We start from the raw sequence: 115343 nt of genomic DNA on the forward strand, positions 1-115343 counted from the left end.
TGCCGAACACGGAAGTTAAGCTCTTCAGCGCCGATGGTAGTCGGGGGTTTCCCCCTGTGAGAGTAGGACGCCGCCAAGCAATCTTTGACCCAGCTCAGAATGAGCTGGGTTTTTTCTTTTAGAAAAGATCCCTAATGTGTAAAAGCTAATGCTCTCTTAAAGAGCATTAGCTTTTTTGTTTATATAGACTTTGCTTTGCTGCTATGATTTCTTAGGCTGTTTGATTTCATTGTCTCGAGCATTCTTAAACCGAATACAATCAGGAGCATGATCAGCATCAATGCTGTGAACAGCCAGAAAGCTGTTTGTGCCGGATATTCATCTAAGCTCCAGCCGACAGCAATCGGAAGAATTGATCCTCCCAGTCCATTGGAAGCAAGCAGGATGCTGGTGGTTTGTTCTGTTTTTCCGGGGTAAAAGTGATTGGTGATGATTAATGCGATTGCGAACATACCAGCCATGAACAGACCTAAGAAGAAACAAAGAGCAAAACCGAGCCAAACGGTTTTACTTAACGACAATACGGCAAGTGCGGCCAGACCGCCCATGCTTATGAGACGGAGAAACCTGTGATAGGTTAGTTTTTCTGATACCGGACCTGTTAGTAACCGTCCGATGATCATGCCGGTCCAATAAATTGTTACCGTTATCGTTGCCAAAGAGTTAGGGATATCCCATTTCTCAGCGAAGATTGAGGGGATAAAATGCACGATCGATACTTCGCTGCCTCCGTAGAAGAAGAAGTAAGCGGCTGCCATCGAAATAAACAGCAATCCATGAGCCCGGTAGCTTGGGCTTTCTTTTTTATCGGTGCCCGGAGAGTCTTCTTTACGTATGAGCAATTGATCAATACTGCCGAAGCTCATTTGTTTCCAAGCAACCAAAAGTGCCAAACTGCTTAACCCTAATACCGAAAATGCTAATGTCCACATGTGGCTGTTGATAAGAAAGCCTGACAGCAGAGGCATAAACAGCGCGCCCAGTCCATAGGCAACCTCCATCTTGCTCATGGCCACGGCTTGTCTTTCTTTAATAGCGGTGAGGATGATGGTGCCTACACAGGATTCTACTAAGCCTGCGCCCAGTCCTGCTATGCTCACAAGAAGAAAGAGTAAAGGCCAAGGGGGGAGAAAGGATATAACGATTTCGCAGCTGATCAGCGCCAGGCCAAAGATAACGACGTTTTTACGCCCCAGCTTTTTCACCATGTAAGGCATTCCGAGGACACCGATTAGGAAACCCATGAACTGAGAGAACACTAATACTCCGCCATTACTGTAACTCTGTGAATAATGTGTGAGTAACTCAGGCAGTACGGCTCCAAGAATAACGAGTGTAAAAGCAATTGATCCATAAGAAAAACAGCCAATCCACAGCAGACGAGTTTTCATCATTTTATCTCCTTATTGGTAAAATAATATTTCCCTCTACTAGTTATGACATGATGTGAATAGTATTTTAGCGAATATGATAGAAGTGACGATAGATTTTTTTACATTAAACCCAATTATTGTTACTATATCACATAACTTTTCCCCGCACACCCCTAATGATAACGTTAACAAAATGTTAACATATTTTACAAAAACTGCGTTGACATTAATTTCAATAATTTATACGATAAAAAGCGAATTTCTAATAATTTAATAGGGGTGGTAGTGTGGGAACGAAGGAAATCACGAATCCAGACAGCTTGTATTACAGTGTTGATGATGTAGTAATGGAGCGAGGAGAAGGGATTTACCTGTACGATCAAGAGGGAAATGAATATATTGATTGTGCTTCCGCTACATTTAACTTGAATTTAGGTTATGGAAACAAAGAAGTCATTGATACTGTTAAAGATCAGGCAGATAAGCTGATCCATGTCACATCTTCCTTTCAAACAGACGCAGTTAACAAACTGGCTGAAAAACTTGTAGAAATCACCCCTGATAATCTCACAAAAGTACACCCTAAAGTCAGCAGCGGTTCCGGCGCGAATGAAGGAGCTATTAAAATGGCTCAGTACTATTCCGGAAAAACTGATGTTATCTCCCTATTTAGAAGCCACCTCGGACAAACTTACATGACGTCTGCTTTATCCGGTAATTCATTTCGAAAAGAACCGTTCCCGCCTCAAATTTCTTTTGGTTTGCAAGTTCCCGACCCGTATTGCAATCGCTGTTTTTATAATCAAAAGCCAGACACATGCGGCATGCTGTGCGTAGAAAGAATTAATGATTTTATTGAGTATGCGAGCAATGGAAAAATTGCCGCTATGATTGTTGAACCGATCTCCGGAAACGGAGGAAATGTCGTTCCGCCTAAGGAATATTTTAAGCAGCTGAGAAAGCTTTGCGATGAGCATGATATCACTCTGATCTTTGATGAAATTCAAACTGGTTTCGGCCGGACCGGAAAGATGTTTGCTGCCGATCACTTTGATGTAAAACCTAATATGATGACTGTGGCAAAAGGGCTGGGAGGAACGGGCTTCCAAGTCGCCGCCACTTTGACAGAAGAAAAGTATACAGGACTGCCTGGTTACACTCATTCCTTTACTTACGGTTCGAATGTGATGGCATCAGCTGCTGCATGTAAAACCATTGACATTATGCAGCGCCCCGGCTTTTTAGAGAATGTGACGACTGTCGGAAACTATATTATGGATCGCTTAGAAACGATGAAAGAGGATTTTGCTTTTATTTCTGATGTAAGAGGCGTCGGCCTGATGATTGGCGTTGAGATTGTAAAAGAAAACAATGAGCCGGATGTAGAGCTGACCAATTATATCGCGAAACGGGGGATGGATCACGGGTTAATTCTCCGGACGTCCCGATACGGGTTCGGAAATGTATTTAAAATCCGTCCGCCTTTAACCATTACACTTAGTGAGGCTGAGGTGCTCTGCTTCAGACTCCGCAAGCTATTGGAGGAAATCAAGTGAGGGACTATATTATTGAACTTGGGAAATTCGTTTATCAAAAGGTGAAAAATCAAAAAGGCACACTGAAAAATCGGTTGGTTAACGGGTACTCTCCGGGAGGCGACGCACAGTTTAACATTGATGCCGCCGCCGAGGATGCGGTTCTCGACTATATTCAGAAGCAGGAACATCCGATCGCTTTTTACACAGAGGATGGCGGGCTGAAGCTGTTTGGAGAAAATCCGCAGTATATTTTGATTGTAGATCCTATAGACGGAACGCGGCCGGCTGCTGCGGGGCTTGAAATGTCATGTATTTCGATTGCATTGGCTTCGTATAAGCAGGACGCAAAAATAAAGGATATTGAATTTGCTTTTTTGCTTGAGCTTAAATCCGGCGCTTATATGTACGGTGATATTTATAGTGACGCTATCCAATTTGAAGGTTATCAAGGAGAATTACCGAATTTGAGCGGGGTGCAAGACATAAAAAATATGTTCTGGAGCCTTGAATTTAACGGACATCCGGCGCATCTCATGACTGATGCATACGGACACTTGATTGACCAATCTGCGAATAATGGAGGCGTCTTTGTTTTCAATAGCGCTTCTTATTCGATTTCCAGAATTATCACAGGGCAGATGGATGCTTATGTTGATATCGGCAACCGCCTGCTCAAAGATGACCCGAAACTGCTGTCTGATTTTCAGCAGGTCGGGAACGGACAGGTTTTGCACTTATTCCCTTATGATATCGCTGCGAGCGTATTCTTAGCGAAAAAGGCGGGCGTGGTCATTACTGATGCTTATGGCCAGTCTTTGGACAATACGCTTCTCACAGATTTAAGTTATCAAAATCAGCAATCATGTATTGCGGCATCTACGAAGGAGCTTCATCAAAAGCTGTTAGACCAAATCCGCTGGGGCAGAAAGGAAGAGAGATATGAAGGCGTTGGTCTGGACTCCTAACGATAAACTTGAATATCAAGAGGTGGACGAGCCTCAGATTCGGAAATCCAATGATGTCAAAGTGAAAATTTTCGGCACCGGCATCTGCGGTACTGATTTGAATGTTTTAAAAGGAAAAATGAATGCGACCCATCATATGATTATGGGGCATGAATCAGTCGGATCAGTCGTGGATGTCGGTGAAGATGTCACAAATGTACAAGTCGGAGACCGCGTTGTGATTGATCCTACGCAATTTTGCGGAAAGTGTTATTATTGCCGAAAAGGGCTGACCTGTTATTGTGAAACCTTTGAGGATTGGCAGCTTGGGATTGGCGCGCACGGAACGTTTGCGGAGTATTATGTGGGAGAAGATCGGTTCATGTATAAAATTCCTGATTCAATGGAATGGGAGCGGGCCACATTGGTTGAACCTCTTTCTTGCGTGCTGAATGTTGTGGACAAGGCCTCAATCCAGCCGGAGGATTCCGTATTGGTATTGGGATCAGGCACAATCGGCCTGCTTGTGCAGATGATGGTGAAAAAACTGGCAAGGCTGACGGTTGCGACGGAAATAGGCAGCTTTCGGAGTGAGGCGGCCAGCCGTATATCCGATTATGTCTATCACCCTGAAGCCTTGACAGTCGAGGAAGTAAAGCGAATTAACCAAGGAAGAAAATTTGATGTCATTTTTGATGCAATCGGGAATCAGCTTGATTGGGCTTATCCTTTAATAGAAAAAGGCGGAAGACTTGTCCCTATGGGCTTTGATGATACGTATGAGATGAAGGTCAGACCGTATCAGCTGCTCTCCAACGGCGTGACGATTGTCGGAACGGGTGAAGCGCGGCAGATTATGGAGGCTGCGTTATCATGTGCCTCCGATCTCCCTCAGCTCTATGATTTGATCACTGAAAAGGTAGAATTGGAGAATTTTGAACAAGCCATTGAGAACTTGATGGGCATTGATCCGGTTACAAAAGAAAGAACCGATATCAGCGCAATTAAGACCATTCTTGTGTCTGATCCGGAGCTGCTATAAAAGAAGATCTTCAAAACGGCTCATTTTCCCCCTCGATTTGAGCCGTTTTCTTTTGGCCTTGCACATTTCTTTAAAATTTAATATGATACTCTTTGTATAACTATTCCTTTCCTCAACCCATAATACTCTGAGCGTTTCCTCCGGTTCTTCGTAAGCAGCCTTCTTTGTTCCGTCCGATGAAAACCAATTCTTCCAACTGATATGGTGCGGATTTTTATATGTAAAAGGAGTCGTTATGATTTGAATGGTTTAACGTTAAAACAGCAGTGGTTCGGGAATGTCCGTAAAGATATCCTGGCCGGTATTTTGGTTGCTTTGGCTTTAATTCCCGAAGCGATCGGTTTTTCGATTATTGCGGGAGTCGATCCCATGATTGGCCTTTATGCATCATTTTGTATCGCTATTATTATTTCTATCTTCGGCGGCAGACCGGGAATGATTTCGGCCGCTACGGGGTCTATGGCGGTTGTGATGGTGACATTGGTGGCAGATCACGGGCTGCAGTATTTATTTGCCGCCACGATTTTGACAGGTGTTATTCAATTTATATTAGGTGTCAGTAAGATTGCAAGGCTAATGAAGTTTATTCCGCGTTCGGTCATGATCGGATTTGTGAATGCATTGGCGATTTTAATTTTTTCTGCACAGCTTCCGCAGTTTGCCGGAGCTTCATGGATGATGTACGCCATGCTTGCCGGATCGCTTGCTATCATCTATCTTCTGCCGAAGCTTACGACAGCTGTTCCGTCTCCGCTGGTGGCCATTGTTGTCATGACGGTCATTGCGGTTGTCTTTCATGCGGACGTTCGGACTGTCGGCGACATGGGCGGCATTACGAGTTCACTGCCGCATTTCTTGATTCCGGATGTTCCGTGGACGTTTGAGACATTGCGGATTATTTTCCCGTATTCCTTAGCGCTTGCATTGGTCGGTTTGCTGGAGTCATTGCTGACGGCTCAAATTATTGACGAAATGACTGATACAGACAGTGACAAAAACAAAGAAAGCCGCGGACAAGGGATCGCCAATATTGTGACCGGGTTTTTCGGCGGAATGGCCGGATGCGCGATGATCGGACAGTCTGTCATCAATACGAAAGCCGGCGGCCGCGGGCGGTTATCAGCTTTTGTCGCGGGAGCGTTTTTGATGTTTTTAATTGCCGTTTTAAGCAGTATTGTCGTGAAGATTCCGATGGCGGCACTGGTGGCTGTGATGATTATGGTGTCAATCGGCACGTTTGATTGGTCATCTATTAAAGGTTTGCGGAAAGCGCCGCTGACTGATTCGATCGTTATGGTGATTACCGTCGTTACAGTCGTCCTTACAAATGATTTATCAAAAGGCGTTTTTGCCGGCGTGTTATTAAGCGCAGTCTTTTTTACGGCTAAAATTTCAAAGCTGACGATTGTGTCACAATCCGAGCATAAAAGCGTCAGAACATATAAGGTAACGGGGCAAATCTTTTTTGCTTCTGTGACTGAGCTGACAAATGCGATCGTGTATCATGACGATGTCGAGCGGATTGTTATAGATTTAACCGATGCTCATGTCTGGGACGATTCCGGAGCAGCCGCTCTTGAAAAAATTGTCGCCAAATGTAAAGAACAAGGAATTGAAGCAGAATTAAAGGGTTTAAATCAGAAAAGCCAAGATATAATGAAACAAATGGCATAGAATTTGTGAAGTCCGGATGAATATATCCGGGCTTTTTTTCGGTTAAATTTGCCGGATTGCATTGTTATAATGGATGAGACTTGAAAACCGTATATGGGAGACTTGCATATGATGTTGCTTCAGAAGATGAATCAAGTGTTGGGGAGGATTATGCCGCTTTTAACTCCTTCAAGTGTAGCGGCAGGTGTGCTGTTATCGCAGCACATCAGCTGGATGGGCGGCGCTGTGCCGTGGATTTTCGCGTTTATTACGTTTACGGGCAGCTTGAGCGCCAATTTCCAATCGCTGAAACGCAGTATTGAGCAGCCGCTCCCTATGATTATGGCTTTATTTGTTTTGCATATCTTCATGCCGGTTTTTGCATGGGGAAGCGGCCATCTGATATTCAGCGGCGATCCTTTAACCACGACGGGGCTTATTATGGGCGTGGTGATTCCAACCGGAATTACGAGTTTGATTTGGGCTGCGATGTATAAGGGGAATGTCGGATTAACGCTTTCCATTATTCTTGTTGATACCGTGCTTTCTCCTTTTATCGTTCCGTTAAGCCTTTCTGTATTGGCCGGGGCAAATGTCCAAATGGATGTGTGGGGAATGATGAAAGGGCTGGTGGAGATGGTGGTCATCCCTTCTATTTTGGGTATGCTTGTCAACCAGTTTTCTTCGCCGGCCAGAACGCAAGCGGTAAGCCGGACGCTGTCTCCCTTTTCTAAAATCTGTCTGATGATTGTCATTGCGATTAACAGTTCAGAAATCGCGCCGTATGTACAGCATGTGGATGCAAGATTCGCTGGCATCGCGGCAATGGTATTTTTTATCGCGATGACGGGCTATGCGGTTGCTTGGCTGATCGGAAGGCTGATGAAGCGGAGCCAGGATGAAATCGTATCGCTGATTTATACGGGAGGTATGCGCAATATCAGCGCGGGCGCCGTTCTTGCCGTTTCTTTTTTTCCATCACAAGTGGCGGTTCCGGTCGTCATTGGGATGCTTTTTCAGCAAATCCTTGCCGCTTTCTTCGGCTTTTTGCTGAAACGATTTGAATTGAAGCCGGTCGTCATTAAGTATGAAAAAAACCGCTCAGCCACGTGAGCGGTTTTTTCCGTATAGCCAGTTTAAGGCTGAATCGAATTGCTTGATAAAAGCTTCTTGATGGTGCACGGCATCTTTTTCGATAGTGAACGAGAGCTGAGATGAGGAGAAGCCTTTGTTTTTAAGGCTTTCATGAACATCTATGTTCCGCTTGACCATCGTGTTTTGGATGTTGTTTTTATGTTCTGCTTCGCGGCTGCCGACAGACATATAAATACGCTGCTGTTTTGGCTGCAAAGATGCGGAGCGGACGTAGCCTGCCGATTTTTCATACCAGAAGGACCCGGAAATACAGCCGATTCTGCCGAATACGTCAGGTTTTTCTAAAAAGGCGTACATGGAAAACAGCCCGCCTAACGAAGCGCCGATTAAACCTCTTGTACTGGGGTTTTTGGATATGTTCCAATTCTCTTCAGCCTTTGGGATGAAATGATGTATCAAATCATATAGATAAAGCTCCCCTTTGCCGCCGAAGTCTTGGTAATCGGGGCTGAGGGATGGCGCAGGCCATGGTGTGTACTCATCCAGTCTATTATCCGGCTCAATCCCTGCAAAGATGAGTTCGGGCAGTTTTCCTTGTGCAAATTGTGTTTCGAGAAAATCAATCTGCTCTAAAAACAAAGAACCCCCATCCAGTACGTATACACAAGGGAAAGCCTCCGTATGAGCCGAATAGGAAGGCGGGAGATACACTGTGCATTTACTTCCATTTATATGCTGTTCCGTGAACGTGCCTCTCATGCGTTCATCCCCTTCTTTTGCTTAAACAGCAGATAGAAGAAATAAGGAACGCCCAGGATGGCGAGAATAATACCTGCGGGAACCTCTGACGGCTGGAAGAACAGTTTACCCGCAAAGTCGGCGGATATGACGAGAAGCATGCCGATCAAGCCGCTGACGGGTAATGAATATCGGTGCTCAATACCGGCAAGCCTGCGGGAAATATGAGGCGCGATCAGCCCGACAAATCCCATGCTGCCTGCTGCGGAAACGCACGCGCTGATAAGGGCGATGCAGGCAACCAGTAAAATCGTTTTTTCTTTATTCGTTGAAACACCGAGGCTTTTTACTGTGTCTTCGTCAAAACGGATGGTATCCAGCAATGAAGATTTTGTGATCAGTAAAGGAATGAATACAATCAGCCACGGCAGAATCGCCGTAATTGTCATCCAGTTCGCCGACCAGATGCTGCCGTTTTTCCAGACCATCGCCATCTCATAATCTTGCGGGTCCATTTTTAACGATAAAAATAAAGACAGCGCGCTGAATCCAGAATTCATGGCGATCCCGACGAGAATGATTCTCCCGGATTCCAGATGGCCTCTGTGCCAAGCGAAAATATAAATGAAAACTGCCGCCATCAGTCCGCCGATGAGACCGAAAAAAGGCATACCCATCGCGGATGCCAGTGCTGTCGCTTCGGATTGTCCCTGAAACAGCAGCATAAATGCAACAATGCCCGCTCCGGCTCCTGCGTTAATACCCAGTATGCCCGGATCTGCAAGTCCGTTTTTGGTGACGGCTTGGATGACGGCTCCGGCTATTCCCAATCCGAGTCCGACGGCGGCGGCCATAACGATGCGGGGCAGCCTCAGCTGAAACAGCAAAATTTCATATTGCGGATTAGGATGTATATGAAAGAGCGTACTGAGCAGTTCTCCCGGCTTTACGGAAAAGGAACCGCTTGTCATGCTGACATAGCTTACAAGCAGAATCAAAGCGATCAGGATCATATAGATTCCGGCCATTTTACGAACCACGCTGATCCCCTCCTTTTCTTTTAATCAGATAAAGAAAGAAAGGAACGCCGACGATGGATGTGACGACTTCGATCGGTGTCTCAAACGGATAATTAATAAATCGGCTGGCAAGATCGCAAAGTGTCAGGAAAACCCCGCCGATGATGCAGGAACAAGGAATCAGCCGGCTGTAATCCGACCCGACAAGAAATCGTGTGATGTGCGGGACGACCAATCCGACAAAGGCTATTTTTCCGGCAAGCGCCACAGAGCTTCCGGTTAATATCACAACGGCTGTCATAGCGATGAGTTTGATGGTTCTTTTCTGCTGCCCCAGACTTTTTGAAATGTCGTCTCCTAATGATACAGCGGTGACTTTTTTGCTTAGAATCATTGCAGCGATGATTCCTATTACAAAAAACGGGATGGCCAGTTTCAAAAAATCAGGATTCATTTGATGGAGTCTTGCGCTGTACCAGAAACTGAGATCCTGCGAGATTTGAAAATAGATAGAAAGCGCAGCCGATAGACTGCTGAGAAGCATACTTGTCACCGTTCCGATGATTGCAAGCTGCACCGGGGTAAAGCCGCCGGGAAGAATGGAGGCCAGCCCGAAAACCAGGGCGGCGCCAAATGCAGAGCCGATGAACGAGTATATGATCATTTCAATGGATGTTGATTGAGGGAGCAAAACCATGCAAAGCGTAATGATGAAAGCGGAACCGTCCGATACACCCATAATCGAAGGCGACGCTAAATAGTTCCGTGTGATTCCCTGCATGAGCGCTCCGGAAACAGCAAGGGCCGCGCCGATAAACATAGCGCCGGCCGCCCTTGGGATTCTTGAATGCCATATGATCTGATGATCGGTATTTTCCGGATTAAAATGAAGCAATGCGGAAAATACCGTATGAGCGTCAAGCTGCTTAGCGCCATATAAAACGGAAAGCAGCAATGACAGAACAATGGCAAACGGAGCAGCGATTAAAATCATGTGTGTCCGCCGTTTTGAATACATGTGAAAAACCTACTCTTTTATTAGTCTTGAGTCAATTTATCAGCCGCGACTTTTAAGAAGCGGATTTTACTCCAAGCCGTTCCGCCTTGGGCTAAAGGATCAATCGTATTAACGTATACATGGTCGTCTTTGACCGCCTTCAGGCTTTTCCAGATCGGGTTTTTCTCTAAGTCTTTTAAAGCATCCGGCTTATCTGCGTTCTCATCATCTGAAAATTGTACAAAGATATGGTCGGGATTCATCTCGCTTAATTTTTCCAGAGAAATGAGTTCCTGCGCTTTTGCCGCTTTTACTTCGGCGGGCGCCTTCAGGCCTAAATCACCGTATAGTGTAGAGTTGAAATATACTTGTTCCGGATAAATATAGATATTGCCTTGTCTGATTCTGATGACCAGCGCGTTTGATTTTTTCGCTTTGTTATTGATTTTTGTTTTTGTCTGTTTCAGATCCTGCTCATAATCGGCAATGATCTGTTTCGCTTTTTTCTCTTTACCCGTGAGCTGGGCGAGCAGCATCATATTGTCTTTCCAGTTTGATGAGATATGAGAGACAGGGATGGTCTCAGCAGTGCTGCTCAATTTTTTTAACGTTTTTTCCGGGAACTTTGTGGATGCCAGAATGACATCAGGCTGCAGCTCGAGAATTTTCTCCATATTCGGCTGCATCTTTTCTCCTGTGGATACGGATTTGTCTGTGATGTCTTTAAATAAATCAGGGAATTTGCCTGAGAATGAAATGGCTCCTGCCGGATGGACGTCAAGCAATTTGGCGTCTTCCATTGATTCCACACTGCCTGTAATGGCGAGTTTATCGGTTGGCGCTTTCACCTCATATGTTTTTCCGAGGTACTCAATTTTCTTTTTATCTGAAGAAGCGCTCTTTCCTTTACTTGCTGTATCAGATGTCTCTGAGCTGCCGCAAGCCGCGGCCGTGAAAGCTAAAAGCAAAATCATGAAAGCAAATGCGAATTTTTTCATCTATTGTTCCTCCTGTTCAATTGATAACTATTATCAATTGGAATTATAGAGAATGAACAGGCAGAAGACCATGGACAATTTCCGGTATTACCATGGACGATCTTCGGAAAAAATGGAAATGGTTTGCTGAATGATCCGCTGATGGCCGCTTGGGGAATATTCACCCCATGGGTCTGATGAAACGGGAAACACCCGTTTATCGCGGACGGCTCTAAGGCTCTGCCATTCCTCGGTCTGCTGAATGCGCTGAAAATAGTCAAGCGTCTCCGGTTCTTTACAGATAAAGAGCATGAGACAGTCAGCTTGGCAATCCGTCAGCATGTTGAATGAAATCTTTTGGTCTGCGGCGATATGCTCCGGTTTTGCAGAATGGAAGGCCAAATCTCCGAAAAAGACATCTTGAATGCTTTTGTTATGCGCAAGATAAAAATCTTCCTTATAAAGGCGGATAAATAAGAAACGATGCTTTTGCTGGTTCACCAGAGATTCCTTCGCAGAATGTACCAGGCTTTGATACATCTCCAGCCAATGCTGTGCTTCCTTCTCCTCGTTTAAGTATGCAGCCGTAAGCAAAAATTGCGTTCTCCAATTTTCTTGTGACGGAAGATAAAAAACGTCGGTTATTTTATGTAAACGATTTTTTTCTTCCTTACTGACCGAATCCATACTTAAAATGACGTCGGGGGCCGCTTGAGCCAGCATTTGCAGATTCTCTTCCCAGTTCGCATTTGAACGGTAAGCGCTGAGATGAATTGGAATATCGGGAGCAAATTGCTTGTAATAATAGGCTGTCCATTTCGGGTGAAGCGCCGCCGCGTAAGGAATATGGTGGAGCGGAATCAGATGTCCTATCATTTCTTTCCCGTATGCCGCCATCTTTGTGCGCCTTTTTTTCATATAACTTGTAGGTGAGCTGCCGGTGTGCTTTTTGAATATGCGGCTGAAATAAAATTCGTCCTGGTAGCCGGTTTGATGAGCGATTTCTCTTAATTTGCAGTTTGCTTTGGCCATCAGTTTTTTTGCATTTGTTATGCGGATGTCTGTTATGTATTCTGTCACGCTTTTCCCATATAGCTTTTTAAAGGTTTCACTGTAATGTTTAGCACTGATTCCGGCCATTTGGGCAAGCTGGGTGAGTGTTATTTTCGTGTCTGATTGAGCCTTTATAAATTGCTTTGTCTGTTCAATCGCTGCCTTTGTATTGTTTTGATGGCATACATTTGCCGAATAGAGGTCGTACATAAGCTGCTGAAAATCAGCTGTATATTTCATTTTCATAAGTGTGTCAGACGATTGGGCATTTTCAGCCAGTGACTGAAGCCGGCTTGTCAGATTTTCAACCGTTTGTATATTCATTTGCTGCAGACCGTGAAAGATGTCTTCGCCGATTCGGGGAAGCATGGCTCTGTCGTCTTTTGAATAAGAGAAGGCGCGGAGCCTGACAATGTACAGATGGATAGAGCTTGACGGCGCCGGCTCGATACTGAATGTCTCTTCAGCAGGACAGATGTAGAGCGTTTCTTTCTGCAGAGGGAAGCTGTCTGTTCCAATATCAATACGCCCTTTGCCTTTTAGATGAAAAATCAGTACCGGAGAATCGGTAAGCTGATGCTCTGACAGGAGTTCTGCGGTTTTTTTAATGGAGATAAAGTCAATTGGCTGAAAGAACAATGCGTTTTGCATAAGAGACCACCTTTTTAGGAAACATTCATTCAAATGATAATAATTATCAATTAAATTGTACCAAATAAATGAATGTTTTCCTATAAAAAGTGGGGAGGAGAAAAGCGTCGAAAAACGTTTCACGTGTAACACGAATATTGTCAGTAAATGAGGTATTGCTTTCTCACGAGCTTGAATTGGTCGAGGCGGCGTTGATACGTATTCATTATTTCTTCAATAGAAGCACCGTTTTCTATTTTTTTGCGCACCCAGCCGTTGCCGATTAATTTGTCGAAAGATCCTGTCGCCAGGAATGAAAAGTCATTCGGATATAGGCTGTGGATCGTTTTAATAATTGAGAGGCCTGTTTTGGCTGCTTCGAATGTGTTTCTGTTCGTCACATATAATTGTACTCCGTGGCATAGCTTGCCTTGATGCTTTGAGAAGCTCGGGATAAATGAAGCGGCTCTGAATGTGACACCAGGGAGCTTGAGGCTGTTAAGGCGTTCCTCAAGCTCGGTGCTTTTCATGTAAGGCGCGCCGATGAATTCAAACGGCTTCGTCGTGCCTCTTCCTTCTGATACATTTGTGCCTTCAATTAAGCCTGTTGCGGAGTATGCGAATATGCTGTCCGGAGTCGGAATGTTAGGCGACGGCAGGACAAAAGGCAGACCGGTGTCTTCAATTGTCATCGTCCGTTTCCAATGCTTCATTTTCACTACGGTGAGGTCGGCCCCAATTTGAAATTCCCGATTGAATAATAGAGCAAGCTCACCGATGGTCATCCCGTGCTTCATTGCAATCGGGTACAGTCCGACAAAGGAAGCGTAATCGGGCTCAAGAACCGGGCCGTCAGGGCTTCGTCCGCCTTGGGGATTGGGCCGGTCTAAGACGAAGAAAGGAATGCCTTTTTCCTTGGCGGCTTCCATCGCATAAGCCATTGTATAAATGTAGGTGTAGTACCGTGTGCCGACGTCTTGAATATCAAAGATCAGAACATCTGTATCTTTCAGCATCTCGTGCGTCGGTTTTTTCGTGTCTCCGTATAGACTGTAGACGGGAAGGCCTGTTTTTTCGTCAATATATGATGTGACCTTGTCTCCGGCTTGAGCGTCGCCGCGAACGCCGTGTTCCGGACCGAATAATGCTGTCAGGTGAATGTCCGGTGCCTCGTAAAGCACGTCAACACTGCTTTTCATTGATGAGTTTACACCGGTCGGATTGGTAATCAGTCCGATTCTTTTCCCTTTCAGCTGTTTTTTATAGTCTTTCAGCAAGCGGTCGATGCCTGTTTGTACTTTCGCTTTCTTGGCGATTCGGATGTCTGTATCGGAAGAAGCCGAGACTGCCGTCATGGCGCCGATGACGAGTAATCCGGCGAGAAGCGCAGCCGTTTGTTTTTTCATCATAAGCCCTCCTGTTTAAAGCGGTTTTCCTGTTTTGATGTTGAGACCGTATCCAAATGGGTACAGCGTCTTTCCGGGATGGGTGACGGAAGGGATATCCGCCGGCAGCAAGCCTTTCGGTTTTGTCTGCCCGAATATTGCTTCGATGCCGGCCGGTATGTTTGGCTGGAGGTATTGTCCGTCCGCATATCCCTTGAAACCGTAGACGGCGATGAGAGCTTTTGCTTCTTCAAAATTGGCGGCGTCGTACGGATTTCGCAGGCTCACCAGCACAAAGGGTTTTTGATAAGATTGTGCTGCTTTCATCAGTGCCCGAGGGAAAGCCGTCGTCCATTTCCCGGGATCTGTCACGGAATCATCGATGATGCCGTCGTTAACGACAGGGTCATTTTTTACGACATATGAGCCTGTAATCATGTAATCAGCATTGGCCGCTTTCTCTTTATCTTCGTCATTAAAGGTGCGCTCCGCAAAGTTTATTTTGCTGATGGTTACCGGCTTGATCTTTTTTTCTTTGATGAGCTGCCGTACGGTTTCTTCCATTGATGCTGTTTGGTCTTCATAAGGTGCGGCAATGAGGACGCGGCTGTTTTTTTTCGGCTTGAACGGAAGTGTCCGGTCCTCGTTTTTTAAGACGGTCACTGCTTTTTCAGCAATCTTTTTTTCTGTCTTCAAATGGCTCTTGCTGCCGACGGTCTGCTTTGCTTTTGAGATTTTCTTTGTCAGGCTTGTTTCTTTCGGTGCGGGATAAATGCCGCGCTTTATTTTCAGGGAAATGATACGCTCAACGGATTTGTTAATTTGCTGAAGGGGGATATCACCTTTTTGAACCGCTTTTTTTAAAGCAGAAAGGACGCCTTCAAAACGTTTTTCTGTTTGCAGTGACGTGACCTGAGCAGGCATCAGGGCGATATCGACCCCTGCTTTTATTGCCATGACGACCGCCTCTTCCTGTCCGAAATGATCGGCGATTGCTTTCATATTTAATGCATCCGTGACGATGACGCCGTTAAAGCCCATTTCTTCACGGAGAAGGTGAGTCATAACTTTTTTTGAGAGTGTAGCGGGTACGAGGATATTTGAACCGTCCAGTTTGCTTTTATAGGTGGTATCATCAAACGCTGGAAATTGCACGTGCGCTGTCATGACCATGTCGGCTCCGGCTTTGATTGCCTGCTGGAAAGGATAAAGCTCGATTTCACGAAGCCTTTCTTGGCTGTGGGTAACAAGCGGCAGGCCGTAATGACTGTCGACATCCGTGTCGCCATGTCCCGGGAAATGTTTGACGGCTGTGGCAACATTCTGTTTTTGCTGAGCTTTCATGGAGGCAAGGCCGAGTGACGCCGTCAGATTCCGATTTGCACTGAATGATCTGACGCCGATGACCGGATTGCCGGGATTGTTATTAATGTCCAGAACGGGTGCGAAATTTGTATTAATGCCTAAGGCCTTAAGCTCTTTTCCGATGATGGCGCCTGTCTGGGATGCGTAAGCTGGTTTTCTTGCAGCGCCGAGGGCCATATTGCCTGGGAAATGAGTCCCCTCACCAAGTCTTGTCACGATTCCGCCTTCTTGATCAATGCTTAATAAAAGCGGAATTTTCGGGCTTGCCTTTTGAAAAGCATCTGTCAGGCGGACAGTTTGTTCTGTGTTTTTTACATTTTCTGCAAATAAAATAACTCCGCCGAATTGATATTTTTTAATAAGCCCTGCGACTTCGTTGTTCATTTGGGTAAATGCCTGTGGTGATGACTGCCCATCTTTTTGCCAATTGCGAAAATCAGGCATGAGCATCTGCCCCAATTTCTCATCTAATGTCATGCGTGCTACCGCTTGCTTCGCCTGCGATGGAATATCTTGCTTTGTGGCGGCCTGATGTGTCCCGAAAACAATAAACAACAGTAATACTGCTGAGATGACAAGTTTCATAATGGTATCCTCCTGCCGTCATAGTTTGGACAAAAGACATAGGTTGTCATTCAATTGCTTCGTAAATCGCTTTTATGACACTTCCGTAGCTCCCGGTTGGAAACAGGTCTCCTTCGAATACATTCGGGTTTTCAGCGGGATTGGCGACGGGTGAATGCTTTTTATTCGTTAACAGTGCAATGCCCAGTTTGTAGGACGGGTCAATAATGGTCACTGTGCCGGTCCATCCCGTGTGTCCGTAAGCCTGCTTGCTGGCATAAGGGCCGAACATCCACTCCATGTCTTGGCTGCCGTTTTTCCGCCAGCCAAGAGCGTATGTCGGATCGGAGGAAGCAGCCGTTGTGAACAGTTCAGCGGTTTGTTTGGTGAAGAGTGAAGCGTGCTTATAACTGCCGCCGTTCAGCATAACTTGAAGCAGGACGGCCATGTCATCGGCTCGGGAGAACAGCCCGGCATGCCCGGAAACTCCCCCCATGGAGTAAAATGCCTTTTCATCGTGAACCTCGCCTTGCAGCGTATAAGTCCTTATGTTGGGGAAATGGATGACCCCGTCTCTTGTGTTGCCTAAACGTTCAGTTGCCGCAAACGATTTGGCCTTAAAGCCTTTTTGCAGCGGATTGAACAGCGTGTGCGTCAGTTTCAACGGTTTGTAAAGCTCTTGTTCTGCATATACATCAAGGGATTTTCCGGTTATGTTTTCAATGATGCAGCCGAGAAGCATATAGCCGATATCGCTGTACACGTGTTTCGTCCCCGGTTTGTAATCCAAAGGTATGCGTGTGAGATAGCGAATCGTTTTTTCTCGATCTTGAGAATAATATTGGCCCGCTGTGTCCGGCTGATAGAAATAAAAGCTCGATGGCAGCCCGGATTGATGCTGGAGGACGTCAATGACGCGGATGCTGTCTTTTCCTTTCAGCGGATCGTCTTTTCTGTCCTTGAAATCTGGTAAATAAGCGGATACCTTTTCATAGATATCTAGCTTTCCTTGGCTGACCAGGCGCTGTAAGGCGAAATTGGCGGCGTACATTTTCGTATTGGAGGCTAAATCGAACATTGTTGTTGTTTTCATCTTTTCCGGCCGGTGTAAAAGTGTATCTCCGTCATATTTTTTGCTGTAGCCGTACGCTTTCTTTTTGATCACCCGTCCGTCCTTTACGACAACGAGAACGGCTCCCGGAAATCCTGCGGCAATGTCTTTTTCAATCATTTGATCAACCTTTCTCAGCTTTGCTGTATCGTATGTTTTGGATTGGGCGCAGGCTTTATGCGGCAGCAGTAAAGAAAGGCTTAACGTGACCGTGAGTAATGCGATTACCATCGTTTTCATAGATTGATCCCTCCCGGCTTAATCGAATTCAGCAGCCATGTCATCTGTAAATCCGAAAGCATAGGTGAATAAGAAGCCTGCTGCGTAGGAAATAAGCAGACCGATGATATATATAGCGATTTGTGACGGGTGAACGAGAAAAGAGAGCGGGAGGCCGGAAACGCCGATGGAGAATGTCGCCACTTGAAAATGGGCTTGGAAGGCCCCGCCAATCCCCGCACCCAGACATGCTGTCAAAAACGGCCGGCCGAGCGGGAGAGTGACGCCGAAAATAAGCGGTTCTCCGATCCCCAGAAGGCCGGATGGCAGTCCGCCTCCTATCGCTCTTTTCAGTGAGGCTTTTTTTGTTTTCTTGAAGACGGCGAAGGCCGCGCCGACTTGGCCTGCGCCTCCCATCGCGAGAATAGGGAGAAGCGGATCATCCCCGATGGAACGGATTAATTCCAGATGCACGGGGGTCAAACCTTGGTGAAGGCCTGTGACGACAAGGGGCAGGAAAGCGGCGCTTAATACGAATCCCGAAATAACACCGCCCAATTGCAGCAGCGACAATAAACCTGAGGTGATGAGATCGGAAATAAAACCGCCTGCAGGAATAAAGACGACATACGTAACCAATCCGGTGATGAGTAAAGATATGGTAGGCGTAACGATGATGTCGATCGATTGATGAATATACCGCCTGATGTATTGTTCGGTATAAGCGATAAAAATGGCTGCGAAAAGGACGCCGATCAGCCCTCCCCTGCCAGGAAGGAGATTTTCTCCGAATAAACTGATATTGGCGATTTCGGGATTAAGGATCAAAATGCCTGCCAATCCGCCCATCGCGGGTGTTCCTCCGAATTCTTTGGCGGCATTTATACCGACTAAGACGCCGAGGTAAGCGAATAAGCCTGAGCCGATAACCGTTAATATAAGTGCGATTTGGGATTCTTTTGAGAGCCAGCCGGCCTGAATGACGGCTTTTGTGATGCCGGTGATTAAGCCTGATGCAATGAGTGCGGGAATGAGAGGGATGAAGATGCTGGATATTTTTCTTAGAAATAATTTAATCGGTGTCGTGTTTTTTCTATTGATATCTGCTTTTTTTTGTGAGGCGGCTTCTTTTAAGTCGAAGTTTTTTTCTGCCGCCGTAAGTTTTGAGAAAGCGGCGGCGACATGATTGACGACTCCTGCGCCGAGAATGATCTGAAGCGTTTCGGCTTCCACTACGCCGATGACGCCATCGAGCTGTTTCAACGCTTCAATGTCTGTTTGGTCCTTGTCAAAAGGCGTAATCCTCAGACGTGTCATACAGTGGGTGAAGCTTGAAATATTAGACGGCCCGCCGCAATGCTTTAAGATGTCTCTGGCTAACGTATTGTAAACTTCGTCTTTGCGCATCAAAACCCCTCCTCTTTATGTGTGTTTCATCAATCGGATGGCTTCTCTTGTGTTATCAATATATCCGATGGTTTCCTCATATTCCTCCGAGGCCATGCCTAAAAACAATATATCAATCATAAAAAGCTGGGCTAACCGGGAAGAAGTGGCGGCGCTGCGAAAAGGCGCTTCATTTGAGTGTGCGGTATATAAAGAAATGTCCGCTAGAGATGAGATTGCGTTTTGGCTGAATGCTGTCAGGCTTATGGTTTGTATGCCTTTTTGTTTTGCCAATAAAACGAGATTAATTATTTCCTGAGTTTCTCCTGAAAATGATATGGCAAATACAATATCCCGTTTGCCGGCGTTTGCGATTAATGACGCGACGAGATGCGTGTCGGAAAAAGCAGTCGCTTGTTTATTGACGCGGAGCCATTTCTGCTGGGCATCCCGGGCGACAAGTCCTGAAGCGCCTGCGCCGATGAAGTGGACGGCGCGGGCTTGTGATAGTGCTGATACCGCTTGTTTGAGTGTTTTATAGTCTGTGATGCCGGCAGTATCCTGGATGGCTTGGATGGCATTGCCTGCCGCTTTCTCAGAAATGGAACTGAGCGGCTCATTCGGCTGAATGTCTCTGTAGCCTTGGGCTGAAGGCTTTGCCAAGTCTCCTGCGATTCGCATTTTCAACTCTTGAAATCCTTTTAAGCCGAGTGATTTGCATAACCTGATAACGGCTGCTCCGCTTGTGCCGGCAGAGGCGCTGACGTCATGGACAGTGCTATCGGCCGTCTCATGGGGATGCTGTAAAATATAGTCGGCAAGCTTGCGTTCTGACGGGGGGAGCTTGTGCTTCATTGCCTGAATAATTGATAATCCGCCGTTGGCCAATTGCGTCTCTCCTTACATGGAATGATGGTGCTCAATGGCTTTGTCAATGAAGCCTCCTGCTTCTTTGAGCAATGCTGCGGCATGTTTTTCATCCGAATTGGTTTTCAGCATAACAATCGCTGTTTTGACGTGGAGATCGGCGGTTTCGAGTGTTTCTTTTGCCGTGTCGTACGGGGCACCCGTTATCGTTTGGATGATGCCGATCGCCCGTTCTTTCAGTTTTTCATTGCTGACATGGACGTCCACCATTAAGTTCTCGTACACTTTGCCGCTTTTCACCATGACGGCTGTGGAAATCATGTTCAAAATCATTTTATGTGCTGTTGCCGCTTTCATTCGTGTTGAGCCTGTAATCACTTCAGGGCCGACGATGACCTCGATGCTGTGATCAGCATAATTGCCAATGAGTGAATGTTTGTTGCATGTCAGTGCAACGGTTTTGGCGCCGATTGTATTGGCGTATTTCAGTACGCCTGCCGCATACGGCGTCCGCCCGCTTGCTGCAATGGCAATGACCGTGTCGTTTTCGGTAAGACCTATGGATTTTATATCGTCAGCTCCGGCTTCTTCGCTGTCTTCTATTCCTTCTGAAGCACGCAAAAAGGCGTCTGCTCCTCCGGCCATCAGACCGATGACTGTCTCAGGGCTCACGCTATAGGTAGGCGGACATTCAACCGCATCTAATACGCCGAGTCTGCCGCTTGTCCCTGCCCCCGCATAAATCAGCCTGCCCTTTTTCTGCAATGATTCATGCGCGAATTCGACTGCGGCTTGGATATCCGGAAGAACCTGCTGCACGGCTTCTGCGACTTTGTAATCCTCTTGATTGATGAGTTGAAGGATTTCCATTGTGTCTGCTTGATGGATAGAAGCGGTTTGCGGATTTCTTGTTTCTGTCGTCAGTTTGTGAATGTTCAGCCGGTCTGTCATATGTTTACCTCCCAAGTATTTATTACTTGAAGTATATGGGCTTTTGACATAATGTTTCAATAAAAATCGGTTTTTTGTGAAATAAAATTTCAAACGCTTTCATAAAAAATGATGCAAAATGTATTGTTCTCCAATCGGGCCGATTTTGCGGCGTCCTTTATCAATAAAGCCAGTTGTCTGGTAAAGGTGTTTTGCACGAAGATTGAATTGATTAACAGCGAGCACGATTTCATCACACCACGGGAAATAGCTTTTGACAAAAGCGGGAAGCTGCATCATAGCTTGTTTGGCATAGCCTTTTCCTTGATGCGGCGCGTGTAAGGACAGAGCGCTCAGCAAAATGGCAAAAGCATTGTTAGAATACGGGGATAGGGTCTCTTTGGATGTATGTAAAATAAAAAAGCCGACGGGACGGTCGCCGTTTAAAATGACTGCCGGATAACGGTCCCGGATGACGATGGCTTGTGTCAGGACATCCCGCGGGAGAGCGGAAAATTTCTTATCTTCTTCATTCAGGACGAAACCGTTCAGGTCGTCTAAGTGTTCCGGTTTATAGAAGGACAGAGTTACGTCCAAGGCAGATCTCTCCTTTATTACAATTGATCAAGCTCATTTTCTGATATAACGCGGCAGCCTGCCTGTTTTAAAAGGGCGGAAGTGATGCCGTCGCCGATTATTTTTTGGCCTGAGAATGTACCGTCATAGATGAAGCTGCTGCCGCAGGACGGGCTGTTTTCTTTTAGAATGACCGTGTCGGCCCCTATTTCTTTTGCGTACGCTAATGTTTTGGCCGCGCCGTCCATATATAAAGCTGTTACGTCTTCGCCTGATGCGGTTACGATTTTTGCCGTGCCGTTCAGCACGTCTTCGCCTGTGCCGCCGATAATTTCCGCCGGTTCGCGGGGAGTGGTGAAGCCGCCCAGAAGTTCGGGACAAACCATAACAGCTTTCTTTGCTTCCACAAGCCTGCGGATTTTTTTGGATGCGGCGTGAGAGCCGTTATATCTGCATTCAATGCCGCCGAGACAAGAGCTGACTAAGATCATCTGAATTGATTCCTCCAATATGCTGTGATAGATCTATCATAAAATAAATGGGAGGAGAGAGAAGAGTTTTTCAGTTAAAAAACGGGTAAAAAAGTTTGAAAATAAAAAAAATAAAATTCCTCTTTACAAATGGGGTACAACCTGTATATAATAACTTTTGTCAGCTCGAAGCAGACTTAACGGCCCGTTGGTCAAGCGGTTAAGACACCGCCCTTTCACGGCGGTAACACGGGTTCGAATCCCGTACGGGTCATATGGAGGATTAGCTCAGCTGGGAGAGCATCTGCCTTACAAGCAGAGGGTCGGCGGTTCGAGCCCGTCATCCTCCACCATATTTGCCGGCCTAGCTCAATTGGTAGAGCAACTGACTTGTAATCAGTAGGTTGGGGGTTCAAGTCCTCTGGCCGGCACTGTTTTTCAAATAGAATACGGAGGGGTAGCGAAGTGGCTAAACGCGGCGGACTGTAAATCCGCTCCCTCAGGGTTCGGCAGTTCGAATCTGCCCCCCTCCACCATTATTGGGCTATAGCCAAGCGGTAAGGCAACGGACTTTGACTCCGTCATGCGTTGGTTCGAATCCAGCTAGCCCAGTCACGGACACCTTTTGTTGAAAAGGGTGTCTTTTTTTCATTGCAGAATTACTTCGATTTCTGATTGTTCATCGGATATACTATTTTTAAGCTGCTGTTAAGGCAGTATATTCTGTATTTTCCATCTACACCCTGCCTGAAATTTGGTAAAATAAATTTATCAAAAAAATGAAACCTTTTAAAACAAACGACGTATACATACAGACCGGTGAAGGGCAGAGGTTAGATAAAACATGGAAAACATGATTAGAAAAAGAATCAAGCAAGTCAAAAAAGGCGATCAAAATGCGTTTGCAGACATCGTTGATCTGTACAAAGACAAGATATATCAGCTATGCTACCGCATGCTCGGCAATGTTCACGAAGCGGAGGATATTGCGCAGGAAGCGTTTATCAGAGCGTATGTCAATATCGACAGCTTCGATATAAACCGGAAATTTTCAACGTGGCTTTACAGAATTGCGACCAATTTGACTATTGACCGCATTCGTAAAAAAAAGCCTGATTATTATCTGGATGCAGAGGTAGCGGGAGCAGAGGGCCTGACGATGTATTCGCAAATTGCCGCGGACGGTGTGCTCCCTGAAGACGCTGTGCTGTCATTGGAGCTGTCAGACACGATCCAGAGAAAAATATTAAAGCTGCCTGACAAGTACAGAACGGTTATTGTATTAAAGTATATTGACGAACTCTCATTAATTGAAATCGGCGAGATTCTGAATATCCCTGTCGGCACGGTAAAGACAAGGATACACAGAGGCAGAGAGGCTCTTAGAAAACAATTAAGGGATCTTTAAGTGGGGTGATGAAATGAGCTGTCCTGAACAGGTTGTGCAGCTTATGCATAAGCATCTTGATGGAGATATCCTTCCTGAAGATGAAAACGTATTAAAACAACATTTGCAGTCATGCGAGAATTGCAAAAGGCATTTTCACGAAATGGAGAAATCCATTGCGCTCGTCAGGAGCACATCGCATGTCACAGCCCCTGCTGATTTTACTGCCAACGTCATGGCGAATCTCCCAAAAGAGAAGAAACGCGCTTCTGTAAAAAGATGGTTCAGAACACATCCGATGATTGCAGCCGCAGCGGTTTTTGTTATTTTAATGGGCGGCGGTTTTTTCAACAGCTGGCATAATGACCACAATTTCAGCGTGTCCAAACAGCCGAATCTTGTCGTCCAGAATCACACGGTTACCGTTCCTGAAGGCGAGACCGTAAAGGGCGATGTCACTGTGAAAAACGGCAAGCTGATCATTAAAGGAAAAGTAGACGGCGATGTGACCGTGGTAAATGGAGAAAAATACATGGCCTCAGCCGGACAAGTCACCGGGCAAATTGAAGAAATTAACCAATTGTTTGACTGGGTTTGGTATGAACTGAAATCGGCGGGCCAAGGTGCCATCAGCGCATTGGACCCAAATGGAGATGAGTAAAGCGAGTTTTCGCTTTACTCTTTTTTTCTATGTAAAATAAGCATCGGGCGGAGGCTCATTTCACTTGGGAAATCAAAATGTGGTATAATGAGCACGCTATGTGAAGTACATATGCTCATACAGCACAATCCATAACAAAACGAAATGACTGAATTCTTGGAGGACGAGGAAATGGCTTTTGAGGACATCCCATTTTTGCAATACCTCGGCAATGCCGTTGATATTCTCCTTGTTTGGTATGTGATATATAAATTAATCATGGTCATACGCGGAACGAAGGCGGTTCAGCTTTTAAAAGGAATCGTCGTCATCGTGTTAGTCCGGATGGCCAGTTCATATTTGGGACTCAGCACACTGCAGTGGCTGATGGACCAAGCGATAACATGGGGATTTTTAGCGATTATTATTATATTCCAGCCTGAGCTGAGAAGGGCGCTTGAACAGCTTGGCCGGGGGCGGTTTTTTTCAAGAAGCGGCACGCCCGTGGAGGAAGCGCAGCAGAAAACAATTGAAGCGATTACAAAATCCATCAGCTACATGGCGAAACGCCGTATCGGCGCTCTCATCGCGATTGAGCGTGATACGGGAATGGGAGATTATATCGAGACGGGCATTCCGCTTAATGCGAAGGTCAGCTCGGAGCTTTTGATTAATATTTTCATCCCGAATACGCCGCTGCACGATGGAGCGGTCATTATGAAGAATAACGAGATTGCTGCCGCGGCGTGTTATCTGCCGCTGTCTGAAAGCCCGTTTATTTCAAAGGAGCTTGGGACACGGCACAGAGCGGCCGTCGGCATCAGTGAAGTGACGGACAGCTTAACCATTGTTGTGTCTGAAGAGACTGGCGGCATCAGTGTGGCCAGAAACGGAGACCTTCACAGAGAATTGACGGAAGACGAACTGAAAGAAATGCTCGAAGCCGAGTTTAAGAAAAACGCCAGAGATACTTCTTCTAACCGCTGGTACTGGAGGGGCAAGAAAAATGGATAAATTCTTAAACAACCGCTGGGCTGTAAAGATCATTGCATTGCTCTTTGCGCTGCTGCTTTATGTTGCGGTTAACAACAACCAGGCGCCGACTCCGAAAAAACCCGGGGAATCTTTCTTTCCGACATCAACAACAGACGAGGCTACGCTGACTGATATTCCCGTAAAAGCGTATTATGATGAAGCGAATTACGTCGTCACGGGTGTTCCTCAGACGGTTAATGTCACTATCAAAGGTTCTACAAGCGCGGTGAAAAAGGCGAGACAGACGAAGAATTTTGAGATTTACGCTGATATGAATAACCTGAAAACGGGCACGCATAAAGTCGAGCTGAAGGCTAAAAACGTATCGGACGGCCTGACGATATCCATTAATCCGTCAGTCACGACAGTCACGATTCAGGAAAAAACGGCTGAGAGTTTTCCCGTTGACGTCGAATACTACAATAAAAGCAAGATGAAAACGGGGTATACTCCGCAGCAGCCGATCATCAGTCCGAAAAACGTGCAGATTACCGGTTCCAAAAATGTGATTGATAACATTTCACTTGTCAAAGCATCCGTGAACCTTGAAAATGCAGATGAGACGATTGAAAAGGAAGTGAAGGTGACTGTCTATGACAAAGACGGAAACGCACTTCCTGTTGATGTTGAACCGTCAGTGATTAAAGTGACCGTTCCGGTGGCAAGCCCCAGCAAAAAGCTCCCTTTTAAAATTGAAAGAAAGGGAAGCCTTCCGGACGGAGTGAGTGTCGCCAGTATCGACTCAAGCCCGAGCGAAGTGACGGTTTACGGCCCGCAGGATGTCTTGAATTCACTTGAATTCATTGACGGCGTCTCGCTTGATCTGAGCAAAATTGATAAGGATACGGACATAGACGCGGACATTCCGCTGCCGAAGGGTGTTACAAAGGTTTCACCTGAAAAAATTACGCTTCATGTTAAGGTGGACAGTGAAGACAAGCAGGATTTTGATGATGTCGCGATTAAGACGGTCGGACTGGGCAGCTCGCAGCAAATTGAGTTTCTCGATCCGAAATCGCAAACGGTCAACGTCACAGCCAAAGGCTCTCCGGACAATATTAAGGCATTGAAGAAATCAGATATTGAGCTGTACGCCAATGTCTCAGACTTAAATGACGGAGAGCATTCAGTAAAGCTTGAAGTGAACGGGCCGCAAAACATCACATGGTCCCTGTCAAAAAAGACCGCCAAAATAAAGCTGACATCAAAGAAAAGCATAAATTCAAATAAAAATGACGGCAGCCCCGCCAATTCCGATCATCAAAACGGCAGCAGCGGAGATACAAATGACAAAGACAAAAACCAGGAAGACGACACTGACAGCGATAACAATAAAGGTCAAAACCAGGATCAAAATCAAGACCAAAATGAAGACGGATCAAACGCTGGTTCTTCTTCAACAGAATGAAAAAGGAGCGATACAAAATGGGCAAGTATTTTGGAACAGATGGTGTAAGAGGTGTTGCCAACAGCGAGCTTACGCCAGAGCTGGCCTTTAAAGTGGGGCGTTTTGGCGGGTATGTCCTGACAAAAGACAAACAGCGCCCGAAAGTACTGATCGGCCGCGATACACGTATCTCCGGACATATGCTGGAGGGAGCCCTTGTCGCCGGACTTTTATCAATCGGAGCTGAAGTCATGCGTCTCGGCGTCATTTCCACGCCGGGCGTATCCTATTTAACGAAGGCAATGGATGCAGAGGCGGGCGTCATGATCTCCGCCTCTCATAATCCTGTGCAGGATAACGGAATTAAGTTCTTCGGGGGTGACGGCTTTAAGCTTTCTGATGAGCAGGAGGCAGAGATCGAACGCTTGATGGACGAACCGGAGGATAAGCTGCCGAGACCGACTGGTGCGGAGCTCGGGCTTGTGAACGATTACTTTGAAGGCGTTCAAAAATATCTGCAATTTTTAAAGCAGACTGCCGACGAAGATTTCACCGGCATTCATGTAGCGCTTGATTGCGCCCACGGGGCTACGTCGTCCATCGCGACACACCTGTTTGCTGATCTGGACGCGGACGTGTCCACAATGGGAACGTCACCGAACGGATTAAATATTAATGACGGCGTCGGTTCTACGCATCCGGAAGCGTTAAGTGCCTTCGTCAAAGAAAAAAAAGCCGATATCGGCCTTGCGTTTGACGGAGACGGCGACCGTCTGATTGCCGTTGATGAAAAAGGAAACATTGTCGACGGCGACCAAATTATGTACATATGCGCAAAGTATTTAAAATCAGAAGGACGCCTGAAGGATGATACAGTCGTATCAACCGTGATGAGCAACCTCGGTTTCTACAAAGCGCTTGAGAAAGAAGACATCAAGAGCGTTCAAACGGCAGTCGGCGACCGCTACGTCGTGGAAGCGATGAAAAAAGACGGGTACAATGTCGGCGGCGAGCAGTCGGGACATCTTATTTTCCTTGATTACAACACAACCGGCGACGGCCTTTTGTCAGCGATTATGCTGGTCAATACATTGAAGGCATCCGGAAAAACCCTTTCAGAGCTTGCGGATGAAATGAAAAAATTCCCGCAACTGTTAGTGAATGTGAGAGTGACGGATAAATACAAGGTTGAAGAAAATGCTAAGGTGAAGGCTGTTATTTCTGAAGTGGAAAAAGAAATGAACGGCGATGGCCGGATTTTAGTGCGCCCTTCAGGCACCGAGCCGCTCGTCCGCGTGATGGCAGAAGCGAGAACAAAAGAACTTTGTGACGAATATGTCACAAGAATTGTGGATGTCGTGCGGACAGAAATGGGAGCGGAGTAGCGAAGTTTATAAACAGAGAGCGAACAAGACAAGCAGGATTGGCATAAAATGATAGTAATACATGATGCCAAGGGCAGCAAAAAATAATTGACCGTCCTTGGCACATGTTGTAAAATCAAGCTTGTTCAGCCTTTGTTTTTCATTCTCAGGAAAGGCGGCATTGTTTGTTTGCATCTTTATAATTATAGCGCCCGAACTAAGCGCCCGAAAAACGGCTTAGTTGACGAGGATGGAGGTTATCGAATTTTCGGCGGATGCCTCCCGGCTGATTTATGTTAGATCACAGCCGTAAGGATTTCTTCAAACCGGAGAGGCGACTCTCCGAACAAAGAGAAATCACATGATCTTCCAAAAAAACATGTGGGAGGGGACGATGGAAAGTCCCCTTGTTATCTGACTTTCTTCGTCTCCTTTTACACCTTTAGGAGGAAGAAAATATGTGTGGAATTGTAGGTTATATCGGTCAGCTTGATGCGAAAGAGATTTTGTTAAAAGGATTGGAGAAGCTTGAGTATCGCGGTTATGACTCTGCCGGTATCGCTGTGGCGAACGAGCAGGGCGTGCATGTGTACAAAGAAAAAGGCCGCATCGCCGACCTTCGTGAAGTGGTGGATTCAACTGTTGAATCTCAAGCAGGAATCGGCCATACACGCTGGGCGACTCACGGCGAACCAAGCTTCCTGAACGCTCACCCGCATCAAAGCGCACTCGGCCGCTTTACACTTGTTCACAACGGTGTGATCGAGAACTATGTTCAGCTGAAGCGCGAATACCTTGAAAATGTTGAACTGAAAAGTGATACAGACACTGAGGTAGTCGTTCAAATGATCGAGCAATTTGTGACTGGAGGACTCGAGACAGAAGAAGCGTTCCGCAAAACACTTACCCTGTTAAAAGGCTCTTACGCAATTGCGTTATTTGACGGTGAAAACACAGACACCATTTATGTCGCAAAAAACAAAAGTCCTCTATTAGTCGGCCTTGGAGATACATTTAACGTCGTGGCATCTGACGCGATGGCTATGCTTCAAGTAACGAATGAATATGTGGAGCTTTTAGACAAAGAAATGGTCATTGTGACAAAAGACGAAGTCGTGATTAAAAACCTAGACGGTGACATCATGACACGTGCGTCTTATATCGCTGAGCTTGACGCCAGTGATATTGAAAAAGGCACTTACCCTCACTACATGTTAAAAGAAACGGATGAGCAGCCGCTTGTGATGCGCAAAATCATCCAAACGTATCAAGACGAAAACGGCAAGCTTGCCGTGGCGGGCGATGTCGCTGACGCCGTAGCGGAAGCGGACCGCATCTATATCGTGGCATGCGGAACAAGCTACCATGCAGGCCTTGTCGGGAAACAATATATTGAAATGTGGGCAAACGTACCGGTTGAAGTGCATGTAGCGAGTGAATTCTCTTACAACATGCCGCTTCTGTCTAAGAAGCCGCTTTTCATCTTCCTTTCTCAAAGCGGAGAAACAGCGGACAGCCGCGCCGTGCTTGTTCAAGTAAAAGCGTTAGGGCACAAAGCGCTGACGATCACAAACGTGCCGGGATCAACACTTTCCCGTGAAGCGGACTACACGCTGCTTCTGCACGCAGGCCCTGAGATCGCCGTTGCTTCAACAAAAGCCTATACGGCCCAAATTGCCGTCTTAGCGATCCTTGCGTCCGTAGCAGCAGAACGTAACGGCGTTGACATCGGCTTTGACTTAGTTAAAGAATTAGGTATCGCTGCAAACGCCATGGAAGCCCTCTGCGACCAGAAGGACGAAATGGAAATGATCGCGCGTGAGTACCTGACTGTTTCAAGAAACGCTTTCTTCATCGGCCGCGGCCTTGACTACTTCGTATGTGTCGAAGGCGCGCTGAAGCTGAAAGAGATTTCTTACATCCAAGCGGAAGGTTTCGCAGGCGGCGAGCTGAAGCACGGAACAATCGCTCTGATTGAAGAAGGGACACCGGTCTTTGCGCTGGCGACACAAGAGCACGTCAACCTAAGCATTCGCGGAAACGTGAAAGAGGTTGCGGCACGCGGAGCGAACACATGCATCATCTCGCTGAAAGGCCTGGACGACGCGGATGACAGATTCGTTCTGCCGGAAGTCAATCCTGCGCTTGCTCCGCTGGTTTCTGTTGTGCCATTGCAGCTGATTGCTTATTATGCTGCGCTGCATCGCGGGTGTGATGTTGATAAGCCGAGAAACCTTGCGAAGAGTGTTACTGTGGAGTAAAATAAATTTGTTTGTCCAGTTAAACTGCGGTTTTTAAAATAAAGTCGTACCGTTTGTAAAAAGTTGAACGGTTTCACCCCTTTGGATATGTTGAGCCAAAGGGGTTTTTAGTATGAATATTTTATTTAAATTAGAGGAGGGTTTGACTTCGATTAACTAAAGTCATTGTTTGGATAAAATTAATAAAGTTTGATTAAAAATAACCTCTTGATTTAATTCCTCCCAGAGGTTGCTTTTTGTGTTTTTAAATATAGCCATCGTTAACACATAGTTTTCTATATGTAAAACTTTTTTACGGGTATAGTTTCTTTTTGCATTCTATTAGCCATCGGTATTTTTCTATCAAAATTGGTCGCCGTTTTGGCGTATTTTTCGAGAGGAGATCTTTTCGATACTTTTTTATTTTAAAGTCTTAATATAATAAATACTAATTATAGGAATTTAAAGAATTTTTTAGGTTTAAATACAAAATTCCCCTTACTTCGACAAATGCAATCTGGTATTATCGGAGCGCATGGAAGATATGTCTATAGACTCTATGCAAAATTGAGAGGAGGTTTTACTTATGAAAAGAAACCAAAAAGAATGGGAATCTGTGAGTAAAAAAGGCCTTGCAAAACCAGGAGGGACTTCGATTGTGAAGGCTGCAGGCTGTATGGGCTGTTGGGCCTCGAAGAGTATTGCTATGACACGTGTTTGTGCACTTCCGCATCCTGCTATGAAAGCAATTTAACATTTGAGAATAGGGGGTAGAGCATATTTGCTTATACTCCTTATTTTCTCTTAAGGGGGATTTTATATGTTAAATGATCGTGTTAAAGATTTTGATTTACCAGAGTTAGCGGTTCATTTACAGCCTCATGGTGCTGTAATGATTGATAGAAAAAGTATGTTTTATTTTAGACTCAGTGGACGTGGAGCACAGTTGGCGTTTCTGTTATCAAAAAACAAAAACCTCCACAAAACGGCACGCATTTGGGAAATTATGAAAAAAGAAGAGATGAGTGCTGAACTATTAAAAGAAGAGCTTAGTGCCCATCCATTTACGGAGGCTTGGACACAAGGGCTGTTAGATCAGCCTTTACATGTTTCAGGTTCGCTAGATTCATATTTACCTATTAGTTGTACCTTGCAGTTGACAAATGCTTGTAATTTAAGTTGTTCATTTTGCTATGCCAGTTCAGGTAAACCATATCCGCAGGAACTATCTAGTGAACAATGGATATTGGTTATGCAAAAGCTAGCATCCCATGGGGTTGCTGATATTACGCTGACCGGGGGAGAGGCAAAGCTGATCAAAGGGTTTAAAGAATTAGTCGTTGCTGCAAGTTCGTTGTTTACCAATGTGAATGTATTTAGTAATGGATTGAATTGGCGAGATGAAGAAGTAGAATTACTTAGTCACTTAGGCAATGTTTCTGTACAGATTAGTATTGATGGTATGGATAATACGCATGACCAATTAAGAGGCAGAAAAGGCGGCTTTAAAGAAAGTATGAATACCATTAAAAAATTATCTGAAGCAAACATTCCAGTGATTGTTGCTATGACCATTAATGAATCCAATGCTGGTGAAGTATCAGATGTGGTGGAGCAATGTGCCAATGCGGGTGCTTTTATCTTTCGTGCAGGAAAAACGTTATCTGTTGGACGTGCGACAGAAGGCTATAAGGCTTTGGATATTGATTTTGAAGAAATGGTTCAAATGCAGCTTAGGGAAGCACGTCATAAATGGGGAGATCGCCTGAATATAATTGATTGGGAGAACGAAGAGAGTTCTTTCACAACAGATTTTTGTACACCAGGATATCTTGCTTGGTATATTAGAGCAGATGGATACGTAACTCCTTGCCAATTAGAAGATTTGCCACTAGGGCATATTTTAGAAGATAGCATGGCGTACATTGGTTCACCTGCTCGTTTGCTTCAGTTAAAATGTGAAGCTAAAAATTGCAAATGTATAGGGAAAATTGAGCTATCTGAACCGGACTTGCCTTTTCAAAAAGAAGTCAAGGCAGGGATTCAGGAATGAATAGTCTATCATTTGTATTCTGGAGTATTTTAGCAGTTGTTGGATTACTGTTATTTATTAAATTTAAACCTCCAACAATTGCTTCACTACTCTTAAGCAAAGATGAGGCAAAAGAAATAAGCATTCAATTTATAAAAGAGTTTGTTGGGATTGATGTAGAGAACTGGGATTTTTATTCGGTATATTGGTATGACCACGATACAGTGAATAAACTTCATCACTTAGGCATACTTAAGAAAAATAGAAAGGTTTTATATGATGTTGGGTTGGTCGAATCATGGAGAGTTCGTTTCGTTCACCAAAATCAATCATTTGTAGTTGGTGTCAATGCCAATCGAGAAATCACTTTTTTTTATGCGGATGTTCCGAAAAAGTCTCTTTCGGGGAAGTTAGAACAAGTTTCTCCAGAGACATTCAAGCAGAGGTTAATGGCTTCGCCTGATGGACTTTGGTCTAGAGCAAACATTACAGGTACTGGTAAAAAGGAAGAGGATTTTCGAGAGATCAGTACTTATTGGTACATAGCGGAAGCGGGAGATATTCGGCTCAAGGTGACAGTTGAATTACAGGGCGGCCGAATTTCTTATATTGGGACTGAACAAGAAATACTAACTGATCAAATGGGTAAAGTCATTCGAGATGAACAAGTGGAATCGACATTCGGAGTATCTGGTATGTTGGGTTCAGCTGCAGCGATGGTCCTTGCGATTCTCATCCTTGTATTTATGGATGTTCAAACAAGCATAATCATCAGTTTTGTTCTGGGTTTGTTGATTATAATATGCCAGTCATTGACGCTAAAAGAAGATATTCAATTGACAATTGTAAATGCTTATGATGCAAGAATGAGTGTCAAAACGGTCAGTTTGTTAGGTGTTTTGTCTACACTTCTTACAGGATTATTAACAGGATTTGTAGTATTTATATGTTCATTGGCAGGAAATGCACTTGCTGGTGATTTTGGATGGAAAACGTTTGAACAACCATTGGTTCAGATTTTCTATGGAATAGGAGCAGGGCTCATTAGTTTGGGAGTGACTTCTCTGTTGTTTAACTTATTGGAGAAAAAGCATTATTTACGAATTTCTCCTGAGCTTTCTAACCGAACCGTCTTTCTATCAGGTTTTACCTTTAGGCAAGGATTGAATATGAGCATACAAAGTTCGATTGGAGAAGAGGTCATCTATCGGCTGTTAATGATTCCAGTCATTTGGTGGATGAGTGGAAATATCATCATCTCCATCATTGTATCTTCCTTTTTATGGGCGGTGATGCACCAAGTAACTGGATATGACCCGAGGTGGATACGTTGGCTGCATCTATTTATATTCGGCTGCTTTCTGGGAGTTCTCTTTATCAAATTTGGTTTTATTTGTGTATTAGCAGCTCATTTCATTCATAATTTAGTACTCGTCTGTATGCCGCTGTGGCAGTTTAAGCTTCAGAGACATATGCATCATGATAAGCCAAAGCATACTTCACTCTAATGATTAGGAGAAGATTTGATGCAATTGATGCAAGTACAAAATTTAAGCAAATGCTATCGGAATGGTGATGGGATTGAACATTTGTCTTTCTCAATACAACGAGGAGAAATCGTGGCGCTACTGGGGCCAAATGGAGCTGGAAAAACAACGACAATTCGATGTTTGACAGGTCTCTATAAGCCGGATAAAGGAGATATCCTCATTGAGGGTTCTCCTCCAGGGCATATAAATGTTCAGAAAAAAGTCGCGCTTATTCCTGATCAGCCATATCTGTATCCCGCTTTAACCGCTGCTGAACATATTCAGTTCAGGGCCAGAGGATATCATCCAGGTAAAAAGGATTTAAAAGAAAGGGTTTATCATGCATTGAAGGAAGTGCACTTGGAGGAGAAAGCAAACCAATTGTGTGGTCAGCTGTCAAGAGGCCAAAAACAGCGGGTTGTCTTGGCGGGGGCGATTGTTCAAGACGCTTTGCTGTATATATTAGACGAACCGACTGTGGGCCTTGATATCCCATCAAAACAGTGGCTATCTAACTGGTTAAAAACCAAAACCAATCAAGGATGCTCAGCATTTGTATCAACTCATAGTCTAGAGTTTGTGTTAGAGACAGCTGACAGGGTGATATTAATCAGAGACGGCAAACTCATGCAGAGTTTGAATGTTCCTCAATTCGAAGATGAACAAGCGGAATGGAGAAAAGAAGTGATTCGTCTTCTGGGGGAATGGTCAGATGAATAATATCATTTCTTTTTTATGGCTTCAGTCAAAAAGGCGTTTTGTCAGTCAAGGTCAGGAAAAAAAAATGCCTTTTTTGATCATGCTCCTTTTTGTTGGGGCTATCGGATTTCAAGTAAGTTTTGTTTCTAGATCTGCGACATGGGATATGAGTATTGGTGGTTGGGTGCTTACAGGTGTTTTTATCCTTTATACGGCATTTGGCCTTTTTTCAAATCGATTACCAAGTCAAATGGCAGATGTCATGTGGCTTTATGGCACTGCCACATCTTTTTCAAAAGTTGTGTATAGTGTTTTATTTTTCAGCGTCACTTGGAAGGCATTACTTTGGATCATCTCAGCCATACTTGGTGATGTATTGATTGTGCTTCTGTCTGGTAAGTATATCAATTTACTAGGCCGATCCATAACTTTTGTAGGGCTCTTTTTTATCGCTGAAGTGTGGTTGATGTCGGTCTCTTGTGCAAGAACAGTGAAGAAAATGAAAAGGGTATACATTTCAGTCTTTCTTCTCATGCTGGTCATTTACTCCATATGTCTTTATCACCTCTTTTTTCTCCAACATTCATCTGAGATATGGGAGGGCATTGGTCGTTTTGTTAGTGGCGTAGGATTAGTGTTTGAGACTTTGTCACCGTTGTATGTGGCTGTATTTATTGGGATCATCACAGTCTCCTTTATGACGATTTCTTTTACGAGCAGTCAGGTAGAAATGAAGGAATCGTTGGTGAAAGAAGCTGAATTCTGGGAAGAGTTTCAAGAACGTCAATTTGGTTCAGGTCAAATTATGCAGAAACCAAAGACGACTTGGTGGGGGTTGCAAGGTCTAAATGGCATTTGGTCTTTTCTGTGGTTAGAACTGTTGCTTGTTAAAAAATATTTATTTTTTCATAGCATTCATACCCTCATGCTCAGTGGCGTCTTTTATATCGTCATTTTCATGTATCCAGAGTGGTTTTATCTCCTTTTCTTTCTCGTCGCTTCGGCAGTTATGTTGAGTTCCTATTATTCAGGAATTGTCAGGCATTCGCAATCAGGTGCCCTTCATTTATTCCCCGGTGCCCTTTGGAGAAAAATCATTATTCTAGAGCTGACGAATACAGTCTGGCTGTTTATTCTTTACTGTGTCTCTATTGCGTTCATGGCAGTTGAGAATTTAGTTTATTGGTATGTATATGGATTGGGGTTATATATATGGTTTATAACAATAAGACTGTTTGCTTTTGTCAATACCAGTCGAAAAAATCTTAAGCTTTCATTGCCTCAATACTATAAGTCATTTTTTATGGCATTAGGGTTGAGTGGCATTTGTTTATATGGCATTCATTTATTGACGGCTGGTTGGTATACATTAATGGCGGTTGTCAGTGTAGGAAGCCTTTGTTGGTGCCTGTTTTATCGATTCAGATAATGGACTGATATGTAAAGTGTTTGTTTTAAAACGAGGAGAGGTGTTCTTTTATGAAATCAAATGACGATGAATTGTCGTTATCTGTTCAGAATTTAGCGAATACAAATGAGATCACAATTGTTCAAGCGATAGGAGGGCTGAAGAAGTCAGGAAAAGATGCAATACCTGTTTTGGTTGATGCCCTAAAAGAGGAAGGCTCTTTGCGTAATATCGCTGCGGCTGTTTTAGGTGAGTTTGGGGAAGATGCGGGTGAAGCAGCGGAGGAGCTATCACGTTTATTAAAAAGTCATGCAGAAGATACAAGAATGGCTGCGGCCATTTCACTGATGAGAATTGGAAAACCTAGTCTGCCCTTTGTCATCAAAATCGCTCAAGAAAGTGAAGGGGAATCATGTTTTTGGGCATCTTGGTGTATTGCATGGATTGATCCGTCTCGCATTGAACCGAAGATGTATGAATGCCTAAAACACGAGCAGGAACATCCTTCAGGAATAGTTGCTCCGTTTGCAGCTGAAGAGGCATTAGGAAAGATGATTGCGTTTCAGCTGAAAGATAAGGAGGACTGATAGGATGAAAGCTGAACAAATGTTAACTGAATGGCCGAGTCATTTACCCTGGTTGAATCAATCACAAGATGATTTGACATTTCCAAGTGCTGCATATCATCTTCTTTATTTTTGGTCGATCAGCTGCCCGAACTGTCACCAATTAACAGACAACGTCCTTCATGATATAAAGGGTATGAATGTGAAAGTAATCGGAGTACATGTTCCTTATATAGAAGAAGAGAAATCTATTGAGGTTGTTTCAGCGTATGCTCTTGATAAGGGAATGACTATTCCGATTGTATTAGACCAAAACTATGAGATCGTCACAGCTTGTCACGTACAAGGCATCCCCAGTTTTTGTCTAGTAAGTCAATACGGTCAGATCGTTGCTAAAACGATGGGAGATGTTGGTTGGGATAAGATGGTGAAAAAGATCAGAGGCTTATGAATGTTTCCGTCGTAAGTATGTGCGACAAACGGTTGAATATTATGATAAAACGATCCTTCCTATGAGCGGGAAGGTTTTTAATGATGAAATATTTGTTGTTAGTGGATAGGATTTACCAAATATTCTGCTGTTCTTAAAGTACGTCACGGATGACGGCCGTGATCTTATAGACGTCTATAAAGAAGCACTGCAGCAGGACCCTGTATTGAAACATACGGCGGCGGAAGCGGCAGCCCATTATGGTCCGGAGCTCACGAAGCTGGCGAAAGCAGGGTATGATTCGATTCCTGATTTGGTGCTATCGATTGATTACAAAGATGGCTCTTTACGTGATGTCGGCCAAAGCAAACGCTACGGGACGAGTGATTCGGAATGGCTGTCTGAATGGAAGCGGCAGCTGGGCGTGCGTATATAAAATAGCAAAAAGCTGACGAGTGATTCCGTCAGCTTTCCTTGTTGTACATCAGGCCGCATCATCCCTTTGTCATGTCCGCTGAAGAATTCGATGCAAGATCTCATGTTCAATCTGGATGAGTGTGCTGTCGGACAAGGAGCGGGGGCGTTTGGCGCGGATCGGGATGTCGAAGCTGATTTCTCCGTCTTCGATCATGATGACGCGGTCAGAAAGGCGGACCGCTTCCTGCACATCGTGTGTGACGAGCACAGCTGTAAATCCATTTTGTTTCCATAGCTTTTCTATCAATTGCTGCATGTCGAGACGGGTGAGGGCATCCAATGCGCTGAGCGGTTCATCCAGCAGCAGAAGGGATGGCTTTCTGATGAGAGCACGGGCAAGGGCAACCCTTTGCTGCTGTCCGCCTGACAGCTTATATGGCCATGCGTTTCGGCACTTCCACAATCCGACTGCTTTCAGCACTTCCTCTGCTTTTTCTGTCCGCTCTTTCGGCAGCCCGATTAATACATTATCGATGACCTTTTTCCATGGCAGCAGCCGTGAATCCTGATACATCATTGTGGTGCTGTTCTCATCTGTGCCGCTGAATGTCAGTTGGCCTGAGCTCGTTTGCTCTAACTGGGCCAGAATGCGGAGCAATGTGCTTTTTCCGCTCCCGCTTTTTCCTACGATGGCTGTGAATTGGCCTTGTTCAATTGTCAAAGAAATATCTTTTAAGACTTGTGTGCCGCCGAATTGTTTGCTGACATGGTCCAATTTAATTTGGATCGCTTGCTCATTTGCTTGGCTATACAACTCTATTTTCTGAGAGGGCTGTGCCATTTTTTTCACTCCTATCCTTGCTTTTGATAATTAGGATGCCATTTCAGCGCATAGCGCTCACCGATATGAGCAATGATGTCGGCTGCTTTGCCTAATAAGGCGTAGATTAAAATGCTGACGATAATGACATCCGTCTGCATAAATTGACGTGCATTCATGGCAAGGTAGCCAATTCCGTTGCTTGTGGCGATTGTTTCAGAAACGATTAAGGTCAGCCACATGACGCCGAGCGCATAACGAAAGCCGACGAATATAGAAGGGAGAGCGGAAGGGAAATAAATCTGTTTGAATAATTGAAAACCGCGCAAGCCGTACATTTTCCCCATTTCAATATGTTCGCGGTTCACATTCCGAATGCCATGGAGCGTATTAATATAGACGGGAAACATGACGCCAAGCGCGACAAGAAATACTTTCGGAGCTTCGCCGATTCCAAGCCAGACAATGACAAGCGGCAAAAGGGCAAAGTGCGGAATGTTCCGGATCATTTGGATGGTTGTATCCAGCAGACGGAAGGAAAGCGCTGACCAGCCGTTGATAATGCCGAGGACAAAGCCGATCAGTCCGCCAATCAATAGTCCGCTCAGTGCACGCGCCAAACTGATTTGTAAATGCAGAGCAAGCGCTCCATTTGCGATGAGTTCCCACAATGCTTTTAAAACAGATAGCGGAGAAGGAAAAAGACTCTCTGATAATACATGTGAGGAAGAAAATAATTGCCAAACGATTAGTATAAAAATCGGCACCAGCCAGGGGAGTACACTTTTTCTCATGATCATTCGTCTCCTTTACTTTCTTTTAAAACAGGCTTCCACAAAGGATCGAGAGGCATGATGTCAGAAACGCGGATCGGGTCTTTTATTAACCCGAGCTGATAGTAGTCATCTGCCTGCTGCTGCTGGGCGGATATGATGTCTTTCGTCAGCGTATTCACGCCGTAGTTCTTTCGCTTTGTCGCCCGTTCCAATATATTAGACTGAATACCGGTCAGAGTCGCGATACGGCTGGCGATTTCGTTTTGATGCGTGCTGGCATATCGGTCTGAGCGGTCAGTCTCCTCTAATATGGATTTGACCAGATCGGGATGTTCGCGTACGAATTGCGGTGCAGCATAGTAAAACGTTCGATTCGGATAAGCCGTAACATGATGGGGAAGAGTTCTCACATGTCCATTTTCTTCGACTCCGGCGAGGAACGGATCGTACGTTGCAAAAGCATCGACTTCACCCGATTCCAGAGCAGCCCTGCCTTGAGCGGCATCCGATACGAAAGCCCATTTGACATCGTGCTGGGTTAACCCGGCGTCTTTCAAAGCCAAGAGAGCGAGGTAATGGTGATTTCCTCCTTTATTCGCGGCTACAATTTTCCCTTTTAAATCAGCAAAGGATTGAATGGGGCTATTCTCTTTTACGACGACACCGACACCTGATAAATTTGGCGGGCTCGCACCCACGTAAACAATGTGTTTGCCGGAGCTTTGCGCAAAAATACCTGATCCGTCAGCGGCATTTCCGTAATCAATCTTCCCGGCAGCCAGCGCCTCCAATAAAGCCCCGCCGCCTTCGAATTCAATCCATTCAATTTTCTCGTGTGTTAATCGTTTTTCTAAATAGCGGCTTTCTTTTAAAAGGTGCAGTGTATTTCCTTTTTGGAATCCGATTCGAATGGGCTGCTTTCCATTTGTTTCATTGACTGTACATGCAGTGAGGCTTAAAAAAGCAGCTATGATTATGAGGGTGCAGACCCTTTTTCTCTTTATCAGAATGGCCACCTTCCTTCACAGATCCAATTCTTACTATTTTGATATGATTATATGTATTTAAAGATGTAACGTCAATCCTGTAAAGTAAATGATTTGAAAAAAACACAAAAAAAGACCCGAGGGGGTCTTTTTTAAAACAGTCTGACTCTATAAGAAAGGATTGTGAAACCGTGTCCCTCCGTTTAATGTAACGGCAAGTGAAAGACCTAAAATCAGCAGGTCAGCTGTGATTACGAGATAATCAATCCGCTGAAAAGGACGGCCGCTGTACCACGTCCTTTTATTTTAATTTATTGAGTATTCGTTCTCTTAAAACTCCTCATACTCCGCCGGGTCTTGACCGTTAATCCTTCCGTCCGGGCGGGAAAGCGAAGCGATTACCTTCATATCGCTTTCATCAAGCGAGAAATCAAAAACAGAAATGTTTTCAAGCTGGCGCTCCGGGGATGATGATTTCGGAATCGGGACAGCGCCGAGCTGGACATGCCAGCGTAAGATCACTTGAGAAATTGTTTTATGATGCTTTTCTGCAATTTGCTCAAGCTGCTTATCATTTAATATCTCACTGGCGCGGGCTAAAGGACTCCATGATTCGGTCAGGATGCCTTGTTTTTCATGCCATTTATGCTGGTGTTCCTGATTAAAAGCGGGATGCAATTCAATCTGGTTGATACTTGGCTTAACGCCGGTTTCACGTTCAAGCTGTTCAATGTGTTCAGGCAGGAAGTTGCAAACGCCGATGGAACGAATCAAACCCCATTGTTTAGCGTCAATCAGGGCTTGCCATGCTTCTGTGTAGCGGCCTTGTTTCGGGTTCGGCCAATGAACAAGATACAAGTCATAGTAATCTAAGTTCGCCCGGTATAAAGATTCTTGGATCGTTTTTACTGCTTTGTCGTATTCATGATAGCGTCCGGGAAGTTTGGATGTAATGTATAACTGTTCCCGGGGAACCGAGCTGCGGCGAATGGCTTCTCCGACAGTTCCTTCATTTTCGTAGTTATAAGCGGTGTCAATCAAACGATAGCCAATATCAATAGCGCTGTTAATGGCATGAACGCCTTCATTCCCGTTAAGAGTGTATGTACCGAAGCCGATAGCAGGAATGCTTGTACCGTCATTAAGCGTCATTTGCGGAATTGCTTTATCCATTATGAATCCCTCCCTTTCATTCTACTTTACCATTATTCTTACAATTAAAACATGATAATGGAAATGAAGGTAATGGCATATAAAAAAGCTGACGATACGCCGTCAGCTTTTTTGCTTTAAATCTGAAACATCCACGCTACAATGGGGCCGAATACAGAGCCGAGCACAGCGCAGAGCGTCATGGAAACGGAACTCATGGAGACCGTTAATTCTCCGTATTCCATTGCTTTTGAGGTGCCGAGCGCATGAGAGGCGCTGCCGAATGCAATTCCTTTTCCGAGTGAGCTGTGAATGCGAATCCATTTGAGAAGCAGGGGTCCGAGAATGACGCCTGAAAATCCTGCGATCATGACAAACACCACTGTCATTGATGGAACGCCGCCCAGTCCGGTGGCGATCTGAATGGCGACAGGGGTTGTGATTGATTTTGGAATGATAGACAGAATCAAATTCCGGTCGATGCCAAACAGTTCTGCAAATAACAGGCCGCTGACCATTCCTGAAAATAAGCCCGCCAGCACGCCTCCGATGATCGGGAAGCTGTATTGAATCAAGATGCGGCGCTGCTTATAAAGCGGATAAGCTAATGCCACGACAGCGGGGCCGAGCAGTGAATTAATCCACTTTCCGCCGATCATATAGTCTTTATAAGGGATGTGAAAGGCGAGCAGCAGCACGATAATCAGAATCGTCGTTGTCAGTACGGGTATGAGAAATGGGTATGAAAAGCGCACATATAATTTCACCATAGCCAGATAGGCGGCGGCCGTGAACAAAATTATAAGGATTGCGATACATGCTTGCTGCACTTCTTTTTCTCCTTTCGCTGATTGGCTTTATGTTCTAACAGCTGGCTGGCGTATCCCGCAGCGATCATCGTGACGATGGTGCTCAGTATGACAATCAGAAACAGAGCGGCTCCGCTTGCGGAAAAAAGGGATGGGTAATTCATCACGCCCGCCATGGCCGGTATAAATAATAATGGAAGAAAAGAGAGCAAAAAACCTGCTCCGTCTTCAATAATCTTCACTGGAACAATCTTAGTCGTCAAACAAATGAGCATGAGGATTAAGCCGATGATGCTTCCCGGAATGGGCAGATGAAACAGCTGTTGGGTGGCTTCTCCGATCATGGAAAATGCGTATAAAATGATAATTTGTAAGATAATGCGTATGGTTTTCACAACGGTGCTGTTCTTTGGAGAAGAGCAGCTTCCCCCTTTCTTGTTGCCGGTGTTACGGTAATTTCTTTACTTTTGGTTCATATATTTGTACTATACAACTATATGTATGCAAAACTTGTTTATATGTTTGCAGGATACATATGCATATGTTTGTATTATACAACTAATGATGCTGTTGTCAATTGTAAGGAGCGATTCCATTTGCCGAAACAAGATCCGATTGAATTGATTGAATATGAGCTCACTACCTTTATCAGGCGGGCTGTTTATCTGGATAACTCTGACCGTAAAATCGGGAATCTGGAGAGGCCGGCTTATCTGTTATTAAGGCAGTTAGACGAGTTTGGGCCTGCGCGTGTCAAAGAATTGGCCGAATCCTTTAAGCTGGATATTTCCACGCTTTCGAGGCAGGCTGCGGCCTTGGAGGCGAAAGAGCTGATCCATCGTTTTTCCGATCCATCTGACGGGCGGGTCAGCCTGTTTACGATTACAAAGCTCGGCAAGCAGCGTTTAAAAGTCGATAAGCAGATGCGTGTTAAACGGTATCGTCGTATGCTTGACGATTGGTCAGGTGATGAAAAAGAACTGTTCGGCAAGCTGCTGATCCGGCTGAATGAGGCATTTATCGATTAGTGAAAATGAATCCGCGATTTTTTCCATATAAGCAGGATTATAGTGTATCCGAGAGAGAATGGAAGAAAGAAGGGTTTTCAACTTTTTGCTTTGGCGCAAACGTGCTTGTGTGATGTAAGGCAAATTTATATAGAATGGGGGGCGGACGGCTTAAAGTCGGGGAAATTTTTTTCTCGGCTGTTTACAGCATTTTATTATCTTAATATTCATAATTTAATAAAATGAAAGCGCTTTATATTGGTTTGCTCAGCTTAGACTGAAAGGTGTTTACCTGAAAAAAACAATTGTATTTTCCACGGAAATTTATTATGATGAGATAAGGAAATTGGAGATTTTATAACAATAGAAAAATAGAAAATTTCTAATATTGCGAGAAATGAAGAGTGAGTTAGGTACAAAAAAGGTGCACCTTCTGCTTCATTATTTCAAATATATAGAGCTGTTAGAGGAGGAAGCGAAGTGGCAAACAAAGAGTTGAAGAGAGGCTTGGGCGCGCGTCATATACAGATGATTGCTTTGGGCGGTACGATCGGTGTCGGTTTATTCATGGGTTCATCCAGCACGATTCAGTGGACCGGGCCGTCTGTCCTGCTTGCATATGCAATTGCCGGTATTTTTATCTTTTTTATTATGCGCGCGATGGGCGAGATGCTTTATGTGGAGCCGAGTACGGGTTCGTTTGCGACATTCGGCCATAAGTATATACATCCGTTAGCCGGCTATATGACGGCGTGGAGCAACTGGTTTCAATGGGTAATCGTCGGGATGTCTGAAATCATTGCCGTCGGTTCATATATGAAATATTGGTTTCCGGATCTGCCTGCATGGATACCGGGCATCATTGCCATGGCCATTCTCGGCGCGGCGAATTTAATTTCAGTGAAATCATTCGGTGAGTTTGAATTTTGGTTTGCGATGATTAAAATCGTGACGATCATCTTAATGATTATCGCGGGAATCGGCATTATTTTCTTCGGTTTCGGTAACGGGGGACATGCGATCGGATTATCTAATCTTTGGTCGCACGGCGGGTTCTTTACAAATGGCTTTTCAGGATTTTTCTTTGCTTTATCTCTTGTCATTGCGGCCTATCAAGGGGTCGAGCTGATCGGAATTACCGCCGGGGAAGCGAAAGATCCGCAAAAAACGTTGAAAAGTGCAATCCAGAGCATTATCTGGCGGATTTTAATTTTCTATATCGGGGCGATTTTTGTCATTGTCACTGTGTATCCGTGGGACGAACTTCATTCACTCGGAAGCCCGTTCGTTTCTACATTTGCGAAAATCGGGATTACGGCGGCGGCCGGTATTATTAACTTTGTTGTGATTACGGCAGCGATGTCCGGCTGTAACAGCGGGATTTTCAGCGCGGGGCGTATGCTTTATACATTGGGCGTGAACGGTCAGGCGCCGAAATTCTTTAAGAAAGTCTCCCGCAACGGTGTGCCGTTATATGGTACAATCGCCGTATTGATCGGGTTGGCGGCCGGCGTTGTATTGAACTATATTGCGCCGCCAAATGTATTTGTGTATGTGTACAGTGCGAGTGTGCTTCCTGGTATGGTTCCGTGGTTCGTCATTTTGATCAGCCATCTCGGATTCAGAAGGGCAAAGGGTGCTGAACTTGATAAGCATCCGTTTAAAATGCCTTTCGCGCCTGTGACAAACTATGTGACGATTGCTTTCTTACTGATGGTGTTAGTCGGTATGTGGTTTAACGATGACACGCGGGTATCGCTGATTGTCGGGGTTATTTTCTTAGCGATTGTGACTGCCAGCTACTTTGCTTTCGGCATTGGCAAGCGGGCTGCCGATGATGATACGAAAATAGAAGACGCTGTGTGAGTCAGAAAGACACTTCCTAAAATGGAGGTGTCTTTTTATTTAATGATAAACGGCAATTTATATTTAGCAAAATGGTTCGGTTCCGGCTCTCGTCAGTTTTTTTCGTGCAAATAATGGACGGACGTTATATCTGATTTTTGCTGCACTCAGGCGGATCGTGTATCTTCAAACACACCCGCCTGCCTAATCCCTTCATTTTATCGCTGAATCCCGTGACGGAGGATGGAGTAACAATTTCATTTTAAAACAGTTTCCGGCGGTTATCTTTATCGGCGTGTTCCCCAGTGGTATACTGGATAAAAAAAGCAGAACCGGGGGAACCATCTATGAAAAATTACCAAACGTTATTATTTGATATAGACAATACACTGCTGGATTTCACTGCTTCAGAAAACGATGCTCTTCAAAAATTATTTCAAGACACAGAGATAGAGCTGACAGCTGAAGTGGAGGCTCGGTATAAGTCAATGAATCAAGGGTTATGGAAAGCGTTTGAAGAGGGAGAAATGACTCGTGATGAAGTCGTAAATACCCGGTTCACCCTGTTATTTAAGGAATATGGTTATGAGGCGGACGGTGTTTTGCTGAATCAGAAATACCGCCAATACTTAGAAGAAGGACACCAGCTCATTGACGGCGCTTATGAGCTGATCAAAAGCCTGCACCCTGTATATGATTTGTATATCGTGACAAACGGTGTATCCAGATCACAATATAAGCGTTTGCGTGACTCGGGACTGTATCCGTTTTTTAAAGACATTTTTGTGTCTGAGGATACGGGTTTTCAAAAACCGATGAAGGAATATTTTGATTATGTGTTTGCCAGAATTCCTGACTTTTCCGCCGAGCAAGCGCTCATTATCGGCGATTCCCTGAGCGCAGATATGAAGGGCGGACAGATGGCCGGGCTTGATACGTGCTGGTTCAACCCCGGGCAGAAAGCAAATGAGTCTGGTGTCGTTCCGACGTATGAAATTCATTCGCTTGATGAGCTGTATGATCTGTTGCATGTGAAAAGAAAAGCCGGCGCTCTCACATAAATCTTGCAGGCCGAGGAGCATCCGATGAACATAGCACATACGAAATTAGTCATTAGAGTTTTTGCCTTACTATCAATCTTTCATACTATTCTTCAGTTTCCGACGGCCCAACGGAAGCTGGGGGTTTTTTTAGCTGTGCTTGCTATTTTGTTAACGGCCAATGACTGTTTGCGGCCGATATATGGTAAAAGACAATCCGTCTTTTATTTCGGATCTTTTCTCCTGAGCAATGTGATGGCGGGCTTCTTGCTGTACCTCGTTTATTGTCCGGGGACACAGGTCATCATGGTTCTGTTATTGGTGGAAATTCTCATCACCAAGGAAAAGATATCGATTGTTTTGTTAAGTATGAATGCCGCTGCCTTTGCTGTCGGTCTATATGCCGCCGGTACGGGTGTCAGTGATATTGTACTGCCTTATGTGATCATGTTTGCGATTATTTATTTATATCGGAGAAATTTGCAGGAAAAATCGAAAATCGAGAAGTTAAACAAAGAGCTGCAAACCGCTAATGCCACACTGAAGGAATATTCAGACCGGATAGAGGAGCTGACGATTTCCAAAGAAAGAACGAGAATTGCGCAGGAATTGCATGATTCTCTCGGACATTATCTTGTGGCGCTGAGGCTGAATTTAGAATTTGCGGGCAAAGCGGCAGACCATAAGCCGGAAAAAGTGAAACAGGTCATTCAAAAGGCGTATGAGCTTTCGAAGGAATCCATTCTCAAACTGCGCCAGGCGGTTTTGCTTCTTCACGATCCTTTGTCCGGGCGTGAGTTCGAGCAAGCACTCCGTGACATATTCAGCCATTTTCAAGAAACGGATGATATACGGTTTGAGCTGGATATGGATGAAGAAATAGAAGAGGTAAACCCTGATATAAAACACTGCATCTATCAAATTGTGCAGGAAACGATCACAAATGGGCTGAAACACGGACGTGCTTCTTATTTTTCCATTCGTATTCAAAAAGAGCGGGATATGATATTGTCGCATATTCATAATAACGGCTCTGGCTGTGGAAATATCACAAAATCAAATGGCTTGAACGGAATTGAAAAAAGAGCCGCCGCATTGGGCGGAGAGGCTGTTTTTTATTCGGGAAAAGAGACGGGATTTGATGTGAAAATGTATATACCATGCAAGGAGGAACGATAAAGTGAATGTCATTATTGCAGATGATCAGCCTATTGTCAGAGAGGGGCTGAAAATGATATTAAGTCTTCATGAAGAGATCAATGTCGTGGGGGAGGCCTCTCATGGCGAAGAGGTTTTGCAGCTGCTTTCGCAAACCGAGCCCGATGCTGTTTTGATGGATATCAGAATGCCGGGAATGGACGGAATAGAGGCGACAAAAGCGGTAAAAATGCAGCATCCGTCTGTAAAAGTAATCATTTTGACAACATTTCATGATAAAGAATATATTTTTACCGGGCTGAAAAACGGGGCGGACGGGTATATCCTGAAGGATGCTGATTCTGACGAAATTATCGCCTCTCTTCAAGCTGCTTGTGAAGGGAATATGATGCTGAATCCCAAGATTACGCTAAAGGTAGTGAAAGCTTTCAATGAGATGAACACGGAAACCGAGAAAGAACAGCCCCGTGAAGAGCTGACGGCGATTCTTACGCCGAGAGAGCTTGAAGTGGCAAAGCACATCATGGAAGGCAAAAGTAATAAAAGCATCGGCGCGGCTTTATTTCTGACAGAGGGCACGGTAAAAAATTATGTATCCCGCATCCTTGAAAAACTGGAAGTGACAAACAGAACCGAGCTCACATTATATTTACAAAAACTAATGTAATCCCCGCTTTCCCCCCTCCCTCTTTTTATTACCAAACATATGACGAAAGTAATATAGGTATTGAGTACTTAAGTGAATAGTAAGCAAGTATTGTCAGGAGTAGAATGAGAGCAGACATGACACAAGGAGTGCTGAACGAATGCTCGAATTAAAAAACCTGACAAAAAAGTACGGTGATTTTATCGCTGTGAATGATGTGTCGCTGCGAATCGAAAGCGGAGAGATATTCGGTCTTTTAGGGCCGAACGGAGCCGGTAAGTCAACAACTGTGTCAATGATCAGCACCGTGCTCGCGCCAACGGGCGGAACGATACATATAGACGGCAAATCACTGAAAGAACAGCCTGTCGCGATTAAAAAAATAATGGGTGTTGTCCCTCAGGAGTTAGCATTATACCAGTCGCTAAGCGCGAAGGATAATTTGGCTTTTTTCGGGAGCTTATACGGCCTTTCCGGTACGGCGCTCTATAAGCGCATCGATGAGGTATTGGAGATGATTGAATTAAAGGAGCAGCGGAATCAAAGAGTGGCTGAATTTTCCGGCGGAATGAAACGACGGGTGAATATCGGCGCCGCTTTAATGAATGATCCGAAGCTATTCATTTTGGATGAGCCGACTGTGGGAATTGATCCGCAATCCAGACATCATATCCTTGAAACCGTCAAAACATTAAATGAAGAAAAAGGAATGACGGTCATCTACACGAGCCATTACATGGAAGAGGTCGAGTATTTATGTGAGAAAGCGGCGATTATGGATCACGGTTCTCTTATTGCAGCCGGAACGAAAGACGAATTGAAACAGATGGCAAATGCCTGCGATACCCTGATTGTAAATGTGGCGGAGCTGAATGACGACGCCGTAAAGAAAATCCATCATATTCCCGGTGTCTCTAAAGTTGCCCTCAGCCGACAGAAAATTTCTATGCTGGTGGATCGAAATATGATTGATATCGCGGACGATATCAGGAAAACCGGGCTCACCATCACAGGTCTTCATTTCGAAGAAGCTAATTTAGAAAGCATCTTCCTCCAGCTCACCGGAAAATCACTGCGGGATTCATAGGGGGAGCGTCATGAGAACATTATTCCAGCTTTTATTATTGGATTTTCGATTATTGGCAGCGCAAAAGTCATTTTACATCAAGCTGATACTGTTTCCGTCGCTTATGATTCTCATATTAGGAACGGTTTTCCATGATTCAGATTCGAAAGTACGGCCATTTGATGTCGCATTTTTTAATGCGGATCACGCGGAGCAGCCGCTGGGAAATGTGTTAAAGGACGGCGTGCTGAAACAAAGTGATTTTATCCGTGTCATAGAAGCAGACAGCTATCAAGAAGGAAAAAAGCTTGTCTCAAGCGGAAAAGCTTCGGTATTTGTATATGTGCCGAAAGGATTCACGGAAGCGGCGGAAAACAATAAAAAAACCAGTATCAGTGTTGTCGCAGACAACAAAGCATCCGTAAATGGGGACATTGTCGAGACGATGGCCGATTCGTTTGTCACGAGAATCAAAGCCGTACACAGCGAAGAGAAAGAAGTGCTGAAGCATTCCGGGCATTTGTCAAAGGCTGAGATCGAAAGGGTGATCAGCGGTTTAACCAGCCATAGTGAAAAAGCCGTTAACATTCCGAAACAGACAGCCGGCGAACATACGGCCTCCATTGATGCGTTGCAATATTATTCTATCGCAATGGTCGTAATGTTCTCCATTATGACGGCATTTGTGCTTGTTCACGGCATTGTGGAGGAGAGACAGCAGCGCACCTTATTCAGAATCAAATCAATGCCCGTTCTACATATCCAGTACGTGGCAGGCAAGCTTCTCGGGATTATATTTGCCATTCTTATGCAAATGGCTGCCGTCATTCTGATCAGCAGCATTGTGTATCAAGTAAAGTGGGGCAATTTGTTTGAGATGTTTCTGGTTACGGCTGTTTATTCGTTTGCGATCGGCAGTATGGTGCTGCTTTGGGGCTTTACGGCGAAAAATCATGCAGCAGTTTCAAGCATGGCGGCTCCGATTCTGTATTTATTCAGTTTTTTAGGGGGAAGCTTTATCGCGAAAGACAACCTGCCTGCCAGCTTGCGGATCATTCAGGAATTGATACCGAACGGCAAAGCAATCAATAGCTATGTAAGTGTCACGCAACACGCTGGTTTGAGCGGAATGTCGATGGATTTGGCAGAGCTGGCCGTTATCGGCGCCATCTTTTTGTGTATGACAATATGGGTGTTTAAACGGAAGGAGTCGGTTTCATGAGGCAGCTGTTTTTAATGATCAAACATCAGCTGAAGCTGATGTTCCAAAATCGAATAGCCATCTTTGCGACGATTTCTGTCCCGCTCCTTCTGACATATTTATTTTCGTTTGCACTGCATGGCAGTCAGCAGAAAGAAGTGTTTGTAGCTGATGCGGATCAAAGCGTCTATTCGGAACAATTCATGAACATGATTCAGATGGACGGACATTTGAAGCTTACGAAGGTGACTGAAGACGTACTGAAGAAAAAAGTGAACCGTCACGATATTTCGTTCGGACTGTTGATCGGTCCCCATTTTGAAGAACGGTTATTTTCCAAAGACCGAGTAAGCCTATCATTTATCCAAAATGAAGAAAAAGGTGATGCTGCTTTGACAGAACAGTTTATCTCTCAACAGGCAGGCACGCTGAAAAAAATAGTCCGCGACGCGAAACACATGTCCCAGACGTTGCATATCGATGGGAAGCAGACGGCGTCTGATCTGCTAAAAGACATGCAGGGCCATTCGGCGGTAACGGTTACGCATCATACCAATCAAGCAGGCGGGCAGGCGGCTGACAGGCTTATCGGATTTTTGGTGATGTTCATTTGGTTCGTCGCGGTACAGGGCTTAAGATCATTTATTGATGAAAAGGAAAATGATACATTTACCAGGTTGCTGAGCACGCCCGTTTCCTATCAGAAGTACGCAGTATCCAAGTTCTGTGCGGCTTACCTTTTCGGCCTCCTTCATATTATTGCAATCATCGCTGCCGGAAAATATTTGTTCCATATCAGCATCGCGGATAACGTTCTGGAAGCAGGAGCGGTGCTTGCGGCCTATTTATTTGCACTGACGGCTGTAACAATGGTGCTGATTCCGTTTATGAAAAGCCAAAAACAATTTACCTCGCTCGCTTCAATTCTGATAGCGGTCAGCGGCATATTGGGCGGTTCTTTCTTCTCTTTGGAGCTGGCTCCGAAGTACATGCGGGTGCTGTCTGCGTTTACCCCTGAAAAGTGGGCGATCGGCTCATTAAAAGACATGATGAACGGCAGCACTGCGATTGGCTCACAAATCGCGCCGTTAAGCTTATTTCTGGGAATTGGAGCCGCGGCTTTGGCAGCGGCGCTTTACTTTATCAATCTTAATGTAAAAAAGCACGGGTAGGAGGGTGACTGCTTTGTATATGGCGGAAATCATAGGAATCATAGAATTGCTCGCAGGAATTGCGATGAATATATGGATCGGCTGGCTTGGAAAAACCTTTTTCGGAAAAGATGACAGAAGTTCGAGAGTAATCTTAAGGATTTGCGGAATTTTTCTTATCATTAACGGTGTGTCCAGAGCTTTTCATATATAGTTCACAAAAATTTGCAGTCTTGTATTCTTTTTCTTTGAAATTCATGTAAAATATAAATGGAAGGATATGTTAGAAAAACTGCTTGCAGGGAGGAAGAAACATGAAGAAAAGAATTGTTATGATGTTTGCCGCCGCAGCCACTGTTTTGGTGCTTGTAAGCGGGATATTGACACAATCTGCTTCTGCAGCACCCGCTCCTGCTTTAACGCAAATCCGTATTGTCGGTGTCACGTCTGACGGACAGAATTATCAGTGGGAAAATATCGGTGCCAATCAAATCAGCGCTTCTATTCCAATGAAAGGCACAACAGGTTATCTGGCCGTGTATTTCCAAGGCTATCCGAACAATAATACGATTCAGGCTTTTAACAACGGCACGAACATTACGAGCTTTACGTCAAAAGCACTGGAAGATGAGTATACGAAAAACGGCAATATCATTACCGGTTTTATTAAATATTACAGCGTCCCTCTTCAAAATGTCAGCTCCGGCACGTTTTCTTTTTCCGCAACAGGTCTGAATGGGCCGTATACGCCGTTAAGCAGCGGATTTTTCTCAATCCAAGTTCAAAAATAAAATGATTTGCCCGGTATGCAGATGCCGGGCTTTTATGTATAGTTTTTCTCTCTTTCCGCAAGCTATTCAGAAAGGAAAGGAGACTGAAATGATGGATATGACACTCGGATATTTGCGTGAATCGCTTTCGAATCATTTGGAGCAAGAGGTATGCCAAAGGATTTATGAAAAATTGCGGGTAAAGCATTACGCAAATGAGGAGGAATTTGTGAAGGATCTAAATGATCTTGAAATGGATTTTTTGAATCAGGTGCTTGAAAAGGAAATCAAATACGCCCAGAACGAGCAGGATGATAAGCGTACGAGGGAATTGAATGAGGTGTATGAGCTGCTGTTTTAAAAAGCCCGCAAGCTGCAGGGCTTTTTTTAGTTTGTGATCAGGCTGTGCTTTTTGAGGATTTCCGTGGTGATGTGTTTAGCGGTGATCCCTGTATCATCCGCATTAGTATTGGCGAACGTTTAAACCGTTGCCTTAATGCAGTAAAAAGGCTGCCGACGAGGCAGCCGAGGAACAAACTATTTTTTCTTATTATCATAGTATTGAACCGGGTACATAGAGCCTTCGGATACCATTTTGTTATCTTCAATATCCTCGGGATGCGGGTTCCCTGCTTTACTGACGGGAAATGAGTCTATATTTGGTTTGCTGGAAAACGATGTTTTGATGCTGTGAATAAAGTTCTTTACCTTTTGGCGGTTGGATTTATCTTTCAGCAGGTAGGAAGTCACTCCGACAGTAGAAACAGCAAGTCCTGAAATGAGCAGTTTTTGTTTCATTATAAGAACTCCTTTCTATTTCTGGCGTTTCAGTTGTTATTCCCGCTTGACGGGTGATTAAACATGGGTGGATGAATTTGGTGGTTTGCTTTAACGCGATAAAGATTGACAAAACCGATTAATCAGAATAATAATATAAATATGACAGCTAGAGTCACAAATTAATTGAAAGGTGTTAACTATATGAATCAATTGCATCGAAGAATGGGAACGTTTGCACTCATGATGGTCGGACTTGGGTCGATGATTGGCTCTGGCTGGTTATTCGGAGCATGGCGGGCGGCCCAAATTGCGGGACCTGCCGCGATTATTTCTTGGATTATCGGTATGATCGTCATTCTTTTTATCGCACTTTCTTACAGTGAGTTGGGTTCTATGTTCCCGGAAGCGGGGGGAATGGTTAAATATACCCAATATTCTCACGGGTCATTTATCGGTTTTATTGCCGGGTGGGCAAACTGGATTGCGATTGTCTCCGTTATTCCTGTGGAAGCGGTTGCATCAGTTCAATATATGAGTTCATGGCCTTGGGAATGGGCAAAGTGGACAAGCAATCTTGTGCACAACGGCACGCTTACGGGAGAGGGGCTTGGCTTCGCATCCGTATTGCTGATTATTTACTTTTTACTGAATTATTGGACAGTTAATTTATTTTCTAAAGCGAATTCTCTTATTACGATTTTTAAAATCATTATACCGGGACTTACGATCGGGGCTCTATTGTTTGCCGGTTTTCACGGGGGGAACTTTACATCCGGGTCAAGCATCGCGCCGAACGGATGGGCGAGTGTGCTGACGGCGGTGGCCACGTCCGGTATCGTATTTGCGTTTAACGGGTTTCAAAGTCCGATCAACATGGCGGGAGAAGCGAAAAACCCCGGCAGATCCATTCCGATTGCGGTTGTCGGGTCACTTTTGGTCGCTACCGTCATTTATGTGCTTTTGCAGATCGCGTTTATCGGAGCGGTTGATCCTTCCATGGTCACACATGGCTGGAGCCACCTGAACTTTAACTCTCCGTTTGCTGATTTGGCGATTGCATTAAATATCAACTGGCTTGTCATCATTCTTTATGCGGATGCGTTCGTATCTCCGTCAGGAACAGGCATCACCTATACAGCGACGACGTCACGCATGATCTACGGTATGGAAAAAAATAAATACATGCCGAGCATTTTCGGAAAGCTTCATCCGCTTTACGGCGTACCGCGCCAGGCTATGATTTTTAATCTTATCGTATCCTTTATCTTTTTGTTTTTATTCAGAGGATGGGGAGTGCTTGCAGAAATTATTTCCGTTGCCACGCTGATTTCTTACATCACGGGTCCAGTGACGGTGATGACGCTCCGGCGGACGGCAAAAGATTTATACAGGCCTCTTCGTTTAAAAGGCCTCAGCGTGATTGCTCCGCTCGGATTTGTGTTTGCGTCTCTCGTGCTGTATTGGGCGCGCTGGCCGTTAACGGGGCAGGTGCTGTTTATTATCTTGATCGGACTTCCGGTTTATTTCTACTATCAGGCAAAAGCAAAGTGGAAAGGATTCCGCCGAAACTTTAAAGGCGGTGTATGGATGGTTTTTTATCTGCTCGGCATGATGGTTATTTCATGGCTCGGCAGTGAGAAGTTCGGCGGTTTAAACATCATTCCTTATGGCTGGGATATGGGTCTGATTACGGTTGTAGCGCTTGGCTTCTACACGTGGGCGCTTAAGAGTGGATTCCAGACTGAGTATCTGAAAGATGCGAAAGAAATTAATGATCAATTAAAAGGCGCGCAGGCGGAAGCCGCTGCCGGGAAAGAATAATGATATGTGCAAAACCTTGCGGTAAGACCCGCAAGGTTTTTTAGTTTAATCATCCATGATATGAACAGGATTTGGATTTTTTAATATGATAGGTTGTGCGAGAAGGTTATGAAAATGAGGTGTTCTTATGGATGAACTGGATATTGCTTTTGGCATTTTGCCGCTTGCCATCATCGTGTTTTCGATTGCTGGCACTTGGGTATGGAAAAGAATATATATCATGCCTCTTGTGAGTTTGGCTGTTTCATTACTATTAATGGTTACTGTTTTTAACTCGTCCTTTTGGGGATGGGTGGTTGTTTATAGCTTGATGTCACTTGTTTTATCCTATCTCACGATGCTCGTCCTTAAGAAAAAGGCCAGTGACATGCCGTAATGAAAAATGAGTTCGGTATCATACCGAACTCATTTTTATCTCATTTTTTATAATCTTTCTTTACCTGTTGGAACACATCCGCATAGTTTGTAAACACTCCGGTCACGCCCCAGTTCAGAAGGCGGCGCATGTCCGCTTCTGTGTTTACCGTATAAGGGTGTAAAAGCAGGCCGTGATTGCGAATTGTGCGGACATTTTCAGCATTCAGCGCTTTGTAGTCCGGTCCGATGCCGACTGCGTATGTTTTGATTTCCGTTAAGTCAGCATCAGTCATTGAGGATAGCTGTTCGGCCTCTAACAATTGAACGGTCGGCAGTTTCGGGTCTAATGTTTTGATCTTCAGCAGGCTGTCTTTGCTGAAAGATTGAATGATAACTTGTCCCGTTTTTGCATGCTTTCCTGTCAATTTATATTTCTTCAGTGAGGCAATCAGTTTTTCTTCCATTCCCGGGTAAATCTCAGGCGCTTTTGTTTCAATATAATAGTTTGCGTGTCTGCCGTAACGTTTTAACACTTCATCGAGTGTAGGAACCTTCAGGCCGGCGTATTGAGGCTTTGCTTTTTCCGGGTAGGCTTTATTAAACCAGGAACCGGCATCAAGCTTTTTAATCTCGGCTAATGTATGGTCTTTCACCCAGCCGTGTCCGTTTGTGGTGCGATCCAGTTTTTCATCGTGCATCACAATTAGCTTTCCGTCTTTTGTCATTTGTAAATCCATTTCAATATAATCTGCTTTCATTTTCCGGGCGGTTTCGTAGGAAAGCATTGTGTGCTCCGGTACATATCCCGAAGCACCCCGATGGGCAATCGTTAACACTCTGTCAGGAGACAGCAGGTTTCCCTTTCCCTTTGCCGACACAGGTGTGACGATAAAGGACAGCAAACCGAAAGAAAGCAAAACCAAAGCAAGTATTCTATTTTTCCGCATTTTTTCTCCCCCTTAAAAACTATCAATATATGTCTTATATTAGAAAGCGGTTGTAAATAGCGTGCAGCTGAAATATTAATCTTTTATGTTGTTTCCTTATACATGCTCTGCTCTTTTCCCCGTATTCCAAGTAAGCGCTAAGAACACAATAGACAATACACAAGAACCGACCAGCATCATAAAGCCCCCGGTCCAATTAAAGCGGTCAACGACAAAGCCCATGATCGCGTTGGCGAAAGCGGACCCGCCGATATATCCGAAAAATCCCGTTAATCCCGCAGCAGTTCCGGCCGCTTTTTTCGGCGCAAGATCAATGGCCTGCAAGCCTATCAGCATAACCGGTCCGTAAATCAGGAAGCCGATGCTGATGAGCGCGATATTATCGACAAGCGGGTGGCCGGCCGGATTCAGCCAGTACACCAATACGGCGATAAACACACCTGCCATAAACAGGACGCCTGCCGGTGCGCGGCGGCTTTTGAAGAACCGGTCGCTGATCCATCCGCATAGAATCGTTCCCGGAATTCCTGCATATTCATAAAGGAAATAAGACCAGCGCGAGTCTTCCGGTGAGAATCCCTTCGCTTCTGTTAAGTAAGTCGGCGCCCAATCAACGACACCGTACCGGACAAAATAAACAAACACATTGGCAAACGCGATGTACCAAAGAAATTTATTGTTCAGGACATATGTAAACAGGATTTCTTTGGTGGTCATTTCTTTTTCCTGATCTTTAAACGCATGTTTCGGATAGTCATTCCGGTATTCCTCAATTGGCGGAAGTCCGCAAGATTGAGGAGTATCACGAACCAGCAGAACAATCACAAATGAAATAACAATAGCAATTATGGCTGGAAAGAAAAACACGCTTTTCCAAGTGACGAACATAGCAATTCCAAGAGTGACTAAAGGCGCCAGAATTCCTCCGCCAATATTGTGGGCGACATTCCAAATCGACATCTTCGTGCCGCGTTCACTGATGGAGAACCAGTGGGCCATCGTCCGCCCGCACGGCGGCCAGCCCATTCCTTGAAACCAGCCGTTGATAAACATAAAGATGAACATGATGGTCACGCTTGAAGTAACCCACGGCATGGAAACAAACAAGATATTTACGACACCGGACAGAAATAAACCTGTCGCGAGGAAGTACCTCGGATTGCATCGGTCGGACACCATGCCCATAATAAATTTACTGAAGCCGTAAGCAATAGATACAGCCGCGAGCACCAGCCCCAGCTCGGTTTTAGAAAACCCTTGTTCCTGAAGATAAGGAATGGCAAATGCAAAGTTTTTCCTCAGCAGATAGTAGCCTGCATATCCGATGAAAATGCCTAAAAATACTTGCAGCCTCAGCCGTTTATAGGCCGCATCCGTCTTTGACTCATCCAGTCTCTCAATGTGCGGAGCCGGCTTAAAAATCTGAAACATAAAATCCTCCCCTTTGTTGAACGTCTATCATGATGTATGTATGACACTCCCCTCTGCGAAAATGACAAAAAGAACCAGAAATCACCCCTGTTAAAAGGGCGGTTTTTTCTGGCTCTCCTCATCTCCATCCAAAAAAATATTAACTTGTATATGATAGCGCTTTCTTAAATTATCATAGTCTGGAAGGAATGTAAACGGTTTGTGAGAAATTTCATTTTTTAAATAAATTGTAAGAGGGGATATCCATCTGAAAGCGAAGGTGTTTTGTAACAAAGGAAAAGCTTTCTGTAATCGTTTTTGAACACGGGCATATGATGTGTTAGGCCATGTAAGAATGCGAAAGGAGTGCATAGGTTGATAGATGAATTGGATTTTGCGTTCGGCGTGCTTCCGCTTTGTATCATCATATTGTCAGTCGCCGGGACGTATCTGTTTAAAAACGCGTATGTCATGCCGCTTGCCGCCTTGGCGGTTTGCCTCATATGTACGTTTACTGTATTGAATAAAACGTTTATAGGATGGGCCTTGCTGTATACGCTTGTGTCTTTTGCGTTATCGCATATTACGATGGTGGTAGTCAGGAAAAATAAAGAATAGGGGCGCCGTTTCCCCAAAACATACGGTAATAAGCAGAGATTGATTTCTCTGCTTTTTTATTTATGGATGTTTAAGAATTCGCTTATGGCGCCGACGTATTTTTCTTTCGGATAATTTTTGTATAAATGGCTGGTTAAGCGGACAGGGTCCCCAAAGAAGTACCTTTCATATTGAGTTTGTCTTGTACCGAAAGGGCTCATGGTTAAATCCCATGCCAGGCGGAAAATTTTCACCCGATCTTCGGCATTCGTTTCGGCTGCCTGCAAATATTGGTCAAGATCACCCCTGATATCGGAAGCGAAGGCATTTTCAGTCGGCAGTGTAACCATTCCGCTTGCTCCGATCAATTGAATAATCTCCGTGAAGCGGGGATAGATTTTTGGGAAGACGGAGCTGATCACCCGCAGAGGGATCACGCTGGGCCTCATATATCCCCATTCATCTGTCTCTGCGTCGTTCTCGGATTTTTCTAAAAGTGCTTTCATTGTTTCAAGGCCGATAATCACTTCAGATATTTTATCTTGGATATGCTGATATTCACTTACATTAATCGTTTCGACTAGAGTCTGAGCAAGGCCCAGCAAAAATTCCGTTTTGACAATTTGCCTGGTGACGACTTGATGAAATGCAAAGGCATTAAAAGAGCTTTTCATGATTAATTCGTTAGCCGCTTCATAATTGTCGTAAAAAATTACACGTTCCCACGGTACTAACACATCATCAAACACAACGATCGAATCCATTTCTTCATATTTTGAGCTGAGGGGATAATCAAATGAGGATTCCCCTAAAACGAACGATTCCCTGCAAATAAATTTAACGCCTTTTGTATTCGAAGGAATGGAAAAGGCAAAGGCTTCATCTGTTTCAAAATAGAGTCTCGGAGAAGAAATAACGAGCACTTCATCCGTTAAGCCGCCTTGTGTAGCAAGAAGCCTGGCGCCTTTAATCACGATGCCTTCTTCATTTTTATCAACTACTTGTGCGGAAATCGGCTCTTTAGAAAGATGAAAGTTCATCTGAGAGCGGTTCACCTGAGGCGTAATAAATGTATGTGTAAACGAAAGATCCTGTTTCACAGCCCGTTCGTACAGCGCTTGAATATTTTCAGGAAAACAATTTTCCCGTCCATTTAAAAGCGCCGCAGAGGAAGCGAAGCTCATCACCACGGTATTCATGTAATCAGGGCTTCTGCCCATCATCCCATGCGTATGCCGGGCCCAGTGTTCAATCATCTTTCTTCTTCTTCTTAAGTCATCTTTCGTTTTCGGCTGAAGGTATGAAAGCCCGGCCCGTTCTTCTCGCCCCGGCAGACAGAACGTCATCTCGTCTTTTATATTCTCATCCGTTTGTAAATTGTAAAGAGAGCTCTTCGTTTCCAAAAGGCCTTTAAAGGCGTGATGCTCAGAAATGTTTCCCCTCACCCTCTGCCCATCAAACCAAATTTCATTCTCAAGCCCGTTAAGCCGATCAATAAACGTTTTGCCATTAATGATTCCCATATTGTCGCTCCTTCTTCATTCACGAGTTTGCCTATTTCCATTATATTGGGGAATAAATTTGTTGTTCTGGGAATTTCATTTGGGAAAAGCCTTTTTAGAAGGAGGTGTGTGATTTTTGATTAAAAGCGGGAGGGAGAACGTTATGATGACGGGAAACTTGGAGAATTTATTCTGGAATCATGAAAAATCCCCCTTTTGATGAAGGAGGAAATGGCTTGTTTATTTCATTGTTTCCTTATATTTTTGTTCAAGCACAAAATCAATCATATCCGTCACCCGGACGTGTTCGGCGTTTCTGGCGAATTGTGATATTGAGTGCAAAGGTCCTTTTTGATACAGTTGCAGCAGTTTAATCAGATAGATAAGACCTCTAACAAACAAAAAGAGAAGAAGATAAGGAAAAAGACTGGGGATATGAATATAGCTGACTTGACCTGAGAATAGCGCTGTCAGAAAAACAGCAATAATACTTCCAATAAAAATCCACTTCATAAATTCATATAAAGAAAATACAGGCTTAGAGAAAATAGCTTTTAATTGGCATAGCCTGTTTGTATCTTGTTTCTCAAGGCATCTCATCAATTCTTCATCATTTTTGCAAGCAGTGATCCGCTGAACTGTTTCTTCAATTGTATGATTGCTTTGTGCACCATTCACATGAGCCGCCAGCGAATCATATTTCTTCCGTAAATTCATATCAATCATATTAACAATTCGGACGAAATAAGCATTTCGGGTTATGTGCTTTTCGGGCAAATGGCTTTTCTTTTCACGTGCAATATACATATAAAACATCACAATACATCCTATTGTAAACAGGGAAAATGCTGCCGGTAAAAGATCAGATAAGATTGGGATAGGTATCAGTGATTTGACTTGAATAAACAAGAAAGAAGTGAAGATCAAAGCCATTACTATACAGGAAAAAGCGATCTTCATAAGTAATTGAATAGATAATGACGGGGCAGAATAATAATACTTTAACAGATTGAGCGTATGTAAATCCTGCGAAGATAAAAAGTCCATTACTTCTTGATCATTCTGACATTTTACCACTTTTTGTGCAGTTTGTTTTGCAGTGTTAAATGCGGATTGATTTTCATTCAATGATTGAAACCTCCAAAAATATTATAGGAATAAAACTGCATGAATTGAATATTCATGCAGTTTTTAATTTGTTAGAAGCGATCAGTCATATAAGCGTAAAGAGCTAATAATATTACAGCAAATTCAGTTACTGCTTCTACTGTTTTATTTTCAACCGGTTTTTCAGATGTAAGAACCTTACTTGTAAAATAGAATGCAGAAATACCAGCTACAATTGTAAGAGAAGAAGGGAGAAGATCCCAACTCTTTGCTAATTCACTTTCAGAAGATACAGCCGACACACCTTTATACGTTTTAATTTTAAACGTAAACATAGTCGTAAGTCCAGTTGTGGTTCCATCCGCTACCGGAATGTCGGGTGTATAAATTTTTATTGAAACATCTATTGATTGAGCAGATGGTGTTACTGCCATTTCCAAATAACCATTTCTTACAGATAGGCTCAGATTGTTTAATAAATTTTGATAAGAACTGATTTCTGAGGCTGTAAGAATGGTTTGTGTGTCCCCTAATAAACCAGTAACATATGCTCCGGGTTTGCCGTTTGTTATTGTCATCGTATTAGCTGAGCCTTCACTCGGAATTGTATAAAGAAGTGAAGTGGACAATAAAATATCTAAACTCGGAGAAGTTAAAATGGTCTCGGTTGTACCGAATTCCATCATCATATTTGCTAGGCCGGGTGCATTTTCTAAAGCAGGGATGGTTGACAGGATATTTGTCAATGTGTTTAACCTTGCATCATAAACAGGATCAGAAGGCGGGGTTACCTTGCTCACCCCAGAGTCTTTTCCTGAAAATCCGTCCTTATCAATGCCAATGCTTCCTGCACCGCTTCCGATCGTCCCTTCGTAAAATTGATCGAAGGCCCAGTTCTTCGGCATTGGATAGCCGAGATTACCGCTGAAGCCGGTTGACATATTTGCCGCAAAGCTATATTTGGTCAGTCCCGCTTCTAATGTCCGGATACAAATGTTTCTTGGTCCGTATACCCCGATTTCATATTTAGGAGCAGTTGAAAATGTCTGCATTTTCATAAAGGCCGACTTGATTTCTTGGAAATAAGGGATGATTTTGTCTGTGACTTCATAATCGTACGCATCGAAATCAACGGCAAAATAAATGGTCGTGCCCGATGGGAAACCTAATCTTCGAGCCGCTGATGCAGCATTGTATGCATCTCTTGTCCCTTGGTCTTTCACAAAATAGGATGATTCATAGCCGCCGTCTTGGTAAATCGGAAAGACACGCAATCCGGCATCAAAAATGACAGAAAGCTCTTTTGACGTCAAAGCCTTTGACGTAAGTCCGCTGCTGGTCCGAACATTTCCTGTCAAATATCTTCCTACCACTTTATAACCGTTGCTGCGCAGGGTCTGAGCCTTCTCTGTCGTCAAAATTGCAGCAGTATCACAAGCTGAAGCAGCCCGTGTTGTATCGCCTGAGCTTGATAATAAAGCTTTAATCGTAGGCATGTCCGCATAACCTGTTTGCGGCAGGCACATAAACTCTTGGAAAGCTTTAACTGCTGATACAACTCTGACTCCATATTTTCCGTCGAATTCACCGGGATCAAACGATTTCCCATTACAGTAAAGCGCGTATTGAACAATCAAAACAAAGCCTGTTCTTGAATCGCCGGGTGTCAAGGTAGGGCATAAGCTGGTCGTTCCGTTTCCGAAAAATCCGTTAGCGACACTTGTACTCATGCCTTCTTCTTTTTGCAGGGCATAAATGAGAGCCTTGTTTGTATCGCGGGCATATAATCCGTCACAAGGCATCAAGCCGATGTAATCATTGTAATCCCGGTTCAGGTTCTGCTGGATTTGCCGGATTCGTTGGTCGCCTCCCGCTACTAATCGAAAAGCGCTCATATCCAGCAAGGCTTTCATAATCAGTGCTGTGACGATACCGTCCTGGTTGGTAAGACCGGCTGCTTTTTGAAACTCTTTTACAGCGCTTTCGGTATTCTCATAGAAAATGCCAGAAAATCCGCCGGGGTTAAATCCTTTACACCACAGCGCCCCTTGTAAAATGTAATTCATGTTTGTCGATGCTGAATTTGGTGATTGCTTTTTCAAAGGTTTGAACAGTCTTTGTGTCGTCGGGCCGAAGTTATCGGCAGGTTCTGAAATACCAAGCTCAATTTGAAGCGCCCGTGTCAGACCGTAAATGGTATCCCAGCCCGTTTTTCCGTTTTCCGGCACTTTGTTGTACCCGTGTCTGCCTCCGTACGTATCATTCAGCCATTGTTGTGTTTCCAGGACCATTTCGTCCATCGTAATCACTCCATTACTTTTAATGTGCGTTCATTCATAGCTGGCAAACGTATGACAGCTTGTCTGCGCCTATGAAACTTCGGAGAGAGTCCGGAACGTCAGGGCGGGCATGCGGGGTGCCTTCTTATCAAAAAAGACAAGCGATCCCGCATCAATCGGAATCGCTTGCTTTATTTACACGTTTTCAGTCTTCTGCCTTGGCTTCGGTTTCATTTCTGACATATAAAGGCCGCATAAAATGAGTGCTCCCCCTGCAAGTGCGATCCAAGTCATTTTTTCCTGAAGGAACACCACAGATGCTGTGATTGTCACTACGGGAACGATATAAATATAAGCGCTTGTTTTGACAGCACCCAGTATCGAGACGGAATAATTCCATGTCACAAAGCAGACAGCAGAGGCTCCGATGCCGAGGTATAACATATTGAATATATTAGAAAGTGATGCGAAGGCATGAAACCCCTGTCTGAAATCAAAAATATACAAAAAGGGAATCATAAATACCAGACCGTACAAAAACACCCGCTGTGTCACTTCGATGGTATGGTAACGCCGTGTGCTGAGAGATTTCATAAAAATAGAATAAAACGCAAATACGATAGCCGCTGCTGTTGCGAGTACATCGCCCAGCGGATTCAAATGAAGCACCGCATTGCCGTTAAAGGTAATGCACAAAAGCCCGATAAGCGCCGTTGCAAATCCAGTGAAAAAGGAGAGACGGAGCGATTCCCCTTCGAGCATAAAATGAGCGAGAACCGCGGTAATCATCGGGATGATTGAAACAATAATGCCGACGTTGGATGCGTATGTATAAGTTAAGGCGATGTTTTCTAACAGGAAATAAAGCGTGACGCCGCAAAGTCCTGCGCCCGCAAACAACAGCTCCTCGCGCCAGCTTTTAACGGGAATCAGCCGCGGACGGACAGCCAAAAGGACGAAAAAGCCAAGTAAAAAACGATAAAATAAGATGGCAATCGGTGAAAAATCAGCCAGCAGCACTTTTGTAGAAATAAAGGTGGTGCCCCAAATCAGAATGGTGACGATAGCAGCCGCATGTCCGGCGGTTTCTTGTCGTGTCATCATCTATGAAACTCCTTTTCATAAATTTTCATATATTGCTTTGGTGTCAGGCCCACCTGCCGTTTGAAGAATTTCGTCATGTGGCTTTGATCACTGAACCCAGTGATCAAAGCCGCGTCAACAGGCATTACACCTTTCTCAAGGAGCTTTTTCACATGATTAACACGGATCGTCTCCAGATAGCTGTAAGGAGAAATTCCTTTCTGCTTTGTGAATGACCGTAAGAGATGATACTTGCTCCAGCCCGTAACTTTACTCAAATCATCAAGCATGATGTTGCCTGTATAATGGGCTTCTATGTATGCACACGCTTTTTTCACTTCATTGGACGGCTCTTGAGTGGTACTGGGAAATGTGACATCAGAGTATTCACAAATCAGCTCCTCCAAAAGATAAAAAAACAGTTCTTCTTTCCGTAAAGCCCGTTCCCCTTGAGAGATGAGCACATGCAGTTCCTGTAAACTCGATGTCAGCTCATGCCGGTACAACACATGCTGAGTGAAGTACGGCAGATTGTTTGCCCCTGTCATTTCCTTTACCGCTCTTTCCATTACATCCGGCATGACATTAATGCACCGATAATCCAGCGTCCGCCCGTCAATCTGCTCACAGCTATGCGTGTCCCTAGGATTAAAAAGCAAAAGATCACCGGGGCTGATGGTAAACTCCTGACCTTGGCAAACCAGCAGGCGCTGACCCTTTTCAATAAAACCGATGACATAATAGTCATGAAAATGATTCGGAAACTTTTGCATAATGCCTTTAAAGCGATATACCTCAACATTAAGATAGGGATCTAAAAATAATGAGCGGGTTTCGTTTTGCATCGGGCGCCTCCTGTCGGTGTGGTGGTTGATGTGTTAAGTGTAACATGGGGGGCGGGGATTTCTTGTATGATGTTGCTGTGTGGGGGAGTGATATGATAAAACCACGAATGATACCATCCGTGGTTAATCATTGTTTTGTTATGGAGTTTGAGAGAAAGAGCCTGTGGTAAGATGATGGGATATTCTTCAAAACTTAATATCAATTCTTTCCTCGAAAACTTCTACTCGATCCTTAGAAATCCATTTATCATAATAATATTTATCAGTTTTCTCTAATCCCAACTCTTGAGCAATTAATGAATCTGAAGTTCCTACATAATATTGATCGCTCGTTTCTTTAGAGATATTTACAACTTTCCCATCTAATTTTCCCTTGGTCTTTATACTATAACAATTGGTTATTTCATGAGGGGTCACTATTTTACTAAAAACTTTTGAATTGTATCTATCTATAAAACCTTTTTTAATTGATAAAGGATTGTCCGTTAAGATTAATAGATTGCCATCCATATCTTCTGTCATTTCGTATTCTTCGCCTTTAAAAATGCAGTAATTACCGTTTTTAATCAATTTAATCACCTTTTTAATTGTTTAATTTAATAAATTTTTTTCCGTCAAATATACCTACTAATTGTTCTTGTCCATTTATTACTGTGTATAGTTCAGATCCTGCTTTCGGTTTCAATCTCCTAGTAAACACCCACTCAGGAATGATTTGTCCATTTCTTGCTCCAGTAAACCCATTTTGTGTACAAGGAGGACCATCATTATTGCTTCCTCCGAATTGCTTGCCGTATGGAATTTCAATTTCTTCAGGATTAGATGTTTTAAAGCGTATCATTGCGTAGGAATCTCCGCCTTCAGGATAAGGTCTTGTCCCGTCAGGAAAAGCATAATCTAAACGTGAAGACTCAACTACATCTTCATACATCCGTATATTTGCTACATCCTCTACTTTGGCAACATAACCGCCAATTTCTGTGTACTTCCCAGATAAATAGTTTTCAACATCTTGTATCGGAATTGTTTTTTGTAACAATGTATCTTTATTAATTAGAGGCACGGCATCGCGTATCTCTTTCATTACTTTTATTTCTGTGCTTGATAATTCAGCTACTGGTCTTAACCTTAATTCATGAAAGTTCTCAAGATCAAGGCCGTGCCTCTTTAAATGTTTTGATATATTGTCGCTAAAACCAGTTAAATCTTTTGTTTGATCAAAACTAAGTTTCCCTTTTTGAATTTTAGTTTCCTTGCCTGTTTGGATAACTTTTTTGACAGTATCACCGCGATCAATCCTCACAACACTCTCCTGCTTCACATCAACCGCTTTCCCCGCCTGAGAAAATGGTTCTCCGATTCCTGAAAATGCAGGCTGCCATGGCTGAGAAGCTGATGATTTTCCTTTTGCGTAAATTCGCGCTGCCGCATTTTTCTGATCCGCAATAAAAGTCTTCGCTTCCTTCGTCACAAATTTCCCGGCTCTTGTCACCCCGGTGACTTTTCCGATGCCTTTTGCTCCTATGAGGGAGGCGAGGGCGTAGGCGATGTAGTGGGTGCGGCTGTAGGTGTCGCCGTGGATGATGTTTTCGTTCCATGAGGCTTTGAAGGATTGAACCATGTAATCGAATGTTTCCGGTGCGCTGTAAATGGCGCTGATGAGTTCTTGTCCGGCTTTGGCTTGTTCTATGGCTCCCGCGCGTCCTTGTGCTCTTTGCAGCCAGACGGCGATATCGTAAGCGCCGATGACGGCGTCTTTTCCTGCGTCCCATATCCCCAGCGTGATGCCTTTGGCACCGTCGATGAGCATTTGTCCGGCTTGGCGCATGGCTATTAGCTGGACGAGGCTTGAGTAATATTGTAATTGTTCGGCGTTCATGTTGTCAGCCCCGAGTTCTTCCGCAATGTTTACATATTCATCCGGGTCAGAAGTGCGGTCCAGCTTTTTCTGTAAAAAGGCCGTTTCTTCCTGCTGTTTGTTTTTGATGTATTGATGGGCTTCTTTTTGTATGCCGGCTTTTCTTTTATATACGTCAGTGTCGTGAAATGCTTTGGCGTTAAAAGACAGCGGGCCTCCGGCTTTACTTGTGAAGTCGGCAAGCGTCCGGAAAAAGGCTTCGGCTTCGTGCTCAAGCGCTTCAGATTGAGCGTATTCGTGCACCAGTTTTGCGTCGAGTTTATGTAAGTGTTCTGCCGTTTGCCGTTTTTGGTGATCGGCAGCGTCAAGTTTGCCGGTGACCGCGGATTTGTCAAACGGTGATAAGGACAGAATATCGTCAATTGATCTTAAAATTCGGCTGATCTCGTCGTGCTGGCCGTCGATGATATGGTGTGCTTTCTGCCCGGCATGGTTCAGTTCGCTTTCAAGAAATGATTCTTCCAGCAAATCATTTTGGCCAAAGCCCGCCTGTTCTATTTCTCTCGGAATGCTTTTGAAAAAAGTAATTTTCATGTCGAAGAGATCAAGCCACAGCCCTGCTCCGGAGGCTTGTTCATTGTAAAAGGCCCTTATGGCGTCCGCGCCTCTCCCTGTCATGGCGTCCATATTTGCAACACCGTGAAACTGTTGTTTCAGAGCGGCCATTTCATCTCTCGTTTTTTGATAAGCTTTCAGACGGCTGTCGGCTGAGTGAATGAGAGTGCTGGTTTCGAGTAGTTTCATATCCAGTGTCCTTTCGCCTGATTTTCTCTGTCCGTATTTTACCATGATGATTCCAATTTCTGATTACGATTTGAGAAAAAGAGGGAAAAAGGTACTTTTTTACTGATTCTTTTGATTCATTTAAAATTGTTCCGATAAAAAGGGAGCCCGGCGGTGTAAAATGGCATTATTCATAAGTGTGGAGGTTAAGATGGATCAAGATTATATCACTGAGCTTGTCTCAGTCCAGTTAAAGCGTATCCGGTCGGAGAGGGGGTATACCCAAGAGAAAATGGCAGATGTGCTCGGGCTTTCAAAAAAGTCGCTGGTGCAGATTGAGAAAGGCCGCTCGCTTGCGGGATGGGCGCATGTTGTGGCGGTGTGCGCGCTGTTCAGAACAAGTGAAGCGCTGCAATCTGTATTGGGAGATGATCCGCTGGAGGTAATAGAAACGGTTGCCCACCGCACGATTGACAGGCCTAAAGGAAAGACGATGGGCGGCAAGGTATGGTGGAAAGCAATCGAGAAAAAAGGAGAGTTTCGCTTACAGCAGCATTTGATTTCGCACCATTACCGCATTTTGGATTCCTATGATGACTTGTGGTTCAGCAGCTTTGAAAAGCAGGAGGCATTGGAGCGGCTGGATGAATTGTTTCTGGAGGCTGAAGAGGTGAAACGCTGACCTGACGCTTTCCGCATCTCAGGTTGATGTATTTTCTGACAAATGGGGAAATACATTTTATGAGAATCCAATTAAAGGAGAGATTCATATGAAGCCTGAAGACATCGTGCGAAGCGGACCGAATCAATATATATGCAAAGAAGGAATCGCAAAAGAGCTTTCCGGGCTGTTGGAGGGATTCAGGAAACCTGTGATTGTGACTGGAATCAAATCCTATCAGGCGTTTGCCGATTACAGCGGTCATTCTTCTTGGGATGTGATTCAGCATAAAGGATACTGCTCACCTGAGGCGGTGCGAAAGGTCTGTGAGCAGGCGGGGGATGCCGATGTGATCATCGGTATCGGCGGCGGTACGGTGTTAGATGCGGCGAAAGCGGCGGCAGACCGGCTGGATATTGAGGCTGTAATGATTCCTTCCATTGCGGGAACATGTGCCGCAAGTACGCCGTTAAGTGTCATATATGATGACAGAGGCAATTTTATCAGAGTGGATTATCATAAGCGTTCAAGCTATGTAACGCTTGTTGACCCGCTATTATTGCTTTCGTCTCCCATCGAATATTTTAAAAGCGGAATCGGTGATACGCTTGCGAAATGGTATGAAGCGGAGGCGGTCATCAGAAATACGGAGAATACGGTGTCTTTAATGGCGCAAACAGGGCTGCGGCAAGCGGTATATATCCGCGATATGTTACTGCAATACAGCGGGGAAGCCATCGAAAGCATGGAGAAAGGTGAGCTGTCCGTGCCGTTCATCCATACGGCAGAAACGATCATCACTCTTGCAGGCACGGTTGGCGGTTATGGCGGCCGTTTGTGCAGAATGGCAGGGGCGCATGCGGTTCACAACGGACTCAGCTTTATTGAAGAGACGCATCAGGTGCTTCACGGCCAGAAGGTTGCTTACGGCATACTGGTGCAGCTTGCGTTAGAGGAGCGGAGAAATGAAATTCAAGAGCTGATCCCGTTCTACCGCCGGCTCGGGTTTCCCGTCAGCCTGAGCGGTCTTGGCATTCATGAAAAGCAAGAGGAAGCCAAGCGGCAAATCGCTTCTCATGCCTGCCGGGCGGAGGAATCGCTATGCTTAATGGGGGACTATGAGGAGCAGGACGTGGCGGCTGCGATTGAATCGCTTGAATGATAGGGAAAAGACAGGATAAGAGCCGGTTCTTATTCTGTCTTTATTTTTTGAATATTTCCGTTATAATGAGTGAGGTAAAGAGAGGAAGGGGCAAAAGGACATGTATCAAGCGAAGAAAATGTTGTTGTTAGGATCAGGCGAGCTGGGAAAAGAAGTCATCATTGAAGCCCAGCGGCTCGGGGTTGTCACTGTAGCCGTTGACAGCTATGAGCATGCTCCAGCGATGCAGACCGCGCATAAAAGCTATGTTGTCGATATGCTCGATCAGGCGCAGATCAGGGAAGTTATTGAGAAAGAAAAACCTGATTTGATCGTGCCGGAAGTGGAAGCCATTGCCACAGATGAGCTATTGAAGCTTGAAGAAGAAGGCTTTCACGTCATTCCGAATGCGCGTGCGGCGAAGCTGACGATGGACCGGGAAGGCATCAGACGCCTTGCAGCTGAGACGCTTCACCTTCCGACGGCGGGCTATGAATTTGCGAATACATATGAAGAATTTACAGAAGCGGCAGAAAAAATCGGCTTTCCATGTGTGGTGAAGCCGCTGATGAGTTCTTCCGGAAAAGGACAGAGCGTGTGCCGTTCAGCTTCCGAGCTGAAAAGCTGCTGGGACATGGCAATGGAAGGCGGCCGGGTGAAAAACGGCCGGCTGATCGTGGAGGAATTCATTCCGTTTGAATCAGAAATCACCCTTTTGACGGTTCGTGCTGTGAACGGAACGTCCTTTTGCGCGCCGATCGGCCATGAACAAAAGGACGGGGACTATATTGAATCGTGGCAGCCTCATCACATGACGGATCAGCAGATAGAAGAGGCAAAACATATCGCGAAAAGCATAACGGACGAGCTTGGCGGATACGGCTTGTTCGGGGTTGAGCTTTTTCTTGCAAAAGATAAAGTATATTTCAGCGAAGTGTCTCCGCGTCCGCATGACACCGGACTCGTGACGCTTGTGACGCAGAATTTGTCAGAGTTTGCGCTGCATGTCCGCGCAATTTTAGGATTCCCGATTCCGGACATTATCCAGCTGCTGCCGGGGGCAAGCCGTCCGCTGAAAGCTCCGGAAGAGCGGGCTGATTATATGATCGAAGGTTTAGAAAAGGCTTTGGCCGTATCGAATACTCAAGTTCGGGTTTTCGGAAAACCTGTCACGAAAATCGGGCGGCGTATGGCGGTTGCGCTTTCTGCCGCTGAAACAGTTGAAGAAGCGAGAGAAAGAGCGGCCGAAGCGCTCAGCCATTTGTCCGTTAAATAGGTTTCTGTTCGAAAGGTGTCTTTACCGTAAGAGGTAGAGACACCTTTTTTATTTGGGCAGACTATATACTGGAAAACGGGCTTATGAGATAATGTAATGTACTGGTTAATTTTACTTAAGAAAAGGCGTATTTTTATTTTATGAAACTTTTCAAGCCCGCAATCGTTATATGTATTGTTCTCTTTTGACCAAGAAGAAAATAAATTATAGGGCTGGAATGTTTTTGGTTATGCAGATGCGGACAGACTGTCTGTTTGGCAGCAATGATTTCCGAGTGCGGGTCATGGAATATTTAAGCAGAAGATTAAAGAATAGAGATGAACCCGAATGTCTAACTTAAAACGAACAGCTGCAAAAAACAGAAATCACCAGAATTAATTGTTCAAATAACACCAAATGCTGTATAATAAAAGAATTTGAATGATAGCATTGAAAGAATTTCATTTTATGTTTCCATAAAATGATTTCATTATGCATACGCAGTCCGATTTGATATGGTTTTAATTGGAGGTTTGTGTAAACTGTGAATTATATACCTAGTATGATTACAATTGGAAATTTTATTTGCGGGCTTCTCTCGATTCATTCCCTTTTGTATCATAATATTCATTCTGCGGTGATCTTTATTTTCACCGGAATGTTTCTTGATTTCTTCGACGGTTTAGTTGCTCGTAAGCTGAACGCCGTTTCGGAGATGGGGAGGGAGCTTGACTCATTTGCTGATCTCGTCACATTCGGCGTGGCGCCGTCCATGCTTGCATATAGTGTCTCATTATATACGATTCCGTTTATCGGCATTTTTATCGCGCTTTCCTACAGCATCTGCGGGATGATCCGCCTCTCGAGATTTAATATTGAACAAAGCAGGCTGCCGACATTTATCGGCATGCCGATTCCGTTTGCAGGCATGTGCCTGGTGATTTTAAGCTTTGTCAATAATGCTATCCTGTTGGGTGTGGGAACGGTTGCGCTCGGTTATTTAATGGTCAGCAACATTAAATTCCCCCATTTTAAAAAACAGGCGCCTGAAAACCTGGAGAGCAGAAGATGGAACTAGTTCAGCAATTAATTTCTGATTACGGATACATCGCGATTTTTTTAATGCTGACGCTTGGAATTATCGGATTGCCTATTCCTGATGAAGTGATGATGACGCTCGTTGGCTATTTCACGCATTTAAAAGTGCTGAATTATGAGCTTTCCATTCTCATCAGCTTTATCGGGGCGCTGTTGGGGATGGTCATCAGCTACCTCATCGGCAGAAAAGCGGGCCGCCCATTTATTAATAAGTTCGGGAAGTGGGTCGGGCTGAAGGAAAAAAGGATGGAGAAAGTAGACAGGTGGATGAAGAAATACGGGCCGTACACGATTATTTTAGGCTACTTTATCCCCGGAGTCAGACATGTGACCTGTTACTTTTCAGGTATCGGCAGAATGGAGTTCAAAACTTATTTTTGCTTCGCTGCCATCGGAGCGTTTTTATGGTGTTTTATCTTTATTACTATAGGAAAATTCATAGGAGTAATCAATGTTTAATACTGCTGTAAAAGTTCTTTACCGTTCACTGATTGAACTGACAAATAATCGTTTTACGTCTTATCTCATTAAGGGCTTCTGTGAATCAAAGCTGAGCAAGCCGGTGATTCCGCTGTTTTCTAAACATTATCGTATCAACTGGAATGAAACGGGGCGCACAGCCTCTGAATTTGATTCGCTGGCGGCATTTTTCATCCGCGATATTAATCTGCATCTCCGCCCCGTGGCAAAGGAGTCAAACGCCGTTGTCAGCCCGGTGGACGGTGTTGTTCAGACAGTGGGGAAAATTAACCCGAACCAAACCTTCATGGTGAAGGGAAAAGATTATTCATTCGCCGAACTGACGGGGTTTAAAAGCGCCGATCATAAATATAACGGCGGCTATTTCGCCGTTCTTTACTTGAGCCCGAGGCATTACCACCGTTTTCATTCGCCGATCAGCTGTACTTATCAGAAGCTGGCCGAGCTTGGAAAACGTTCCTATCCCGTCAATCAAATGGGATTAAAGTACGGAAAAGATGTTCTCTCAAAAAACTACCGCTGTGTGTATGAGCTGACCCGGGAATATAAACAGATGCTCATGATTCCGGTAGGCGCGATGAATATTAACTCTATCGTTCAGACCAGTACCGGAAACCGGCTGGAAATGGGCGAGGAGCTGGGATATTTTTCGTTTGGATCAACCGTTATTTTAGTTTTCGAGAAGGATATGTTTACCCCTTCGGATAACCTGACAGAAGGCCGCGAGATTCAGGTCGGCCAGAGCATAGGTTATGCGGAGTCACATGAGGAGGCGCCCGCTTTATAAAGCTGCTCCTCTTTTTTATATGGTGTAAGGAAGGTGACGTTGTGGAAGAAAAGGATGTGGCAAAGCAGATCGAAGAGTATCAGCGCATGGGTGATAAACAGCTGCTTGAAGAAGTGCGAAACGCCTGCTGGCCTGCGGTTGAAGCGCTTATTTTAGAATTGGACGGAGACAGCGCCGATTTGCTTCGGGAGAAAGGCCGTGCCCGTTTTCCGTTTATCATCAGCAAGTATCAAACCGCTGTCCGGCTTCCGATAGAGACTTTTTTACGCAATACGTATCGGTTTTATTTTCAAAAGGTGCTAAAAGAAGACAAAGTGTGACTGGAAGAAAGAGTACAGACGGGAAATGTTCATCTTTCACACATTTTCCTGTATGATATAGTAGAGTGTGCATCATCATTAATATAATTGAACAGGGTGTATAAATCATGGAAAAACAATATAGAGTTTTACTTTATTATAAATATGTAACGATTGAAGAGCCTGAAGAATTCACGGCTCAGCATTTGGCGTTTTGTAAGGAGCTCGGTTTGTTAGGGCGTATTTTAATTTCTGAGGAAGGCATTAACGGTACGGTGTCCGGCACGATTGAACAGACAGATAAGTACATGCAGGCGCTGAAAGCTGATCCGCGATTTGCCGATATGCCGATCAAAATTGACGAGGCTGACGGCCACGCGTTCCGAAAAATGTTTGTCCGCCATAAAAAGGAGCTTGTCACACTTCGTTTGGAGGATGACGTTGATCCGAATGAAACAACGGGAAAACATTTGAAGCCGAAAGAATTTTATGAGCAGATGCAGGATCCTGATACGGTCGTCATTGATGCCAGAAATGATTACGAGTACGATCTTGGCCACTTCCGCGGAGCGGTCAGACCTGATATTGAGGCTTTCCGCGAACTGCCGGAATGGATTGAAGAGCATAAAGATATGCTCGAAGGCAAAAAAATCCTGACATACTGCACAGGCGGTGTCCGCTGTGAGAAATTCTCAGGCTGGCTTTTAAAGCAGGGCTTTGAAGACGTATCCCAGCTTGACGGCGGTATCGTTACGTACGGAAAAGACCCTGAAGTGCAAGGAAAGCTATGGGACGGACAGTGCTACGTATTTGATGAAAGAATCAGCGTGCCTGTCAACCATGTAGAACATGTGATTATCGGAAAAGACTACTTCACGGGCGAGCCGTGCGAGCGTTATGTAAACTGCGCAAATCCGGCATGTAATAAAAAGATGATCTGCACACCGGAAAACGAATACAAATACATGCGCAGCTGCAGTCACGAATGCCGTACGAACGAACGCAACATGTATGTGAAAGAGCACGGCATGACGCCGGAAGAAATCAATGAAAGACTCGCTCTCATTGAGAAGGAAGACCATGCGGCGATTGATTAATAGAAGGAAGACCGCCTGACTCACAGGCGGTCTTTTTTGTTTACATACTTTCTGTTCGGGCCGGCTGCTCTCGTGTGACAGGGCCTTTATATTGAAAAGCTTTTTCCCATTTTGACACGACGATACAGGCGACCGCATGGCCCGGTACGTTCACGCCCGTTCTTGCCATATCCATTACACGGTCCACACCGGCAATAATGGCCACGCCCTCTGCCGGAAGCCCGACGGCGTTTGCGGTTGCCAGAAGCACGACAAGTGAGCCTGACGGAACGGCGGCAATGCCCTTGCTTGTCATCACAAGAACAAGCATCATGAGCAGCTGCTGGGAAAGCGGCATTTCCACATGGAACGCCTGGGCTAAAAAGATGCATGAAACGGATAAATACAGGCTGGAGCCGTCGCAATTCAGCGACAAACCTGAGGGAACCACAAAGGAGACGACCCGTTTCGGGCATCCGTATTTCTCCATGCGGTCCATCAGCTGAGGCAGAATGGTTTCAGTGCTCGTTGTGGAAAAAGCGATCAGAAACAGATCCCAAATCATTTTCAGCACTTCAAAGTATTTGATTTTAAAGAGAAGGCCTACAATCGGAAACAGGACAAACAAGATCAGAAACAGTCCGAGGAACACGGTGCCGATCAGTTTCAGCATCGGAAGCAAAAGTGCGATCCCGAATTGGCCGACTGAGGCAGCCATAAGAGCGAGCACGCCGATCGGAGCAGTGACCATCACCATTTGCGTCAGCTTGAACATAATGTTGGCGGTAGATTCAAAGAAATTCATGACTGGGGCGGAGGCTTTACCGATGCCGGCGGCGGCGACACCGAATAAGATCGCGAAAAAGATGACGGCAAGAAGATCATTTTTTGCCATGACATCAATGATGTTAACGGGGATAATATCAATAAGCATTTGTTTCAGATCAACTACTTTTTCCGTATAGCCGGAAAGCTCATGGATATCTTTCTTGGCCAAATGCGAGAGGTTAAGTCCGACTCCCGGCTTCAGCACGTTGGCTAACAATAAGCCGAGGCCCAGCACAAGCGTCGTAATCACTTCAAACCAAATAATCGTTTTGATGCCGAGGCTGCCCATTTTTTTCATACTCCCGCTGCCGGCCGCTCCGATTACGATGGTTGAGAACACGATGGGCACAACAATCATTTTAATCAGGCGGATAAATCCATCTCCGACGGGCCGCAGCGCCATCCCGAAATCCGGGAAAAAATGGCCGATGACTGCCCCGATGACTAAGGCGATTAAAATTTGGAACGCGATAAATTTTTTCAAGCGAATCCCCCTTTTACTTACGCATTTCTTACGTAATTCGTTAAGCAAGCGGAAACCACCTTCCTCTCTGCCACAAAATTGTCACAAAGATTGCCAAAATGAAAAGAGAGGATGATTTAGATTATGTAAGCGCAAACATTGAATATGACAGAAAGTCCTTGTGTAAAAAAAGGAAGTTCTAAGATAAAGAAAAGAATTTTGGTAAAAAATATTAATAATTTTGCCGATAATGCGATTAACAGTGGTATATTTGTTATGATACTTTCAACTGCATTCTCATTTATCTGTGCATAAACGATTCGGACAGAGGAAACATGCAGCTCATAAAAGACTGAAAATTTAAACAATTCAAAGAAAGGTGTGCTTTTGTTGAACAAACTGATCGAAAGAATTAAGGTCGCAGCGAGAAAAGAAAAACCGGATTCCGCTTCACTGGGGTTCGGCCAATACTTCACAGACTATATGTTTGTGATGGATTACGAAGAGGGCAGAGGCTGGCATGATCCGAGAATTACGCCGTATGAACCGTTTACCATCGACCCGTCCGCGTCCGTTTTTCATTATGGGCAGGCGGTGTTTGAAGGGTTAAAGGCTTACAGGGCGGAAGACGGACGGGTATTAATGTTCAGACCGGACCAAAATGTAAAAAGGCTGAATAAATCATGCCGCCGGATGAGCATGCCGCCGCTTGACGAAGAGCTGGCGCTGGAAGCTTTGATCCAATTGGTTGAATTAGAGCAGGACTGGATTCCGAGAGAAAACGGAACATCTTTATATATCCGTCCGTTTGTGATTGCGACAGAGCCGTCCTTAGGCGTCAGGCCTTCAAAGAAATACAAGTTTATGATCGTGCTGACGCCGGTCGGTTCCTATTACGGCAATCAGCTGAAGCCGATCCGTATTTATGTAGAAGATGAGTATGTGCGGGCCGTCAGCGGGGGAGTGGGCGATGTCAAAACCTCCGGGAATTACGCGGCCAGCTTACAGGCCCAGCAGAAAGCGGAGGAACTGGGATACGACCAGGTGCTGTGGCTTGACGGGGTGGAAAAGAAATATGTTGAAGAAGTAGGCAGTATGAATATCTTTTTTATTATAAACGGGGAAGCCGTGACGCCGGCGTTAAACGGAAGCATTCTCGGAGGCATTACACGCGCATCGGTCATTGAGCTGTTAAAAAGCTGGGGTATGCGCGTCAGGGAGGAAAGGGTTTCAATCGATGACATTTATCAGGCCGCAATGAGAGGCGAAGTGTCAGAAGTATTCGGAACGGGGACGGCAGCTGTGATCTCGCCGGTCGGTGCGCTTCATATTCACGGAGAAACGATTGAGTTTCATAACGGCTTGATCGGTGAAGTGTCCGAAAGGCTTTACGAAACGATTACCAACATTCAGCGCGGGAAGGAGCGGGATTCCTTCAGATGGGTGACTGAAATTTAAATAAAAAAGAACCCTTGCGTGAGGCAGGGTTCTTTTTCGATTAATGAGATTTTGCCGTTTGGCCGGACGCGCGGCTTTTCCGGTTTTTCAGGTGAAAAGCGGCGTAACAAACGGCCATAAATGCAATTCCGCAATAAAGGGCGATGCTCTGATTCGGATCAAACGCAATGCCGATACAAGAGGCGAGACACAAAAGGAAGGCGGCAATCGGCACAGCCGGGTACCCCGGTGTCCGATATTTCAAATCCGAAAGCTGACGCCCTTCTGCAAGAAACCGCCTTCTGAACATAAACTGTGCTGCGGCAATACTCATCCAAACCGCCACTACCGCAAAACCGGAGATGGAGACGAGAACGAGATAAACGGTATCAGGCGCGAAAACGCCCGACAACAAGGACAATATGCCCCCGATCATACTGAAAATCAAGGCATTAAAAGGAATGCCTTTAGATGTCAGCTTCGCAAAGGACGGATGAAGCTCCCCCTCCTTTGACAAAGACCAGAGCATACGGGACGACGCATACAGCCCGGAATTGGCCGCTGAGAGAAGCGCCGTCAAAATGACAAAGTTCATCAGATCGGCCGCATACGGAACACCGACTCTGTCAAACACCGCAACGAACGGGCTTTCAATGACACCTGCTTCTTTTATAGGGATCATGCCAGACAGCACAAAAATCGTTCCGATAAAGAAAAGCGCCAGCCGCCAAACCGTGGTTTTAATGGCGCGCGGGACGGTTTTTTCCGGGTTCACGCTTTCTCCAGCGGCAATGCCGATCAATTCCGTGCCAGAAAAAGCGAAGTTCACCGACAGCATCGTCATTACTATAGGAAAAAAGCCATTCGGGAAAATGCCGCCTTTTTCATCCGTGAAGTTCGACAGCATGGGCGCAGCCTCACCGCTTTCGATCGGGATGATGCCGAACATCGCAGCTCCTCCCAATATGATAAACAATACAATGGCCAATACTTTAATGCTTGAGAACCAAAACTCCGATTCAGCGAAAAATTTGACGGAGAAGGCGTTTAATAAAAAGATGAGCAGGGCGAATACAGCGCTCCACATCCATACCGAGGTTGAGGGAAACCAGCGCTGCATTAAGAGCCCAGCCGCCGTAAACTCAGAGCCCAGCGCCACGGTCCATGTCAGCCAGTACAGCCATGCCACCGTAAAGCCAGTCGCAGGCCCAATATATTTCGCTGCATAGGTATGGAAAGCGCCCGTCACCGGCATGGCCACGGACAGCTCGCCGAGGCAAAGCATCACAAGGTACACAATGCCAGCGCCCAATAGGTAAGCGAGGATGGTTCCCGCAGGTCCCGCCTGATGAATGGTGTAGCCTGAGCTTAAGAACAGCCCGGTTCCAATGACGCCTCCTAATGACAGCATAAAGAGATGCCTGCTTTTCATCCTTCTCTGAAAATTTTTCTCATTCTTGTCGTGCGAGGGTTTCATTGTTTTCCAACTTTCTGCAGGGCCGTTCTAATAAAAAATCTCATGCCGGCGGGCAGCACGAGATTCCGGCGAACCGGCTTTTTGAATAAGAATATACAAACTATTCCGATAAGTCAAGTAGTTTTTAGGCTTCTGGCCCAATCGGCAATCGCCTGAATGTCCTCGGGCTTCGTTCGGCAGCAGCCGCCGATCAGTCTTGCACCGTTTTCGTACCAGCTTTGCGCGCTTTTTCCGAAAGACATGGAGCACGCTGCGCCTTTCCAGGTTTTTGTCACAGGATCATATTGCTCGCCGGAATTCGGGTAGACGATAATCGGCTTGTCTGTTTCCTGTGTTATTTCTTCTATTAAAGACGGAATATGCTGCATCGGTGTGCAGTTTATGCCGACAGCCGCGATTTGGCTGTGCTGATCAAGCCAGGCCGCACACTCGGAAACAGGCGTTCCTTCGCTGATATGCCGTCCGTCTTTGGCGCTGAAACTGATCCACGCATGTATACCGGGGAATTCCTCCAGCAGCCTTGTGATCGCTTTTGCCTCTGACAGGCAGGGAATGGTTTCACACGCTAATATGTCTGCGCCTGCTTCAATGAGGGCTTTCATCCGCGGCCGATGAAAGTCGATCAGCTCATCCTCCGTCAGCCCGTAATGTCCGCGATATTCGGAACCGTCGGCAAGGCTTGCGCCGTATGGGCCGACTGAAGCCGCGATAATCGGTTTTGCCCGGTCTGAACGGTTCTCTTCGTGCGCCCAAAATTCGTCACGGGCTTGAACGGCAAGTTTTACAGATTCCTGAATAAGCCGTATCGCTTCTGCTTCTGTCACACCGCGCGCCGCAAATCCTTCAATCGTTGATTGATAGCTGGCGGTGATCGCGCAATCAGCGCCGGCGGTAAAATAATCGCTGTGCACCTGTTTGATCAGATCAGGCTGTTCCATCAGGATTTTGGCCGACCAGAGGCTGTCATTCAAATCACAGCCCATGCGTTCAAGCTCAGTGGCCATCGCGCCATCAGTGATTATTACGGGAAATTCATCTAATATTCGTGTAATGGGATTCATAGCTATTCCTTTCTGACTTTTTAAAAATATATGAAAATGGTAATGGACAGCTCTATATTTGTCAATGAACGTTAATATAAAAAAGATGCTCAGGACGAGCTGCCTGAACACCTTTTTCTTAAGAGATATGTTTGTTTTTGCTTTTGGCAATGTCTGAGTACTCCCAGCATTCGATCTGATCGTCATCAGGCAGCACATCCCTATAAAAGACGGGGTCCTTTCCTGCCTTTTTCTGCCGCACATAGTCATTAAGGGCGGCAAACGCCTTTTTAGACAGCAGGAAGATCGCAATTAAGTTCACGACAACCATTAAGCCCATGAATAAATCGGCCATATCCCAGACAAGCTGAACCTTTGAAATGCAGCCGAAAATGACCATCGCCAGCACGCAAATCCGGTAGATGAAAAGCCATTTCTTATTTTGGCTCAAAAAGCCGATATTGGTTTCTCCGTAATAATAGTTGCCGATTAATGCGCTGAAGCCGAACAAAAGCATCAAGACGGCAAGAAATCCTGACGCCCACGAGCCGAGGTGCGTGCTCAGTGCGGCTTGGGAAAGCGCGATGCCGCTGAGGCCCGGCTGCTGATAAGCGTCTGAAAACAAAATGATAAGCGCGGTGCTTGTACAAATGATCAGGGTATCCGTCAGTACACCGAATGCCTGAATCAGACCCTGTTTCACAGGGTGGCTTGTTGTGGCGGTCGCAGCCGCATTCGGCGCGCTCCCCATCCCTGCTTCATTCGAGAAAATGCCGCGTCTGACACCCTGCATTAATGCGGCGCCCAAAGCGCCGCCCGCCGCCTGATCGATTCCGAATGCATTTTTGACGATAAGCGCCAAAACGCCCGGCAGCTGGGTAATGTTTGTGAGAATGACAAAGAATGCAATGCCGATATATAAAACAGCCAAGACAACCACGATGTATTCCGCCAGTTTCGCAATTCGTTTAACGCCGCCGAAAATAACCGCGCCAAACACAGTAATTAAAATAATGCCTAATGTAAGACGATTGGTTCCGAACGCGTTTTCAAATGCGAGGCTGATCGTATTGGATTGAACGGAATTGAATACGATTCCGAATGACAGCGTGATTAAAACGGCAAACAGCGCGCCCATCCAGCGTTTCTTCAGGCCTTTTTCCATATAGTAGGCCGGTCCGCCGCGGAAGCCGTTCTGATCTTTTACTTTATAAATTTGAGCGAGTGTGCTTTCAACAAAACTTGAGGCAGATCCGATAACCGCGATGATCCACATCCAAAAAATCGCGCCGGGTCCGCCGAGGGCAATCGCAATGGCAATCCCGGTAATATTCCCGGTTCCGACACGGGCGGCCATGCTGATGCAAAACGCCTGGAAGGGGGAAATATCGTTTTTTGACCGGGTGGCGGCGCCTTCCTTTAAAACCCGAACCATTTCTTTCAGCATGCGGACTTGCAGACCTCTTGACCGGAACGTGAAATACAGTCCCAAAGAAAGAAGCAGTACAATTAAAAGCTTTGACCATAAAAAATCATTTGCTGAGCCGATTATATGTTGAAGGAATTCCTGCATCCTATCACCTCTTGGTTCGTTTGATTAAAAAATACTGAGCTCCCACTCCTGTGCGATATGTTTCAGCAGCATACCGCCGGTCAGGCTGTTGCCGTATTCATCAATGGCCGGACCGTAAATGCCGATGCCGCAGCCGTTATGAAAGGGCTGTTCTCTTCTGGCGCTCGGAGGAACCAATGCCATAATGCCGCCGGATACGCCGCTTTTGGCCGGTACGCCGACGAAGGCCGCATATTTGCCTGATGCATTGTACATGCCGCACGTCAGCATCAGAGCCTTGGCCAGTTTTGCGACATCTTTAGGAATAACCTGTTCCTGGCGGATCGGGTGATAGCCGTCATGTGCCAGAATCATTCCGATTAAAGCGATGTCCTCGGTCGTGCCTTCCATGGCGCAATGCTTTAAGTAAACCTCTAACGTTTCTTCCACATCTGCTTCCAGGAAATTTGTTTCTTTTAAATAGTAGGCAAGTGCTCTGTTCCGGTGGGCGGTTTGCCATTCGGAGCGGAATACCTCCTCATGGATCTGAGGCCGTTTTCCTATCAATTTTTCAAAAACGGAATAAAGGTATTCTAATTTATCATGCGCTGTGTCACCGGGAAGAAGGGAAGCGATAGTGATGGCCCCGGCATTAATCATAGGGTTGAAAGGTTTTCCGGGTTTATGGATTTCAAGCCGGATGATGGAGTTAAATGCATCGCCGGTCGGTTCCACATCAACACGCTCCAGCACGTAAGAAATGCCCCTGCTCATACAGGCTGCAATAAAGCTGATGACTTTTGAGATGCTCTGCAATGTGAATGGAACATCCCATTCACCGGCATGAATCATTGCGCCGTCCGGCTCTAATATGCAAATGCCCAGCTGCGAGTCATTGATTTCTCCGAGGGCGGGGATATAATTCGCGCTTTTTCCATTTGCGGAAAATGGGCGGTAATGATTTACCCATTCTTGTAATAGCGAAGCCAATTCCTCTTTTTCAAGGCGCTCCCTGATCATATCTTTCATAACATTCCTCCTCTATTTCATTTCTGTTCATAAACGGAATCGGGACTTAGAAAACGTTTTCATATATAGCGTGCGTAGATTTAATGTATAATGACATCTACAGAATCATACAAAATACGACAAAATCATTCTTAAAATAAGCCGATAGATTTATAAAAAAGGCGGAGCGAATGGCCATACCGGGTCTAAAGAAATTTGCGGGCTGCCCCGGTCTTATTCAAAATAGAAAAGAGAAGGAAGTGATTGTGATCAGGTTCGATTATTTTTTGAAAAAAGACGGTTATCTTTTCGCCCTTATGCTGATCACCGTGCCGCTTGCCGGCGAACTGAAATTTTATCCCTTAAATGAAGCGTTCAGAATCAGCTTCGGCGCCCCGGCTTTTTTCTTTTTTCTGCTGCTGTTAAGGCATGTGCCGGCGGTGTTGTCGGGGCTGCTGACAGGCGCAGCCGTTGTGTTATTTCGTATCGGCTTGGAATGCTTAGGCGGAGGGCATGCCGGGTTTATGGATGCTTTTTACAGCCAATATTCAAGCTTCTTTTTTTACTTTACATATGCTTGTTTGTTTCATGTGCTGAAAGTCAGGAATTTTCGCGATCGGCCGTTTATGATCGGCTTCCTCGGCTTTCTCATTGAAATTGCCTCGGATGTCATTGAACTGGCCGTTCAGTTTTTTGATGACAAAACGATGATTACGCCGGAAAAACTGACGGATATCGCGGTCATCTCCGTGTCTCACACATTTATCGTGCTGAGCTTTTTCAATGTGATGAAGCTGTACGAAACTCAAGTCAGGGAAAAACAAACGAGGAAACAGCATGAACATATGCTGATGATCGTGTCTAATTTATATGAAGAAACGATTCATTTGAAAAAGACACTGAAAACGACGGAGCATGTGACAAACGAATCCTATCAGCTTTACCGGGAAGTAAGCGGGGACAATCAAGAACTCGGCAAGAGAATGCTGCGTCTGGCCGGGGAGATTCACGAGGTGAAAAAAGACAATCAACGCATTTTTGCCGGGCTGTCCAAGCTGATCTCAAATGAAAGATTTCGAGATTACATGGATGCCGCGGCTTTAATCGGACTCGTGATCCGAATCAATGAAAAATACGCGGAGTCATTAGGAAAGGACATCGCCTTTCAGTGCACGATCGAGGGAGATCATCCTGATTACCACGTGTTTACCGTACTGTCGATCATGAATAATGTCGCGGCAAATGCCGTCGAAGCCATGGGTGATAAAGGAGAGATCCGTCTCGGATTGCGTAAGGCAGACGGAGATATGGCAGAATTTCAAGCAGAAGACAACGGCCCCGGCATCCCGGAGAAAATCGGAGAGATCGTCTATGACCCGGGATTTACGTCCAAGTATGACGAATTCGGCGCCCCCTCAACGGGAATCGGGCTTTCTTATGTGAAGGAAATCGTAACTGAGCTTGACGGAGACATCTCTTTTCACAATAAACCCAAAGGCGTGATATTTACGATCAAGCTGCCGATGAGGCATTTGATTGCAGAAAGGATGAGCTCATAATATGCGTTTTTTTATAGCTGATGATGACCGGGCGATCCGTTCCATTTTAAGACAGATCATAGAAGATGAAGACTTGGGGGAAGTGGCCGGAGAGGCAGAGGACGGAAGCCAAATTGAAGGGCATCACCTGCATTTGAAACAGGTGGATATTTTATTAATTGACCTATTGATGCCGGGCCGGGACGGGATCGAGACGATACGCCGTCTTCAGGGTTCTTACTTTGGAAAAGCGGTGATGATTTCACAAGTGGAGGCGAAGGAAATGGTGGGAGAAGCGTATTCCCTCGGTATTGAATACTTTATCCACAAACCTATCAACAAAATCGAGATCGTCACCGTTTTGCGAAAAGTAAAAGAGCGGATCGAGCTGGAAACCTCGATCGGCGACATTCAAAACTCTTTAAGCCGGCTTGTTCAGCGGAATGAGCCGAAACAAAACCGGCCGCGGGATGCGCACGGGAAATCAATCAAAGAAACCGGAAAATTTCTTTTAGCGGAATTGGGCATCGTGGGAGAAAGCGGCGCGCATGACCTCATGGCCGTCCTTCACTATTTATTTGAGGATGAACAGGCGGAAAAAAACATGCCGTCTTTAAAACAGATGTTTACAAACGTCGCAATACGAAAGCTTGGGCCTGCGGCGTCACAAGCAGAGGTCAACAGAGAAATCAAAGCCTCGGAACAGCGGATCAGAAGAGCCATCATTCATTCGTTAAACCATTTCGCTTCATTAGGCACAACTGATTTTTCAAATCCTAAATTTGAACACTACGCCTCAAAATTCTTTGATTTCCCGGCCGTCAGCAAGAGAATGAAGGAAATGCAGTCTAAAGAAACCGTGCCGCTTTCACCGGTTAAGGTCAATATGAAAAAGTTTATTCACGTTTTCTTTTTAGAAGCAAAGGATTTACATGAGGGGACGAAATATGTAAGCGGCGGCAGCCGGTAAGCTGATAAATCCAGTTTTTGCACTAAAGAAATAGTGTCAATGTCTCTGCCTTGAGCGCGGAGGAAACCGGGATTGATCTGCCTAAGAACCCTGACAGTGTAATGAAAAGGGGGGGCGGCGATTACACCGCTCCCTTTTTGGTGTCTTCATACATCTCTTTCTCCTCCGCTTCAGGCGAACTCTGTGTCAGTAAATAAGGGAAATGGGGAAACAAACAGTATGTCTGGAATATGGAACACGAGCCGCCTTCAGACGATTTTGTCCTTTATCAAGCCATATTCGGAGAAAAAGAAACGAATCGCCTGCTTCAGAGCTACCAAGCTGAAGGCAGGATGTCTGGCCGAAAATGCAGGAGCATGTGACAGAGTTGCAGGCGGCTTATCCTGTGGAAACAGCCGCGTTTGCGCTTCAGACGGGGCAAGAAGAACATATGAAAATGGCGCGGGAAATGCTCGGCCTGTCCGATCCGAAAAGCTATTGACTTCAGCCGGATGACAGCGTATGATACATTTTAAAATAAAAGAACGGATGAACAATGCTGAGGAAGAGTAAGTACGTATCACGTGCGGGGTTCAGAGAGTCGGTGGCTGCTGTAAACCGATCCCCGGCCGGTACGGAATGGGCTTCTGAATTGCTGCGCTGAAAGACAGTAGGCGGTGCCGGGATTCTTTCCCCGTTATCAAGAAAGGAGTATCGAAACGGATGTTTCTGTACTTTTTGAGAGAATGGCTTTTCAGCCGTTAATAAAGGTGGCACCGCGAGAACCTCGTCCTTTGATGGACGGGGTTTTTTTGTATGCGTAAAGGAGGTGATGGCCATGGAATCTGATTGGAGCAGGACAAATAAACAAAAAAGGAGGGATTCTCATGGTGATCGCTACAGACGATCTCGAAGTAACATGTCCGCATTGTGAAGGGACGGGTTCGGAAGAGGAAGGAACACCCTGCCCGAAATGCAGCGCAAAGGGCGTTATCTTGACGGCGCAAGGCAACACACTGCTTCATTTTATAAGAAAGCATTTGAACTGAAAAAATATAAGAGAAAAAACACATGTTTTTTGGCAGGTGAGCTGATGCAGAAAAAACTTGCGATAATCGGCGTTGCCTCCGCTTTTTGGGCGGTTCGCAAAGCTGACAGGATGCCATATAAAAAAGGCCGTCATCCGGCCTTTTTACGCTATTCAGACCGGGGCTCTAAAAAACGGGAGCTGCCCAAGTCTTTTCTCATGATATAGAAATGGAAAAAATATTCCGCAACAGCAATAATAATGGCAGAAATAAGAGCCGCAAATGCAAGCTTTCCTCCGGAGATGCCCATTGACAGAGGCATTCCCACCAGCCACACGACGAGAAACGCGAGTCCGAAATCAGCTAACGTCGCCGTAATGTTGTTCCATTTCGGCAATACGTAAAGATCCCCCGTCAAGTAAGAAACGGCCCCTAACACAATGGTCATCAGCAGCGCGTCGCCGAATGTAAAGTTAAAGCCTAAGCCGAGTACCAGATACAGAATAATGATGGTCATAATGCCTTTAATGGCAAGTGCTTTAATATGTGCCATACGTATTCCTCCTTTTGGAAATTATGTTAGTATGTTTCCTCATATTGAGAAATATAAACCTTTTTATTAAAACAAACGTTTAAATAAGTTTTCTGCCTGCCGGCTGTCATCACTGGGCCGCTGCTGAATATGATGAAGGGAGAAAAGACGGGAGGTGTCATGATGGCAGTTGTAAAAGCGTCGAGCGCCGATGTAGATTTGATGGCAAGGCTGCTCAGGGCGGAAGCAGAAGGCGAAGGACAGCAGGGAATGCTTCTGGTCGGCAATGTGGGAATCAATCGGCTGAGGGCGAATTGCTCTGATTTTAAAGGCCTCCGCACCATCAGACAGATGGTGTATCAGCCGCACGCGTTTGAAGCGGTGACTCACGGATATTTTTATCAGAGGCCGCGCGAAACCGAGCGGAGGCTCGCACGGCGGAATATTAACGGAGAACGGTTTTGGCCGGCAAAATTCAGCCTGTGGTATTTTAAACCGCCGGGAAACTGCCCGCCGACTTGGTATAATCAGCCGTTTGTGGCCAGATTCAAGTCCCATTGTTTCTATCAGCCGACAGGCGAAACGTGCGAAAACGTGTACAACACATTTTGAGGCCGGACACACCGTTCATCTATTGAACGGTGTTTTTTTAAAATCATGTGAAGAAAAATAGGAACAAAGTGCGCTTGACGGATGCAGCGCTGTAAAGAAACAGACGGGTTTTTTTACGCCGCCGCCATCGTTTGTCGAAATAATGTGAAAAATGTCTCCCTTCGTTTTGTTTTCATGCTTACAAATTCTTCACAGTTCTTCATAGCGGTTTAACATTTCTTTTCTATAATAAGGGCGATCAATGAGAGGAAAGGGGAACTGACATGACACATGACGGCCGTTTAGATGAATGGATCAAGGAGTTAGAGGAGAAAAGCTTTCAGAACAATACGTTTGACCGCCGTAAATTTATTCAAGGAGCCGGGAAAATCGCCGGTCTCTCCCTCGGATTAGCGATCGCGCAATCATTCAGCGCATTTGAAGTAAATGCCGCTCCAAAGTTTTCAAGTTATCCGTTTACACTCGGCGTGGCATCCGGCGATCCTCTGTCTGACAGCGTTGTGCTCTGGACGCGGCTCGCTCCCGACCCGCTAAACGGAGGCGGCATGCCGAAACAGGCCATGCCTGTAAAATGGGAGATTGCAAGCGACGAACACTTCCGGCACATCGTCAAACGCGGGACAGAAATGGCCAAGCCAAACCTCGGACATTCCGTCCATGTCGAGGCGGATGGGCTGAAGCCTAATAAAGTGTACTATTACCGCTTTAAAAGCGGACACGAGCTCAGTCCTGTCGGCCGGACAAAAACATTGCCGGCGCCAGGTGATAAAGTATCGAGCATGACGTTTGCGTTTGCCTCATGTCAGCAGTATGAACACGGCTATTATACGGCGTATAAGCACATGGCGAAGGAAAAGCTTGATCTCGTATTCCACCTTGGCGATTACATTTATGAATACGGTCCTAATGAATATGTGTCAAAAACGGGAAATGTCAGGACACACAGCAGCGCTGAGGTGTATACGCTTGATGATTATCGCAACCGCCACGCCCAATACCGTTCAGACGCCAATTTAAAATCGGCACACGCTGCGTTTCCGTGGGTCGTTACGTGGGACGACCACGAGGTGGAGAACAATTACGCCAATGTCACCCCGGAGAAAGGCCAATCGGTTGAAGCGTTTGTACTCAGGCGCGCGGCTGCCTATCAGGCTTATTATGAACATATGCCGCTCAGGCGCATGTCACTGCCGAATGGTCCTGATATGAGGCTGTACCGCCAATTTTCATACGGCGATTTAGCCTCGTTCAATGTGCTTGATACAAGACAATACAGAGACGATCAGGCGAATGGCGACGGAAATAAGCCGCCTTCTGATGAATGGAGAGATCCGAAACGCACATTGATGGGGACAGAGCAGGAGCAATGGCTCTTCGGAAATTTGGCGGCCTCCAAGGCGAAGTGGAATGTGCTGGCGCAGCAAATCTTTTTCGCGCAATGGAATTTCGGGACGACCGCAAGCCCGATTTTCAGCATGGATTCTTGGGACGGCTATCCAGCTCAGAGGGAGCGAGTCATCAATTTTATAAAAAGTAAAAACCTAAACAATGTCATCGTGCTGACGGGTGATGTCCATGCGAGCTGGGCGTCAAATCTGCACACGGATTTTAACCAGACCAATTCGAAGATTTTCGGAGCGGAATTCGTCGGCACTTCCATCACATCGGGGGGAAACGGTGCGGATAAAAGAGCCGATACGGATCAAATTTTAAAACAAAATCCTCATATTAAATTTTTCAATGACTATCGCGGTTATGTCCGCTGTACGGTGACTCCTGCACAATGGAAGGCGGACTACAGAGTGGTGCCGTACGTGACTGAGCCGGGGGCCGAGGTGTCGACGCGGGCATCGTTCATTTATCAAAAAGACCAGACCGGGATTCGGAAGGTTTCGGCAGCAGCGGTTGCAGGCGGCTTGAAGCAATCGGATGAAGTAGAGGAGGATCGCTTCTTTGCCCATAACAATGCGCATGAAAAGCAAATGAGAAAGAAACGGTCCAAAATCTCACAATAAGGAGGGACACTCATGTTTTCAAACATAGGAATTCCTGGGTTAATCTTAATTTTTGTCATCGCCCTAATCATTTTCGGGCCGTCGAAGCTTCCGGAAATCGGCCGTGCCGCCGGCCGCACACTGCTTGAATTCAAAAGCGCCGCAAAGACACTGGTTTCAAATGAAGAGCCGGACAAGCAGGCGGCTGAAAAAGACAAAACGGCAGGGTGAATCCTGATGGGGCAGACGGATCCGCTTCTGCCCCTTTCTTCATATACAAGGAGGATGTACGGATTGGATAAAAAAGAAACCCACTTGATCGGGCATTTAGAAGAAATCCGGCAGCGCCTCATAAAAACGCTGCTCGCCTTTCTCGTGTTTTTAATCGGCGCGTTTTGGTTTGTGCAGGATATTTATGACTGGCTGATTAAGGATTTGAACGGAAAACTGGCTGTTTTAGGCCCTAGTGAAATCCTATGGGTGTATATGATGATTGCCGGAATATGCGCCATTACGGCGACGATTCCGGTTGCGGCTTTTCAGCTCTGGCGATTTACGGCGCCGGCCTTGACCGCATTTGAACGCCGTGCCGCTTTATTGTACATTCCGGGCTTGTCCGTGTTATTCATCATCGGGATCTCCTTCGGATATTTTGTGTTATTTCCGATCGTGCTCGGCTTTTTGACACAATTATCGGCCGGACATTTTGAGATGGTGTTTACGGCGGACAAGTATTTTACCTTTATGCTTAACCTTACATTGCCGTTTGGACTTTTATTTGAAATGCCCTTGGCTGTCATGTTTTTGACGCGGCTCGGCATCGTGAATCCCGTCCGGCTGGCAAAGGCGAGGAAGCTTTCGTATTTTCTGCTGATTGTCGTGTCGGTGCTGATCACGCCGCCTGATTTTATGTCTGACTTTCTCGTCATGATTCCGTTGTTGGTGCTGTATGAAATCAGCGTAACGCTTTCACGGATCGTATATAGAAAAAAATGGGCGGAGACGCCGTCAGCGGCTTAGTGAAGCTCGCCTCCGCCGGTATGAATGTCATCCTCATGCGCTGCGGCCGTCACCGCAGCGATTTTGAGCGCTTTCACCATGAGGTTCAGGCTGAGGCTCGGCGCTGCTTTCTCCAGTGTTTGCTCGGGGATGTACGGGATGTGAATAAACCCGCCCCGAATATGCGCCGTCAGACGGCTGAGCTCATCCATCAGCCCGTAGAAGAGGTGATTGCATACAAATGTTCCAGCCGTGTAGGAAACGGCTGCGGGAATGCCTTCTTTCTTTATTTCCTCAACGATCCGTTTAATCGGAAGTCCGGTCCAATAAGCTGCGGGGCCGTCAGGTGAAATCGGTTCATCAATGGGCTGATTTCCTTCGTTGTCCGGTATGCGTGCCTCATTCAAATTAATTGCTGCCCGTTCCGGCGTGATCTGCATTCTGCCGCCTGCCTGTCCGACGCAAATGACGATGTCAGGCTGATGCTTTTTGATGGCTTGGCGCAGAACTGTGAGTGACTTGCCAAAAACGGTCGGCACCTGCTCGGATACCATGGTGACAGAGCCTTCGGTGCAGCCGTTAAGCTGTTTGACGGCTTCCCAGGAAGGGTTCACCGATTCTCCGCCAAATGGGTCAAAGCCTGTGAACAATACTCTTTTTTCCATAACAAACCCTCCTTTCTCTTTTACATACTTTATAATTGACATATATTCCTGCCGGAGGAGGAACATGCCTTGGACTCTTTGCTAAAGCAATACCGCAATTTATTCCCGGCGCTTCAAACACATACGATGCTCGCGAGCTGTTCTCAAAGCGCTGTGGCTGCACCGGTTTCGAAAGCGATCGCTGACTATCAAGAAAGCCTTTTACAGCAGGGCGGGAACTGGGAGGAAGCCATTGAAAGGACGGAGAAAGCCAGAAATGAGTTTGCAAGGCTGATCGGCGCTGACCCTGAGGAAATTGCCGTTTTGTCTTCGGTGACGGATGCCGCGGTCTCCGTTGCCTCTGCTTTATCCGATTGTAAAAAGAAACAGGTTGTGTATACAGACTTGGACTTCCCGGCGATTGCCCACGTCTGGAAGGCGCAAGCCGATGTTACGCTTTCAGTTATCCCGTCCCGTGAAGGGATGATCCCATTAGAGCGATACGAAACGTTTATCACTGATCAGACGCTGGTCACTTGTGTGCCTCATGTTTCCTATACGAACGGTTTTATTCAGGATGTGAAACAAATTGCCGCGATAGCCGCAAAGAAGGGGTCGCTCCTTTTTGTGGATGCTTATCAATCGGCTGGGCATGTCCCGATTGATGTGAAGGAATGGGGCATTGATATGTTAGCCGCAGGCGCGAGAAAGTATATGCTCGGTATACCGGGAACAGCATTTCTTTACGTCAGAAAGGAGCTGGCAGAGCAGCTGAAGCCGAAAGCATCGGGATGGTTCGGACAGCAAAAGGACGCAGCATTTGATCTGGCCCGTTTTTCTTATGCAGACGGAGCGAAACGCTTTGAGACCGGTACCCCGGCATTTATCAGCGTGTATGCGGCGCAGGCGGCTTTGTCTCTTCTTAACGGCATTGGCACAGCCCGTATCCATAAAGAAGTAAAAGAACTGAGCGCGTTTGCATATGAATACGCGTCGGAAAAGGGGCTGAACCTCCCGTGCCCGCCATCATGCGAAGACAGGCCGGGCATGATTTCGATTTATGACGAAAGAGCGTCCGAAACGGCGGCGCACCTGAAACAGCAAAGCATTATATGCTCGCCCCGGCATCATGTCATTCGTCTCGCGCCTCATTTTTATAATACAAAGGATGAATTGGCATATGCGATAGATCAACTGGCTATTGCAAAACACCGTATATAAAAAAACAGCAGACTCAACGGAGCCTGCTGTTTTTTTATGAATGATCAACTTTGACGCGTTTCATAAAGAAGGCGCAGATCAGACCGATAATGGCCACAATCATTGCGAAGATAAAGGCGTGCTGGACGCCCGCAGTCAGCGCGTGCGGAAGGACGGCGGGGTCAGCGGGATTTTTGACGGTGCTCATATAATTCTTTTGTCCGGCTGCCATGATGCTCACAGCCACCGCAGTGCCGATCGCACCGGCCATCTGCTGGAGTGTATTCATAATGGCTGTGCCATCCGGATAAAATTCCGGCGGAAGCTGGTTTAAGCCATTCGTTTGCGCCGGCATCATAATCATGGAAATCCCGATCATCAGACACGTATGAAGCACGATGATCATAACAGCCGTTGAAGCAACGGAGATGTTTGAGAAAAACCAAAGCACAGCCGCAACAATGATAAATCCCGGAATGACAAGCCATTTCGGACCGTATTTATCAAACAGCCGCCCGGTAACCGGGGACATAAAGCCGTTTAAAATTCCGCCCGGCAGAAGAATAAGCCCTGACGTAAAGGCCGTCAGCATCAAACCGCTTTGTAAATACATAGGCAATAGAAGCATCGTTGATAAGATGACCATCATGCAGATAAAAACAATCACGACGCCGAGAATAAACATCGGGTAACGGAATGCGCGAAGGTTCATCATCGGCTGCTTCATTGTCAGCTGGCGGATAGAAAACAAGATCAGCGCCACAACACCGACAGTGAGTGATCCGACAACCGTCGGGCTCGACCATCCGCCTGATCCTTCTCCCGCGTTGCTGAATCCGAAGACAATACCGCCGAAGCCGATCGTGGACAGAATAATAGAAAGCACGTCGATTTTCGGTTTTGTAATGTCTGACACGTTTTGCATGTAGGCGATGCCGAATAAAAGAGCCAATACGAGAAACGGCAGAGAAATCCAGAAAATCCAATGCCAGTTCAAATGCTCTAAAACAAGCCCTGAGAAAGTCGGCCCGATGGCAGGGGCGAACATGATCACAAGCCCGATCGTTCCCATTGCCGCTCCGCGTTTATGCGGCGGGAAGATGACCAGGATGGTATTAAACATAAGCGGCAATAACAGCCCGGTTCCTAAAGCCTGAACGATTCTCGCCGCTAAAAGAAACGGAAAGCTCGGTGCAAGCGCGGCAATGAAAGTGCCGATAATGGAAAAAGCGAGTGAGACGATGAAAAGCTGTCTTGTCGTAAACCATTGCAGCAGCAGCCCCGAAACAGGGACAAGAATGCCCAGAACGAGCAAATAGCCCGTCGTTAACCATTGGACGGTAGAAGGAGTAATATGTAATTCCTTCATGAGATCAGTTAACGCGATATTCAGCGCCGTTTCACTGAACATACCGATAAATCCTGCCGTCAGCAAAGAAATCATGATCGGCATCACTTTGTATTGTTTGGAAGTTTGAGCGGTTTCCAATATCATTCTCCTCTCTATTTACGGAAAGATGTCTCTCGTATTTTTTATGTCTTCAGCAGTTTAGGGATTTGTTTTGAAATATGGATGATCGGCATGCTGTCTTTTTTAGCCAATGACAAAATGATGCCGCCTTCGATCATGGCATTAAGGACGGTGCTGATTTCCGCGGCCTTCTCTTCGGAGAAACCGGCTGATCTTAATTTGCCGGCAAACAAGGTTTCCCATTCCTGATAAGCATTCTGGCAGGCTTTTTGCAGATTTTCACTTGTTAAAGAAGTCTCGGCCGCAAGTAAACCGACAGGAAACCCTTCAAAGTTTTCCGGACATGTAAATTGGCTTGACAAATCCTTTAAAAATAATTGAATGCTTTTTACCGGATCAGGGTGGGCATCAAGGCTTTCTTTTATTTTCAAGCGGATATAACCGCTCATTTCATTCACAGCCTCAATCGCAAGCTGCTCTTTTCCGCCCGGAAAATGATAATAAAGAGAACCTTTCGGCGCGCCGCTTTCTTTAATAATCTGATTCAATCCCGTCCCGTAATACCCTTGCAGCTGAAACAGCCTGGTCGCTGCGGCAAGTATTTTTTCCCGAGAATCTCCATAACTCATAACGTTCCCACCTTACTGATAAATGACAAACTGAAAAATATAGTGACTGGTCTATTATCTTGACTTGAGAGCGCGGTGTCAAGGATTTTATCCGGATAATTTGTACGTAAGATTGCCTGCCACGCCTTTTGACGAAGTATGAAAAATCATTCATTAATAAATACTAACCCCATGACCAAAGGAGAGAGAATAATGAAAAAACGATTAATGCCCATCGTCACATTTATAACGGCCCTGCTGCTGATTGCAGTCGGCTGCTCCCAATCTCCCCAAGCGAAGGAAGCTTCGCAACAAACGAAACATGTCTCTTCAGCTAATAAAGAGGATCTCCCGAATATCAAAATTCTCGCCACCGGCGGCACGATCGCGGGCGCAGATAAATCAAAGACTTCCACGACGGAATACAAAGCCGGCGCGGTAGGGGTGGAGTCTCTTATTCAAGCCGTTCCGGAGATGGATGACATCGCTCATGTCAGCGGAGAGCAAATAGTGAATATCGGCAGCCAGAATATGGACAACAAAACATTGCTGAAGCTGGCCAAACGCGTCAATGAATTGCTCGGGTCTGACGATACAGACGGCATCGTTATCACACATGGGACAGATACACTTGAGGAAACGGCCTATTTTCTCAATCTCACCGTAAAAAGCGAGAAACCGGTTGCAGTAGTCGGATCAATGAGACCGTCAACGGCGATCGGAGCGGATGGGCCGTCAAACTTATACAATGCTGTAAAGACGGCGGCGGCGCCAGAGGCGAAAGGAAAAGGAGCGCTGGTCGTCTTAAACGACCGAATCGGTTCGGCACGCTATGTGACAAAAACCAATACAACCGCGACAGATACCTTCAGATCTGAGGAAATGGGGTATGTCGGAACGATCGCCGATGACGTGTATTTTAACAATATCATCACCCGAAAGCATACGAAGAATACCGATTTTAATATAGACAAACTGGAAAAACTGCCTCAGGTTGATATTATTTACGGCTATCAAAATGACGGAGGCTATCTCTTCGATGCCGCCGCAAAAGCGGGAGCGAAAGGCATTGTGTTTGCGGGGGCGGGGAACGGGTCAATATCTGACACGGCCAAAAAAGGCGCTGTAAAGGCAGTCAAAAACGGACTGGCGGTCGTCCGGTCAACAAGGACGGGGACTGGCGCCGTTACACCCAACCGTGAGTTTGAAAAAGACCATTTGCTCGCTTCAAATTCTCTTAACCCTCAAAAAGCACGTATTCTGCTGATGCTCGCACTGACAAAAACAGATAATCCCGAACGCATTCAAACCTATTTTAATGAGTATTAAAAGATGAGGGCGGGATGTTCTCATCTTTTTCCGTTTGCCGTATTAAAGCATCAGTGCATAATAATAAAAGATGCATTTTCCTTATTTTTCACACTCCCATTTTTTGTCTAAAACAGTAAAAAGTGCACTATTTTTCCCTTTTTCCCTCCAATAGAATGAATATTGTGAATTTATTACAATTCAGGAGGGAAAATCATGAAACATGTAAAAAGTAAACTTCTCGCTTTCATCACACTTTGTATGCTGTCTGTCGTCTCCGTATTTGCCGTGCAGCCAACCGTCTCGAAAGCCTCCTCTGAACACAACCCTGTGGTAATGGTCCATGGAATCGGCGGTGCGTCCTTTAACTTCGCAGGAATAAAAACGTATTTAGTATCTCAGGGCTGGTCAAGCAAACAGCTGTACGCCATTGATTTTCTGGACAAGACAGGGAACAATAAAAATAATGCGCCAAGGCTATCAAGATATGTAAAAAAAGTGCTCAGTGAAACGGGAGCGGGCAAAGTCGATATTGTCGCGCACAGCATGGGGGGCGCAAATACGCTTTATTATATTAAAAACCTGGACGGCGGAGACAAAATCGCTAACGTCGTGACGCTTGGCGGAGCGAACGGCCTGGTTACAAACAGAGCGCTGCCGGGCACCGATCCGAACCAAAAGATTTTATACACATCCGTTTACAGCTCAGCTGACTTGATTGTCATGAACCCGCTGTCCAGATTAATCGGAGCCAAAAACGTGCAAATTCACGGTGTCGGCCACATCGGACTTTTGATGAACAGCCAAGTAAACAGGCTGATTAAAGAAGGGCTTAACGGCGGCGGAGAAAATACGAATGAATAGAGTCAGAGCCTCGGAGAATCAATATCTTCGAGGTTCTTTTTTGTCTTCTCCGGCAGATAGATTAAACGCGGACGTCACGAATAGATCTTGAAAATGGGTTCCGATAACATATGTTGCGTATGTTAGTTTCTATTTTTAAGTTGATAGGGATGGGGCTTTAACCCGTAAAGCCTAAGGGGGAAGGTCTGAATGTCCCTTTTTCACCGACAACTTTCATTGATGAAAAAAGTAATAAAAACACTGTTTATACATAATTTTCTATCTTATGATAAGGATTGATCATTAATTACAGAAGAGGAGGAACATGATGAAAACAGTGAAAAATAAATGTCTGGCGGTATTGATGATCTGCATGCTGAGTATCGTATCCGTATTTGCGCTGCAGCCAGCCGTCACCAAAGCCGTCTCGGGACACAACCCGGTGGTCATGGTGCACGGAATAGGCGGGGCATCTTTTAACTTCGCCGGCATTAAAACCTATCTAATCTCCCAAGGATGGTCCTCCAAAGACCTGTATGCGATTGACTTTTGGGATAAAACGGGACATAACAAAAGAAATGCGCCAAGACTATCAGCATATGTGAAAAAAGTGCTCAGTGAAACGGGAGCGGGCAAAGTCGATATTGTCGCGCACAGTATGGGCGGCGCAAACACGCTTTATTATATTAAAAACTTAGACGGCGGAGACAAGATTGGAAACGTCGTGACGCTTGGCGGAGCGAACCGCCTGGTCACAAACAAAGCGCTGCCGGGCACAGACCCGAATCAAAAGATTTTGTACACATCCATTTACGGTTCACTTGACTTGATTGTCATCAACGGACTATCCAAATTACACGGCGCGAAAAATGTGAAAGTCCGCGGCGTCGGCCACATCGGCCTTTTGATGAGCAGCAAAGTAAACAGGCTGATTAAAGAAGGTCTCAGCGGCGGCGGAGAAAACTTGAATTGATAGAGTCAGAGCCTGAGAGAATACAAGTCTTCAAGGCTCTTTTTTGTCTTCTCCGGCAGCCGGCAGGTGGTTTCCATATTCTTTTTTCACCGTAAACCAAGCCCTCAGAAGTTATTTTTGTTAAAATAATATAGTTATATCAGAATTCGGAGGGTTTATTGTGGGAAAAGTGAAAAGAAATGCCCCTTGTCCATGCGGCAGCGGGAAGAAATATAAAAAATGCTGCGGAAGTAAAGCAGTTGATATTCCGGCAGACATCGCAGCAAAAGAAGCGAAGCAGATTCAGGAAAACTTGATGGAGTATGCCTTTACCGTACATAGAGAAAGCATATCATCGTTTATTAACAAGCATGAATTCATGTCTTCTATGGACAGGCAGACAAAGGACATCAGCGTATTCAATCTCGGCATCTGGGGAATTTTCTTCCGTCAGCTTGCAGACGGCAAGACGATTTTCGAAGATTACCTTCAGAAAAAAGGCGGCAATATCAACCGCCCGAAAACGCGTGAAATCGTGGAGTCATGGAAAAGCATGACACCGGCGCTCATGCTGCTTGAGGACATCAAAGAAGGTATGATCCACTTTGAAGATGTAATGACGAAAAAACAGTTCAAGGTGGAAATGGATGCAAACCAGCAGGATCTTCCGCCTGTGGGAAGCCTGATTCTCGGCTACCCGATTCACGAAGCGGAAAAAGCGGAATTCTTCATGCAGTTCACGATCTTCCCTGTGAAGCGGACGGACGACCTGATCAGCAAAGTGAAAAAGGCGGCGGTACAAGGAAAATCGCCTGAACGCTTTATGGAGGAAGACTTCGACACTGTTCTGGCCGCTCTTTTAGGCAATGCAGAAGAGCCGAAGCCAAGCACTGAAGAAAACCGTACAGAGTGGGCGAATGACATGGAGAAGGAGACAGCGGATGCCATTGAAAAAGGCATGACCGGCGATGAATATCCGGCAGACCTTATTCCGGCTGTCATCGGCCTGTGGAAGTCCTTCTGCGACAAAAAAACGCCGACCATCAGAAAGCCGGAAGCCTTTGCGGCGGCGGTCGAGTATTATGTGAACAGCATTTCTCTAAGCGGGGCTTCTGTTTCACAAGCTAAGCTGGCGAAGAAATACGGCGTAAGCGCCTCAACCATCTCCAGCCGTTATAAAGAAATCGAAAGTGCTTTGCAAGACGAAGCCGATCACTTCGCGGCAGCGCTGACATCTTAATAGAGCGAAACAAAAACCTTGAAGGGCGAAAACTCTTCAAGGTTTTTTCTGTTGGTTTGACATGCTGATTTCTTCCGCAGGCAGGATAATAAATTCCATCTATCTAATAATAAAAGGAGATGCTTTCAGGAAGGGGAATGAACAATGGAGCAGACACGTGCGTTGGGCAGGACAAATTTACAGGTAAAGCGAATCGGGTTTGGCGCGAATGCGGTCGGGGGACATAATCTGTTTCCGAATCTGAATGATGAGACGGGGAAAGATCTCGTCCGCACCGCTTTGGATGGCGGTGTGAATTTTATTGATACAGCCTTTATATACGGCTTAGGGCGTTCTGAGGAGTTAATCGGAGAGGTCGTGCAGGAACGCGGCGCGAGGGACAGGCTGGTTATTGCCTCAAAGGGTGCGCATAAAGAGGTTAACGGACAAATCGAACTGGACAACAGCCGCGAATTTCTTCGGGGAGAAGTGGAAAAAAGCCTCAAGCGGCTGAAGACGGATGTGATTGATTTGTATTATGTCCATTTCCCTGACGGCAAAACGCCGATGTCCGAGGTGGCAGGCACATTAAAAGAACTGAAGGATGAAGGGAAAATTAAAGCGATCGGCGCCTCCAATCTTGATTTTCAGCAATTGCAGGAGTTTAACGCCGACGGCTATTTAGAGGTCTTTCAATCCGAATACTCGCTGATCCGCCGCGACGCGGAAAAGGAACTGCTGCCTTACTGTGAAAAGAACGGCATCTCCTTTATCCCGTATTTCCCGCTCGCGTCCGGCCTGCTGACAGGAAAGTTCACAAAAGACGCGGCATTCGACGACAGCCGAAAGAACAGACCGCAGTTTCAGGGAGAAATGTTTATCAAAAACCTGGAGAAAGTGGACAAGCTGAAAGCCATCGCCGAAGAAAAAGGAACGCAAACGGCGCATATCGCCCTTGCCTGGCTGTTATCAAGGCCGGCGGTTGACGCGATCATCCCCGGCGCCAAACGCCCTGACCAGCTGAAAAACAACCTGAACACCCTCGACGTTCAATTAACCGAGGATGAGACGCAGTATATCAGTGACATTTTCCAGTAAAACAAAAAGAGGAAATAGCACGGGCTATTTCCTTTTAACTATTCTTTTTTCGCAGATAAGGAAGTGTTCATATGAAGAGAGAGAAATTACAACAGATGGCAGCCCGGATTGGAAACGTCCCGGCTCATTACCAGATGGACGCGGAGGATTATGATGAGGAGCGTGCGCTGTTTTGGTGGAGTGATAAGGGTGATGAAGACAGCAGTATCATGGTGGAGTTAGACCCGGACGGAAAGCTGAAATACTTGTCCCGTTCAGCTCTCCAAACCGATCAGCCTCCCCTTCCCGATCGGGAAATTGAAAAACGGATGCTTGAATTTACAGAGACACATTATCCGGGGGCGGCAGCTGAATTTGAACGGGAAGAGAACAGCCCTGCATGTGAAGATAAAGTGAGATATTCATATGTTCAGATGGCTGACGGGCTGCCGCTCCCGCTGACCGGGTTTTACGTCCATCTGTCTTTGACGGGGGAGGTAACCGATTTTTGTTATCAGGGGAAGGCGGATCAATTGATGAGACCCGGGCATATTGCGGACAAACAGGAGGCATTGGCTCATTTTGTGAAAGATATTGATGTTGAGCTGCTCTTCACCGTTCTGAATCATACCGTTTATGAGCAGGGGGATGACCAGCCGCATCTCGTTTATGAACCAATAATTCCGCTCCGTCCGATTTCGGCCGGCTTGGATGAAGAAAAAGAAGAGTGTGATGAAATAGAACCCGAAACGCGGCCGTATGTTCCGCTTTCACGCCCTGAACATGTAACCGAAAATATCAGTGTGAATGACATGATCGGGCTGCATGCCGGGTTTTATAAAGATAGAGAAACAGATCTTGGGGACGGCCGAATCGGCATCGCCTGGCGTCCTGATAAAACAGAAGCAGCCCGGGACGGTAAAAGCTTAGAGAGTCTGTTTAAGCACCGGACTGAACATGTATTAAAAACAATATATGATAAAGAATCCGGCAGGCTTGCCGGAGTGATGTCCTTTATCCGTGAAGAAGGTGAACCGGTGCTTTCAGAAGCGGATTGTGAAAACGCTGCGCTTCGGTTTCTGTTTGCGATATTTCCGGAAGCGGATCAGTATTTCCGAATTCAATATGATGAACCGGACGATGAACAGGAGGTTGCTGGGTTTACATTCAAGGCAGAGACGGACGGGGTTCCTTTACGCTTCGGAGAGTCGAGAATCTGTGTCAGTAAAAAGACGGGACGCATCAGGTGTTACATGCCGCCGGAAATAGACCCGGCAACGCTTAAGCACATTGACCCGGTCCCTTCATTGACGAAGGAAGAGGCAAAGGCGGCCATTCTGGAAGCGATCAGGGTGGAACTGGCTTGGGACAGGTATGATGACGGCAGCGGTCAGAATACGTACCGTCTCGTATACAAGCCGATTTACCCTCGCTTTATAGAGGCTCATACAGGCAGAGCCATTATGAGTTCGATAGGCTGAAAGTCTCATCTTCTATCCGGCGGCATCATGCTGTGTGTGAAATTCGAATCAGAAACTGCCGTCCTGAGCTCGAAACTTTTCCCGCTCTGCTAAAAATAGACACATAAAAGGACCTTTCTTCCCTTTAAAAAAAGAAGGGCATTTTTATATAATAAAACACAGTTCTTTTTGTACACTCTTTTGAAAGGATGACTTCATTGCTGAAAGAACATCTGAGAAAAAAAGCGCTGGAGATCGGGAATATACCGCCGTATTATGAGCTTGAAATAGAAGATTATGACGAAAAACAAAAGACGAAAGCCTATTTTATATGGAAAGACCCTTACGATTCAGACAAAACGGTAACGATTGAACTGGGAGAGGACGGATCTTTGCTTACGTATTCACGCACGGACTGTCCGAGTTCAGACATCCAGCTGTCAGACGCGGAATTAAAGCTGACGGCTCTTCGGTTTGCGGCCGAGCACCATCCGCTTACCTTTATGAAATTCACCTTTCAGACGAGAGAAGAACGAAATGGGCGCATTCGTTTTATTTATTCAAAAAAAGTGCTTGATCGGCCGCTTCCCGATTCGGGTTTTTTCGTTGATTTGACGAACAGCGGCTTCGTCGTTCAATTTCTGTATTACGGAGAGAAGGGAGAGGCTCTTATTCCTGAGCAGTTCGTTGACCAGGAGAAAGCCGTTTCCCACTATATGAGCGAGCTTACGTTTAAGCTCGTGTATGACGTTGTTAATTTTGAAAAAACGCCCCGTCTTGTCTATGAACCGATATTGCCTGCATACAGTTATCCTGCCGGAGAGGACGACATCGTTCCGGATCAGCATCTGTGCGATGAAAGGGCCGAAAAGGCGAAACCGCTGCCGGAGCTGAAAAAAAAGCAGGAAATGAACCTGTATGAAATGATGGGTTTTACCGCTGATATGATCCAAACGCGGGAGCGGGATCTCGGAGATGAGATCGGTACAACATGGCGGAAAGGATCAGTTCCGGAACGAAAAGATTTGAGCATTGAAAGTTATTTCGAAAGCAGCAACAAAAACACAATGAAGATGAAAACGGACAAAAAAACCGGGAAGATGACAGCCTTTAAATCTTTTATTGAGCATCAGGGCCCGGCTTTTTATTCCGAAGAAGAGTGTGAGGCCGTCGCGCTTCAATTTTTATATGCGCTTTATCCGAGGGCAGCCGAGTTTTTTAAACTGAATCCGCTTCGGATTGACGGAAGGGGCAGGTTCCGCTTCCATTTTTCTGTATGGCATCAAGGCATTCCGCTCCGATTCGGCGCTGCGCGAATTCTCGTCAGTCCCGTGACGGGGCTTGTGGAAGCTTATATGGCGCCGGATATTGACCCGGAGCAACTAGAATCTATTAATCCGATACCGGCCGTTTCGCCAGAAGAAGCAAAAGCCGCGTTCTTATCTGACTTTCATCTGCAACTGGAATGGCAGCGCGAGTTCACACCGGCCGGCGGACAAGGGTATAAGCTTGTCTACAGGCCCGTGTATCCTCCGTATATTGACGCACAAAAACGGAAAAAGAAAAGGTTTTATTAGCTAGGGATCATTTGTAAATGAGGATAGTCTTTAAAGTTTCTCCAATCGCCTCCCCATTGAAAACCGAGCTTTTTGGCAATCGACACGACCTCAAGCCAATCAGGTGTGCCGTTTTGGTTGCCGTCGTACGTCATATCCCATAAGAGGCTTCCGTCCTTCTTTTGCAGGGCGAAGTCAATGGCAAGACCGTAATTGTGATATGATTCCCCGCCTTTTGCGTAGGTGACGATTTTCCCTTTTTTTGAGCGTCCTTGGCGGTACAATTCGTTTTGTTCCTCAACTGATCTGAAACCCTCTGTGATGACCATGCTTATGCCTTTTTTCGCAGCGGCGGTCTGCAATATCTCCGCATTCTGCTTAACGAGCGGATGAAGAGCGGCCGGAACGTCTCTTTCTTTTAATGCAGTGTGAGGCCTCAGTTCCTTCTGCACATAAGAATAACAAAGGCCTGCGGAAAAGAAGACCATCAGGAGTACTGCTATTTTAACTGGTAATGTCATGATGAAAACTCTCTTTCTTAAGCGGTTAAAATCTGTGTTTGCTCTCTGTATTAAATTTGCTATGATAAAATATAACATAATTAGTAGCCAGAGGAAGGGGGCAGATGTATGAAAAAATCCAAGATTCCATCTGAAGAAGTAGCAGTAAAGATGAATGAATGGTATAAACTGATCCGCGCGTTTGAAGCTGATAAAGCCGAAACATTAAAGCGGGAGATCGAATATGAACTGGAAGACATGGAAGAGAATCAGGATTTACTATTGTATTTTTCATTGATGGAATTCCGGCACCGTATCATGCTGGATAAATTAAAACCGATGAAAGAAAGCGACAGCCAGCCTCCGTTCTCTGATATGCTGACTGAGATTGAGATGAACCAGCAAAAGCTCACCGGCTTATTGGAATATTATTTTTACTATTTCAGGGGAATGTATGAATTTAAGCAAAAAAACTTCATCTCAGCGATTTCTCATTATAAGCATGCTGAGGAAAAACTTGAATATGTGGAAGATGACATAGAGAAGGCCGAGTTTCTGTATAAAATTTCTGAGGTGTACTACCATATCAAGCAGACTTTCTTTTCGATGAATTATGCGGGGCAGGCGCTTGATATTTATAAGAAGTATGAATTATACGGGATGAGAAGGGTGCAGTGTAAATTTATCATTGCCGGAAATTTGATGGACGCCCAGCAGCATGAAAAAGCGCTGGAGTACCTTGAATGCGCCTTAGAGCACGCGGAGCGGCTAGATGATGATTATATGATCGCTGCGGCCCATTATAACATCGGGCACTGTATGTACAGTTTGGGTGACTTTTGCAAGGCGGCGGATTACTTTGAAAAAGCGGCCGCCGTTTTTGAAGCGCACAGCTTCCAGCAGGTCATCCAAGCTGTTTTTTCACTCACACATATTTATTTTAAAGCGGAAAAGTACAGTGAAGCCGCTGCCAGCTATGAACGGGGTATAAAAAGCGCAGCCGATTGGGGCGATGACATTTACTTGACGAAATTCTGTCTGATTAAGGAACTGTATGGCGGAGACGGCGGACAGGATTTGCTGAAAGAGCTGTTTGATAAATTGGAGTCAAAGCAGCTATTGGCTGATACAGAGGAGCTTCTTCAGGACGCGGCCCATTTCTTTCATAAACGGGAAAACTACAAAGCGGCGTCTTATTTCTTCAGCAGGCTTGTGGATGTGCAAAAGAGGCTGCAAATGAACACTTATGCGTAATGACAGGGAAGAACGCAGGGAGCCCAGGCTTTCAGCGTTCTTTTTATGATCCCATTTGTTTTCATGCCAAAAAAACCGGGTACATGGTCTGTATAAACGGCAGGGAGGAAAGACGATGTATCAGGATTTACAAGGAAAAACAGCAATTGTAACGGGTTCTTCAAAAGGCATCGGAAAAGCCATCGCCGAACGCTTCGGCAAAGAAAAGATGAATGTTGTGGTGAATTACCGCAGCGATCCAGCCGGTGCGGAGGAAGCCGCAGACACCATTAAGAAAGCGGGAGGCCGGGCGGTCACAGTGAAAGCCGATGTATCCTCTGAGGAAGGAATTCAGGCGCTTTTTGACGCGGCATCAGAGCATTTCGGCGATGTAGACGTCATGGTGAATAACTCAGGCTTTAACGGAGCTGAAGCGATGCCTCATGAAATGAGCATAGAGGATTGGCAAAAGGTCATCGACGTCAACGTAACCGGCACCTTTCTTGGGGCAAAAGCCGCCCTCAAACACATGATGGACCGCAGGAAAAAAGGAACGGTCTTAAACATATCGAGCGTCCATCAGCAAATACCGCGTCCTGAAAACGTGCAGTACGCAACGTCAAAAGGCGGCCTGAAAATGATGACAGAAACAATGGCGCTCAATTACGCCGACAAAGGCATCCGGGTAAATGCCATCGCCCCCGGCACGATTGCCACGGAGTCAAATACGGATCTTCAAGAAGAAAAACATAAACAAGCCCAGCTGAAAAAAATTCCGATGAACGCCTTCGGAAAACCGGAAGAAGTCGCGGCCGCCGCCGCATGGATGGTGTCGGAAGAAGCAAGCTACGTGACCGGAACGACACTTTTTGTAGATGGCGGGATGACGCTTTATCCGTCTCAGCTTGAACGATAAAAGAGAAGGGAAACCTTCTCTTTTTTGTTTGGAAAAGGGTGACAAAGGAAAGAGGCCTTTAAAAAACAGGGGGCGTTTCCTTTTGCTTGGAGGGCCCAATATAAATAGATTGAATCCGCCCAGCAATTCTTCCCTTTTTAAAAAAATATCTTGCAAAACGTAATTACTTCGTTTTATTATGGTATAGGTAAGAAATGAACGCATAAGTACAGCTCGGAAATCGTCATCATTCTGATTTGTGGAATAGGGGGATACATTATGTTTAAAAAATGGAGCGGCTTTATGATCATTGCGGCATGCTTTTTAGTTGTTGCAGCTTGCGGCAACTCATCGTCAAAAGGTTCATCAGGGTCCTCAGATAAAAAAAGCGGCAAACTGCACGTCGTGACGACATTTTATCCAATGTACGAATTCACGAAACAAATCGTAAAGGACAAAGGCGATGTAGATATGCTTATTCCGTCTTCGGTTGAACCTCATGATTGGGAGCCGACCCCGAAGGATATCGCGAGCATTCAAAACGCCGATCTCTTTGTTTATAACAGCACGTATATGGAAACGTGGGTTCCGTCAGCGGAAAAAAGCATGGGCGCTGATCATGCGGCATTTGTAAAGGCGTCAAAAGGCATTGATTTAATAGAAGGATCGGATGAAGAGGAAGAGGGGCACGACCACGGCCATAGCCATAGCATGGACCCTCACGTGTGGCTCAGCCCGGTGCTTGCGCAAAAAGAAGTCAAAAACATTACGGCGCAAATCGTCAAACAAGACCCGAAGAACAAGGCATACTATGAGAAAAATAGTGAAGAATATATTGCAAAACTGAAAGATCTTGATAAACTATACCGTACAACATTAAAAAAAGCGGCGAAAAAAGAATTGATCACACAGCACGCGGCATTCAGCTATTTAGCTAAAGAGTACGGCTTGAAACAAGTCGCGATTGCAGGCCTTTCTCCTGAAGAAGAGCCGAGCGCAGCCAAATTAGCCGAGCTTAAAACGTTTGCGAAACAGCATGATGTGAAGATCATTTATTTTGAAGAAGTCGCATCGCCTAAAGTTGCAGATACACTTGCCGGTGAAATTGGCGCGAAAACGGAAGTGCTCAATACACTGGAAGGTTTAAGCCAAAAAGAACGGGATAAGGGCATAGGTTATATCGACATTATGGAGAAAAACCTTGATGCACTGAAAGATTCGCTATTGGTTAAATAACATAGTGTGCGCCGCAGGGTGCACACTATTTCTATGCGGGAAAGGAAGGTCAGCATGAATCTCGTTACATTACAGGATATCGTTTTTGGTTATTCACATACACCCGTGCTTGACGGCGTGTCGCTGGAAATCAATAGCGGCGAATTCGTCGGCATTACAGGGCCGAACGGCGCGTCAAAATCGACGCTGATGAAAGTCATGCTCGGCATGCTCAGACCGTGGGAAGGAACGGCCGAGATCAGCAAAAAAAATGCAGCAGGAAAACGCCTGACAATCGGCTATGTTCCGCAGCAGATTTCTTCATTTAATGCAGGGTTCCCAAGCACGGTTCTTGAGCTTGTGCAATCAGGCCGTTATACAAAAGGAAAATGGTTTAAACGATTGAACGAAACGGATCACCACGAGGTGGAAAACGCGCTGAAGATGGTGGAAATGTGGGATTTCCGCAATCGGAAAATCGGCGATTTATCCGGCGGACAGAAGCAGAAAATCTGCATTGCGAGAATGCTTGCGAGCAATCCGGATCTGCTGATGCTTGATGAACCGACAACAGCAGTTGATTATGAAAGCAGACAGGGCTTCTACGAATTTATGCATCATCAGGTGAAAAACCACAACCGCACCGTCGTGATGGTGACACACGAACAAAACGAAGTACAGCAATACTTAGATAAAGTGATAAGACTTGAGAGGGGGGAAAAAGGCGGATGGAAATGTTTGACTTGGAATTCATGCGACGAGCTTTTCTAGCGGGAAGCATGATCGGAATTATGGCGCCGATATTAGGCGTATATCTCGTGCTGAGAAGACAGGCGCTGATGGCGGATACGCTGTCACACATTTCATTGTCGGGTGTTGCCATCGGTTTTTTTCTCAGTACGAATATTACAGCAGCCAGTATTGTCGTCGTCACCATCGGGGCGATCGGCATTGAATACATGCGGCGGGCATACCGTACATATTCTGAGGTCTCTATCGCAATCTTAATGGCGGCCGGGCTGTCGTTTGCGATGTTTCTGATCAGCCTGTCAAAAGGCGGCGCGTCGATGAGCATCGATCAATATTTATTCGGCTCGCTTGTGACGGTCAGCCAGCAGCAAGTCTATATTATCGGCGGCATTACCCTGCTGATTCTGCTTTATTTCATTATTTTAAACAGACCGCTCTATCTGCTTACCTTTGATGAGGCGACGGCGAAGACATCAGGCATTAACACAAATCTCTTGTCAATGTCATTCAGCATCGTGACGGGGCTTGCGATTTCGGTCATTATTCCGATTATCGGCGTGCTGCTCGTTTCTGCGCTGCTCGTATTGCCCGCGGCTTTTGCGATTCGTATCGCCAAAGGGTTTAAATGGGTGTTTACGGCAGCCATTGTCATTTCTCTGTTCAGTGTGTTCACGGGGCTGACGTCTTCTTACCAGCTCGGAACGCCTCCGGGGCCGTCAATCACTTTACTGTTAATCATTCTGCTTCTGCTCGGCTTTACGCTGCAGGGGATTTGGAATGCGTTTAAAAAAGGAAAAGAACGAAAAAATCGCCGTTAATGCGGTGCAGCAGTTTATCTTTCTCTGGAAACTGCTGCTCCGTTTTTAACGGCCTTTTTTATAGAAACAACTTTGCAAGCCGCTCATACGTTTCTTTTTTCGCTTCGACATCAAAAACGTTGCACAGCACCATGATTTCTTCTGTGCCATATCGTGTTGCAAGCTCAAGCAGGCGGCGTTTTACTGTCGCCGGCGAGCCGATTACCATCCGCTTCCTGTTTTCTTCTATTTGCTTACGGTCAGCCTCCGAATACGGATATGCTTTGGCTTCTGCGATGTCCGGCACGCGGCTGTCCGTCCCTTTCCCGACGCGGAGCAGCCACAAATCCTGACTTAATGCAAGCTCCTCGGCTTCCTCATCCGTGGCTGCGCAGATGACAAAGACGGCAAACAGCAGTGCGGGAGCGGAGAAATGGGCGGAGGCCTGAAAGCTGTCCCGATAGACCCGGCAGGATTTCTCCCCGCGTTCCGGGTTGATGAAATGGCCGAATACATAGCCCGCCCCCTGCTGAGCCGCGCGTCTGGCGCTGTTTTCTCCGAGGCCGAGCACCCATAGTTCAGGCGCCGTTTCGATAAGCGGCGCTGTTTTGATTCCTGAGTAAGCATGATCTGACGGGATCGAATCTGTCAGAAAGTAAGACAAATCCTGAAGCTGCCTGCTGAACTCGGTCATGCTTTTCTTGACCCCGTCAGTCAGGGCGAGCCGGGTTTTTGTCGTGCCGCCGGGGGAGCGGCCGACTCCGAGATCAATCCGGTTCGGATACAGCGCCTCAAGCTGCCGGAACGTTTCCGCAACTTTATATGGGCTGTACTGCGGCAGAAGAACACCTCCTGAGCCGACGCGGATCGATTTCGTGCAAGCCGCAATATGGGCTATCATAATTTCCGGGGCAACACTTGCAAGCCCTCTCGTACTGTGATGCTCAGCAAACCAGTACCGCTTATACCCCCAGCCTTCACTAAGGCGGGCGAGCTCCGCCGAATGCCGGAGCGTATCGGCAGGCCCGTTTCCTTTGGATATAGGCGCCTGATCAAGTATGCTTAATTCAATCACTCGACTGCCCCTTTCTCAAATCGTATTGATACAAGGATAGGAAAAATCCTTCGCCGCCGTCAATTTCTTTGTCTGCCGTTTATTCTTTCCAGAATAAAGGCAAATATGGGCTGGTTTTTTTCGCGGTTTTTCGTCAAAATTTCTGATGTTTTATGAAACTTTGCTATAATAAAAGACGTATATATAATTAAACTCCGGGATGCTTGTCCCGGAAAATCGTAAAATGGCGTACACGTAACGTGCTTATAGGCACCTTTAAGAATAGGAGTGAATCATATGGCGATCTCTTTAGAAAAAGGACAGCGGATTGATTTAACAAAAGGAAAAGCCGGCCTGTCAAAACTGTTAGTAGGCCTTGGCTGGGACCCGGTGTCATCAGGCGGCGGTTTCTTTGGAAAGCTGTTCGGCGGAGGCGGTGCTGATATCGACTGTGACGCTTCAGTACTGATGCTTGAAAATGATAAAATGACAGACAGTAAAAACGTCATCTATTTCGGCAGTCTGAAAAGCCGCTGCGGCGGTGTCGTACATACGGGTGATAACCTGACGGGCGACGGTGACGGCGATGATGAACAAATTCTCGTAGATTTGGCGAAAGTGCCTGCGCACATTAATAAGCTTGTCTTTGTCGTCAACATTTACGACTGTGTCAGAAGAAAGCAGGACTTCGGGATGATTCAAAACGCGTTCATCCGCGTCGTTGACCAGGCCAACCGCAAAGAGCTGGTCACTTATAATTTAAGAGATAACTATTCAGGCAGAACAAGCCTGATCGCGGCTGAAATTTACCGCCAGGACGGCGAATGGAAATTCGCAGCTGTGGGCGAAGGCACAAACGATACAAAAATAGGCGATATCGTCAACCGATACGCATAAACCGAAAAAGGAGAGTGTGAACATGGCAATTTCATTGGCAAAAGGACAAAAAGTAGATTTGACAAAAACAAACCCGGGCCTGTCTAAAGTCGTTGTCGGTCTTGGCTGGGATACGAATAAATACGACGGCGGACACGATTTTGATTTAGATTCAAGCGTCTTTCTTTTAAATGCGGAAGGAAAATGCGCGTCGCCTGACGATTTTATTTTCTATAATCAGCTTGAAGGCGGAAACGGCTCTGTCGCACATTCAGGCGACAACCTGACAGGACAGGGCGAGGGCGATGATGAAAGCGTAAAAGTCAACTTGAGCGCGGTGCCGGCCGGCATTGACAGAATCTCATTCGTCATCACGATCCATGAAGCGGAAGCGCGCGGCCAAAACTTCGGACAAGTGTCTAACGCGTTTGTGCGCATTGTAAATGAAGAAACAAATGAGGAGCTGATCCGCTACGATCTGGCTGAAGATTTTTCAATTGAAACAGCCATTATCGCGGGTGAGCTTTACAGACACAACGGCGAGTGGAAATTTTCAGCGATCGGCTCAGGCTACCAAGGCGGGCTGGCCCGTATTGCGACAGACTACGGTCTGCAAATCGGTTAAAAGATACAAAACACAGAAGGGAGAGATGCAGCATGGCTATTCAATTGGCGAAAGGACAGCGTGTTGATCTGACAAAAACGAATCCGGGGCTTACAAAAGCGGTGATTGGCTTAGGCTGGGATACGAATAAGTACTCCGGAGGGCATGATTTTGACCTTGACGCGTCGGCCTTTCTGGTCGATGCCCATGACAACTGTGTAAATGATCTTGATTTTGTTTTCTACAATAACCTGGAGCATCCGAGCGGCGGCGTCATCCATACGGGAGACAACCGGACGGGTGAGGGCGAGGGAGACGATGAACAAATTATCGTCGACTTCTCTAAAATACCCGCAAACATTGAAAAAATCGGCATCACCGTTACGATTCATGATGCGGAAGCACGCAGCCAAAACTTTGGACAAGTCTCTAACGCGTTCGTACGCGTCGTTGATGAGGCCAATCAAAATGAACTGCTCCGTTTTGATTTAGGCGAGGACTTTTCCATCGAAACGGCTGTTGTTGTTTGTGAGCTGTACCGCCACGGCGCCGAGTGGAAATTTAACGCCATCGGCAGCGGATTTTCCGGCGGTTTGGCATCACTTTGCCGGAATTACGGCTTGCAAGTGTAATAGAGAAATTACCGTTTTTACTAAATAGGAGGAAAAAACTTGGATTTTTTACATCATATTATGTCGACCTACGCTTCCTTTTTTGATTGGAAAATGTGGGGAGAGGTGCTGACTGACCCTGTATCGTGGGGCCTGATCGGTTCCTTGGTTCTTTTAGAAGGTCTGCTGTCGGCCGACAACGCGTTAGTGCTTGCGGTTATGGTAAGGCATCTGCCTGAAAAACAGCGGAAAAAAGCATTAACGTACGGATTGTTCGGGGCATACCTTTTCCGTTTCATTTTTATCGGGGTCGGAATGCTGCTCATTAAGTTCTGGTGGATTAAAGTGCTTGGCGCGCTGTACCTGGCTTGGCTCGTCATTAAGCATTTCTGGATCGGAGAAGGGGACGACGATACGGAAGGCATGAAGAAAAATTCTTGGATGGTCCGCACGTTCGGGATTTTTTGGGCCACTGTTATTTCAGTGGAATTAATGGATCTTGCCTTCTCTGTAGACAGCATTTTGGCCGCATTTGCGGTATCGGAAAAAGTATGGGTGCTCTTGATCGGCGGTATGCTCGGCATACTCATGATGCGTACAGTCGCAAAAGTATTCCTCGTTTTAATTGATAAGATTCCTGAGCTTGAGAACACGGCTTTTGTGTTAATCGGGATTATTTCCGTAAAAATGGCGGGGAGCGCCTTTGGTTATGAAATGCCGCACGTTGTGTTCTTCGGAATCATCATCGCTGCGTTTGTGGTGACGTTTATCATCCACTATTTCAACAAACAAAAGCAGGTTCAGGAACAAACTGCTGCATCTAAAGAAGAATAAAACAAAAAAGGAGGGAGAGTTCATTTCCTTCCTTTTTTGTACCGGAATGACAGAGAGGAAAGGAGGAAGATGATGAAGCAAGAAGAATTGGCGATCCATAAGGCTGAGCTGGAAAACGATGACTGGGAAAGCATCCTGTTTCAAACGCTGCCGGAACGCCCCGCGTATGAACGGGAAAACGGACTGGCCTTTACACGGCTCGCCGGCCGGATTTTGGGCACCCCTTTTGATGAAACGGAGTATTACAATAAGCTTTACGAGCTGTCAACTCATAAAAACATCCATATCTTAAGCGAAACGCTTGATAAAACGATCGCGCCGGAAACGTTTCAGGCGCTTCAAAACATTCATATGATCAATCAAAAAGAAAAAGGGCTTTCCGTATCCCGATTTGTCGCGTTTCTAGACGGAGGCCGGCTGCTTGCAAAACATACGAATCCCCTGATGCACCGCCGCCTGAGAACTGCATTTATGACGCTTTTGGAAACCTTTGCAAACCGGCATGAAAAGGGACTGAACGATCCCGATTTCCGCCGAGTGCTTTTGGATGTGTCGAAGTTTTCGCTGAACCACCTGAATCCTTGGCTCGAACAGACCGATATAGAGCGTGAGATGCCGAAGGTGGTGTGGTACGGAGACGCGACGAAAAGCCAGCTCTATTTTCTCTATTATGTCATGCTGATCGGCTGTGATGTGCTTTTGTTTCACCCGGCGGCAGAGGACCAGTTCAGCATGATTGACCCTGATCAGGAGCTCAGCTTCACGATCAGGCTTCCCGCTGTAAACAGCCTCCAGCCTTTTCCGAAAGAAAAGCCGGACAGGACGTCCACGGTTGCTTATCGGTCGACGAAAGAAATTGAGCACGTGCTGAACCATGAAGAATCCATGATGTATAAGCCGTGGCAGTTCAGAGAACACACCCCGCAGTCCGTGACATTAAAAACAACGTATGATGAATTGTTTCTCATCGCGAAGGAGCGGGCATTCATCCGTCCGCAATTTAAGGCGGACAGAGATAAGGTTGTGATTCCGAACCTTTTTGCTAAAGTGATGGGTGTCTCAAAAGATACGAAAGAATATTGGAGCCGGCTGCATACGGTCGCGGATTATCAGGAAACTCACATGATCCGCCGGTTTCCGTTTACAGAAGAGGTCAAATCCAATTATCAATACCATTACAGCCAGGTTTTAAATGAAGAAGGAGCCATTGACGCGGACAGGCTCAAAAAAAGCAACATCTGGCAGTATAAACATCTGCCGTCTGGCGTGCAGACCGCTATCGCCAATGTGATGTCTGACATGTGCAGAAATCCCGGGCTGAAGGCTTTGCCTCAGGAACAGAAAAAGGATGTCAGTATTTATTTGTTCCGCCAAGCGGCAAACCTTCCCGCTTCACTGCTGCAATTGATCCAAACATTTGATTACGCGCAGACCGTTCCGAAGCTGCTTCTGTATCACACGGAACACAGCGGAGAATTGACGCGTTCGGACGCGGCCGCTCTTTTGTTTTTGAATGAAATCGGCGTCGACATCATCCTGTACAATCCGCCGGGGCATCAAGACATTGAGCATTATATAGAAGAAGACCAATATGACGTCCACTGGCTGGAGGACATGGTGTTTCAGCAGGAATATAAGGAGCCGTCACTTGTAAGGAAGCTGTTTAGAACCATTACGCAAAAGCAGGGAGAGTAAATAAACATGACGACAGAAAATCAAAATCCGCTTGTTCTTGATAAAAATGAAGAGATTTCTGAACAACAAGCTGACGATATCAGACTGCAGCTGCGCCAAGATCCTGAGGTGCAGCACATAGCACAGCAAATTGACGTGAAAAACCAAATGGAGCTGCTCGAGTACGGGAAAGAGCCCGCTGTTGAAATCTCGAAGTTTTCCGACCGTATCTTAAATATGATGAAAACCACAAGCGTCACAGATTCAGGCACAATGCTGACGCAGCTTGGAAAAATCATGGACCGTTTTGACAAAAATGATTTCGACGAGCCGAAAGGATTTTTGGCTAAAATGTTCAAACGCGGAAACAGCATGATTGAAAAAATCTTTCAAAAATACCGCACCCTTGGCGGAGAAATTGAAAAGATCCACGTTGAAATTTCGAAATACAAAGATGAAATGGCGAAAACGAATCAGACGCTTGATGAGATGTATGAAAACAACATTAACTACTACATGGCGCTTGAAAAGTATGTCGTTGCCGGCCAAATGAAGCTTGAGGAAATGCAGGCGCTCATCCCTTCCTATGAAGAAAAAGCGGCGGGAGGCAACCAGCTTGCGCAAATGCAGCTTGATACGCTGCGCAACGGACTTCAGGCGCTTGAAGAACGCGTATATGACCTAGACATGGCGCGGATGGTGGCGCTGCAAACCGCCCCGCAAATCCGTCTGCTTCAGCGCGGGAATACGAAGCTGATCGGGAAAATTAACTCCGCTTTCGTCATCACGATTCCGATCTTTAAAAACGGCATTATTCAAGCCGTCACCGTAAAACGCCAAAAGCTTGTGGCTGATTCTATGAGTGAGCTGGACCGCCGTACGAATGAAATGCTGAAACGCAATGCGGAAAATATCTCCAGCCAAAGCGTTGAGATTGCCCGGATGGCAGGCCGCCCGAGCATTGATATTGAAACGATTGAATCTTCATGGAATACAATTGTCAGCGGCATGCAGGAAACCAAACAAATTGAGGAAGAAAACAAGCGCCTCAGAGAAGATGGCGCGAAACGGATTCTCCAGCTTCAGGATAATATTAAAAACGCCGTTTTAAAGAATTAAACGGCACCCCGCTCGCCTTGCGCAGGCGGGTTTTTTTGTGTGAAAAAATATAATGACAACGTGTAAAGACATGTGTAAACTTAGACGGTAATCATTTTCGATTTGAGGTGTTGAGTATGAAAAAACAACCCCCTGTTTCTCCGCGCAAGCTTCTCGCGATTGCCGGAATGGGATGGCTGTTTGACGCTATGGATGTCGGAATTTTATCGTTTATTATCGCGGCGCTTCACGCCGATTGGAACTTATCGCCTGAACAAATGAAATGGATCGGCAGTGTCAATTCCATCGGGATGGCGGCAGGCGCCTTTTTATTCGGAATGCTGGCGGACAGGATCGGGCGGAAAAAAGTGTTCATGATCACGCTGTTGTTGTTTTCTGTCGGAAGCGGCATTTCCGCCTTCGCGACGGGATTAACCGCCTTTCTCATCCTGCGTTTTCTGATCGGCATGGGTCTTGGCGGAGAGCTTCCGGTAGCTTCAACGCTTGTGTCGGAATCATCTGCTCCTGAGAAGCGGGGCAGGATCATCGTGCTGCTGGAAAGCTTTTGGGCAGCCGGCTGGCTGCTTGCCGCTCTCATTTCTTACTTCGTGATCCCGAAGTTCGGCTGGCAAACCGCGCTTCTTATTACAGCGCTTGCCGCATTTTACGCGCTTTATTTGCGGAAAAGCCTGCCGGAATCACCGGCGCACCAGCCATTATCGGCGCAAAAGAAAAGCGTGCGGGCCCAAGTCAAAAGTGTTTGGACGAAACAATATGTGCGCCCGACGGCGATGCTGTCTGTCGTGTGGTTTTGCGTCGTGTTCTCTTATTACGGCATGTTTTTGTGGCTTCCGAGCGTCATGCTGATGAAAGGCTTCAGTATGATTGAAAGCTTCGAATATGTGCTGCTGATGACACTCGCCCAGCTTCCGGGATATTTCTCAGCTGCATGGCTGATTGAAAAAGCGGGGCGGAAAAGCATCTTAATGATTTATTTGCTGGGAACGGCCGGCAGCGCTTATTTCTTCGGCGCGGCGGACTCATTGGGAATGCTGCTGGCGGCCGGTATGCTGTTATCCTTTTTTAACCTCGGCGCGTGGGGTGTGCTCTATGCTTACACACCTGAGCAATACCCGGCGGCGATTCGTGCGACCGGTTCGGGCACAACGGCAGCCGTCGGCAGAATCGGCGGCATATTCGGGCCGCTTCTCGTCGGCTCGCTTGCAGCCCGGAACGTCTCGTTTACCGCCATTTTCACCGTCTTTTGCGCGGCGATTCTGATCGCGGTCATCTGTATACTGGTCTTTGGAAAAGAAACGAAACAGACAGAGCTTGCGGACTGAGCACCCTTTTTGGGTGCTTTTTTATGTGAACAATTTCTGCCGTAAAGGGAAAAGTAAACGAATTGGAATTCGCCCGGCATGGAAAACAGGTGTTTAAGGACGCGAAGACCGCTAAATGAAGATGGGTCCATCTGGAAATAAAAACCTGGGGAGATGCCCGGTTTTTATTGTTTGTCCTAAATATTTCCGATAAATTCCTTTTTGCAGGAAGTAAAATCGGTTGTTTACGGGACAGTATCTCAGAAAAGTTCTTTTATTTGTAAAAAAAGGTTGGGAATTCAGTTTCCGATACATTTAGCGAAAACGTTCTCAAGCCTGATAAACGCTCAATTTTCCCCATAATTTATATTAATTAAGGAGGATTAGAGAGTATTTAGAAGCATACCAGAGGAAAATAAGTCACAG

The 115343-nt window shown here is 45.7% G+C and carries 109 protein-coding genes, 5 tRNA genes, 1 rRNA gene, 2 pseudogenes and 1 other annotated feature; of the genes and pseudogenes, 76 read left to right on the forward strand and 41 right to left on the reverse strand.

Annotation, left to right across the window (positions count from 1 at the left end):
- Positions 1-79: ribosomal RNA gene (gene rrf, locus KY305_RS20480) — 5S ribosomal RNA — on the forward strand; the annotation flags it as partial.
- 100 nt (positions 80-179) lie between these two features.
- Here the strand turns inward: rrf and KY305_RS11350 are convergent.
- Positions 180-1391 carry an MFS transporter gene (locus tag KY305_RS11350; protein ID WP_223062779.1) on the reverse strand — a complete coding sequence of 404 codons (1212 nt, stop codon included), beginning with the start codon at positions 1389-1391 and terminating at the stop codon, positions 180-182.
- A 269-nt stretch (positions 1392-1660) separates the two neighbouring features.
- Between KY305_RS11350 and KY305_RS11355 the strand changes: the two genes are divergently transcribed.
- The 5 genes from KY305_RS11355 (at position 1661) to KY305_RS11375 (ending at position 7663) form a co-directional block, all read left to right on the forward strand.
- The gene (locus tag KY305_RS11355; RefSeq protein ID WP_223062623.1) at positions 1661-2929 is read left to right on the forward strand and encodes an aspartate aminotransferase family protein; all 1269 of its coding nucleotides are present in this window, start codon (positions 1661-1663) and stop codon (positions 2927-2929) included.
- Complete coding sequence (locus tag KY305_RS11360) at positions 2926-3876, forward strand: inositol monophosphatase family protein (protein WP_223062624.1); 951 nt, start codon at positions 2926-2928, stop codon at positions 3874-3876. Before KY305_RS11355 ends, KY305_RS11360 begins: the two co-directional genes overlap by 4 nt.
- Positions 3851-4897: a zinc-dependent alcohol dehydrogenase gene (locus tag KY305_RS11365; RefSeq protein WP_223062625.1), complete on the forward strand. Its 1047-nt coding sequence runs from the start codon at positions 3851-3853 to the stop codon at positions 4895-4897. Before KY305_RS11360 ends, KY305_RS11365 begins: the two co-directional genes overlap by 26 nt.
- Positions 4898-5098: 201 nt before the next feature.
- On the forward strand, positions 5099-6571 hold the full coding sequence (locus KY305_RS11370) for a SulP family inorganic anion transporter (RefSeq protein WP_223062626.1): 1473 nt from the start codon (positions 5099-5101) through the stop codon (positions 6569-6571).
- Positions 6572-6721: 150 nt separating this feature from the next.
- Complete coding sequence (locus KY305_RS11375; RefSeq protein ID WP_223062780.1) at positions 6722-7663, forward strand: bile acid:sodium symporter family protein; 942 nt, start codon at positions 6722-6724, stop codon at positions 7661-7663.
- On the opposite strand, the gene KY305_RS11380 is transcribed toward KY305_RS11375, so the two are convergent.
- The 13 genes from KY305_RS11380 to KY305_RS11440 all read right to left on the reverse strand — a co-directional run bounded on the left by KY305_RS11380 (position 7652) and on the right by KY305_RS11440 (position 21953).
- The gene (locus tag KY305_RS11380) at positions 7652-8404 is read right to left on the reverse strand and encodes an alpha/beta hydrolase (protein WP_223062627.1); all 753 of its coding nucleotides are present in this window, start codon (positions 8402-8404) and stop codon (positions 7652-7654) included. The two genes, KY305_RS11375 and KY305_RS11380, sit on opposite strands and share 12 nt — an antisense overlap.
- Positions 8401-9411 carry an iron ABC transporter permease FeuC gene (gene feuC / locus KY305_RS11385; RefSeq protein WP_223062781.1) on the reverse strand — a complete coding sequence of 337 codons (1011 nt, stop codon included), beginning with the start codon at positions 9409-9411 and terminating at the stop codon, positions 8401-8403. The genes KY305_RS11380 and feuC overlap by 4 nt, the downstream gene beginning before the upstream one ends.
- A gap of 1 nt (position 9412) precedes the next feature.
- A complete protein-coding gene (locus tag KY305_RS11390; protein ID WP_223062628.1) occupies positions 9413-10420 on the reverse strand; it encodes a FecCD family ABC transporter permease in 1008 nt (335 codons plus the stop codon).
- Between the two features lie 20 nt (positions 10421-10440).
- Positions 10441-11397, reverse strand: coding sequence for an iron-hydroxamate ABC transporter substrate-binding protein (locus KY305_RS11395; RefSeq protein WP_223062629.1), 957 nt, complete (start codon positions 11395-11397; stop codon positions 10441-10443).
- Between the two features lie 87 nt (positions 11398-11484).
- A complete protein-coding gene (gene btr, locus KY305_RS11400) occupies positions 11485-13080 on the reverse strand; it encodes a bacillibactin transport transcriptional regulator Btr (protein ID WP_223062630.1) in 1596 nt (531 codons plus the stop codon).
- Positions 13081-13220: 140 nt separating this feature from the next.
- Positions 13221-14465, reverse strand: coding sequence for an exo-beta-N-acetylmuramidase NamZ family protein (locus KY305_RS11405; protein WP_223062782.1), 1245 nt, complete (start codon positions 14463-14465; stop codon positions 13221-13223).
- Between the two features lie 15 nt (positions 14466-14480).
- Positions 14481-16394: a glycoside hydrolase family 3 protein gene (locus tag KY305_RS11410; protein ID WP_223062631.1), complete on the reverse strand. Its 1914-nt coding sequence runs from the start codon at positions 16392-16394 to the stop codon at positions 14481-14483.
- A gap of 46 nt (positions 16395-16440) precedes the next feature.
- Entirely contained in the window at positions 16441-17724 is a 1284-nt protein-coding gene (pbp4b, locus tag KY305_RS11415; RefSeq protein ID WP_223062632.1) for a penicillin binding protein PBP4B, read from the reverse strand.
- An 18-nt stretch (positions 17725-17742) separates the two neighbouring features.
- Complete coding sequence (locus KY305_RS11420) at positions 17743-19110, reverse strand: PTS transporter subunit EIIC (RefSeq protein ID WP_223062633.1); 1368 nt, start codon at positions 19108-19110, stop codon at positions 17743-17745.
- Between the two features lie 15 nt (positions 19111-19125).
- The gene (locus KY305_RS11425) at positions 19126-19977 is read right to left on the reverse strand and encodes a MurR/RpiR family transcriptional regulator (protein ID WP_223062634.1); all 852 of its coding nucleotides are present in this window, start codon (positions 19975-19977) and stop codon (positions 19126-19128) included.
- A 12-nt stretch (positions 19978-19989) separates the two neighbouring features.
- The gene (gene murQ / locus KY305_RS11430; protein ID WP_223062635.1) at positions 19990-20907 is read right to left on the reverse strand and encodes an N-acetylmuramic acid 6-phosphate etherase; all 918 of its coding nucleotides are present in this window, start codon (positions 20905-20907) and stop codon (positions 19990-19992) included.
- 99 nt (positions 20908-21006) lie between these two features.
- The gene (locus KY305_RS11435; RefSeq protein WP_223062636.1) at positions 21007-21483 is read right to left on the reverse strand and encodes a GNAT family N-acetyltransferase; all 477 of its coding nucleotides are present in this window, start codon (positions 21481-21483) and stop codon (positions 21007-21009) included.
- 17 nt (positions 21484-21500) lie between these two features.
- Positions 21501-21953, reverse strand: coding sequence for a 2-thiouracil desulfurase family protein (locus tag KY305_RS11440; protein ID WP_223062637.1), 453 nt, complete (start codon positions 21951-21953; stop codon positions 21501-21503).
- Between the two features lie 181 nt (positions 21954-22134).
- On the opposite strand from KY305_RS11440, the gene KY305_RS11445 reads away from it, so the two are divergent.
- From KY305_RS11445 to KY305_RS11535, 19 genes and pseudogenes are all read left to right on the forward strand, one after another.
- Positions 22135-22206 (forward strand) — tRNA-Glu (locus tag KY305_RS11445).
- Between the two features lie 3 nt (positions 22207-22209).
- Positions 22210-22285: transfer RNA gene (locus KY305_RS11450), tRNA-Val, on the forward strand.
- Between the two features lie 5 nt (positions 22286-22290).
- Positions 22291-22363 (forward strand) — tRNA-Thr (locus KY305_RS11455).
- Between the two features lie 20 nt (positions 22364-22383).
- A tRNA-Tyr gene (locus KY305_RS11460) sits at positions 22384-22468 on the forward strand.
- Between the two features lie 4 nt (positions 22469-22472).
- Positions 22473-22544: transfer RNA gene (locus tag KY305_RS11465), tRNA-Gln, on the forward strand.
- A 232-nt stretch (positions 22545-22776) separates the two neighbouring features.
- Positions 22777-23340 carry an RNA polymerase sigma factor SigW gene (sigW, locus tag KY305_RS11470; RefSeq protein WP_223062638.1) on the forward strand — a complete coding sequence of 188 codons (564 nt, stop codon included), beginning with the start codon at positions 22777-22779 and terminating at the stop codon, positions 23338-23340.
- A gap of 13 nt (positions 23341-23353) precedes the next feature.
- Entirely contained in the window at positions 23354-23980 is a 627-nt protein-coding gene (gene rsiW, locus KY305_RS11475; protein WP_223062639.1) for an anti-sigma-W factor RsiW, read from the forward strand.
- A gap of 171 nt (positions 23981-24151) precedes the next feature.
- Entirely contained in the window at positions 24152-24973 is an 822-nt protein-coding gene (gene cdaA, locus KY305_RS11480; protein WP_223062640.1) for a diadenylate cyclase CdaA, read from the forward strand.
- Positions 24966-26402, forward strand: a complete 1437-nt coding sequence (gene cdaR / locus KY305_RS11485; protein WP_223062641.1) for a CdaA regulatory protein CdaR — start codon at positions 24966-24968, stop codon at positions 26400-26402. The genes cdaA and cdaR overlap by 8 nt, the downstream gene beginning before the upstream one ends.
- A gap of 17 nt (positions 26403-26419) precedes the next feature.
- Positions 26420-27766, forward strand: a complete 1347-nt coding sequence (gene glmM / locus KY305_RS11490) for a phosphoglucosamine mutase (RefSeq protein ID WP_223062642.1) — start codon at positions 26420-26422, stop codon at positions 27764-27766.
- Positions 27767-28203: 437 nt separating this feature from the next.
- Complete coding sequence (gene glmS, locus KY305_RS11495) at positions 28204-30006, forward strand: glutamine--fructose-6-phosphate transaminase (isomerizing) (RefSeq protein ID WP_214804197.1); 1803 nt, start codon at positions 28204-28206, stop codon at positions 30004-30006.
- Positions 30007-30571: 565 nt separating this feature from the next.
- Entirely contained in the window at positions 30572-30739 is a 168-nt protein-coding gene (skfA, locus tag KY305_RS11500; protein ID WP_061521343.1) for a sporulation killing factor, read from the forward strand.
- A gap of 66 nt (positions 30740-30805) precedes the next feature.
- Positions 30806-32038: a sporulation killing factor system radical SAM maturase gene (gene skfB / locus KY305_RS11505; RefSeq protein WP_223062643.1), complete on the forward strand. Its 1233-nt coding sequence runs from the start codon at positions 30806-30808 to the stop codon at positions 32036-32038.
- Entirely contained in the window at positions 32035-33525 is a 1491-nt protein-coding gene (skfC, locus tag KY305_RS11510) for a sporulation killing factor biosynthesis protein SkfC (protein WP_223062644.1), read from the forward strand. The genes skfB and skfC overlap by 4 nt, the downstream gene beginning before the upstream one ends.
- An 18-nt stretch (positions 33526-33543) precedes the next feature.
- Positions 33544-34266 carry a sporulation killing factor ABC transporter ATP-binding protein SkfE gene (gene skfE, locus KY305_RS11515; protein WP_223062645.1) on the forward strand — a complete coding sequence of 241 codons (723 nt, stop codon included), beginning with the start codon at positions 33544-33546 and terminating at the stop codon, positions 34264-34266.
- Complete coding sequence (gene skfF / locus KY305_RS11520) at positions 34259-35674, forward strand: sporulation killing factor system integral membrane protein (protein ID WP_223062646.1); 1416 nt, start codon at positions 34259-34261, stop codon at positions 35672-35674. Before skfE ends, skfF begins: the two co-directional genes overlap by 8 nt.
- A 50-nt stretch (positions 35675-35724) precedes the next feature.
- A complete protein-coding gene (locus KY305_RS11525) occupies positions 35725-36240 on the forward strand; it encodes a HEAT repeat domain-containing protein (protein ID WP_223062647.1) in 516 nt (171 codons plus the stop codon).
- Between the two features lie 4 nt (positions 36241-36244).
- Positions 36245-36670 (forward strand): TlpA family protein disulfide reductase, encoded by a 426-nt coding sequence (locus KY305_RS11530; protein WP_223062648.1) that lies wholly within the window; start codon positions 36245-36247, stop codon positions 36668-36670.
- A 136-nt stretch (positions 36671-36806) separates the two neighbouring features.
- Positions 36807-37085: pseudogene (locus KY305_RS11535) on the forward strand (DUF4885 family protein); the annotation flags it as partial.
- Positions 37086-37154: 69 nt separating this feature from the next.
- Here the strand turns inward: KY305_RS11535 and KY305_RS11540 are convergent.
- From KY305_RS11540 to KY305_RS11565, 6 genes are all read right to left on the reverse strand, one after another.
- Positions 37155-37907, reverse strand: a complete 753-nt coding sequence (locus tag KY305_RS11540; RefSeq protein WP_223062649.1) for an ATP-binding cassette domain-containing protein — start codon at positions 37905-37907, stop codon at positions 37155-37157.
- Positions 37908-37918: 11 nt separating this feature from the next.
- Positions 37919-38680: an ABC transporter permease subunit gene (locus KY305_RS11545; protein ID WP_223062650.1), complete on the reverse strand. Its 762-nt coding sequence runs from the start codon at positions 38678-38680 to the stop codon at positions 37919-37921.
- Between the two features lie 2 nt (positions 38681-38682).
- On the reverse strand, positions 38683-39678 hold the full coding sequence (locus KY305_RS11550; protein WP_316252444.1) for an aliphatic sulfonate ABC transporter substrate-binding protein: 996 nt from the start codon (positions 39676-39678) through the stop codon (positions 38683-38685).
- Between the two features lie 300 nt (positions 39679-39978).
- Positions 39979-40821, reverse strand: coding sequence for an aldo/keto reductase (locus tag KY305_RS11555; RefSeq protein ID WP_223062651.1), 843 nt, complete (start codon positions 40819-40821; stop codon positions 39979-39981).
- Between the two features lie 116 nt (positions 40822-40937).
- The gene (locus tag KY305_RS11560; protein ID WP_223062652.1) at positions 40938-41630 is read right to left on the reverse strand and encodes an LrgB family protein; all 693 of its coding nucleotides are present in this window, start codon (positions 41628-41630) and stop codon (positions 40938-40940) included.
- The gene (locus KY305_RS11565; RefSeq protein WP_223062653.1) at positions 41600-42004 is read right to left on the reverse strand and encodes a CidA/LrgA family protein; all 405 of its coding nucleotides are present in this window, start codon (positions 42002-42004) and stop codon (positions 41600-41602) included. The genes KY305_RS11560 and KY305_RS11565 overlap by 31 nt, the downstream gene beginning before the upstream one ends.
- A 201-nt stretch (positions 42005-42205) precedes the next feature.
- Between KY305_RS11565 and KY305_RS11570 the strand changes: the two genes are divergently transcribed.
- The 11 genes from KY305_RS11570 to KY305_RS11620 all read left to right on the forward strand — a co-directional run bounded on the left by KY305_RS11570 (position 42206) and on the right by KY305_RS11620 (position 51854).
- Positions 42206-42637, forward strand: coding sequence for a MarR family winged helix-turn-helix transcriptional regulator (locus tag KY305_RS11570; protein WP_223062654.1), 432 nt, complete (start codon positions 42206-42208; stop codon positions 42635-42637).
- A 459-nt stretch (positions 42638-43096) separates the two neighbouring features.
- Complete coding sequence (locus KY305_RS11575; RefSeq protein WP_223062655.1) at positions 43097-44482, forward strand: amino acid permease; 1386 nt, start codon at positions 43097-43099, stop codon at positions 44480-44482.
- 326 nt (positions 44483-44808) lie between these two features.
- Positions 44809-45522 carry a YjjG family noncanonical pyrimidine nucleotidase gene (locus tag KY305_RS11580; protein WP_223062656.1) on the forward strand — a complete coding sequence of 238 codons (714 nt, stop codon included), beginning with the start codon at positions 44809-44811 and terminating at the stop codon, positions 45520-45522.
- 24 nt (positions 45523-45546) lie between these two features.
- The gene (locus KY305_RS11585) at positions 45547-46680 is read left to right on the forward strand and encodes a sensor histidine kinase (protein WP_223062657.1); all 1134 of its coding nucleotides are present in this window, start codon (positions 45547-45549) and stop codon (positions 46678-46680) included.
- Position 46681: 1 nt separating this feature from the next.
- Positions 46682-47326 (forward strand): response regulator transcription factor, encoded by a 645-nt coding sequence (locus KY305_RS11590; protein ID WP_214813377.1) that lies wholly within the window; start codon positions 46682-46684, stop codon positions 47324-47326.
- Between the two features lie 139 nt (positions 47327-47465).
- Positions 47466-48392: an ABC transporter ATP-binding protein gene (locus tag KY305_RS11595; RefSeq protein WP_223062658.1), complete on the forward strand. Its 927-nt coding sequence runs from the start codon at positions 47466-47468 to the stop codon at positions 48390-48392.
- A 10-nt stretch (positions 48393-48402) separates the two neighbouring features.
- A complete protein-coding gene (locus KY305_RS11600) occupies positions 48403-49593 on the forward strand; it encodes an ABC transporter permease (RefSeq protein WP_223062659.1) in 1191 nt (396 codons plus the stop codon).
- A complete protein-coding gene (locus tag KY305_RS11605; protein ID WP_223062660.1) occupies positions 49590-50744 on the forward strand; it encodes an ABC transporter permease in 1155 nt (384 codons plus the stop codon). The genes KY305_RS11600 and KY305_RS11605 overlap by 4 nt, the downstream gene beginning before the upstream one ends.
- A gap of 13 nt (positions 50745-50757) precedes the next feature.
- Positions 50758-50937, forward strand: a complete 180-nt coding sequence (locus tag KY305_RS11610; protein WP_061528498.1) for a hypothetical protein — start codon at positions 50758-50760, stop codon at positions 50935-50937.
- Between the two features lie 100 nt (positions 50938-51037).
- Positions 51038-51514, forward strand: coding sequence for a DUF4879 domain-containing protein (locus KY305_RS11615; protein WP_223062661.1), 477 nt, complete (start codon positions 51038-51040; stop codon positions 51512-51514).
- Positions 51515-51605: 91 nt separating this feature from the next.
- The gene (locus KY305_RS11620; protein WP_223062785.1) at positions 51606-51854 is read left to right on the forward strand and encodes a sigma-G-dependent sporulation-specific acid-soluble spore protein CsgA; all 249 of its coding nucleotides are present in this window, start codon (positions 51606-51608) and stop codon (positions 51852-51854) included.
- A gap of 176 nt (positions 51855-52030) precedes the next feature.
- On the opposite strand, the gene KY305_RS11625 is transcribed toward KY305_RS11620, so the two are convergent.
- Positions 52031-52291, reverse strand: coding sequence for a hypothetical protein (locus KY305_RS11625; RefSeq protein ID WP_223062662.1), 261 nt, complete (start codon positions 52289-52291; stop codon positions 52031-52033).
- Between the two features lie 183 nt (positions 52292-52474).
- Between KY305_RS11625 and KY305_RS11630 the strand changes: the two genes are divergently transcribed.
- Positions 52475-54094 carry a glutamate/serine transporter AimA gene (locus tag KY305_RS11630; RefSeq protein WP_223062663.1) on the forward strand — a complete coding sequence of 540 codons (1620 nt, stop codon included), beginning with the start codon at positions 52475-52477 and terminating at the stop codon, positions 54092-54094.
- A gap of 127 nt (positions 54095-54221) precedes the next feature.
- Positions 54222-54470 carry a DUF2651 family protein gene (locus tag KY305_RS11635; protein WP_223062664.1) on the forward strand — a complete coding sequence of 83 codons (249 nt, stop codon included), beginning with the start codon at positions 54222-54224 and terminating at the stop codon, positions 54468-54470.
- A gap of 40 nt (positions 54471-54510) precedes the next feature.
- Here KY305_RS11635 and KY305_RS11640 read toward each other — a convergent pair whose 3' ends face one another.
- Positions 54511-55398, reverse strand: coding sequence for a glycerophosphodiester phosphodiesterase (locus KY305_RS11640; protein ID WP_223062665.1), 888 nt, complete (start codon positions 55396-55398; stop codon positions 54511-54513).
- A 96-nt stretch (positions 55399-55494) separates the two neighbouring features.
- Entirely contained in the window at positions 55495-56829 is a 1335-nt protein-coding gene (gene glpT, locus KY305_RS11645; protein ID WP_061520035.1) for a glycerol-3-phosphate transporter, read from the reverse strand.
- Between the two features lie 354 nt (positions 56830-57183).
- Here glpT and KY305_RS11650 point away from each other — a divergent pair, with 354 nt between their 5' ends.
- Positions 57184-57426: a DUF2651 family protein gene (locus tag KY305_RS11650; RefSeq protein ID WP_223062666.1), complete on the forward strand. Its 243-nt coding sequence runs from the start codon at positions 57184-57186 to the stop codon at positions 57424-57426.
- Between the two features lie 56 nt (positions 57427-57482).
- Here KY305_RS11650 and hpaB read toward each other — a convergent pair whose 3' ends face one another.
- From hpaB to KY305_RS11685, 7 genes are all read right to left on the reverse strand, one after another.
- Positions 57483-58928: a 4-hydroxyphenylacetate 3-monooxygenase, oxygenase component gene (gene hpaB / locus KY305_RS11655; RefSeq protein ID WP_223062667.1), complete on the reverse strand. Its 1446-nt coding sequence runs from the start codon at positions 58926-58928 to the stop codon at positions 57483-57485.
- Between the two features lie 219 nt (positions 58929-59147).
- Positions 59148-60035, reverse strand: a complete 888-nt coding sequence (locus KY305_RS11660) for a hypothetical protein (RefSeq protein WP_223062668.1) — start codon at positions 60033-60035, stop codon at positions 59148-59150.
- A 71-nt stretch (positions 60036-60106) separates the two neighbouring features.
- Positions 60107-62314 (reverse strand): glycoside hydrolase domain-containing protein, encoded by a 2208-nt coding sequence (locus tag KY305_RS11665; RefSeq protein WP_223062669.1) that lies wholly within the window; start codon positions 62312-62314, stop codon positions 60107-60109.
- Positions 62315-62488: 174 nt separating this feature from the next.
- The gene (locus tag KY305_RS11670) at positions 62489-63397 is read right to left on the reverse strand and encodes a DMT family transporter (RefSeq protein ID WP_223062670.1); all 909 of its coding nucleotides are present in this window, start codon (positions 63395-63397) and stop codon (positions 62489-62491) included.
- On the reverse strand, positions 63394-64221 hold the full coding sequence (locus tag KY305_RS11675; protein ID WP_223062671.1) for an AraC family ligand binding domain-containing protein: 828 nt from the start codon (positions 64219-64221) through the stop codon (positions 63394-63396). Before KY305_RS11675 ends, KY305_RS11670 begins: the two co-directional genes overlap by 4 nt.
- Before the next feature lie 186 nt (positions 64222-64407).
- Positions 64408-64791 (reverse strand): hypothetical protein, encoded by a 384-nt coding sequence (locus KY305_RS11680; protein WP_223062672.1) that lies wholly within the window; start codon positions 64789-64791, stop codon positions 64408-64410.
- Positions 64792-64804: 13 nt separating this feature from the next.
- The gene (locus KY305_RS11685) at positions 64805-66883 is read right to left on the reverse strand and encodes a T7SS effector LXG polymorphic toxin (protein WP_262417722.1); all 2079 of its coding nucleotides are present in this window, start codon (positions 66881-66883) and stop codon (positions 64805-64807) included.
- A 190-nt stretch (positions 66884-67073) separates the two neighbouring features.
- Between KY305_RS11685 and KY305_RS11690 the strand changes: the two genes are divergently transcribed.
- The 8 genes from KY305_RS11690 (at position 67074) to trhO (ending at position 73680) form a co-directional block, all read left to right on the forward strand.
- Positions 67074-67544: a helix-turn-helix domain-containing protein gene (locus tag KY305_RS11690; protein WP_223062673.1), complete on the forward strand. Its 471-nt coding sequence runs from the start codon at positions 67074-67076 to the stop codon at positions 67542-67544.
- A gap of 88 nt (positions 67545-67632) precedes the next feature.
- Positions 67633-68685, forward strand: a complete 1053-nt coding sequence (locus tag KY305_RS11695; RefSeq protein ID WP_223062674.1) for an iron-containing alcohol dehydrogenase family protein — start codon at positions 67633-67635, stop codon at positions 68683-68685.
- A gap of 100 nt (positions 68686-68785) precedes the next feature.
- Positions 68786-69940, forward strand: a complete 1155-nt coding sequence (gene purT / locus KY305_RS11700) for a phosphoribosylglycinamide formyltransferase 2 (protein WP_223062675.1) — start codon at positions 68786-68788, stop codon at positions 69938-69940.
- Positions 69941-70463: 523 nt separating this feature from the next.
- Positions 70464-70997 (forward strand): CDP-diacylglycerol--serine O-phosphatidyltransferase, encoded by a 534-nt coding sequence (gene pssA, locus KY305_RS11705; protein WP_223062676.1) that lies wholly within the window; start codon positions 70464-70466, stop codon positions 70995-70997.
- Positions 70988-71476 (forward strand): DedA family protein, encoded by a 489-nt coding sequence (locus KY305_RS11710; protein WP_223062677.1) that lies wholly within the window; start codon positions 70988-70990, stop codon positions 71474-71476. Before pssA ends, KY305_RS11710 begins: the two co-directional genes overlap by 10 nt.
- On the forward strand, positions 71469-72284 hold the full coding sequence (locus KY305_RS11715; RefSeq protein ID WP_223062678.1) for a phosphatidylserine decarboxylase: 816 nt from the start codon (positions 71469-71471) through the stop codon (positions 72282-72284). Before KY305_RS11710 ends, KY305_RS11715 begins: the two co-directional genes overlap by 8 nt.
- Positions 72285-72325: 41 nt before the next feature.
- A complete protein-coding gene (locus tag KY305_RS11720; RefSeq protein WP_316252445.1) occupies positions 72326-72604 on the forward strand; it encodes a hypothetical protein in 279 nt (92 codons plus the stop codon).
- Positions 72605-72711: 107 nt separating this feature from the next.
- Positions 72712-73680, forward strand: a complete 969-nt coding sequence (gene trhO / locus KY305_RS11725) for an oxygen-dependent tRNA uridine(34) hydroxylase TrhO (RefSeq protein WP_223062679.1) — start codon at positions 72712-72714, stop codon at positions 73678-73680.
- Positions 73681-73720: 40 nt separating this feature from the next.
- Here trhO and gltP read toward each other — a convergent pair whose 3' ends face one another.
- Positions 73721-74971, reverse strand: a complete 1251-nt coding sequence (gene gltP, locus KY305_RS11730; RefSeq protein ID WP_223062680.1) for a glutamate-aspartate/proton symporter GltP — start codon at positions 74969-74971, stop codon at positions 73721-73723.
- A 369-nt stretch (positions 74972-75340) separates the two neighbouring features.
- Here gltP and KY305_RS11735 point away from each other — a divergent pair, with 369 nt between their 5' ends.
- Positions 75341-76408: a branched-chain amino acid aminotransferase gene (locus KY305_RS11735; RefSeq protein ID WP_223062681.1), complete on the forward strand. Its 1068-nt coding sequence runs from the start codon at positions 75341-75343 to the stop codon at positions 76406-76408.
- Positions 76409-76448: 40 nt separating this feature from the next.
- On the opposite strand, the gene mmuP is transcribed toward KY305_RS11735, so the two are convergent.
- The 4 genes from mmuP to KY305_RS11755 all read right to left on the reverse strand — a co-directional run bounded on the left by mmuP (position 76449) and on the right by KY305_RS11755 (position 81485).
- Positions 76449-77864, reverse strand: a complete 1416-nt coding sequence (gene mmuP / locus KY305_RS11740) for an S-methylmethionine permease (protein ID WP_223062682.1) — start codon at positions 77862-77864, stop codon at positions 76449-76451.
- Between the two features lie 113 nt (positions 77865-77977).
- The gene (gene mmuM, locus KY305_RS11745) at positions 77978-78925 is read right to left on the reverse strand and encodes a homocysteine S-methyltransferase (RefSeq protein WP_223062683.1); all 948 of its coding nucleotides are present in this window, start codon (positions 78923-78925) and stop codon (positions 77978-77980) included.
- A gap of 118 nt (positions 78926-79043) precedes the next feature.
- On the reverse strand, positions 79044-80477 hold the full coding sequence (locus KY305_RS11750) for an alanine/glycine:cation symporter family protein (RefSeq protein ID WP_223062684.1): 1434 nt from the start codon (positions 80475-80477) through the stop codon (positions 79044-79046).
- A 24-nt stretch (positions 80478-80501) separates the two neighbouring features.
- Positions 80502-81485, reverse strand: a complete 984-nt coding sequence (locus KY305_RS11755; protein ID WP_214804156.1) for a glutaminase — start codon at positions 81483-81485, stop codon at positions 80502-80504.
- Positions 81486-81730: 245 nt separating this feature from the next.
- On the opposite strand from KY305_RS11755, the gene glnK reads away from it, so the two are divergent.
- The 4 genes and pseudogenes from glnK to KY305_RS11775 all read left to right on the forward strand — a co-directional run bounded on the left by glnK (position 81731) and on the right by KY305_RS11775 (position 85000).
- A complete protein-coding gene (gene glnK / locus KY305_RS11760; RefSeq protein ID WP_316252446.1) occupies positions 81731-83023 on the forward strand; it encodes a two-component system sensor histidine kinase GlnK in 1293 nt (430 codons plus the stop codon).
- A gap of 1 nt (position 83024) precedes the next feature.
- Entirely contained in the window at positions 83025-83972 is a 948-nt protein-coding gene (gene glnL, locus KY305_RS11765; RefSeq protein ID WP_223062685.1) for a glutamine utilization two-component system response regulator GlnL, read from the forward strand.
- Positions 83973-84217: 245 nt separating this feature from the next.
- A pseudogene (locus KY305_RS11770) lies at positions 84218-84453 on the forward strand (hypothetical protein); the annotation flags it as partial.
- Between the two features lie 48 nt (positions 84454-84501).
- Positions 84502-84749: a binding site (T-box leader), on the forward strand.
- An 89-nt stretch (positions 84750-84838) separates the two neighbouring features.
- A complete protein-coding gene (locus KY305_RS11775; protein ID WP_223062686.1) occupies positions 84839-85000 on the forward strand; it encodes a tryptophan RNA-binding attenuation protein in 162 nt (53 codons plus the stop codon).
- A 148-nt stretch (positions 85001-85148) separates the two neighbouring features.
- Here the strand turns inward: KY305_RS11775 and KY305_RS11780 are convergent, their stop codons facing one another.
- Entirely contained in the window at positions 85149-85532 is a 384-nt protein-coding gene (locus KY305_RS11780; RefSeq protein ID WP_223062687.1) for a DUF2512 family protein, read from the reverse strand.
- 162 nt (positions 85533-85694) lie between these two features.
- Here KY305_RS11780 and KY305_RS11785 point away from each other — a divergent pair, with 162 nt between their 5' ends.
- From KY305_RS11785 to tatC, 4 genes are all read left to right on the forward strand, one after another.
- Positions 85695-86123 (forward strand): cell wall hydrolase, encoded by a 429-nt coding sequence (locus KY305_RS11785; RefSeq protein ID WP_223062788.1) that lies wholly within the window; start codon positions 85695-85697, stop codon positions 86121-86123.
- 263 nt (positions 86124-86386) lie between these two features.
- Positions 86387-88138 (forward strand): alkaline phosphatase D family protein, encoded by a 1752-nt coding sequence (locus KY305_RS11790; RefSeq protein ID WP_223062688.1) that lies wholly within the window; start codon positions 86387-86389, stop codon positions 88136-88138.
- A 12-nt stretch (positions 88139-88150) separates the two neighbouring features.
- The gene (locus KY305_RS11795) at positions 88151-88348 is read left to right on the forward strand and encodes a twin-arginine translocase TatA/TatE family subunit (RefSeq protein WP_014469689.1); all 198 of its coding nucleotides are present in this window, start codon (positions 88151-88153) and stop codon (positions 88346-88348) included.
- Positions 88349-88411: 63 nt separating this feature from the next.
- Positions 88412-89137: a twin-arginine translocase subunit TatC gene (gene tatC, locus KY305_RS11800; protein ID WP_223062689.1), complete on the forward strand. Its 726-nt coding sequence runs from the start codon at positions 88412-88414 to the stop codon at positions 89135-89137.
- On the opposite strand, the gene pcp is transcribed toward tatC, so the two are convergent.
- Positions 89134-89781 (reverse strand): pyroglutamyl-peptidase I, encoded by a 648-nt coding sequence (gene pcp, locus KY305_RS11805; protein WP_214804149.1) that lies wholly within the window; start codon positions 89779-89781, stop codon positions 89134-89136. The two genes, tatC and pcp, sit on opposite strands and share 4 nt — an antisense overlap.
- Before the next feature lie 69 nt (positions 89782-89850).
- Here pcp and KY305_RS11810 point away from each other — a divergent pair, with 69 nt between their 5' ends.
- Complete coding sequence (locus KY305_RS11810) at positions 89851-90981, forward strand: aminotransferase class V-fold PLP-dependent enzyme (protein ID WP_223062690.1); 1131 nt, start codon at positions 89851-89853, stop codon at positions 90979-90981.
- 34 nt (positions 90982-91015) lie between these two features.
- Here KY305_RS11810 and lmr(B) read toward each other — a convergent pair whose 3' ends face one another.
- Both lmr(B) and lmrA read right to left on the reverse strand, forming a co-directional pair.
- Positions 91016-92455 carry a lincomycin efflux MFS transporter Lmr(B) gene (gene lmr(B), locus KY305_RS11815; RefSeq protein WP_223062691.1) on the reverse strand — a complete coding sequence of 480 codons (1440 nt, stop codon included), beginning with the start codon at positions 92453-92455 and terminating at the stop codon, positions 91016-91018.
- 38 nt (positions 92456-92493) lie between these two features.
- Positions 92494-93060: a transcriptional regulator LmrA gene (gene lmrA, locus KY305_RS11820; protein ID WP_223062692.1), complete on the reverse strand. Its 567-nt coding sequence runs from the start codon at positions 93058-93060 to the stop codon at positions 92494-92496.
- 192 nt (positions 93061-93252) lie between these two features.
- Here lmrA and KY305_RS11825 point away from each other — a divergent pair, with 192 nt between their 5' ends.
- From KY305_RS11825 to KY305_RS11855, 7 genes are all read left to right on the forward strand, one after another.
- Complete coding sequence (locus KY305_RS11825) at positions 93253-94368, forward strand: type II asparaginase (protein ID WP_223062693.1); 1116 nt, start codon at positions 93253-93255, stop codon at positions 94366-94368.
- 195 nt (positions 94369-94563) lie between these two features.
- A complete protein-coding gene (gene estA / locus KY305_RS11830) occupies positions 94564-95211 on the forward strand; it encodes a lipase EstA (protein WP_223062694.1) in 648 nt (215 codons plus the stop codon).
- A 307-nt stretch (positions 95212-95518) separates the two neighbouring features.
- The gene (locus KY305_RS11835; protein ID WP_223062789.1) at positions 95519-96163 is read left to right on the forward strand and encodes an esterase/lipase family protein; all 645 of its coding nucleotides are present in this window, start codon (positions 95519-95521) and stop codon (positions 96161-96163) included.
- 160 nt (positions 96164-96323) lie between these two features.
- Positions 96324-97382 carry a helix-turn-helix domain-containing protein gene (locus KY305_RS11840; protein ID WP_223062695.1) on the forward strand — a complete coding sequence of 353 codons (1059 nt, stop codon included), beginning with the start codon at positions 96324-96326 and terminating at the stop codon, positions 97380-97382.
- A 144-nt stretch (positions 97383-97526) separates the two neighbouring features.
- Positions 97527-98459: an aldo/keto reductase gene (locus tag KY305_RS11845; protein WP_223062696.1), complete on the forward strand. Its 933-nt coding sequence runs from the start codon at positions 97527-97529 to the stop codon at positions 98457-98459.
- Between the two features lie 71 nt (positions 98460-98530).
- A complete protein-coding gene (locus KY305_RS11850) occupies positions 98531-99919 on the forward strand; it encodes a YcdB/YcdC domain-containing protein (RefSeq protein WP_223062697.1) in 1389 nt (462 codons plus the stop codon).
- 197 nt (positions 99920-100116) lie between these two features.
- Positions 100117-101475, forward strand: coding sequence for a YcdB/YcdC domain-containing protein (locus KY305_RS11855; protein ID WP_223062698.1), 1359 nt, complete (start codon positions 100117-100119; stop codon positions 101473-101475).
- Here the strand turns inward: KY305_RS11855 and KY305_RS11860 are convergent.
- On the reverse strand, positions 101472-101975 hold the full coding sequence (locus KY305_RS11860; RefSeq protein WP_223062699.1) for a M15 family metallopeptidase: 504 nt from the start codon (positions 101973-101975) through the stop codon (positions 101472-101474). The genes KY305_RS11855 and KY305_RS11860 overlap by 4 nt on opposite strands.
- 108 nt (positions 101976-102083) lie before the next feature.
- Between KY305_RS11860 and KY305_RS11865 the strand changes: the two genes are divergently transcribed.
- From KY305_RS11865 to KY305_RS11885, 5 genes are all read left to right on the forward strand, one after another.
- Positions 102084-103208 carry a response regulator aspartate phosphatase gene (locus KY305_RS11865; protein ID WP_223062700.1) on the forward strand — a complete coding sequence of 375 codons (1125 nt, stop codon included), beginning with the start codon at positions 102084-102086 and terminating at the stop codon, positions 103206-103208.
- Positions 103209-103323: 115 nt separating this feature from the next.
- Positions 103324-104103, forward strand: a complete 780-nt coding sequence (locus KY305_RS11870; RefSeq protein WP_223062701.1) for a glucose 1-dehydrogenase — start codon at positions 103324-103326, stop codon at positions 104101-104103.
- Between the two features lie 258 nt (positions 104104-104361).
- A complete protein-coding gene (locus tag KY305_RS11875; protein WP_223062702.1) occupies positions 104362-105318 on the forward strand; it encodes a metal ABC transporter substrate-binding protein in 957 nt (318 codons plus the stop codon).
- A 54-nt stretch (positions 105319-105372) separates the two neighbouring features.
- On the forward strand, positions 105373-106068 hold the full coding sequence (locus KY305_RS11880; protein WP_223062703.1) for a metal ABC transporter ATP-binding protein: 696 nt from the start codon (positions 105373-105375) through the stop codon (positions 106066-106068).
- Positions 106026-106865: a metal ABC transporter permease gene (locus tag KY305_RS11885; protein WP_013350926.1), complete on the forward strand. Its 840-nt coding sequence runs from the start codon at positions 106026-106028 to the stop codon at positions 106863-106865. The genes KY305_RS11880 and KY305_RS11885 overlap by 43 nt, the downstream gene beginning before the upstream one ends.
- A 58-nt stretch (positions 106866-106923) precedes the next feature.
- On the opposite strand, the gene KY305_RS11890 is transcribed toward KY305_RS11885, so the two are convergent.
- Positions 106924-107919, reverse strand: coding sequence for an LLM class flavin-dependent oxidoreductase (locus KY305_RS11890; RefSeq protein ID WP_223062704.1), 996 nt, complete (start codon positions 107917-107919; stop codon positions 106924-106926).
- 276 nt (positions 107920-108195) lie between these two features.
- Between KY305_RS11890 and KY305_RS11895 the strand changes: the two genes are divergently transcribed.
- The 7 genes from KY305_RS11895 to KY305_RS11925 all read left to right on the forward strand — a co-directional run bounded on the left by KY305_RS11895 (position 108196) and on the right by KY305_RS11925 (position 114938).
- Positions 108196-108795, forward strand: coding sequence for a TerD family protein (locus tag KY305_RS11895; protein WP_223062705.1), 600 nt, complete (start codon positions 108196-108198; stop codon positions 108793-108795).
- A gap of 22 nt (positions 108796-108817) precedes the next feature.
- Positions 108818-109399: a TerD family protein gene (locus tag KY305_RS11900; protein WP_214804131.1), complete on the forward strand. Its 582-nt coding sequence runs from the start codon at positions 108818-108820 to the stop codon at positions 109397-109399.
- A 32-nt stretch (positions 109400-109431) separates the two neighbouring features.
- Positions 109432-110010 (forward strand): TerD family protein, encoded by a 579-nt coding sequence (locus KY305_RS11905; protein ID WP_223062706.1) that lies wholly within the window; start codon positions 109432-109434, stop codon positions 110008-110010.
- Positions 110011-110049: 39 nt separating this feature from the next.
- Positions 110050-110823: a TerC family protein gene (locus KY305_RS11910; RefSeq protein ID WP_223062707.1), complete on the forward strand. Its 774-nt coding sequence runs from the start codon at positions 110050-110052 to the stop codon at positions 110821-110823.
- Between the two features lie 72 nt (positions 110824-110895).
- Positions 110896-112518 carry a YceG family protein gene (locus KY305_RS11915; protein ID WP_223062708.1) on the forward strand — a complete coding sequence of 541 codons (1623 nt, stop codon included), beginning with the start codon at positions 110896-110898 and terminating at the stop codon, positions 112516-112518.
- 6 nt (positions 112519-112524) lie between these two features.
- Complete coding sequence (locus KY305_RS11920; RefSeq protein WP_223062709.1) at positions 112525-113616, forward strand: toxic anion resistance protein; 1092 nt, start codon at positions 112525-112527, stop codon at positions 113614-113616.
- Between the two features lie 116 nt (positions 113617-113732).
- Entirely contained in the window at positions 113733-114938 is a 1206-nt protein-coding gene (locus KY305_RS11925; protein WP_223062710.1) for an MFS transporter, read from the forward strand.
- Positions 114939-115343: the final 405 nt, after the last annotated feature.

It is taken from the genome of Bacillus sp. YC2, from assembly GCF_019891195.1.
Lineage (GTDB): Bacteria > Bacillota > Bacilli > Bacillales > Bacillaceae > Bacillus.

Bases quoted from the DNA above. Each gene is read 5' to 3' on its own strand.
- KY305_RS11665 (WP_223062669.1), bottom strand. From the start codon at position 62,314: ATGGACGAAATGGTCCTGGAAACACAACAATGGCTGAATGATACGTAC.
- KY305_RS11375 (WP_223062780.1), top strand. From the start codon at position 6,722: ATGCCGCTTTTAACTCCTTCAAGTGTAGCGGCAGGTGTGCTGTTATCG.
- KY305_RS11710 (WP_223062677.1), top strand. From the start codon at position 70,988: ATGGAACTAGTTCAGCAATTAATTTCTGATTACGGATACATCGCGATT.
- KY305_RS11750 (WP_223062684.1), bottom strand. From the start codon at position 80,477: ATGCAGGAATTCCTTCAACATATAATCGGCTCAGCAAATGATTTTTTA.
- KY305_RS11925 (WP_223062710.1), top strand. From the start codon at position 113,733: ATGAAAAAACAACCCCCTGTTTCTCCGCGCAAGCTTCTCGCGATTGCC.
- KY305_RS11530 (WP_223062648.1), top strand. From the start codon at position 36,245: ATGAAAGCTGAACAAATGTTAACTGAATGGCCGAGTCATTTACCCTGG.
- murQ (WP_223062635.1), bottom strand. From the start codon at position 20,907: ATGACAGACCGGCTGAACATTCACAAACTGACGACAGAAACAAGAAAT.
- KY305_RS11350 (WP_223062779.1), bottom strand. From the start codon at position 1,391: ATGAAAACTCGTCTGCTGTGGATTGGCTGTTTTTCTTATGGATCAATT.
- KY305_RS11690 (WP_223062673.1), top strand. From the start codon at position 67,074: ATGGATCAAGATTATATCACTGAGCTTGTCTCAGTCCAGTTAAAGCGT.
- lmrA (WP_223062692.1), bottom strand. From the start codon at position 93,060: ATGAGTTATGGAGATTCTCGGGAAAAAATACTTGCCGCAGCGACCAGG.
- KY305_RS11540 (WP_223062649.1), bottom strand. From the start codon at position 37,907: ATGGCACAGCCCTCTCAGAAAATAGAGTTGTATAGCCAAGCAAATGAG.
- KY305_RS11880 (WP_223062703.1), top strand. From the start codon at position 105,373: ATGAATCTCGTTACATTACAGGATATCGTTTTTGGTTATTCACATACA.
- KY305_RS11715 (WP_223062678.1), top strand. From the start codon at position 71,469: ATGTTTAATACTGCTGTAAAAGTTCTTTACCGTTCACTGATTGAACTG.
- KY305_RS11525 (WP_223062647.1), top strand. From the start codon at position 35,725: ATGAAATCAAATGACGATGAATTGTCGTTATCTGTTCAGAATTTAGCG.
- feuC (WP_223062781.1), bottom strand. From the start codon at position 9,411: ATGGCCGGAATCTATATGATCCTGATCGCTTTGATTCTGCTTGTAAGC.
- KY305_RS11695 (WP_223062674.1), top strand. From the start codon at position 67,633: ATGAAGCCTGAAGACATCGTGCGAAGCGGACCGAATCAATATATATGC.
- KY305_RS11675 (WP_223062671.1), bottom strand. From the start codon at position 64,221: ATGCAAAACGAAACCCGCTCATTATTTTTAGATCCCTATCTTAATGTT.
- pbp4b (WP_223062632.1), bottom strand. From the start codon at position 17,724: ATGAAAACGATGGTAATCGCATTACTCACGGTCACGTTAAGCCTTTCT.
- cdaR (WP_223062641.1), top strand. From the start codon at position 24,966: ATGGATAAATTCTTAAACAACCGCTGGGCTGTAAAGATCATTGCATTG.
- hpaB (WP_223062667.1), bottom strand. From the start codon at position 58,928: ATGGGAATCATTAATGGCAAAACGTTTATTGATCGGCTTAACGGGCTT.
- KY305_RS11405 (WP_223062782.1), bottom strand. From the start codon at position 14,465: ATGAAAAAACAAACGGCTGCGCTTCTCGCCGGATTACTCGTCATCGGC.
- estA (WP_223062694.1), top strand. From the start codon at position 94,564: ATGAAACATGTAAAAAGTAAACTTCTCGCTTTCATCACACTTTGTATG.
- skfA (WP_061521343.1), top strand. From the start codon at position 30,572: ATGAAAAGAAACCAAAAAGAATGGGAATCTGTGAGTAAAAAAGGCCTT.
- KY305_RS11850 (WP_223062697.1), top strand. From the start codon at position 98,531: ATGAAGAGAGAGAAATTACAACAGATGGCAGCCCGGATTGGAAACGTC.
- skfF (WP_223062646.1), top strand. From the start codon at position 34,259: ATGAATAATATCATTTCTTTTTTATGGCTTCAGTCAAAAAGGCGTTTT.
- glmS (WP_214804197.1), top strand. From the start codon at position 28,204: ATGTGTGGAATTGTAGGTTATATCGGTCAGCTTGATGCGAAAGAGATT.
- KY305_RS11780 (WP_223062687.1), bottom strand. From the start codon at position 85,532: ATGGCACATATTAAAGCACTTGCCATTAAAGGCATTATGACCATCATT.
- KY305_RS11595 (WP_223062658.1), top strand. From the start codon at position 47,466: ATGCTCGAATTAAAAAACCTGACAAAAAAGTACGGTGATTTTATCGCT.
- KY305_RS11865 (WP_223062700.1), top strand. From the start codon at position 102,084: ATGAAAAAATCCAAGATTCCATCTGAAGAAGTAGCAGTAAAGATGAAT.
- skfB (WP_223062643.1), top strand. From the start codon at position 30,806: ATGTTAAATGATCGTGTTAAAGATTTTGATTTACCAGAGTTAGCGGTT.
- cdaA (WP_223062640.1), top strand. From the start codon at position 24,152: ATGGCTTTTGAGGACATCCCATTTTTGCAATACCTCGGCAATGCCGTT.
- KY305_RS11635 (WP_223062664.1), top strand. From the start codon at position 54,222: ATGGATGAACTGGATATTGCTTTTGGCATTTTGCCGCTTGCCATCATC.
- KY305_RS11630 (WP_223062663.1), top strand. From the start codon at position 52,475: ATGAATCAATTGCATCGAAGAATGGGAACGTTTGCACTCATGATGGTC.
- btr (WP_223062630.1), bottom strand. From the start codon at position 13,080: ATGCAAAACGCATTGTTCTTTCAGCCAATTGACTTTATCTCCATTAAA.
- KY305_RS11370 (WP_223062626.1), top strand. From the start codon at position 5,099: ATGGTGCGGATTTTTATATGTAAAAGGAGTCGTTATGATTTGAATGGT.
- KY305_RS11615 (WP_223062661.1), top strand. From the start codon at position 51,038: ATGAAGAAAAGAATTGTTATGATGTTTGCCGCCGCAGCCACTGTTTTG.
- KY305_RS11900 (WP_214804131.1), top strand. From the start codon at position 108,818: ATGGCAATTTCATTGGCAAAAGGACAAAAAGTAGATTTGACAAAAACA.
- KY305_RS11600 (WP_223062659.1), top strand. From the start codon at position 48,403: ATGAGAACATTATTCCAGCTTTTATTATTGGATTTTCGATTATTGGCA.
- trhO (WP_223062679.1), top strand. From the start codon at position 72,712: ATGGAAAAACAATATAGAGTTTTACTTTATTATAAATATGTAACGATT.
- glnL (WP_223062685.1), top strand. From the start codon at position 83,025: ATGCGTTTTTTTATAGCTGATGATGACCGGGCGATCCGTTCCATTTTA.
- KY305_RS11895 (WP_223062705.1), top strand. From the start codon at position 108,196: ATGGCGATCTCTTTAGAAAAAGGACAGCGGATTGATTTAACAAAAGGA.
- KY305_RS11440 (WP_223062637.1), bottom strand. From the start codon at position 21,953: ATGATCTTAGTCAGCTCTTGTCTCGGCGGCATTGAATGCAGATATAAC.
- KY305_RS11785 (WP_223062788.1), top strand. From the start codon at position 85,695: ATGGCAGTTGTAAAAGCGTCGAGCGCCGATGTAGATTTGATGGCAAGG.
- KY305_RS11915 (WP_223062708.1), top strand. From the start codon at position 110,896: ATGAAGCAAGAAGAATTGGCGATCCATAAGGCTGAGCTGGAAAACGAT.
- KY305_RS11795 (WP_014469689.1), top strand. From the start codon at position 88,151: ATGTTTTCAAACATAGGAATTCCTGGGTTAATCTTAATTTTTGTCATC.
- KY305_RS11380 (WP_223062627.1), bottom strand. From the start codon at position 8,404: ATGAGAGGCACGTTCACGGAACAGCATATAAATGGAAGTAAATGCACA.
- KY305_RS11555 (WP_223062651.1), bottom strand. From the start codon at position 40,821: ATGGATAAAGCAATTCCGCAAATGACGCTTAATGACGGTACAAGCATT.
- KY305_RS11395 (WP_223062629.1), bottom strand. From the start codon at position 11,397: ATGAAAAAATTCGCATTTGCTTTCATGATTTTGCTTTTAGCTTTCACG.
- KY305_RS11580 (WP_223062656.1), top strand. From the start codon at position 44,809: ATGAAAAATTACCAAACGTTATTATTTGATATAGACAATACACTGCTG.
- KY305_RS11835 (WP_223062789.1), top strand. From the start codon at position 95,519: ATGAAAACAGTGAAAAATAAATGTCTGGCGGTATTGATGATCTGCATG.
- KY305_RS11875 (WP_223062702.1), top strand. From the start codon at position 104,362: ATGTTTAAAAAATGGAGCGGCTTTATGATCATTGCGGCATGCTTTTTA.
- KY305_RS11870 (WP_223062701.1), top strand. From the start codon at position 103,324: ATGTATCAGGATTTACAAGGAAAAACAGCAATTGTAACGGGTTCTTCA.
- KY305_RS11605 (WP_223062660.1), top strand. From the start codon at position 49,590: ATGAGGCAGCTGTTTTTAATGATCAAACATCAGCTGAAGCTGATGTTC.
- KY305_RS11920 (WP_223062709.1), top strand. From the start codon at position 112,525: ATGACGACAGAAAATCAAAATCCGCTTGTTCTTGATAAAAATGAAGAG.
- KY305_RS11790 (WP_223062688.1), top strand. From the start codon at position 86,387: ATGACACATGACGGCCGTTTAGATGAATGGATCAAGGAGTTAGAGGAG.
- KY305_RS11825 (WP_223062693.1), top strand. From the start codon at position 93,253: ATGAAAAAACGATTAATGCCCATCGTCACATTTATAACGGCCCTGCTG.
- KY305_RS11585 (WP_223062657.1), top strand. From the start codon at position 45,547: ATGAACATAGCACATACGAAATTAGTCATTAGAGTTTTTGCCTTACTA.
- KY305_RS11845 (WP_223062696.1), top strand. From the start codon at position 97,527: ATGGAGCAGACACGTGCGTTGGGCAGGACAAATTTACAGGTAAAGCGA.
- KY305_RS11685 (WP_262417722.1), bottom strand. From the start codon at position 66,883: ATGAAACTACTCGAAACCAGCACTCTCATTCACTCAGCCGACAGCCGT.
- pcp (WP_214804149.1), bottom strand. From the start codon at position 89,781: ATGGAAAAAAGAGTATTGTTCACAGGCTTTGACCCATTTGGCGGAGAA.
- skfC (WP_223062644.1), top strand. From the start codon at position 32,035: ATGAATAGTCTATCATTTGTATTCTGGAGTATTTTAGCAGTTGTTGGA.
- glpT (WP_061520035.1), bottom strand. From the start codon at position 56,829: ATGTTTCAGATTTTTAAGCCGGCTCCGCACATTGAGAGACTGGATGAG.
- KY305_RS11905 (WP_223062706.1), top strand. From the start codon at position 109,432: ATGGCTATTCAATTGGCGAAAGGACAGCGTGTTGATCTGACAAAAACG.
- KY305_RS11640 (WP_223062665.1), bottom strand. From the start codon at position 55,398: ATGCGGAAAAATAGAATACTTGCTTTGGTTTTGCTTTCTTTCGGTTTG.
- rsiW (WP_223062639.1), top strand. From the start codon at position 23,354: ATGAGCTGTCCTGAACAGGTTGTGCAGCTTATGCATAAGCATCTTGAT.
- KY305_RS11625 (WP_223062662.1), bottom strand. From the start codon at position 52,291: ATGAAACAAAAACTGCTCATTTCAGGACTTGCTGTTTCTACTGTCGGA.
- KY305_RS11860 (WP_223062699.1), bottom strand. From the start codon at position 101,975: ATGACATTACCAGTTAAAATAGCAGTACTCCTGATGGTCTTCTTTTCC.
- mmuM (WP_223062683.1), bottom strand. From the start codon at position 78,925: ATGAATCCCATTACACGAATATTAGATGAATTTCCCGTAATAATCACT.
- glmM (WP_223062642.1), top strand. From the start codon at position 26,420: ATGGGCAAGTATTTTGGAACAGATGGTGTAAGAGGTGTTGCCAACAGC.
- KY305_RS11365 (WP_223062625.1), top strand. From the start codon at position 3,851: ATGAAGGCGTTGGTCTGGACTCCTAACGATAAACTTGAATATCAAGAG.
- KY305_RS11885 (WP_013350926.1), top strand. From the start codon at position 106,026: ATGGAAATGTTTGACTTGGAATTCATGCGACGAGCTTTTCTAGCGGGA.
- KY305_RS11420 (WP_223062633.1), bottom strand. From the start codon at position 19,110: ATGCGCAAAGACGAAGTTTACAATACGTTAGCCAGAGACATCTTAAAG.
- KY305_RS11620 (WP_223062785.1), top strand. From the start codon at position 51,606: ATGGATATGACACTCGGATATTTGCGTGAATCGCTTTCGAATCATTTG.
- KY305_RS11390 (WP_223062628.1), bottom strand. From the start codon at position 10,420: ATGTATTCAAAACGGCGGACACACATGATTTTAATCGCTGCTCCGTTT.
- mmuP (WP_223062682.1), bottom strand. From the start codon at position 77,864: ATGAAACCCTCGCACGACAAGAATGAGAAAAATTTTCAGAGAAGGATG.
- purT (WP_223062675.1), top strand. From the start codon at position 68,786: ATGTATCAAGCGAAGAAAATGTTGTTGTTAGGATCAGGCGAGCTGGGA.
- KY305_RS11775 (WP_223062686.1), top strand. From the start codon at position 84,839: ATGGTGATCGCTACAGACGATCTCGAAGTAACATGTCCGCATTGTGAA.
- sigW (WP_223062638.1), top strand. From the start codon at position 22,777: ATGGAAAACATGATTAGAAAAAGAATCAAGCAAGTCAAAAAAGGCGAT.
- skfE (WP_223062645.1), top strand. From the start codon at position 33,544: ATGCAATTGATGCAAGTACAAAATTTAAGCAAATGCTATCGGAATGGT.
- KY305_RS11755 (WP_214804156.1), bottom strand. From the start codon at position 81,485: ATGAAAGATATGATCAGGGAGCGCCTTGAAAAAGAGGAATTGGCTTCG.
- KY305_RS11410 (WP_223062631.1), bottom strand. From the start codon at position 16,394: ATGAAACTTGTCATCTCAGCAGTATTACTGTTGTTTATTGTTTTCGGG.
- KY305_RS11670 (WP_223062670.1), bottom strand. From the start codon at position 63,397: ATGATGACACGACAAGAAACCGCCGGACATGCGGCTGCTATCGTCACC.
- KY305_RS11545 (WP_223062650.1), bottom strand. From the start codon at position 38,680: ATGAGAAAAAGTGTACTCCCCTGGCTGGTGCCGATTTTTATACTAATC.